At 65.3% G+C, this 84,613-nt stretch carries 75 protein-coding genes and 1 tRNA gene; 36 read left to right on the forward strand and 40 right to left on the reverse strand.

Features of this window, described 5'->3' with window-relative positions; translation table 11 throughout:
- Positions 1-134: 134 nt before the first annotated feature.
- Together VF617_RS00730 and VF617_RS00735 are read right to left on the reverse strand one after the other, a co-directional pair.
- A complete protein-coding gene (locus tag VF617_RS00730) occupies positions 135-560 on the reverse strand; it encodes a hypothetical protein (protein WP_331012939.1) in 426 nt (141 codons plus the stop codon).
- A gap of 1 nt (position 561) precedes the next feature.
- Positions 562-1,038, reverse strand: a complete 477-nt coding sequence (locus tag VF617_RS00735) for a hypothetical protein (RefSeq protein WP_331012940.1) — start codon at positions 1,036-1,038, stop codon at positions 562-564.
- A gap of 297 nt (positions 1,039-1,335) precedes the next feature.
- On the opposite strand from VF617_RS00735, the gene dnaE reads away from it, so the two are divergent.
- On the forward strand, positions 1,336-4,935 hold the full coding sequence (gene dnaE, locus VF617_RS00740) for a DNA polymerase III subunit alpha (protein WP_331012941.1): 3,600 nt from the start codon (positions 1,336-1,338) through the stop codon (positions 4,933-4,935).
- 738 nt (positions 4,936-5,673) lie between these two features.
- Entirely contained in the window at positions 5,674-7,269 is a 1,596-nt protein-coding gene (locus VF617_RS00745; RefSeq protein ID WP_331012942.1) for a long-chain fatty acid--CoA ligase, read from the forward strand.
- Here VF617_RS00745 and VF617_RS00750 read toward each other — a convergent pair.
- Entirely contained in the window at positions 7,266-8,012 is a 747-nt protein-coding gene (locus VF617_RS00750; RefSeq protein WP_331012943.1) for a GGDEF domain-containing protein, read from the reverse strand. The genes VF617_RS00745 and VF617_RS00750 overlap by 4 nt on opposite strands.
- A gap of 109 nt (positions 8,013-8,121) precedes the next feature.
- On the opposite strand from VF617_RS00750, the gene rutB reads away from it, so the two are divergent.
- The 5 genes from rutB (at position 8,122) to VF617_RS00775 (ending at position 12,304) form a co-directional block, all read left to right on the forward strand.
- Positions 8,122-8,850, forward strand: coding sequence for a pyrimidine utilization protein B (gene rutB / locus VF617_RS00755; protein ID WP_331013010.1), 729 nt, complete (start codon positions 8,122-8,124; stop codon positions 8,848-8,850).
- A 101-nt stretch (positions 8,851-8,951) separates the two neighbouring features.
- Positions 8,952-9,335, forward strand: a complete 384-nt coding sequence (rutC, locus tag VF617_RS00760) for a pyrimidine utilization protein C (protein WP_331012944.1) — start codon at positions 8,952-8,954, stop codon at positions 9,333-9,335.
- A complete protein-coding gene (rutD, locus tag VF617_RS00765; protein ID WP_331012945.1) occupies positions 9,335-10,129 on the forward strand; it encodes a pyrimidine utilization protein D in 795 nt (264 codons plus the stop codon). The genes rutC and rutD overlap by 1 nt, the downstream gene beginning before the upstream one ends.
- A gap of 11 nt (positions 10,130-10,140) precedes the next feature.
- Positions 10,141-11,205 (forward strand): pyrimidine utilization protein A, encoded by a 1,065-nt coding sequence (gene rutA / locus VF617_RS00770; RefSeq protein ID WP_331012946.1) that lies wholly within the window; start codon positions 10,141-10,143, stop codon positions 11,203-11,205.
- A gap of 34 nt (positions 11,206-11,239) precedes the next feature.
- Positions 11,240-12,304, forward strand: a complete 1,065-nt coding sequence (locus VF617_RS00775; protein WP_331012947.1) for a hypothetical protein — start codon at positions 11,240-11,242, stop codon at positions 12,302-12,304.
- A 66-nt stretch (positions 12,305-12,370) separates the two neighbouring features.
- Here the strand turns inward: VF617_RS00775 and VF617_RS00780 are convergent, their stop codons facing one another.
- Entirely contained in the window at positions 12,371-13,441 is a 1,071-nt protein-coding gene (locus VF617_RS00780) for a PA0069 family radical SAM protein (RefSeq protein WP_331012948.1), read from the reverse strand.
- Between the two features lie 52 nt (positions 13,442-13,493).
- Here VF617_RS00780 and VF617_RS00785 point away from each other — a divergent pair, with 52 nt between their 5' ends.
- The gene (locus tag VF617_RS00785; RefSeq protein WP_331012949.1) at positions 13,494-13,847 is read left to right on the forward strand and encodes a VOC family protein; all 354 of its coding nucleotides are present in this window, start codon (positions 13,494-13,496) and stop codon (positions 13,845-13,847) included.
- Between the two features lie 200 nt (positions 13,848-14,047).
- Here VF617_RS00785 and moaB read toward each other — a convergent pair whose 3' ends face one another.
- Genes moaB through VF617_RS00800 form a run of 3 tightly spaced genes read right to left on the reverse strand, consistent with a single transcriptional unit; the run spans position 14,048 to position 17,055 of the window.
- The gene (moaB, locus tag VF617_RS00790; protein ID WP_331012950.1) at positions 14,048-14,575 is read right to left on the reverse strand and encodes a molybdenum cofactor biosynthesis protein B; all 528 of its coding nucleotides are present in this window, start codon (positions 14,573-14,575) and stop codon (positions 14,048-14,050) included.
- Positions 14,562-16,346: a lytic transglycosylase domain-containing protein gene (locus VF617_RS00795; RefSeq protein WP_331012951.1), complete on the reverse strand. Its 1,785-nt coding sequence runs from the start codon at positions 16,344-16,346 to the stop codon at positions 14,562-14,564. The genes moaB and VF617_RS00795 overlap by 14 nt, the downstream gene beginning before the upstream one ends.
- A gap of 1 nt (position 16,347) precedes the next feature.
- Positions 16,348-17,055: a uracil-DNA glycosylase family protein gene (locus VF617_RS00800; RefSeq protein WP_331012952.1), complete on the reverse strand. Its 708-nt coding sequence runs from the start codon at positions 17,053-17,055 to the stop codon at positions 16,348-16,350.
- A gap of 126 nt (positions 17,056-17,181) precedes the next feature.
- Here VF617_RS00800 and VF617_RS00805 point away from each other — a divergent pair, with 126 nt between their 5' ends.
- The 8 genes from VF617_RS00805 (at position 17,182) to VF617_RS00840 (ending at position 25,998) form a co-directional block, all read left to right on the forward strand.
- On the forward strand, positions 17,182-18,837 hold the full coding sequence (locus VF617_RS00805) for an electron transfer flavoprotein-ubiquinone oxidoreductase (protein ID WP_331012953.1): 1,656 nt from the start codon (positions 17,182-17,184) through the stop codon (positions 18,835-18,837).
- Between the two features lie 18 nt (positions 18,838-18,855).
- The gene (locus tag VF617_RS00810; protein WP_331012954.1) at positions 18,856-19,653 is read left to right on the forward strand and encodes a 4-(cytidine 5'-diphospho)-2-C-methyl-D-erythritol kinase; all 798 of its coding nucleotides are present in this window, start codon (positions 18,856-18,858) and stop codon (positions 19,651-19,653) included.
- A 198-nt stretch (positions 19,654-19,851) separates the two neighbouring features.
- Entirely contained in the window at positions 19,852-20,586 is a 735-nt protein-coding gene (locus tag VF617_RS00815) for an enoyl-CoA hydratase/isomerase family protein (RefSeq protein ID WP_331012955.1), read from the forward strand.
- Positions 20,583-21,308, forward strand: a complete 726-nt coding sequence (locus VF617_RS00820) for an N-formylglutamate amidohydrolase (protein ID WP_331012956.1) — start codon at positions 20,583-20,585, stop codon at positions 21,306-21,308. The genes VF617_RS00815 and VF617_RS00820 overlap by 4 nt, the downstream gene beginning before the upstream one ends.
- Before the next feature lie 11 nt (positions 21,309-21,319).
- On the forward strand, positions 21,320-23,041 hold the full coding sequence (gene ilvD, locus VF617_RS00825; RefSeq protein ID WP_331012957.1) for a dihydroxy-acid dehydratase: 1,722 nt from the start codon (positions 21,320-21,322) through the stop codon (positions 23,039-23,041).
- 55 nt (positions 23,042-23,096) lie between these two features.
- The gene (locus VF617_RS00830) at positions 23,097-23,426 is read left to right on the forward strand and encodes a hypothetical protein (RefSeq protein WP_331012958.1); all 330 of its coding nucleotides are present in this window, start codon (positions 23,097-23,099) and stop codon (positions 23,424-23,426) included.
- The gene (locus VF617_RS00835; RefSeq protein WP_331012959.1) at positions 23,423-24,811 is read left to right on the forward strand and encodes an NAD(P)H-hydrate dehydratase; all 1,389 of its coding nucleotides are present in this window, start codon (positions 23,423-23,425) and stop codon (positions 24,809-24,811) included. The genes VF617_RS00830 and VF617_RS00835 overlap by 4 nt, the downstream gene beginning before the upstream one ends.
- Entirely contained in the window at positions 24,802-25,998 is a 1,197-nt protein-coding gene (locus VF617_RS00840; RefSeq protein ID WP_331012960.1) for a class I SAM-dependent RNA methyltransferase, read from the forward strand. Before VF617_RS00835 ends, VF617_RS00840 begins: the two co-directional genes overlap by 10 nt.
- Before the next feature lie 8 nt (positions 25,999-26,006).
- Here the strand turns inward: VF617_RS00840 and argJ are convergent, their stop codons facing one another.
- A complete protein-coding gene (gene argJ, locus VF617_RS00845; protein ID WP_331012961.1) occupies positions 26,007-27,233 on the reverse strand; it encodes a bifunctional glutamate N-acetyltransferase/amino-acid acetyltransferase ArgJ in 1,227 nt (408 codons plus the stop codon).
- 109 nt (positions 27,234-27,342) lie between these two features.
- Here argJ and VF617_RS00850 point away from each other — a divergent pair, with 109 nt between their 5' ends.
- From VF617_RS00850 to secA, 3 genes are all read left to right on the forward strand, one after another.
- Positions 27,343-27,651, forward strand: coding sequence for a hypothetical protein (locus VF617_RS00850; protein WP_331012962.1), 309 nt, complete (start codon positions 27,343-27,345; stop codon positions 27,649-27,651).
- Positions 27,652-27,769: 118 nt separating this feature from the next.
- Positions 27,770-28,030, forward strand: a complete 261-nt coding sequence (locus tag VF617_RS00855; RefSeq protein ID WP_331012963.1) for a hypothetical protein — start codon at positions 27,770-27,772, stop codon at positions 28,028-28,030.
- A 105-nt stretch (positions 28,031-28,135) separates the two neighbouring features.
- The gene (gene secA, locus VF617_RS00860) at positions 28,136-30,874 is read left to right on the forward strand and encodes a preprotein translocase subunit SecA (RefSeq protein ID WP_331013011.1); all 2,739 of its coding nucleotides are present in this window, start codon (positions 28,136-28,138) and stop codon (positions 30,872-30,874) included.
- 547 nt (positions 30,875-31,421) lie between these two features.
- On the opposite strand, the gene VF617_RS00865 is transcribed toward secA, so the two are convergent.
- From VF617_RS00865 to VF617_RS00875, 3 genes are all read right to left on the reverse strand, one after another.
- A complete protein-coding gene (locus tag VF617_RS00865) occupies positions 31,422-32,006 on the reverse strand; it encodes a CC0125/CC1285 family lipoprotein (protein ID WP_331012964.1) in 585 nt (194 codons plus the stop codon).
- A gap of 144 nt (positions 32,007-32,150) precedes the next feature.
- Positions 32,151-32,666 (reverse strand): phosphoribosyltransferase, encoded by a 516-nt coding sequence (locus VF617_RS00870; protein ID WP_331012965.1) that lies wholly within the window; start codon positions 32,664-32,666, stop codon positions 32,151-32,153.
- Positions 32,663-33,679: an adenosine deaminase gene (locus VF617_RS00875; protein ID WP_331012966.1), complete on the reverse strand. Its 1,017-nt coding sequence runs from the start codon at positions 33,677-33,679 to the stop codon at positions 32,663-32,665. The genes VF617_RS00870 and VF617_RS00875 overlap by 4 nt, the downstream gene beginning before the upstream one ends.
- Before the next feature lie 58 nt (positions 33,680-33,737).
- Here VF617_RS00875 and VF617_RS00880 point away from each other — a divergent pair, with 58 nt between their 5' ends.
- Entirely contained in the window at positions 33,738-33,950 is a 213-nt protein-coding gene (locus VF617_RS00880; RefSeq protein ID WP_331012967.1) for a KTSC domain-containing protein, read from the forward strand.
- Positions 33,951-33,953: 3 nt separating this feature from the next.
- Here the strand turns inward: VF617_RS00880 and VF617_RS00885 are convergent.
- The 3 genes from VF617_RS00885 to moaA all read right to left on the reverse strand — a co-directional run bounded on the left by VF617_RS00885 (position 33,954) and on the right by moaA (position 35,850).
- A tRNA-Asn gene (locus VF617_RS00885) sits at positions 33,954-34,028 on the reverse strand.
- A gap of 47 nt (positions 34,029-34,075) precedes the next feature.
- Positions 34,076-34,840, reverse strand: coding sequence for an NAD kinase (locus VF617_RS00890; RefSeq protein WP_331012968.1), 765 nt, complete (start codon positions 34,838-34,840; stop codon positions 34,076-34,078).
- A complete protein-coding gene (gene moaA, locus VF617_RS00895; protein WP_331012969.1) occupies positions 34,837-35,850 on the reverse strand; it encodes a GTP 3',8-cyclase MoaA in 1,014 nt (337 codons plus the stop codon). Before moaA ends, VF617_RS00890 begins: the two co-directional genes overlap by 4 nt.
- 81 nt (positions 35,851-35,931) lie before the next feature.
- Between moaA and VF617_RS00900 the strand changes: the two genes are divergently transcribed.
- From VF617_RS00900 to VF617_RS00910, 3 genes are read left to right on the forward strand one after another with little or no spacing between them, the layout of a single operon-like run.
- The gene (locus tag VF617_RS00900) at positions 35,932-37,926 is read left to right on the forward strand and encodes a bifunctional diguanylate cyclase/phosphodiesterase (RefSeq protein ID WP_331012970.1); all 1,995 of its coding nucleotides are present in this window, start codon (positions 35,932-35,934) and stop codon (positions 37,924-37,926) included.
- Positions 37,923-38,330 carry a hypothetical protein gene (locus VF617_RS00905; RefSeq protein ID WP_331012971.1) on the forward strand — a complete coding sequence of 136 codons (408 nt, stop codon included), beginning with the start codon at positions 37,923-37,925 and terminating at the stop codon, positions 38,328-38,330. The genes VF617_RS00900 and VF617_RS00905 overlap by 4 nt, the downstream gene beginning before the upstream one ends.
- Positions 38,327-39,190 (forward strand): alpha/beta hydrolase, encoded by an 864-nt coding sequence (locus tag VF617_RS00910; RefSeq protein WP_331012972.1) that lies wholly within the window; start codon positions 38,327-38,329, stop codon positions 39,188-39,190. Before VF617_RS00905 ends, VF617_RS00910 begins: the two co-directional genes overlap by 4 nt.
- On the opposite strand, the gene mfd is transcribed toward VF617_RS00910, so the two are convergent.
- Positions 39,187-42,645, reverse strand: a complete 3,459-nt coding sequence (gene mfd, locus VF617_RS00915; RefSeq protein WP_331012973.1) for a transcription-repair coupling factor — start codon at positions 42,643-42,645, stop codon at positions 39,187-39,189. The two genes, VF617_RS00910 and mfd, sit on opposite strands and share 4 nt — an antisense overlap.
- Complete coding sequence (locus VF617_RS00920) at positions 42,645-42,911, reverse strand: succinate dehydrogenase assembly factor 2 (RefSeq protein ID WP_331012974.1); 267 nt, start codon at positions 42,909-42,911, stop codon at positions 42,645-42,647. The genes mfd and VF617_RS00920 overlap by 1 nt, the downstream gene beginning before the upstream one ends.
- 70 nt (positions 42,912-42,981) lie before the next feature.
- On the opposite strand from VF617_RS00920, the gene recG reads away from it, so the two are divergent.
- Complete coding sequence (gene recG, locus VF617_RS00925) at positions 42,982-45,039, forward strand: ATP-dependent DNA helicase RecG (RefSeq protein WP_331012975.1); 2,058 nt, start codon at positions 42,982-42,984, stop codon at positions 45,037-45,039.
- A 1-nt stretch (position 45,040) separates the two neighbouring features.
- On the opposite strand, the gene VF617_RS00930 is transcribed toward recG, so the two are convergent.
- Both VF617_RS00930 and tyrS read right to left on the reverse strand, forming a co-directional pair.
- Positions 45,041-45,349 (reverse strand): PilZ domain-containing protein, encoded by a 309-nt coding sequence (locus VF617_RS00930; RefSeq protein WP_331012976.1) that lies wholly within the window; start codon positions 45,347-45,349, stop codon positions 45,041-45,043.
- A 116-nt stretch (positions 45,350-45,465) separates the two neighbouring features.
- Positions 45,466-46,692, reverse strand: coding sequence for a tyrosine--tRNA ligase (tyrS, locus tag VF617_RS00935; protein WP_331012977.1), 1,227 nt, complete (start codon positions 46,690-46,692; stop codon positions 45,466-45,468).
- A 345-nt stretch (positions 46,693-47,037) separates the two neighbouring features.
- Between tyrS and VF617_RS00940 the strand changes: the two genes are divergently transcribed.
- From VF617_RS00940 to VF617_RS00960, 5 genes are all read left to right on the forward strand, one after another.
- The gene (locus tag VF617_RS00940; protein ID WP_331012978.1) at positions 47,038-48,072 is read left to right on the forward strand and encodes a GIY-YIG nuclease family protein; all 1,035 of its coding nucleotides are present in this window, start codon (positions 47,038-47,040) and stop codon (positions 48,070-48,072) included.
- Positions 48,069-49,265, forward strand: a complete 1,197-nt coding sequence (locus VF617_RS00945) for a DUF1343 domain-containing protein (RefSeq protein WP_331012979.1) — start codon at positions 48,069-48,071, stop codon at positions 49,263-49,265. The genes VF617_RS00940 and VF617_RS00945 overlap by 4 nt, the downstream gene beginning before the upstream one ends.
- A gap of 219 nt (positions 49,266-49,484) precedes the next feature.
- A complete protein-coding gene (locus tag VF617_RS00950; protein ID WP_331012980.1) occupies positions 49,485-50,672 on the forward strand; it encodes a hypothetical protein in 1,188 nt (395 codons plus the stop codon).
- A 25-nt stretch (positions 50,673-50,697) separates the two neighbouring features.
- Positions 50,698-51,804, forward strand: a complete 1,107-nt coding sequence (locus tag VF617_RS00955) for a DUF2336 domain-containing protein (RefSeq protein WP_331012981.1) — start codon at positions 50,698-50,700, stop codon at positions 51,802-51,804.
- Positions 51,801-53,195 carry an ATP-binding protein gene (locus VF617_RS00960; protein WP_331012982.1) on the forward strand — a complete coding sequence of 465 codons (1,395 nt, stop codon included), beginning with the start codon at positions 51,801-51,803 and terminating at the stop codon, positions 53,193-53,195. The genes VF617_RS00955 and VF617_RS00960 overlap by 4 nt, the downstream gene beginning before the upstream one ends.
- A gap of 62 nt (positions 53,196-53,257) precedes the next feature.
- Here VF617_RS00960 and VF617_RS00965 read toward each other — a convergent pair whose 3' ends face one another.
- Positions 53,258-53,707: a helix-turn-helix domain-containing protein gene (locus VF617_RS00965; RefSeq protein ID WP_331012983.1), complete on the reverse strand. Its 450-nt coding sequence runs from the start codon at positions 53,705-53,707 to the stop codon at positions 53,258-53,260.
- A 68-nt stretch (positions 53,708-53,775) separates the two neighbouring features.
- Between VF617_RS00965 and VF617_RS00970 the strand changes: the two genes are divergently transcribed.
- Positions 53,776-55,203: an MFS transporter gene (locus VF617_RS00970; RefSeq protein WP_331012984.1), complete on the forward strand. Its 1,428-nt coding sequence runs from the start codon at positions 53,776-53,778 to the stop codon at positions 55,201-55,203.
- A 42-nt stretch (positions 55,204-55,245) separates the two neighbouring features.
- Here the strand turns inward: VF617_RS00970 and VF617_RS00975 are convergent, their stop codons facing one another.
- Positions 55,246-55,575: a hypothetical protein gene (locus tag VF617_RS00975; RefSeq protein WP_331012985.1), complete on the reverse strand. Its 330-nt coding sequence runs from the start codon at positions 55,573-55,575 to the stop codon at positions 55,246-55,248.
- A 112-nt stretch (positions 55,576-55,687) separates the two neighbouring features.
- Here VF617_RS00975 and VF617_RS00980 point away from each other — a divergent pair, with 112 nt between their 5' ends.
- Positions 55,688-57,193: a serine hydrolase domain-containing protein gene (locus VF617_RS00980; RefSeq protein ID WP_331012986.1), complete on the forward strand. Its 1,506-nt coding sequence runs from the start codon at positions 55,688-55,690 to the stop codon at positions 57,191-57,193.
- Here the strand turns inward: VF617_RS00980 and VF617_RS00985 are convergent.
- Genes VF617_RS00985 through gltX form a run of 3 tightly spaced genes read right to left on the reverse strand, consistent with a single transcriptional unit; the run spans position 57,190 to position 60,220 of the window.
- Positions 57,190-57,435: a hypothetical protein gene (locus VF617_RS00985; RefSeq protein WP_331012987.1), complete on the reverse strand. Its 246-nt coding sequence runs from the start codon at positions 57,433-57,435 to the stop codon at positions 57,190-57,192. The two genes, VF617_RS00980 and VF617_RS00985, sit on opposite strands and share 4 nt — an antisense overlap.
- 25 nt (positions 57,436-57,460) lie before the next feature.
- Positions 57,461-58,744 (reverse strand): citrate synthase, encoded by a 1,284-nt coding sequence (locus VF617_RS00990; protein ID WP_331012988.1) that lies wholly within the window; start codon positions 58,742-58,744, stop codon positions 57,461-57,463.
- Positions 58,745-58,801: 57 nt separating this feature from the next.
- Positions 58,802-60,220, reverse strand: a complete 1,419-nt coding sequence (gene gltX, locus VF617_RS00995) for a glutamate--tRNA ligase (protein WP_331012989.1) — start codon at positions 60,218-60,220, stop codon at positions 58,802-58,804.
- 78 nt (positions 60,221-60,298) lie between these two features.
- On the opposite strand from gltX, the gene VF617_RS01000 reads away from it, so the two are divergent.
- Positions 60,299-62,491, forward strand: coding sequence for a ComEC/Rec2 family competence protein (locus VF617_RS01000; RefSeq protein ID WP_331012990.1), 2,193 nt, complete (start codon positions 60,299-60,301; stop codon positions 62,489-62,491).
- Positions 62,424-63,266, forward strand: a complete 843-nt coding sequence (bla, locus tag VF617_RS01005; protein ID WP_331012991.1) for a subclass B3 metallo-beta-lactamase — start codon at positions 62,424-62,426, stop codon at positions 63,264-63,266. The genes VF617_RS01000 and bla overlap by 68 nt, the downstream gene beginning before the upstream one ends.
- A gap of 27 nt (positions 63,267-63,293) precedes the next feature.
- On the opposite strand, the gene VF617_RS01010 is transcribed toward bla, so the two are convergent.
- From VF617_RS01010 to glp, 3 genes are read right to left on the reverse strand one after another with little or no spacing between them, the layout of a single operon-like run.
- On the reverse strand, positions 63,294-64,301 hold the full coding sequence (locus tag VF617_RS01010) for a DUF4268 domain-containing protein (protein WP_331012992.1): 1,008 nt from the start codon (positions 64,299-64,301) through the stop codon (positions 63,294-63,296).
- A 1-nt stretch (position 64,302) separates the two neighbouring features.
- The gene (lexA, locus tag VF617_RS01015) at positions 64,303-64,989 is read right to left on the reverse strand and encodes a transcriptional repressor LexA (RefSeq protein WP_331012993.1); all 687 of its coding nucleotides are present in this window, start codon (positions 64,987-64,989) and stop codon (positions 64,303-64,305) included.
- A 57-nt stretch (positions 64,990-65,046) separates the two neighbouring features.
- On the reverse strand, positions 65,047-66,234 hold the full coding sequence (gene glp / locus VF617_RS01020) for a gephyrin-like molybdotransferase Glp (protein WP_331012994.1): 1,188 nt from the start codon (positions 66,232-66,234) through the stop codon (positions 65,047-65,049).
- 113 nt (positions 66,235-66,347) lie between these two features.
- Here glp and VF617_RS01025 point away from each other — a divergent pair, with 113 nt between their 5' ends.
- The gene (locus VF617_RS01025; RefSeq protein WP_331012995.1) at positions 66,348-68,021 is read left to right on the forward strand and encodes a hypothetical protein; all 1,674 of its coding nucleotides are present in this window, start codon (positions 66,348-66,350) and stop codon (positions 68,019-68,021) included.
- A 29-nt stretch (positions 68,022-68,050) separates the two neighbouring features.
- Here the strand turns inward: VF617_RS01025 and VF617_RS01030 are convergent, their stop codons facing one another.
- From VF617_RS01030 to VF617_RS01065, 8 genes are all read right to left on the reverse strand, one after another.
- Positions 68,051-68,995, reverse strand: a complete 945-nt coding sequence (locus tag VF617_RS01030) for a PilZ domain-containing protein (RefSeq protein ID WP_331012996.1) — start codon at positions 68,993-68,995, stop codon at positions 68,051-68,053.
- Positions 68,996-69,065: 70 nt separating this feature from the next.
- Complete coding sequence (locus tag VF617_RS01035) at positions 69,066-69,734, reverse strand: glutathione S-transferase family protein (protein WP_331012997.1); 669 nt, start codon at positions 69,732-69,734, stop codon at positions 69,066-69,068.
- 3 nt (positions 69,735-69,737) lie between these two features.
- A complete protein-coding gene (locus VF617_RS01040) occupies positions 69,738-70,679 on the reverse strand; it encodes a DUF5655 domain-containing protein (RefSeq protein ID WP_331012998.1) in 942 nt (313 codons plus the stop codon).
- The gene (gene moaC / locus VF617_RS01045) at positions 70,679-71,194 is read right to left on the reverse strand and encodes a cyclic pyranopterin monophosphate synthase MoaC (RefSeq protein WP_331013012.1); all 516 of its coding nucleotides are present in this window, start codon (positions 71,192-71,194) and stop codon (positions 70,679-70,681) included. Before moaC ends, VF617_RS01040 begins: the two co-directional genes overlap by 1 nt.
- A gap of 49 nt (positions 71,195-71,243) precedes the next feature.
- Positions 71,244-72,020: an indole-3-glycerol phosphate synthase TrpC gene (gene trpC, locus VF617_RS01050; RefSeq protein WP_414713927.1), complete on the reverse strand. Its 777-nt coding sequence runs from the start codon at positions 72,018-72,020 to the stop codon at positions 71,244-71,246.
- 9 nt (positions 72,021-72,029) lie between these two features.
- Entirely contained in the window at positions 72,030-73,022 is a 993-nt protein-coding gene (gene trpD / locus VF617_RS01055) for an anthranilate phosphoribosyltransferase (protein WP_331013000.1), read from the reverse strand.
- On the reverse strand, positions 73,019-73,603 hold the full coding sequence (locus VF617_RS01060; RefSeq protein ID WP_331013001.1) for an aminodeoxychorismate/anthranilate synthase component II: 585 nt from the start codon (positions 73,601-73,603) through the stop codon (positions 73,019-73,021). Before VF617_RS01060 ends, trpD begins: the two co-directional genes overlap by 4 nt.
- Positions 73,604-73,612: 9 nt before the next feature.
- Positions 73,613-74,341 carry a phosphodiester glycosidase family protein gene (locus VF617_RS01065; protein WP_331013002.1) on the reverse strand — a complete coding sequence of 243 codons (729 nt, stop codon included), beginning with the start codon at positions 74,339-74,341 and terminating at the stop codon, positions 73,613-73,615.
- Between the two features lie 148 nt (positions 74,342-74,489).
- Here VF617_RS01065 and VF617_RS01070 point away from each other — a divergent pair, with 148 nt between their 5' ends.
- Complete coding sequence (locus tag VF617_RS01070) at positions 74,490-74,897, forward strand: hypothetical protein (protein WP_331013003.1); 408 nt, start codon at positions 74,490-74,492, stop codon at positions 74,895-74,897.
- Between the two features lie 31 nt (positions 74,898-74,928).
- Here the strand turns inward: VF617_RS01070 and VF617_RS01075 are convergent, their stop codons facing one another.
- Complete coding sequence (locus tag VF617_RS01075) at positions 74,929-76,413, reverse strand: anthranilate synthase component I family protein (protein ID WP_331013013.1); 1,485 nt, start codon at positions 76,411-76,413, stop codon at positions 74,929-74,931.
- 10 nt (positions 76,414-76,423) lie between these two features.
- Entirely contained in the window at positions 76,424-78,361 is a 1,938-nt protein-coding gene (locus VF617_RS01080) for a peptidylprolyl isomerase (protein ID WP_331013004.1), read from the reverse strand.
- Positions 78,362-78,479: 118 nt separating this feature from the next.
- Here VF617_RS01080 and tpiA point away from each other — a divergent pair, with 118 nt between their 5' ends.
- Positions 78,480-79,217, forward strand: a complete 738-nt coding sequence (tpiA, locus tag VF617_RS01085) for a triose-phosphate isomerase (RefSeq protein WP_331013005.1) — start codon at positions 78,480-78,482, stop codon at positions 79,215-79,217.
- Between the two features lie 25 nt (positions 79,218-79,242).
- On the opposite strand, the gene VF617_RS01090 is transcribed toward tpiA, so the two are convergent.
- From VF617_RS01090 to rimO, 4 genes are all read right to left on the reverse strand, one after another.
- A complete protein-coding gene (locus VF617_RS01090; protein ID WP_331013006.1) occupies positions 79,243-80,637 on the reverse strand; it encodes a leucyl aminopeptidase family protein in 1,395 nt (464 codons plus the stop codon).
- Between the two features lie 32 nt (positions 80,638-80,669).
- Positions 80,670-81,575: a hypothetical protein gene (locus tag VF617_RS01095; protein ID WP_331013007.1), complete on the reverse strand. Its 906-nt coding sequence runs from the start codon at positions 81,573-81,575 to the stop codon at positions 80,670-80,672.
- A 1-nt stretch (position 81,576) separates the two neighbouring features.
- Positions 81,577-82,968 (reverse strand): serine hydrolase domain-containing protein, encoded by a 1,392-nt coding sequence (locus tag VF617_RS01100; protein WP_331013008.1) that lies wholly within the window; start codon positions 82,966-82,968, stop codon positions 81,577-81,579.
- 96 nt (positions 82,969-83,064) lie between these two features.
- Positions 83,065-84,393, reverse strand: a complete 1,329-nt coding sequence (gene rimO, locus VF617_RS01105) for a 30S ribosomal protein S12 methylthiotransferase RimO (protein WP_331013009.1) — start codon at positions 84,391-84,393, stop codon at positions 83,065-83,067.
- Positions 84,394-84,613 lie beyond the last annotated feature (220 nt).

Here is an 84,613-nt window from a genome sequence, read left to right on the forward strand (position 1 = left end):
ACTCGACCCACCCCTAACCCCTCCCTTCCAGGGAGGGGAATAAGAAAGATGCGCGGTGGTGGGGCGGGAGGAGGGCGCCCCACCACCGCGCATGAGGACAGCGTGCGTGGCAAGACAACTTTTGCGCCGCCCCCCTAACTCGTGCCCGCGCCCGGCAGGCAGATCACATATTGGCCGTTTGCTTCCATCGGCGGCGTGTCCTTGTCGTCATCGCCCTCGATCAGCTTGCCGAGTCCGGCGAGCAGCCCCAGCATGCTCGTCGCTCCCCTCAGGGGACGCCCGCGCGGATCGCGGCGCGGCTTCTGCAAGGCGCCTCGCGGGCCCCTGCGGCGCGGGGGCGGCATTATCCGTTGCATCCGGGCCGCGACCGAAGCGGCGTCCCCCGTCCGCCCGAACTCCCGCCAGACAATGCGGAAGCCCCGGGGCACTTCGGTCCAATCCTGTTCTTCGGCCCGGATCAGGTCGCATCCACAATGATGGCAGATCGCGAAATCCAGGCCCTGGTTATGGTGGTGGGTGGTGCCGGCATTGTGGCCGGTGAGCTTGCAGAGCATCGACATCTCAGTGCACTCCCTCAGCGCCAAGAGCGCCCAAGCGATAGGCGGCCAGGTCGCGGAATTGTTCGTCGCCGCATTGCATTGCGATCTCGGGGTTCCAGATTTCGAAACTGTCGCCGGCGCCGACGAACAATGCGCGGCTGCCGATCTTGCCCAGGTGGCGCATCGCCGGGGAGATCGTGAGCCGCGCCGAATCGTGCGGAAGCCGGTCAGTGAGGGCGAAGGTCCGGCGCATCCGGTGATAATGGGCCCGGGCGTCCTCGCCCTGGGCTTCGCCGGCGAGTCGCCGCCGCTCGTTGCGCTCGGCCAGCGTGGCCAGATGCTCGTGGCCATAGCCGATCAGGCAGGCGTCGGTCTCATGCTTGGCCAGCAGCCAATCGGCGCTCTCGTCGCTAAGCGCCTCGTTGAGAAAAGCGGGGATCGGCACGCCGCCGTTCGCATCGACTTCGCAAAGCTGGATACCAAGAAACAGGGTACTCATAGGGCTTACTCTCTGCGTTGGCACCCCTTGGAAGGCCTCGCGGTGCCGGGTTGCCTTATTCATGCCTTATTAGCGCCCGATTCTAGCCCTCCGATGAACCGTTCTATTTTATCGACGAATTGCAATCTATGTTTGGTAGATTGACCGTCCGATCGCGGTTCCGTTGGTCACCTGGGTCACTCCGACTACGGAATACCCCTTAGCTAATGCGCGGATATGCAAGTCTTTTTTCGAATTCTGTGGATGAATTGGGGTTGAACGCTGTTCAGCAGCAGCCCGAAAATCTAGACTCGCGGCATGGCGCATTCGGGATTCGTACCGCTTCGGGTTTTTTCCTGTTTCACCATGCTCGAAGGCGCGATCGAGCCCAAATTGATCGCAAAACGCGCCCGTGAGCTGGGCTTTCCCGCCGTCGCGCTGACCGACCGCAACGGGCTCTACGCCGCGATGCCGTTTTCCGAAGCGTGCCTGAAGGCCGGGGTCCAGCCCGTGATCGGCACGCTGCTGGCGGTCAAGCGGCCCAACATGCCCGAAGGCGTGACGGCGCCGATCGACTGGCTCACTTTGTATGCGCAGGATCAGGCCGGCTATGAAAATCTGTGCAATCTGGTCTCGATGGCGCATCTCGACCGGCCGATCGAGGAAGAGGCGCACGTACCCTTCGAGTCGCTGGCTGGCCGGACGGACGGGCTGCTGTGCCTGACGGCCGGGGCGGAAGGGGCGCTCGCCCGGCTCTATGCCGAGCAGCAGGACCGAGCGGCGGAGGACTATGCCGAGTCGCTCCGGGCGCTGTTTCCCGATCGGCTCTATATCGAGATCGTCCGGCGACTCGATGAAGTGGAGGGCCGCGCCGAGCCCAAACTCCTCGAATATGCCTATGCGCGCGATCTGCCGCTGGTGGCGTCGAACCCGAGCTGTTTCGCCGAAGAGGCATTTCACGAGGCGCATGACGCGATGCTCTGCATCGCCAATTCCTCCTACATCGCGAGCGACGATCGACCGCGCAGCTCGCCCGACGCCTGGATGAAGCCGGCGAACGAGATGAAGTCGCTGTTCGCCGACTTGCCGGAGGCGATCGCGAATACCCTGCTGGTTGCCCAGCGCTGTGCATTCGCCGCCCCAAAGCGCAAGCCGATCCTGCCTAGCCTCGCCGGCGATCCGGAGGCCGAATCGGCGATGCTGCGGGAGCTTTCGCGCGCGGGGCTGGAAAAGCGGCTGGCGAAGATCGCGGAGATGGAGGGCCGCCCTCTCCCTAAACCCGCTCACCCTGAGCTTGTCGAAGGGTCTTTGGCGCAAGCGTCAGGGCGGGCCTTCGACAAGCTCAGGCTGAGCGGGGAGGGGGATAAGGCTTCGGAAGCCGGGGACTGGACCCAGCCGTATCGCGACCGGCTCGATTTCGAGCTCGACGTCATCATCGGGATGGGGTTCCCGGGCTATTTCCTGATCGTCGCCGATTTCATCAAATGGGCGAAGGAGCACGACATTCCGGTGGGTCCGGGTCGCGGGTCGGGCGCCGGCTCGGTGGTAGCCTGGTCGCTGACGATCACCGATCTCGATCCGCTCAAGCTCGGGCTGCTGTTCGAGCGCTTCCTCAATCCCGAGCGCGTGTCGATGCCCGATTTCGACATCGATTTCTGCGAAACGCGGCGCGGCGAAGTGATCCGCTACGTCCAGCAGAAATATGGCCGCGACACCGTGGCGCAGATCATCACCTTCGGGACGATGAAGGCGCGCGCCGTGCTCAAGGATGTCGGGCGCGTGCTCCAGATGAGCTACGGCCAGGTCGATCGGCTCGCCAAGCAGATCCCCAACCACCCGACCGATCCCTGGACGCTCGAGCGCACGCTGAACGGTGTCAGCGAATTCCACTCGGAGTATAAAAACGACCGGGGCGTCCGCCACCTGATCGACCTGTCCATGCGGCTTGAAGGCTTGCCGCGCCACAGCTCGACGCATGCCGCGGGCGTGGTGATCGGGGACCGCCCGCTCGCCCAGCTCGTGCCGCTCTATCGCGATCCGCGCTCGGATATGCCTGTCACGCAATTCGACATGAAATATGTCGAGGCCGCGGGCCTGGTGAAGTTCGATTTTCTGGGGCTCAAGACGCTGTCGGTGCTCAAGAAAGCTGTCGAGATGCTGGGCGATCGCGGAGTCGATGCCGATCTGGACACGCTCGGCTGGGACGATCCCGAAGTCTACGAACTGCTCCAGCGCGGCGAGACCGTGGGCGTGTTCCAGCTCGAATCGGAAGGTATGCGGCGCACGCTCGCGGCGGTCCGCCCGTCGAACTTCGGCGACATCATCGCGCTCGTCTCGCTCTATCGGCCCGGCCCGATGGACAACATCCCGATGTTCGGCGCGCGCAAGAACGGGCGCGAGCCGATCGAATATCCGCACCCCCTGCTCGAGACGATCCTGGGCGAGACCTATGGCATCTTCGTCTATCAGGAGCAGGTGATGCAGGCCGCGCAGGTCCTGGCCGGCTACACGCTGGGCGGCGCCGACATGCTCCGCCGCGCGATGGGCAAGAAGATAAAGGCCGAGATGGACGCGCAGCGCGCTGGCTTCGTCGAAGGCTGCCTGCGCGTGAACGGCATTCCCGAACGCCAAGCCAACGAGCTGTTCGACTTGATCGACAAGTTCGCCGGCTATGGCTTCAACAAGTCGCACGCCGCCGCCTATGCGCTGCTCGCTTATCAGACCGCCTGGCTCAAGACGCACTACCCGCACGAATTCTACGCCGCCTCGATGGCCTATGACATCCACCAGACCGACAAGCTCGCGATCTTCGCGGACGACATGCGCCGCCTGGGGATCGGGTGCCTGCCTCCCGACATCAATGCCAGCCTGGCCGATTTTTCTGTCGAGAAGACCGAGCAGGGCTATGCCGTCCGCTATGCGCTCGGCGCGCTGAAGGGCGTCGGCGAGCGGGCAATGGAGCTGCTTGTCGAGGAGCGCGAGGCCAAGGGCCGCTTCAAGGCGATCGACGATTTCGCGCGGCGAGTGGATCCACGGCTGCTCAACAAGCGCCAGGTGGAGACGCTGGCGGGCGCTGGCGCATTCGATGCGCTGGAGCCCAACCGCGCCGGGCTGTTCGCGGCGGCGGAGACAGTTCTCGCGGTGGCGCAGCGCACGCATGACAGCCGGACCAGCGGGCAAGGCGGACTGTTCGGCGAGTCGGAGCCGGGCGGCGGGGCGATCTCCCTGCCGAGGAGCGCGCATTGGTCTCTCGCCGATCGCATCGCAGCGGAGAAGGATGCGTTCGGCTATTATTTCTCGGCGCATCCGCTCGACCGCTACGAGCATCTGGCCCGGCTTCACGGTGCGCGGGCGATCGCTTCGCTAAGTGAAATCCCGATTGCCGAGGGCGCGCGCATCGGCGCGACGGTGGCGGCGCTGATCGAGGATGCGCGGTGGCGCACCTCGGCGCGTGGCAATCGCTATCTGATGGCGACGATCAGCGACACCAGCGCACAAACCCCCATCACCTGCTTCGACGAACTGGTCGCCAAGGACATGGAAGAGGCTGCGCGGGCAGGGGGCTGCGCCCTGCTTACCGTCGAGCTGGACAAGCGGCCCGGCGAGGACGCGCCGCGCGTGACGGTTCGCCGCATCCAGCCGTTCGAAAGCCTGGCGAACAACGCGCAGCTCGTGCTCGAAGCGGTGATCGACGATCCACGGGTGCTGCCAATCCTTGCCGGCATCGTCGGCGATCAGCGCGGCGGGCGTGGGCAGATCCTGGTGCGCACCACGATAGCGGACGGGGAAGCGGAGTTGATCCTCGGGCGCGATTTCCGGCTGGACGGCGAACTCGCGCAGAAGATCGGCAACCTCGACGGCATCCGCTCGGTCTCGCTGAAATCGGCGGACAACCCAAGGTTGGCGGCGGCGGCCTAGTGATGCGGGTAACGCAGAGACCGGTGCGGTGACGCTGACCAATTCGACCAGCAAGTCCTTCGGCCTGTCGAGTCCGGTTTGGGAGTTTCCGCTCTCCGACGAGGCACTAGTAATAATTGCAAGAATAACACTCATGTGGGGAAGATTTGATTCCGAACTAGATCAGATTGTAAGGCATCTTTATCGATTAAGCGTAGAAGAGTTTGCCACTAATTTTGGAGGGAAGATGACCGGTCCCAAATTGGATTCGTTATACGCAGGAACAAGCCGGGCTCGATGTGATGAGAGTAGGAATGCTATATCTGAGATGGTGGCTTCGGGCCGAAATTGCATCTCTGACCGGAACTTAATGACTCATGGGTCGTGGGGCTGGAATTGGAATTCAAGAGAGAGACTTTGGTATCCAGCGGCGTACAGCATTAACAAAAAGAATTTTTTCTATGCCCATCAGCTTCCAGGCCTCCATGAAAGGGTTATCAAAGCAACGGTTGCTGCGGCAAAAGTGTCGCATTTGGAGTTTGTCCCGGAGCACCCGTACGAAGACAGACGGAATCGGCGATGCTTGTATGCCGCTGGTATCCACCCAGATGATTTACCTGGCTTCCCTGCACCGATGCCCAGATAGACGGGCCTTCCGAAATCTATCGCTCGTCGATTGACGGAATGTCGAGCAAGACGGCCTCTCGACTCGCCGACGGCCATCGACGTACGCTGGTTCAAACAAGGTGGGAGAGCGAGATGCTGGGTGGGATGCAAGATTTCGAGCTTCGGGTGCCGCGGCTTCTGGATCATGCCGCGCGCGAGCATTGGGGCCGTGAGATCGTCACGCGCTGGGCCGACGGCAGCGAGACGCGCACGACATGGGCCGGCATCGCCCGCGACGCCCGCAAGCTGGCGCAAGCGCTCGAACGGCTGGGCGTGAAGAAAGGCGACCGGGTCGCGACACTGGCGATGAACCACAGCCGCCATCTGGTCGCCTGGTATGGCGCGATCGGGATGGGCGGCGTGGTCCACACGATCAATCCGCGCCTGTTCGACGATCAGCTCGCCTTCATCGGCAACCACGCCGAGGACAGGGTGCTGTTCTACGACAAGGCCTTCGCGCCCATCGTCGAGCGGATGAAGCCCGAGTGGAGGACGATTCAGCATTATTACTGCTTCGACGGAGACGGCCGGGGCAGCTTCGAAGCCCTGCTGGCGCAGGAAGACGGCAATTATGCCTGGGTCGAAGGGGGTGAGCGCGATCCGTGCATGCTCTGCTACACCAGCGGCACGACCGGAAATCCCAAGGGCGTGGTCTATTCGCACCGCTCCAGCGTGATCCACGCGATCACCGAGCTTCAGCCTGCCGAATTCGATCTCTCGACGCAAAGCGTGGTTCTGCCGATCGTGCCGATGTTCCATGCGGTCGGCTGGGGGCTGCCCTTCGCTTGTGCTGCCGTGGGCGCCAAATTCGTGTTCAGCGCGGTCAACGAGCCCAGAATATTGTGCGAGCTCATGAACCGCGAAAAGGTTACCCACTCCGCCGGGGTGCCCACCGTCTGGTTCGGCATGTTCCAGCACATGGACGCGACCGGCGATGCGCCCGGGCACCTCAAGATCGTCACCATTGGTGGTTCGGCGGCGCCGCGCGCGATGATCGAGCGGATCATGAAGATGGGCGTGCGGGTGAACCATGCCTGGGGGATGACCGAGACCAGCCCGATCGGCACGATGGGCGCCCCCTCCGCCGATTGGGACGAAATGAGCTTTGACAGCCAAGTCGATCAGGTGAGCAAGCAAGGCAAGGTGCCGTTCGGTGTCGAGCTGCGCGTGGTGGATGACGAAGGCAATCTCCAGCCGCGCGACGGGCAGAGTTCGGGCCGGCTACAGGTGCGCGGCCCCTGGGTGATCCGCCAATATTTTCAGGACGAAAGCGGGCCCTGCGTGGACGCCGATAACTGGTTCGATACCGGCGATGTGGCGGTGCTCCACCCGGATGGGGTGATGCAGATCACCGACCGGGCCAAGGACGTGATCAAATCGGGCGGCGAATGGATCAGCTCGGTCGAGCTGGAGAATGCGGCGGTCGGCTGCGCGGGCGTGGCCGAGGCCGCCGCGATCGGCGTGTATCACCCGCGCTGGGATGAGCGGCCGATCCTGCTGGTGGTGCGCAAGCCGGACAGCCAGGTGAGTGTGGAGGATATCCAGGCGCACCTGGCGCAGCATGTCGCCAAATGGTGGCTGCCCGACGAAGTGCATTTCGTGGAGTCGCTGCCGCATACCGCCACGGGCAAGCTGCTCAAGACCGCGATCCGCGAGCAATATAAGGATTTCAAGCTCGCCGCGGCCTAAGCGGCCAGCCGCGTCCGATTCCGGCCGCCATGCTTGGCCTCGTATAGCGCTTCGTCCGCGCGGATGATCAGCCGGTCACGCGCTTCGCCCGGATGGCGGTTCGCCACGCCGACACTGATCGTGACGGGACAGAGCGCTCCGCTCGACAATATCAGCCGGCGCCTTGCCATGGCGTCGCGCAGGCGTTCGCCGGCGATGCCCGCTTGGGCGTGATCCGTATCGGGCATCAGCACTGCGAATTCCTCGCCGCCCAGCCGCCCGATCAGGTCCGGGCTGCGCATCGTCTCGCGCGCGATATCGGCAAAGCGCCGCAGGATTTCGTCCCCGCCGCCATGGCCGAAGCGATCGTTGACGCTCTTGAAATGATCCAGGTCGATCAGCGCGAGCGAAAGCGGTGCGCCGCTGCGTGCTGATCGGGCGATCTCCACATCGAGCGACGCCATGAAGGCGCGGCGGTTCAGCAAGCCCGTAAGCTCGTCGGTGGTCGCTGCCAGCCGAAGCTGCTCTTCCAGCCCCAGTGTGTCCATGCGGGCCTGGGACGCGCGAATTCCCGCCCAGGCGACGATCATAAGGAGGGCCAGCGCGGCGCCCGCGAGCGCATAATCGACCGCGCGACCGGCATTGATGGCATTTACCGCCATTGCGATCAGAATCAGCGCAAGGCCCACCACTGCGCTGAAGCCCATGATATGGCGCCGGCGGCTGGCCTGATGATCGTTTCTCGGCTGCGCTTTACTGCTCATGGCGTGCTCGTTGGTACGCCCCCTTTCGCACGGCATAACCCAAGCAGGTAAACAGGTGCTTGCGGCCCGCATCGCGCTGGTCCACCTTGGCCCGCTGCAAGGGGGCGGAATGGATCAGGCGGCGATTACGGTGGGGTCGGCGGAGCGCAGCGAGAGCGCAGTCACGCTCCCCGCGCGCCCCGAGCCGGTCCGCGTCGTGCCCGGCGAGACCGCTATCGTCGTGATCGACATGCAGAATGCCTATGCCTCACCCGGCGGCTATGTCGATCAGGCCGGGTTCGACATTGCGGGCGCGGCGGGAACGATTGGGCAGATCGCCAAGGTGCTTGAGACCGGGCGCAAGGCCGGCGTCCAGATCGTGTACCTGCAGAATGGCTGGGACCCGGAATATGTCGAGGCGGGCGGGCCGGGATCGCCCAACTGGCACAAGTCGAACGCACTCAAGACCATGCGCAAGCGGCCCGAACTGGCGGGCAAGCTGCTCGCGCGCGGGGGCTGGGATTACGACCTGGTCGACAGCCTCAAGCCGCAGGATGGCGATATCGTCATCGGCAAGACGCGCTACTCTGCATTCTTCAATTCCCAGCTCGATAGCGTGCTGCGCTCGCGCGGCATCAAGACGATCGTATTCGTCGGGATCGCCACCAATGTCTGCGTCGAGAGCACGCTGCGCGACGGCTTCCACCTCGAATATTTCGGCGTGATGCTGGAGGACGCGACCCACCATCTCGGCCCGCCCGCCATGCAGGACGCCACCGTCTATAATGTCGAGAAATTCTTCGGCTGGGTAAGCACCACCCAGGATTTCTGCGGAAGCTTCGGCCAGATGCCCAAGTGACTACATCCGCTCACCCTGAGCGGACTACATCCGCTCACCCTGAGCTTGTCGAAGGGCCCTTCGACAAGCTCAGGGTGAGCGGGACAAGAGAGGACTGACATATGCCCTTCGAACCGATCAACCCGCCGCAATTCCCGACGCCCATCGCGCCTTATTCGGCGGGGGCGAAAGCCGGAAACACCGTCTATGTGTCGGGCGTGCTCGCGCTGGGCGAGGGCGGGGCGGTGCTGCATGTCGGCGACGCCGCGGCGCAGACCCGCCATGTGCTGGAGGTCATCAAGACCACGCTGGAGGCGGGCGGCGCGACGCTGGCGGACGTGGCGATGAACCACATCTTCCTCAAGGACCTGGCGGACTACGCCGCGTTCAACCAAGTCTATGCCGAGTATTTTCCGGGCAGCAAGCCCGCGCGCTATTGCATCAAATGCGATCTGGTGAAGCCCGATTGCCTGGTCGAGATCGCCAGCGTCGCACATATCGCCTGATGGCTGAGATCGGGGGCCTTTACTGGGAATCGCACGGGCGCGCCGACGCCGAGCCGCTGATCCTCTCGCCCGGGCTGGGCGGATCGGGCCAATATTGGCAGCCGAACATCGCTGCGCTCGCCGAGCAGTATCGCGTGATCGTCTACGATCATCGCGGGACCGGGCGTTCGGACCGCGCCCTCGCGGGCCGCGTCACGATAGGAACGATGGCGGAGGACGTCATCGCGCTGCTGGACGGACTGGGCATCGAGAAGACGCACTTCCTGGGCCATGCCGCCGGCGGCGTGATCGGCCTTGCGCTGGCGCTCAGCGCACCCGAGCGACTGGCCGCGCTCATCGTGGTCAATGGCTGGTCCAGGCTCGATCCGCATTTCGCCCGCTGCTTCGAAACGCGGCTGGCGCTGCTGCGCGACGGCGGCCCGCGCGCTTATCTGAAGGCGCAGCCGATCTTCCTCTATCCGGCCAATTGGAGCTCGGACCATAGCGCCGAGCTCGACGCTGAGCTGGAAGCGCAATTGGCGGCCTTTCCCAATGCCGACACGATCGTGCGCCGCGTCACTGCGCTGCGCAGCTTCGATATCGATGACCGGCTGGCGGAGATCAATCTGCCGGTGATGCTCGTGGTTTCGGAGGACGACATGCTGGTGCCGGCCAAATGCTCGCATCGGCTGGCCAAGGGCATTTCGGGCGCGCAATTGGGCGTGCTCGGCTCGGGCGGCCATGCCTGCAATGTCACGCGGCCCGATATGTTCAATCGTCTCGTCCTGTCCTGGCTCAGCCAGGCGGGCCACTAGGAGCTAACACCATGCAGGTCGGCGTCTTCGTCCCCATCAACAATAATGGCTGGCTGATCAGCGAGAACGCGCCGCAATACCATCCGAGCTTCGACATGAACAAGGAGATCGCGCTCGCGGCCGAGAAGCACGGGCTCGATTTCCTGCTCTCGATGATCAAGCTGCGCGGCTTTGGCGGCAAGACCGAGTTCTGGGAATATGGCCTGGAAAGCTTCACGCTGATGGCCGCGCTCGCCGCGGTCACGAGCAAGATCAAGATTTATGCGACTTGCCCCACGCTGGTGATCCCGCCGGCCTTCGCCGCGCGCATGTGCAACACGATCGACAGCATCAGCCATGGCCGCTTCGGGCTGAACCTGATCACTGGCTGGCAGCGCCCCGAATACAGCCAGATGGGCATGTGGCCGGGGGACGAGCATTTCCGAAACCGTTATCAGATGCTCGACGAATATGCCGGAATCCTGCGCGAGCTTTGGGAAAAGGGCGTATCGGACTTCAAGGGCGATTATTACCAGATGGACGATTGCCGCGTCCGCCCCGTGCCGGGCGGCGATATGAAGATCATCTGCGCCGGCTCGTCGGATGAGGGCCTGGCTTTCTCGGCGAAATGGGCGGACTATGCCTTCTGCCTCGGCAAGGGCGTCAACACGCCAACGGCCTTCGCCTTCAACAACGAACGGCTCGCGGTCGCCACCGCCAAGACCGGGCGCGATGTTTCGGTCTTCGTTCTCATCATGGTGATCGCTGCCGAGACGGACGAAGAGGCGATGGCCAAGTGGAAATCGTATAATGACGGCGTCGATCACGAAGCGATCGCCTGGCTCGCCAATCAGGGCGCGGCCGACAAGTTCAACGCCACCACCAACGTCCGCCAGCTCGCCGCGCCCGAGGGCGCGGTGAACATCAACATGGGCACGCTGGTCGGCAGCTATGAGAACGTGGCGCGGATGCTCGACGAGATGGCCGAAGTGCCGAACACCGGCGGCGTACTGCTAACGTTCGACCATTTCCTGGAAGGCGTCAAGAATTTCGGCACGCGCATCCAGCCGCTGATGAAGAGCCGGCAGAAGGATTAGGGCGCGCCGATGGTGCGCGGTTACAGGGGGAATAATGGTCGGGATTCTTGTGTTGCTGTGGCTCGCGGCAATAGCGGGTGTCGCCTACCCTTACATTTGGGGCTCCCGGCGTTGGCAATTCGCCATTGCCGCCGCACTGATCGGCATCACGATCGGGGCAGTCGCTCCAAAGGACGGCAAATCTTCCGAAACGGCGATTGAGACAGCTTCGCCGCGGACGATGCCGGCTAAGCCCTTTCTCAGCATTGAGCCGAAGGCGCTGGACGCGCATCGCGTGCAACTGACGATCGGCACAAACCTTCCAATGCCGATCAAGGTGGCAACGTCGATCGACTTGCGAGGGCAAAAACCCACTGACACTTACATCGGCTATTCTGAATTCATCACGCTGACCGGCGCCTCTACGACTGTCGTGTTGGACACGTCCAAATCGGACAAGCCGCTGCCCGCCGGCGATTACGATGCGACCGTGGATTTCTTCCCGAAATGGGGAGCCGAAGGAAACGAACTCGCCAAGGGTGCTCCGCAACTCCATGCCGAAAAGCAGCTCAAGCTAGCCGGCTCCAGTGGTTCAGCCGCGGACGCGAGGCAATTGAACGAGCACCAGAGCTGGGTGATGGAAAACGTCGCCATGAACATGCCTTGGAGTAAGGCCTCATTCGAACGGCGACTGGGAAAATCCGACAAGGGGCGCTCTGACTTGTCGCACCTGCATGACGCTTATTACTTTCCCGGCGCGGACATGACCCTGCTCGTGAATCGTCTTCAAAATCAGGTTACGACATGGAAGATGGGCAACGCGATCCTTGCACCTAACGCCACCAAGGCCGAGTTCGAGAAGCGCGGGTTGAAATGGCCCCTGTCCGCGGAGGCAGGGTATCTAGGATGTGATGGCAATGCGGTCTGGTTCGCGACGGCGGACGGCACGACTTATGCCGTCAATGGGGCCGCGCATGGCCGATACAAGCCAATCGAGCCGATCTGGTCGATCGACCAGAAGATGATGCGGGAACTGAAAGCCGCGGGCGCCGGCGGTGGTTCGCCCGCACGCATAAATATCGGCGACTTGATTCAGGAAGGTTTGAAACTCTGTTCCTAAGTTGCGACGGGCAGAAAATTGCTTGGCGGATCGCTGTATGGGAGGTGGATCAGCAGGCCCGCGCCGCTAAAATAATTCTCTCTGCGGCCCCGCCGGGCGGCGGAACAGGTCGGTCCGCAGGTTGAAGCGTTCGCTGTCCAGTCCGTATCGGCGGCTTGCGATAAGGAAGCGGGCGCGGAGCAGCTCGGACCAAGGACCTTGCCCGCGCATTCGCGTAAAGAAATTCGGGTCATTGTCCTTGCCGCCGCGGATCGAGTTGATCGTCGCCATCACCTTCGCCGCGCGATCTGGGAAATGCTCTTCCAGCCAGGCGCGGAACAGCGGCGCGACTTCGTGGGGGAGGCGGACGGGCAGGAAGAATGCCGCCCGCGCCCCCGCCGCCGCGGCACGCTCGAGGATATGCTCCATCTCGTGATCGGTGATCTGCGGCACGACCGGAGACATCGAGACGAAGACCGGTATCCCGGCATCGCTCAGCTTGCGGATCGCGGCGAGGCGCTTTTCGGGATGCGGCGCGCGGGGCTCCAGCGTCCTCGCGATCTTCGAATCGAGCGTAGTGACAGAGATCATCACCGCGGCGAGGCCCTTCGCCGCCATGGGCGCGATAAGGTCGATATCGCGCGTCACGCGATCGGACTTGGTGGTGATCGTGATCGGATGGTCGCATTCGGCGAGCACTTCGATGCAGCCGCGGGTGATCCGCCATTTGCCTTCGATCGGCTGATAGGGATCGGTGTTGGTGCCGAACGCGATCGGCTTGCACACGTAACTCGGCTTGGACAGTTCCGCGCGGAGCAGGACCGGCGCATCGGGCTTGGCGAACAGCTTGGTCTCGAAATCCAGCCCCGGCGACAGGTCGTGATAGGCGTGGCTGGGCCGCGCGAAGCAATAGATGCAGCCATGCTCGCAGCCGCGATAGGGATTGATCGAGCGGTCGAAGGAAATGTCCGGGGATTGGTTTCGCGTGATGATCGTGCGCGGCTTTTCCACCGTCACGGTGGTACGCAGCGGCGGCGGCTCGCCGTCGATGGCCTCACGCTCGTCGAGCCAATCGCCGTCCGCTTCCGTCGACGGCAGGTTGAACCGAGCGCTCTCCTGGTTCAGTGTGGCACCACGAACGGGACGAGTCTTGGCCATTGCCGAAAGCTAGGCTGCGAAATAGAACATAGCAAGAACATTGGAGGGTGGAATGGCGCGGTTGAACTATGTGGAGTTGCCGGTGCGCGATGTGACCGCGCAAAAGGAGTTCTACTCCAGCGTGTTCGGCTGGAAGTTCGAGGATTTCGGGCCCGACTATGCGGCGATGACGACCGGCGATGTCGATGTCGGCCTGAATGGCGACATCGAGCAGGCGACCGCGCAGCTGCTGCCGGTGATCGAAGTCGAGGATCTCGAGGATGCGTTGGCGAAGGTGGAGGCAGGCGGCGGAACGGTAACGATGCCGATCTTCGCCTTTCCGGGCGGCCGCCGTTTCCACTTCCGAGACCCGCATGGGCATGAGCTGGCGGTCATGGTGCCCGATGTGAGTTCGATCGCTACCTGACGATCGTCAGGTAGCGATCACTTGCGGACGTCCCTCAAATAGATGGCATTGCCGCTTGAGATAGGAGCGACGGATGTTTGGCTGGTTCAAGAAGAAAGGATCAGGCTTTACAGCAAGGCGATGGCCTCAACCGACAATGCGGTTTTTGCAGTTTGGCGGAGAACCTGTAACGACAGCAGCCCGCAATTGCAGACGCGCGCTTACCGCTCCATCAGGCGCGGCATGAGTTCGACGAAATTGCAGGGCTTGTGGCGGATGTCGAGCTGGGTGGCGAGGATGCCGTCCCATGCGTCGGTAACCGCGCCGGTCGAGCCGGGCAGCGCGAAGATATAGGTGCCGCGCGCGACGCAGGCGGTGGCGCGGGACTGAATAGTGGAAGTGCCGATGCTCTGGTAGCTCAGCCAGCGAAACAGTTCGCCGAAGCCGGGAATTTCCTTGTCCCGGACGCGCGCGAGCGCCTCGGGCGTCACGTCGCGACCGGTGACCCCCGTCCCGCCAGTGGTGAGGATCACGTCCACACCGGCATCGTCGATCCAGGCATGAAGCTTGCCGACGATCTGCTCGGGATCGTCGCTGACGATCGCGCGGTCGGCCAGTACATGCCCCGCGGAAGTCAGCCGCTCGACCAGCCGGTCCCCCGAACGGTCGTCCGCCAAGGTTCGCGTGTCCGAAACGGTCAGCACAGCGATCCGCACCGGGCGGAAAGCTACGCCCTCATCGATTGCCAAGATCGCCCCGCGACGAGGTAGCACGCGCGCCCATGCGCACCGATGTCGCGCCCTGCATTCCGGGGAATTTGGGCCAAAGGCCTTGAGTCAGCGCCTCGCGGCTGGCCGATTTCCGGCCGTCCTTATTCTCGTACATCCAGTAATTGCGCAGCACGGTCATCACATAGCCGCGCGTCTCCCAATAGGGGATGCTCTCGATATACAGCAAAGGATCGCCGCCATCCTTCGATGCGGCGTTCCATGCCTGAACCGGGGTCGGCCCGGCATTATAGGCCGCGATAACCTTCGGCAGCAGCCCGCCCGTAAACGGCTGATCGCGCAACTGTTCGAGATAGGATTGGCCGATCTCCATGTTGACAGAGGGCTTGGTGAGATCCGACGCCGCATAAGTGACGCCCTTGCGCCGGCCCACGTCGATCGCCGCGAGCGTCTTGACCTGCATCAAGCCCATGGCGCCCGCAGCGCTGCGGATTTCCGAATTGAAACGCGATTCCTGAAGCGTGTGGGCAAAGACCAATGCCTTGTCGACGCGCCAGCCGCCGTCGGGCGTCCAATTGGGGGCTGGGTAGCGCGCGGCGACCTGAACGGTCGCGCCCGCGGGCCCGTTGTGCGAGAGCCAGAGCTGCGTCGAGGCGAGATTGAGCCGCCCGGCCAGGCGAGTGAGCGCGCCGTGTTCGGCCGCGCTGCCCAATTTGGCTTGCTGGCGCAGCACTTCGTCGGCCAGCCGGTTCTCGCCGATCTCGCTGAGCGCGGCGGCGACCCGAACATTGGGGCGACGCTCGAGCGCTTTCCAATCCTCGGTAACGAAGCTTTCGCCGCGCACCGGCTTGTCCTCTATCGCCAGCGCCTGGCGGGATAGCAGGCCGTAAAAGGTCTCGCCATATTGCGAGGCCGCCTTGAGCTTGGGCGAGACGCGGTCAGGCCGGCCACATGCCATTTCAGCGCGCGAGCCCCAATAAAGCCCGGCGGTGCGCATTTCGGTGTCGGCGGCGCGCGCGGCTACGCGGTCGAATGCCGCGGCGGCCTGGGTGCAATCCTGCTGGCGCCAGGCGCTCAGGCCCGCGACCCAATCGGCCTGCGCGGCCCAATCGCCCGAGCCCTGCTGCGCGCGCGCGGCCACTCGGCGGGCGTTCGTATCATCACCCGACACGTAATAGATCCACGCCACCTTCTGCTGCCATTCGGTCGCGGCATCCGGAGTCAGGTCTGCCAGCTTGGCTTCCACCAGCGCCTCCGCCTGCGCGCCATCATCCGCCTTTACGAAGGGCTGGATCGCCAGTGCGATCTCTGTCGCGGCGTAATCGCTCTTCACCGATCGCGCGCGCTGGCGGACGGGCGCGCCATCGAACCAGACGAGGCGCTTCGATTGAGGCAGGACGGGAATATCAGTCGCGCCGCGCGCCTTGGCCATCCGCGCAATCTGTTCAGCCTGGGGCAATTCGGGCGCTTCGGCCAGCAATGCGATCAGCGGAGGCAGATCGACCTTGGGCGAGTTCTTCGCGGTGTATAGCTCGGCGCGGGCGATCGCATGGAGCAGACCGGGCTTCATCGAATCGAGCTGGAGCTGCGCGTCCTGCCATTGTTCGCGGCGGATCGCGGCGAAGGCGGTGCGATAACCGGAGCGCTGCGACTCATCGAGCTGATCTGGGATGCCGTCGCCGTCGCGGGCGGCGGGGGATGTTGCGCGATCCTCCAGCGCAGGCGCGGGCCGATCGTCGGCAAATGCCGTGGCCGGACTGGCGATCAGTGCAGCAGCTAGGACGATACGCATCTTACTCGGTCCCCCGGCTTAACAACAGCAGGTGCTTCCAGGCTTCGCTTTTGGCGGCAGGCCGCTCCAGCAGGAAGCGGGGGTGATACGTCGCCACCGCCCGTGTAGTGCAGCCGAACAGGTTAACATCGCCCGAACCGTCTGCCGGCCCGTCGAGCAGGCGCTCGGCGGCCTTGCCGAACAGCAGCAGGCGCTCGGGGCGCAGCAGGGTTAGGTGATGCCGCGCGAGTTGGATCAGGCGTCCTTCCTGCTCGGCGGGCACACGGCCGGTCAGCGGGCGCGCCACCGCGAGCGAGCCCAAATAAACCGACTCGCGATCCAGCCCGATCGCCGCGAGCATCCGGTCCAGCAATATGCCGGCAGGTCCGCCCATCAGCGTCTCGCTGTCTTCGGCGCATGGCATGTCGCTGAAGATCACCAGCCTGGGGTGCGCCGGGCCGCTTGGCGCGATCAGCGGGGTATGCCAGCCGCTCTCGGGCGCGGCAGGACCCAGCCGCCATGCGACGAAATCCTCGAGCGTGGTCGGCAATATCTCGAGGGGTGGGGACGCCGCGGCGACCTTGTCCGGCGCGGCATCGGGCGCGGCCAGGGGCCGCGCGAGCCAGTCGCGCGGTTCGTCTTCCTGCAGCGTCTCCACGCCGGCGTCGCGCCACCATTCGAGTGCGCTCGCGAGCCCTAGCCGCCAATCATGTGCGTGTTCCGCCCCCATGTGTGCCTTTGAATCCCTGTTGACGCCGCGGTCAATCTGCCTTCATCGACGGGAGGGCAGGACGTTGCCGGCGCGCGACGACAGGCGTGTACGGCGTCCCGAAACGGACATGCAGGGGATTGGGTGATGAGCGAGCGCGAGTCGATGCCTTACGACGTGGTGATCGTCGGCGCGGGTCCTGCGGGGCTTTCCGCGGCGATTCGCCTCAAGCAGCTTGCCGCGGATGCCGGCTCCGAACTCTCGGTGTGCATCCTCGAAAAGGGCTCCGAAGTCGGCGCCCACATCCTGTCGGGCGCAGTGATCGATCCACGCGCGCTTGACGAATTGCTGCCCGATTGGCGCGACGACGGCTGCCCGCTGGCGCGCACGCCCGTCACCGAAAACCATCACTGGATCCTGAGCGAAAAGGGCAAATCGAGCTTCCTCGAATTCGTGACCCCGCCTTATCTGCACAATAAGGGCACTTATACCGGCTCGCTCGGCAATCTCTGCCGCTGGCTGGCGGGAAAGGCCGAGGAGCTGGGCGTGGAGATCTTCCCGGGCTTCGCCGCCGCCGAAATCCTCTACAATGCGGATGGCAGCGTAAAGGGCGTGGCGACCGGGGACATGGGCGTGGCGCGCGACGGCACGCACAAGCCAGATTACGCGCCGGGCCTTGAACTCCATGCCAAATACACGCTCTTTGGTGAGGGTGTGCGTGGGCATCTGTCCAAGCAGCTCCAGCGCAATTTTGAACTCTGCGGCGAGGCCCAGCCGCAGGTCTATGGCATCGGCATCAAGGAGCTGTGGGACGTGGACCCGGCCAGGCATGTGCCCGGCAGGGTGATCCACACCCAGGGCTGGCCGCTCAAGGAAGATGAGGCCAATGGCGGCGGGTTCCTGTATCACCAGGCCGACGGGCAGGTCGCGCTCGGCTTCGTGACCTGGCTGAACTACACCAATCCGTATCTCTCGCCCTTCCACGAAATGCAGCGCTGGAAGACGCACCCCGCGATCGCCGAAATCCTGCAGGGCGCCAAGCGCGTCAGCTACGGCGCGCGCGCGATCAGCGACGGCGGCTGGCAATCGGTGCCCAAGCTCACCATGCCCGGGGCCGTGCTGATGGGCGACAGCGCCGGTTTCCTCAACGTACCGCGGATCAAGGGTACGCACACCGCGATGAAGAGCGGCATGATGGCCGCCGAAGCCGCCTTCTCCGCGGTCCAGGCGGGACACTCCTCGGATGAGCTCACCGGTTATGCCGATGCCTATAAGTCGAGCTGGGTGGAGAAGGAATTGCGCGGCGTTCGCAATGTCGTGCCCTTGGTCAAGAAATTCGGCGACACCTGGGGCACCGTTTTGGCGGGCATGGCGATGTGGAGCGAACATCTCGGGCTGCGCTGGCCCTTCACGATGAAGCATCATCCCGACCATGAGAGCCTGGTTCCGGCCAGCCAGGCGCGGGTGATCGAATATCCCAAGCCCGATGGCGTGCTTACGTTCGACCGGCTCTCTTCGGTGTTCATCTCGAACACCAATCACGAGGAAGACCAGCCGGTCCACCTGACGCTGAAGGACCCCGATATTCCGATCGGCTACAATCTTCCGGTGTACGCCGAACCCGCGCAGCGTTACTGTCCCGCCGGCGTCTATGAAGTGGTGGGGGAAGGCGATGATCTGCGGTTCCAGATCAACGCGCAGAATTGCGTGCACTGCAAGACCTGCGACATCAAGGATCCCACCCAGAACATCAACTGGGTTGTCCCCGAGGGCGGCGGCGGGCCAAATTACCCGAACATGTGACACCGGGGCGCGGCTCGGATGATCGTCGAGGCCGCTCCGGCCAAGCTCAATCTCGCGCTGCACGTCCGCACGCTGCGGGCGGATGGCTATCACGAACTGGAAACGCTGTTCGCGTTCGTCGAGCATGGCGACGTGGTGACGGTGGAGCCGGCAGAGGCGGACAGCTTCAGCATGACCGGCGCTTTCGCGGCGGCGCTGGCAGGGGAAGGCGACAATCTCGTCACGCGCGCCGCCGCTTCGTTCGCCCAGCGCTTCCGCGGCGGGGCGCATGCGATAACGCTCGACAAGCGGCTGCCAGTGGCATCCGGCATCGGGGGGGGGTCGGCCGATGCCGCCGCGGCTCTGCGCGCGCTGGGGCGGCTGCATGGGGTGCCGAACGAAGCTATGTTCGACATTGCCGAAGCGCTTGGCTCGGACGTGCCCGCATGTCTTCTCGGCAAAAGCGCGATCGGGCGCGGCCGGGGGGAGCGGCTCGAGCCGGTGCCCGGGCGGCCGGGAACGCCGGTGCTGCTGGTCAACCCGGGCGTGGCGGTATCGACCGCGGAAGTGTTCCGCCGCTGGGATGGAGTGGATCGCGGGCCGATGGCTCTCGATCCACTGGCAGGCCGCAACGATCTCGAGGCGCCCGCGCGCCAGATCGCCCCGGTGATCGGCGACGTGCTGGAATTGCTGGCCGCACAGCCGGATGTGACCCTTGCCCGCATGTCCGGTTCGGGCGCGACCTGTTTCGCGTTGTTCGACAGCGAGGGAGCGTGCGAAGCCGCCGCCCGTTCAATGCGACCCGGCTGGTGGGTACAGCCGACCCGCCTGATCTGATCGCTTCCTGGTCCTCGCGGGGCAAGACGGTGGTGAGGAGGTTAACCAGACTCGCAAACCCGGTCTTGTAACCTGCCGGTGCAATCTTGCCTCAGCGGATCAGACGCCAGGAGCGGGACGTCCGCCGGTGGCCCTTGCCTCGGCAAGCGCCATCCCCGCCGCTTGGCTCGCCAGCCGCAAGCCCCTAATGCCGGGGCCATGATCCATGCCGAGCGCGACGGCGCCATCGCCACCATCACAATATCCCGGCCCCAGGCGCGCAATGCCCTGTCGATCGCCGGCTGGCACGCGCTCGCCGAAGCCGCTCGGAAGATCGCGACAAGCGACGCGCGCTGCGTGATCCTCAAATCCGACGTGCCGGTGGTATTCTCGGCGGGCGCGGATATCGGCGAATTCGCCACTTTCGCCACGGACGACGCCACCCGCTTCCGCGAAGCGATGCGCGCCGGGATAGAGGCGATCGCGGCGCTTCCCATGCCCATCATCGCCGTGATCGACGGCGGCTGCTTCGGGGCCGCCATCGCGCTGATACTCGCCTGCGACTTGCGGGTGGCCGGGGATGGGGCGCAATTCGCTTCCACGCCCGCCAAGCTCGGCATCGGCTATCCGCGCGAGGATGTCGCGCGGCTGGTGGCGCAGGTGGGCAAGGGCAATGCCGCGCGGATGCTGTTCACCGGGGAGATCGTCGATGCCGCCGACGCGCTGGCGATGGGGCTGGTGGAGTTGCGGTGGGAAGAGCCCGCGACCCTGGCCCGCGCCTTTGCCGATCGCATCGCCGCCAATGCGCCGGGCGCGATGCGGCTGCTCAAGCGTACCCTCGCCGATCCCACGCAGCCCGATCTGGACGCGGCGTTCGATGCGGCCTTCGGCGGTTCCGAATTCGCCGAGGGCCACAAGGCGTTTCGAGAGCGGCGCAGGCCGGTTTTCGAATGACCGAGATTATCCAGGGCCGGGCAGGGGACGTGCTCCTGCTGTGCGATCACGCCTCAAACGCCGTTCCCCCGGGCATCGAGCTCGGCATCGCGCCTGAACTCCTTGATCTCCACATCGCGGTGGATCTCGGCGCTGGGCCGCTTACCCGCGGCCTTGCCGCCGCGCTGGATGCGCCCGCGATCCTCGCCACCGTCTCGCGCCTCGCGATCGATCTGCACCGCGAAAGCGACCATGCCGGGCTGATCCCGCATCGGAGCGATGGCCACGCGATTCCCGGCAACCGGAACGCGGACCGTCAGGACCGCATCGCCCGCTTTCACGCGCCCTATCACCGCACCATTCGCGATCGCGTCCGCGCCCAGCGGCCCGCGCTGGTCCTCTCGATCCACAGCTTCACACCGTGCCTGGAGCAGGGCGGCACGGATCGCCCCTGGGAAGTCGGCATACTCTATAATCGTGACGCCCGCGCCGCGCTTCCCGCCATCGCATGGCTGCGCGGGCAGGGCCTGATCACCGGCGACAACGAACCCTATTCGGGCCGGATGCTTAATGCGACGCTCAACCGGCATGCCGAAGGGCAGGGCATTCCCTCGATTGCGATAGAAGTGAGAAACGACTTGATCCGCGACAAGCGGGGCATCGAACGATGGACCTGCACTTTGGAGGGCCTGACAAATTCTTTGCGCAATAGTCTTGCGCGGAAAGGCGCTCCCGCGACATAGGCTGTCGCACTATGACCCATCGCTTCGACAAAGCCCGGCTTCCCAGCCGCCATGTCTCGGTCGGCCCCGAGCGCGCCCCCCACCGCAGCTATTATTACGCGATGGGGATAGCCGAAGAGGATATCGCCAAGCCCTTCGTCGCGCTCGCGTCCGCCGGCAATGACAGTGCGCCGTGCAACACTACGCTCGATTTCCAGGCGGACGCGGCGCGTGAGGGCGTGATCGCGGGCGGTGGACTGCCCCGGCGCTTCAACACGATCACCGTGACCGACGGTATCGCGATGGGCCATCAGGGGATGAAATCCTCGCTCGTCAGCCGCGAAGTCATCGCCGACTCGGTGGAGCTGTCGGTGCGCGGCCATTGCTACGATGCGCTGGTCGGCTTCGCCGGGTGCGACAAGTCGCTGCCCGGCATGATGATGGCGATGCTGCGGCTCAACGTGCCTTCGATCTTCGTCTATGGCGGATCGATCCTGCCCGGCCGCTACGAGAATCGCGACGTCACCGTGGTAGACGTGTTTGAAGCGGTGGGCCGCTATGCCGCGGGGACCTGCCCGATTGCCGACCTTACAGCGCTGGAAAAGGTCGCATGCCCCGGCCATGGCGCGTGCGGTGGCCAGTTCACTGCCAACACCATGGCATGCGTCGGTGAAGCGATCGGGCTTTCGCTGCCCAATTCGAACATGGTGCCCGCGCCCTATCAGTCGCGCGAGCAGATCGCCATCGCGGCCGGCGCGCAGGTGATGGAGTTGCTCGCGCTCAACCTGCGCCCGCGCGACATCTGCACCCGCGAGGCATTCATCAACGCCGCGCGCGTGGTGGCTGCGACCGGCGGATCGACCAACGCGGCGCTGCACCTGCCGGCCATGGCCAGTGAAGCCGGCATCGAGTTCGACTTGTACGATGTAGCGGACGCTTTTAAATCAACACCTTATATAGCCGACTTGAAACCCGGGGGCAGGTATGTCGCCAAGGACATGCATGAGGCCGGCGGTGTCTATATGCTGATGAAGACGATGCTCTCGGGCGGTTTCCTCGACGGCGATTGCATGACCGTGACCGGCAAGACGCTGGGTGAGAATATCGACCAGGTCACGTGGAACCCCGACCAGAAGGTGATCTACGACGTCAAAACGCCGCTTTCGCCCACCGGTGGCGTGGTCGGCTTGCGCGGCAGCCTCGCTCCCGAGGGGGCAATCGTCAAGGTCGCGGGCATGCACCGGCTCCAGTTCACCGGTCCCGCCCGCGTGTTCGATTGCGAGGAGGATTGCTTCCAGGCGGTCGAGAAGCGCCAGATACAGGAAGGCGAAGTGATCGTCATCCGCTATGAGGGCCCCAAGGGCGGACCCGGCATGCGTGAAATGCTTTCGACCACCGCCGCGCTGTACGGCCTCGGCATGGGCGAGAAGGTGGCGTTGATCACCGACGGGCGCTTCTCCGGCGCGACGCGGGGCTTCTGCATCGGCCATGTCGGCCCTGAAGCCGCCGAGGGCGGCCCGATCGCGCTGATCCAGGACGGAGATTCGATCCGCATCGATGCCGAAGCGGGCACGATAGACCTGGATGTTCCGGAGGACATTCTCGCCGCGCGGCGCGCCTCCTGGAGCCCGCGTGTGAACGATTACCAGTCTGGTGCGCTGTGGCGCTATTCCCGCACTGTCGGCCCGGCCTATAAGGGGGCGGTGACGCACCCTGGAGCTAGCGCCGAACGCCATGTCTATGCGGATATATAACAGCGTCATAGCATTCATTCTTCTGACAGCGTGTGAAAGTATCGTCCCTGACAAGGTGGCGGATGCCAAGCGGGCGGCGCATAAGGAAGCCGTCGAGAAGGCCGATGGCCGGATCGAGTGCGCACCACCGGGGCAGGACCGCTTCGCTTATTCCTGCGCGATCGATATCGTTGAGTCACAGGACGGGCTGTTCCTGACGCTGCGCCATCCGGATGGCGGTTTCCGCCGCCTGCTGGTAACCCGCGATGGCCGCGGGGTGACCGCCGCGGACGGCGCCGAGCACGCCCAGGTGACCACCCTGGCGCCAGATCTGATCGAAGTCGCGATCGGCGGCGCGCGCTATCGCTTGCCCGCGACCGTCCGGCAATCCACACCGGCCAAGTGATTCCCGCCGACGCCCCGATCGTGACTGCCGCCCAGATGCGCGCCGCCGAGGAGGAAGCCTTCCGCTACACGCCGCAGATCGAGGTGATGGAGCGCGCGGGCGCAGCCGTGGCGCGAGAGGCGGCGCGCTTTTCCCTGGGCCGCCCGATCCTTTTACTGGCGGGTCCCGGCAATAATGGCGGCGACGCCTATGCCGCGGCGTGCTTGCTCAAGGCGCGGGGCCATGACGTCACCGTCGCGGCATGCGGAGAGCCGATGACGGGCGCGGCGAAGGCGATGCTCGACGCCTGGGACGGCCCGGTTTCCTCACTCTACGAAGCCCGGCCCCGCCCAATATTGATCGATGGCTTGTTCGGCACCGGACTCACTCGCCCGCTCGAGCGCGGCGTCGCGGCGGTGTTCGCCGAGTTGGTCGGAGCGGCCGAGTTCAGCCTCGCGATCGATTTGCCCTCCGGCATCGAGACCGACACGGGCGAGGATCTCGGCGCGCGCCGGATGACCGCGACGCTCGCTTTGGGCGCGCTGAAGCCGGGCCATGTGCTTGGGCGCGGGCGCGAGTGCAGCGGCCATGTTATCCTCGCCGATATCGGCGTGCCGGTCGAGACGCGCTGGCGCACGCTTGCCCGGCCGGGGCTTCGGGTCCCTGGAGCGCTGGACCACAAGTACAGCCGCGGCATGGTCGTCGTGGTCGAAGGCGCGATGCCTGGAGCGGCTCGGCTTGCGGCGCGTGCCGCGATGGCCGGCGGGGCGGGTTATGTAATGCTCGCCGGCGCGGATATCCGGGGCGTGCCGGATGCATTGGTCCACCGAGCGGTGCAGAGCGGCGACGATCTCGCCGATCTGCTCACCGACGAGCGCATCGGCGCGGTGGTGATCGGCCCCGGTCTCGGCCGCGATCGACGCGCCGAAGCGATGCTCAAGGCGGCTCTGGGATGCGCTCGCCCGCTGATCCTCGATGGCGATGCGCTCAGCCTGCTCGGCAAGTCCGCCGCCGCCTGGCTCCAGCGCCGCACCGCGCCTGCCTGGCTCACGCCCCATTCGGGCGAATTCGAGCGGATGTTCGATACGGAGGGCAGCAAGATCGACGCGACGCTCGCCGCTGCCGTCACCTCGCGCAGCACTATCCTCCACAAGGGAGCAGATACCGTTATTGCGTCCTGGAAGGGCGCTGCGCACGCGCTCCCTACTGGCTCGCAATGGCTTTCGACGGCGGGGACAGGCGACGTGCTGGCGGGTCTGGTCGGAGCGCAGGTGGCGGCGAACCACGCGCAGCCGGCACAGGCGGCCGCATGGCTGCACGCGCGCGCCGCGCAACTCGCCGGGCCGGCCTTCATCGCCGACAGCCTGATCGATTATATCCCCCAAGCGATCTCCGAATGCCTGTGAGCGACGATATGGTCGTCCGCGTGGCGGGCAGGGGCGAGGGGGTTACTGGTGATGGCCGCCATGTGCCCTTCACTGCGCCCGGCGATATTGTCGGCGCGGATGGGGTCGTCACCCCCGGCCCGCACCACCATGCGCCGCCTTGCCGTCATTTCCCCGAATGCGGCGGCTGCCAGCTCCAGCATCTCGATGACGCGAGCTGGAGCCAGTATATCGTCGATCGCATCGCGGGCGCGCTGGCCGCGCACTCGCTCGAAACCGAGATCCGTGCGCCGTTGCTGTCGCCCCCGCGCACGCGCCGCCGTGCTACGCTGCATGCCGAGCGCCGCGGGCGGCAGGTGCATCTCGGTTTTACCGGGCAGGGCAGCCACCAGATCATCGATCTGCAGGAATGCCATATCCTTGCGCCCGATCTGTTCGCCTTGCTCTCGCCCCTGCGCGGGCTGCTGGCGGCGCTGCTGCCCAATACGCGGCGGATCAACGTGCATGTCGCCCGGACTAACCAGGGCCGCGACGTGCTGATCGACGGACTCGATGCCGAAGGGCTGGCGGCCGCCGAAGCGCTCACGGCCTTTGCCGGGCGCCATAAGCTCGCCCGGCTTTCGATCGACGAAGGCTTCGGCCCGACTGCGCGCTGGGAGCCCGAGCCGGTGACGGTCACGCTGGGCGGCGTCGCGGTGCCGTTTCCGGCGGGCAATTTCCTCCAGGCAACATCCGAGGGAGAGGCCGCCCTGGTCTCGGCGGTCCATGAGATCGCAGCCGATGCCGGCACCGTCGCCGATCTGTTCGCCGGCTTGGGGACCTTCACCTTCGCCTTCCCAGCCGCCAAGGTCTACGCCGCCGAGGCTGCCCGTGACTCGATCCTGTCGCTCAAGGCGGCGGCGGCTCACGCGGGCCGCCCGGTCTTCGCCGACCATCGCGACTTGTTTCGCCGCCCGGTCAGCAGCGTGGATCTGGGCAATTTCGGTGCGGTCATCCTCGATCCACCGCGCGCCGGTGCCAAGGAACAAGTAGCGGAAATCGCAGGTTCGCGTGCTCCGCTGGTGGCATATGTCTCGTGTAATCCCGGAACTTTCGCCCGAGATGCTGAGATTTTGTGCAAACACGGCTATCGCCTGGACTGGATCCAGCCGGTCGGGCAATTTCGATGGTCCACCCATGTGGAGCTCGCCGCGCGGTTCAGCCGCTGATCCCAGGCTCAGCTCCGATAATCGGCATTGATCGAGATATAGCCGTGCGTCAGGTCGCAGGTCCAGACGGTGGCGCGGCCCTCGCCCAGGCCCAGATCGATGCCGATGCGGATGTCGCTGCCTTTCAAATGCTCGGCGACCGGGGCTTCCTCATAGCCGGCCACTGCCAGCCCGCCTTCGGCCACTTGCGTGGTCCCGAAGCGGATCGCGAGCTTGTCGCGCTCGGCGGGCTCCCCCGCCTTGCCTACGGCCATGACCACGCGGCCCCAATTGGCGTCCTCGCCGGCGATCGCGGTCTTCACCAGCGGCGAATTGGCGATCGACATGGCGATGGCATGGGCGCTGCGATCGCTTTCCGCGCCCTGGACTTGGACGGTGATCAGCTTCCGAGCCCCTTCGCCGTCGCGCACGACTAGCAGCGCGAGCTGATGGCAGAGATCGACGAGCGCTGCGCGGAAGGCGTCGGCTCCGGCGCAGTCCTCGTCGGTGAGCGGCGCGTTGCCCGCCTTGCCCGTGGCGAAAGCGAGCACGGTATCGCTGGTCGAAGTGTCACTATCCACCGTGATGCACGAAAAAGTCTTAGTATTCGCGCCGCTTAACGCCGATTGCAGAAACTCCGGGGCCACTGCTGCATCGGTGAAGATGAAGCCCAGCATCGTCGCCATGTCGGGCATAATCATGCCGGAACCCTTGATGATGCCGGTCAGCGTCACTCTGCGCCCATCGACAATCGCATGGGTCACAGCGCCCTTGGCGAAGGTGTCGGTGGTCATGATCGTAGCCGCCGCGTCTTCCCAGGTGCACGGCGTCGCGGTGAAAGCGGCATCGAGCCCGGCCTCTGCCTTGTCGATCGGCAGCGGCACACCGATCACTCCGGTGGAGGCGACGAAAATGTCCGAAGGCTCACAGCCAAGATGCGCCGCGGCGCGCGCCGCGATCGCCTCGACCGCCGCACGACCCCGATTTCCGGTGAAAGCATTGGAATTGCCCGCATTGACCACCAGAGCGCGGGCCTTGCCGAGCACCAGCGCCTTGCGGCACCATTCCACTTCGGGCGAGGGACAGCGGCTCTGGGTGAGCACGCCCGCGACCGCGGTGCCCGGATCGAGTGTCACGAAGGTCAAGTCGCAGCGGTCCCAATTCTTGTAGCGCGCCCGCGCCACGTGCGGCGTCGTGCCGGGGATCGCCGGCATGTCGGGGAAGGGAAGGGCGAGCGGTGAGCGTTCGGTGGACATGGCGGGACCCGAGATGGAGTGGCGGCTGCTTCGGGCAGCGGCGGGCAAATATCAAGTTTGTTGGCAGACGGGCTTTTGCTACAAGCGCTTATCCAACGGAGAGGTTTTCATGTTGTTCGTATCCCTGCTCGCGCTCGCTTCTTTCCAGGCGGGTCCGGCCGCGCCGCCCACGGTGCTGACGTTGACCGTCCAGAAGCTGCCGTCCAGCTTTCGCCAGAACCCCGTCGTCACGCTCACCTTTGACGGCAAGGGCGCAGCCACCGGGTGCAAAACGGCCAAGACCAGCGGCAGCACTGCCATCGATCGGGTCGCGTGCACCCAGGCCCAGGGCAATGTGAAGGCCGATCCGGTTGCCGATGGGGCGCCCTCGACGCGCGACGTCACGGTCGGATTCGAAGCCGAGGCGCCGAAGGGCTGATCCCGGCGCGCGGTTCGCCGCGTGATTTCCATTGGCGAACGCGCGGGCAATCACTATGTCGCCTGACGAACCGCGTAGGCTGAAGGCCCGCGCGGCTTCCCGCACATGAGAGATACGCTTGGAATTGCTGCTTCTCCTCACTGCGCTGCTTGCAAGCCTGACCGGCGCCGGTTCGGGCGAGCGGCAGGTGCGCGCGGTGCAGGGCGTGGCGGTGGTCCATGCCGCCGAGGCGGCACAGGCGGCGGTCCAGCCCGCTCGGGCGGTCAAGCCCCCTTCGGTAGCAACGCGCGCCACGCGCTCGGCGCCGGCGCTGCGCCCCTTGCGCAATTCCGCGCCGCTCGCCGGGCAGCATTTTCCTTTCGAGCGCCGGCTCGAATGAGGTTTGCCGCGGCCCGCTGACGTTCGGCCGCGCATCTCCGTAATTTGCATTTCGCGCGCGCCGTACTCGGCGCGACGCCTCCTTTAGATCATGACTGGAATTCCCATGCTCGGCGGTTTGGCCAAGACCATCTTCGGATCGTCCAACGAACGCTATGTGAAGTCGCTCGGTGCGATCGTCGCCAAGATCAACGGCTTCGAAAACACCATCTCGGCGATGACGGACGAGGAACTGGCCGGGCAGACCGCCAGGTTCCGCGAGCGGCTGGCGAACGGCGAAAAGCTGGACAATCTGCTGCCCGAGGCTTTCGCCACGGTGCGCGAGGCGGCCAAGCGCGTGCTGGGGCAGCGGCATTACGATGTCCAGATGATCGGCGGCATCGTGCTTCACCGCGGCGAAATCGCGGAGATGCGCACCGGCGAAGGCAAGACGCTGGTCGCCACGCTGGCCTGCTACCTCAATGCACTGCCCGGGGAGGGCGTTCACGTCGTCACCGTCAACGATTACCTGGCGGCGCGCGACGCCGAATGGATGGGGCGCATCTACAAGTTCCTGGGAATGACCGTGGGCGTGATCATCCCGAACCTTACCGATCAGGCGCGGCGCGAAGCCTATCATTCGGACATCACTTATGGGACGAACAACGAGTTCGGCTTCGATTATCTGCGCGACAACATGAAATATGATCGCGCCTCGATGACCCAGCGCGCCTTCAATTTCGCGATCGTCGATGAAGTCGATTCGATCCTGATCGACGAGGCCCGCACCCCGCTGATCATCTCGGGCCCTACGGACGACAAGTCTGAGCTCTACATGCGCGTCGATGCAATCGTGAAGCAGCTCGACAAGATCGATTACGAGATGGACGAGAAGCAGAAGTCGATCATCCTGACCGAGGACGGCACCGAAAAGGTCGAGCGAATGCTGGAGGCGGCTGACATCCTGGTGGGCGCCAATCTCTATGATTTCGAAAATACCCAGGTGGTCCACCACCTGAACCAGGCGCTGCGCGCGAACATGATGTTCAAGCGCGACATCGATTACATCGTCAAGGACGACAAGGTCATCATCATCGACGAATTCACCGGCCGCATGATGGACGGGCGGCGCTGGTCCGAGGGCCTGCACCAGGCCGTGGAGGCCAAGGAAGGCGTGGCGATCGAGCCCGAGAACCAGACCATGGCCTCGATCACCTTCCAGAACTATTTCCGCATGTATCCCAAGCTCTCGGGCATGACCGGCACCGCGGCGACCGAAGCGGCGGAATTCTTCGACATCTACAAGATGAACGTCGTCACGATCCCGACCAACCTGCCGGTCAAGCGCGCCGACGAGGAAGACGAATTCTACAAGACGATCGAAGAGAAATTCGCGGCGATCGCCAAGAAGATCAAGGATCACGCTTCCAAGGGGCAGCCGGTGCTGGTCGGTACGGTCTCGATTGAAAAGAGCGAGATGCTGTCGGACTTCCTCAACAAGGAAGGCGTCGATCACGCGGTGCTCAATGCCCGCCATCACGAGATGGAGGCGCATATCGTGGCGCAGGCGGGCCGGCTCGGCACTGTCACGATCGCGACCAACATGGCCGGCCGGGGAACCGACATTCAGCTCGGCGGCAATCTGGAGTTCCGCATCCATGACGAGTTGAGCGAAATGCCCGAGGGCCCCGCGAAGGACGCCGCGATCGACGCGATTAAGGCCGAAATTCAGGTGGAAAAGGACGCGGTCATCGCCGCCGGCGGGCTGTTCGTGCTCGGCACCGAGCGCCATGAGAGCCGCCGCATCGATAACCAGCTGCGTGGCCGCTCGGGCCGCCAAGGCGATCCGGGGCTCAGCCGCTTCTATCTGAGCCTGGACGACGATCTGCTCCGCATCTTCGGATCGAACACGCTGTTCAGCCGCATGATGCGCTCGAACATCGAGGACGGCGAGGCGATCGGCAGCAAGTGGCTGACCAAAGCGATCGAGACCGCCCAGAAGAAGGTCGAGGCCCGCAACTACGATATCCGCAAGCAGGTCGTCGAATATGATGACGTGATGAACGATCAGCGCAAGGTGATCTACGAGCAGCGCTCGGACATCATGGATGCCGACACGGTGGGCGACGTAGTCGAGGACATGCGGGCGGAGACGGTCAACGCGATCGTCGGCGATGCCTGCCCGCCCAATTCCTATCCCGAGCAATGGGATGTGGAGGGGCTCAAGGAAAAGCTGAGGTCGGTCCTCAATATCGAGGTCCCCGTGGACCAGTGGGTCAAGGAAGAGACCGTCGAGCCCGAGATGGTGGAGCAGCGCGTCCGTGAAGCGGCCGACAAGCTGATCGCCGAAAAGGCGGCCGATCTGGAGCCCGAGACGTGGCGTCAGGTGGAGAAGTCGATCCTGCTCCAGAGCCTCGATCATCACTGGAAAGAGCATCTCGCGATGCTCGACGCGCTGCGCCAGGTGATCCACTTGCGTGCCTATGCGCAAAAGACGCCGATCAATGAGTATAAGCACGAGGCGTTCGCGCTCTTCCAGCGCATGCTCGAGACGATCCGAGAAGACGTGACGCGCACGCTGGCGATGGCGCAGTTCCGCATGGCGCCGCCGGAAGGCCTGCCGGAACTGCCCGATTTCCTGACGACGCACATCGATCCGCTGAGCGGCGACGACGACACCTGGGATTATGACGGCGGCGCGACCGGCGCGGTGACTACGCGGATCCCGATGCTGGGCATCCCCCAGCCCACGGGCGATGACTTGCCGACCGATCCCGCCGAATGGGAGGGCCTGGTCAGCCGGAACGCGCCGTGCCCGTGCGGTTCGGGCTCGAAATACAAACATTGCCACGGGCAAGTGGCTTAGGCCGCCAATATCCCACCCATCACTCGGCACACCGGCCGGTCGATTTTCCCTCTCCCATCGGGAGTTTCAGGTCGGCCATGCCCCCGGCATGGCCTAAACAGCGCGGGGCGCTGTTTACCTGAAACTGGTTGCGCAGACTTGGGTCGCGTTCTTCACGCGGCCCTAGTCGTAGCTGGGTGAGGGGATCACCCTCTCGATAGCATGTCCCCTCATCCAACCTCCGCTAAGCAGCAAGCTGCCAAGCCGTCCTCCACCAGACGCGGTGCCCTAAGCACCCCCCTTGCAATATAGGATTTCGCCTGCTTGGCTGAGCCGGTCGGCACCCCCGACCGCTCTTTGAAATCGTCGGTCCGAAAAACCCCATGGCCAGTGCGAACATGGGAACATTCGCGCCGCGCGAAAGCCGTTGCTGGTGTGACCTTGTGTGACTTTTCGCGGGCCTGGCCGACCGCGCATTGGCCTAACCTTTACTAACCTTCCGTGTCAGCCACGAAAAAGGGAGCGCCTGCGAACAGTCGCTCCCCTTATTTCTCCGCTCTGACAGAGATCAGCGCGTGGGCGTCACGATCGACGGGCCGAGGCGATCGATCACTTCGCGCGCGTCGAAGGCGCGGACGTTGCCGCGCGGCTTGGGGCCGCGACCGACGACGATTTCAGCCATCGCTTCATATTGATTGACTGTGCGATAGTCCCAGTCGCGGCGGCTCCAGAACGGATCGTCGTAGAAGGGGTTGTAATAGCCCCAGCCAAAGCCGCGACGGTAATAGCGCCAGGATGGACTCCAATAGCCCCAGGGGCCGGCGCCGAACGCGCTGGGCTCGCGATACCGCGTGGTTCGAGTTTCGGTGTCTTTCGAGACCAAGATGAAATGGTCGAAGCCGCGCTGCAGGGTAAGCTCGGCGGCGCGGAAGAGCAGGTAGCGCTCGACCGTCTCACGCGAAGTGAGGCTGTTGCCGCGGAAATTGACCTGGAAGCGGTCGTCTTCGAGTTGCTGGTCTGAATAGCCGTTGGCCGAATAACCGGTTGCGGGCTGATAGGGTGTCGCGGTCATGCAGCCGCCGAGCGCGGCGCTGCCCGCCAGGGCGAGTGCGAGCGCGGCGATGCGCGGACGCTTAAAAGTGCTTTTCAGCATGGTTCCTCCGATAGTTAGGCGCTTGGGGGCAGGGTTTCTGTTCTTACCCGATGGCAACGCGCGTGGAACTCGATGTGTCCGGCGCGCCGCCGGACGAACGGTGGCGCACGCGCGATTGACGGAGGCTGAACGCGTGAGCGGCTGTCAGGCGATTCGCTCCGGCACTTCCATGGCGTCCTCTTGCAGCGCTTCGCGCGGCGCCATCGCCTCCCAGGGGAACACGAACCAGTCCTTCTGCACGGCGCGGTCTATGGCCCGAAAGCCGTATTCCACTGTTTGCGACGATTGGACATTGTTCATCAGAACGGCGAAGCGGATATGCTCCGCGATCGCGCCTTCCGCGGCCAGCGCCGTGCGGATTTCGCCGATCGTCTTGCCGCTGTCGTTGATGTCTTCGATGAAGAGCAGCCGATCGCCGCCCCTGGTGCGCTGGGCGAGCACGCTCACCAGTTCCTCGCCGAATTGCGCGATCCGGGTGGAGTGGTCGATCGACACGAGCGGCAGCCCCATCCTGTGCGAGAGATATACCGCGGGAGTGAGCCCGCCCCGGCCCACGCCAACCAGCAGCGAAGGCTCCCATTCGGCAGCGGCGTCGGCAATGGCATGGACGCCGGCGACCATGTCTTCATGACTGAACGGGGTGAAGACGATACCGCTCATGCATTCGCCTCCGCATAGGCGTCGAGCGCGCCGAGATGGTCCGCTACAGCTTCATCGGGGAGGAAGGAGCCGAGGAAGCTGTTGCGCGCCAGCGTGACCAACTGGCGCTTGTCCAGGCCGCGCCCGCCCGCGATCGCGCGGTAATTGTCGCCGACATAGCCGCCGAAATAGGCCGGATCGTCCGAATTCACGGTGGCGCGAAGGCCGAGTTCGAGCATCCGGTCGATCGGGTGCGCATCGATGGAGGCGACGTTGCAAAGCTTGACGTTGGATAAGGGGCAGACGGTGAGCGTCATGCCCGAGCGCGCCAGCCGGGCGACCAGGCGCGGATCCTCCAAGCTGCGATTGCCATGGTCGAGCCGGTCGACATTCAGCAGATCGAGCGCCTCATAGACATATTCCGGCGGCCCTTCCTCGCCGGCATGCGCCACGCGCTTGAGCCCCATCGCCCCCGCAGCGGCAAACACCCGCTCGAACTTTGAGGGCGGATGACCCACCTCGGAGGAGTCGAGGCCCACGCCGGCGATCTGATCGATCCAGGGTTGGGCCTGGTTGAGCGTCTTGAAAGCAGCCTCCTCGTCGAGGTGGCGCAGGAAGCAGAGGATCAGCTTCGAAGTGAGGCCGTGCCTGGCTTCGGCGTCCGCCATGCCCTGGAGCAGCCCGTTGGCGACGACGCCGAAGGGAATGCCCCGATCCGTGTGGGTCTGGGGATCGAAGAATATCTCGGCATGGACGACGCCGTCGGCCGCGGCGCGATCGAAATAGGCAAGCGCCAGATCGCGGAAATCCTCCTCGGTGCGCAGCACATTGGCTCCGGCATAATAGATGTCGAGAAAGTCCTGGAGGTTCGAGAATTCATATGCGGCGCGCACTTCCTCCACCGATTTGAAGGGAATCTCGACGGCGTTTCGCCGTGCGAACTCGAACATCTGCTCGGGCTCAAGGCTGCCTTCGATATGCAAATGGAGCTCGGCCTTGGGCATGCCGGTGATGAAGGTGTCGAGATCGCTCATGCGGCAAGCATGTCAGGCGCGGCGCGGAGCCGCAAGCGGGCGCGGGCGTTCTCAGTGCATGCCTTCGACGGTGATCAGGAAATGGAGCTACGATGCGGAGGATCAGCGCCTCGATGTGCTGTTCGTCAGCGGCAAGCGCTACAGCTATCACGAAGTGCCGCGTGAGATCGCCGAGGCGATGCGCGAAGCATTCTCGAAAGGCAGCTATTACAACCGCCACATCCGCGACCATTTCCGCTTCACGCGGACCGGCGGTGTCGTGGCGGAATGAGGCTGGCTCCCTGAGTTGGATTCGAACCAACGACCAAGTGATTAACAGTCACCTACTCTACCGCTGAGCTATCAGGGAACAGCCGTGGGGGGCGTCTATAGACCCCGATTTCAGGATGCAAGCCCTCAAGCTATGAATTGCTCCATCGTGATGCGGTCGTCCAGCGCATGCTCGGGATCGAAGAGCAAAGTGAGGTCGCGCGTGTGATCGATCTCCACCCTGACGGAGGCGACTTCGCGAACTTCGCGCTGATCGGCCACCGCGCTCACCGGGCGCTTGCTCGCCTCCAGCACGCGGATGCCGATGCGGGTCTTTTCGGGCAGGATGGCGCCGCGCCAGCGCCGGGGGCGGAATGGGCTGATCGGAGTCATCGCCAGCATCGCGGAGCCGAGCGGCAGGATCGGACCCTGGACCGACAGGTTATAGGCGGTCGATCCGGCGGGCGTGGCAACCAGAATGCCGTCGGCGACCAGCTCTGCGAGCACTACGCGGTCGTTGATCGTGATCTCCAGCTTGGCGGTCTGGCGGGTTTCGCGCAGCAGCGAGACTTCGTTGATCGCGGGGAGCACCACGACCTCGCCGTCCAGCGTCGTCGCGGTCATGTTGAGCGGCGAGACGCGGAAGGGCTTCGCGCGAGCGAGCCGCTCATCCAGCCCCTCGAGCCGCCAATCGTTCATCAGGAAGCCGACCGTGCCGAGGTTCATCCCGAACACCGGCACGGTGCGCCGGGTGCCCAGCATCGTATGGAGCGTCTGGAGCATGAACCCGTCGCCGCCCAAGGCGACGACCGACTCGGCCTGGTCGAGCGGCACCCATTCATAGGCATCGCGCAGCTCCGCGGCTGCCGCCAATGCCTGATCGGTGGGGGAGACGGCGAGGGCGCGCTTCATCCGCCGGTGACGCTCATATGGCGGGCCACGGCGGGAGCGCGGGCGTCTATGCGAAAGTCGTGGCGTGCGGGCTTGAGCGAGAGCGCCCTGTCGATCGCCTCGTCAAGCGCGGGCAGTCCGCCCGAGCGGATCGCCGCCTTGAGATCGGCGTGATCGTCCTGCCCCAGGCACATATAGAGCTTGCCCTCGGTCGTGAGCCGAACGCGATTGCACGTGTCACAGAAATTGGAGGTGAGCGGCGAAATCAGGCCAAGGCGCGTGCTTGTGCCCTCCATCCGCCAATAGCGCGCGGGACCGCCGCTGCGGTGATCGTCGCGGACGAGAGGGAAGCGCTCCTGTAGCTCCGCGAGCACGCCGGTCAGCGGCAGGAAGCGCTCGGCGCGGTCCTCGTCGATCACGCCGACCGGCATCGTCTCTATCAGTGTGAGATCGAGGCGCTGATCAACGCACCATTCGAGCATGGGCGCGATCTCGGCGCCATTAAGGCCCTTGAGCGCGACCATGTTGATCTTGACCGCGAGCCCCGCGGCCTGCGCCGCCGCAATGCCGGCCAGCACCTGCGCCACCTCGCCGTGCCGAGTGATGTAGCGGAAAATATCGGGGTCGCGGCTGTCGAGGCTGACATTCACGCGCCGCACCCCTGCATCGAACAGCGCCGGGGCATGCTCGGCAAGCCGCATGCCGTTCGTCGTCAGCGTCAGCTCGTCGAGCCCGTCGCCGATCCGGCGACCGAGCCTGCGCGCCAGGTCGATCGCGTCGCGCCTCACCAGCGGCTCGCCGCCGGTCAACCGGATCTTGCGCACCCCGCGGGCGATGAAGCGCTCGGCGATCAACGCGATTTCTTCAAGCCGCAGCAGGGCGTCGCGCGGCAGGAAAGTCATCTGCTCAGACATGCAATAGCGGCAGCGAAGGTCGCAACGGTCGGTCACCGAGATGCGCAGATAGCTGATCGTGCGCCCATGACCGTCAACAAGGGCTCGGCGGTCAACCGGGGCTGGGGCGCAGGCCATGGCGCTGGAGTTAAGCGACAAGCTGTGGCCAAACAAGCTTTGGATTCGCGGGGGCGCACGCTTCACGCTATCGAGGAGCGAATGTCCGACGATTTCACAGTGATCGATGCCGCCCATGCACCCTCGCAAGAGGCGCCCGTGTTCGTGCTTTCCTTCCGCCAGCGCGACGAAGTCGCCGCGGCGGCCGCCGGAGGCGGCTGGCGGGTTGTGGCCGCCCGGCGCAGCGAGGGGCTGGAGCGGCGCTTCATCGGCAGCGGGGCGGCGGTCGCAGTGATCGACGCGCGCGGCGCGCTCAGCGACGGGCTGGAAGCCGCCAAGATCCTGGGCGGCCCGATCGCAGCGCATGGCGCGGCGATGTTGATCCTCGTCTCGCAGAGCGACGCGGTGCATATGCGCCATTTCTACGATGCCGGGGCGACGCATTACCTGTCGAGCCCGATGTCATCGGCGGCGATGGCGCATGCGATCCGATTTGCCTTGCGTCATGTCGAGCGGCTGGCCGGGTGGAGCGGACAGGCGGGGGCCTCCGCCGAGCCGCTGGGCTGGCGCTACGATCCGGAGCTCAAGTCGCTTCAGCTAACGCCAGGGCTCGCGATGCTGCTCGCTCTTCCCGAAGCTCCCGGCATACGGGCGCTGTATCGCAAGCTCGACGCCGCCGACCGCCAGCTGGCGAGGTCGGCGCTGCGGCGGCTTGGCGAAGCGCTGGGCTCGACGGCATTCGCGCACGATTTGCCCGGCGTCGGCCGTGTTGTGCAGCATCTGCAATATGATGCGCGGACCGGGAGATTGCACGCGCTGGTCGAGGCGCTCGGCGTGGCGCCGGATGCCAGCGCCGCAGTGCGCGACGCGCTGACCGGTGCGCGGGATGGCCCGAGCGCGCGGCGCTGGATCGATCGGCGCTTGGGCGAGGGCCGAAGGATTGGAGCTATCCTGGTCGGCCTTTCCCGCTTCGAGACCGTCAATACCGCTTATGGCCGCACGGCGGGAGACGAATTGCTGCGCGCGGTATCGCGCCGGGTCGCCGAAGTCGCGCGCGAGGCGTTGGGCAAGACCGCGATCGTCGCGCGGATCGGCGGATCGGAATTCCTGGTCGCCACCGACGATACCGATACCGCTGGACTAGGGGCGGCGCTGGCGAAGCTAGAAGAGGCGCTATCCCGGCCCTTCGTGGCCGGGGGCGCAATCGCGCCGCTGGGCGCGCGACTGGCCAGCGCTGAAAGTGGACCGGAAGATAATGCCTCCACTTTGCTCCGCCGCGCGAGCGAGACCTTGTTGGGGGACGGTGCGCCGCGCGAAATCGGCGCGCCGCCGCTCGACGCCCTGGTCGCAAGCCTTCATCGCGCTCTGGAGCGCAGCGAGATCGGCGTGCTCTTTCAGCCGCAGGTCGCGATCGCCACAGGGCAGATCGTCGGCGTGGAAGCGCTGGCCCGCTGGCAGCATCCCGAATTCGGTGAAGTGGGCCCTGAGACGATGTTCGCGGCCGCCGAGCGCGCCGGGCTGGAGGCGACGCTCAGCGATCACGTCCAGCGGCGTGCGCTATCCGCTGCCGCCAACTGGCCCTCGTCGCTGGGCAAATTGCGCCTGTCGATCAACGTCACCGCCGCCGATGTCGCCCGCGCGGGTTTTGCCGACAGCCTGCTCGGCCGCATCGACGCGAGCGGCTTTCCGCGCGCGCGACTGACCGTCGAGATCACCGAAAGCGGGATCATGGCCGATCTGAGCGAGGCGTCACGCCTGCTCAACGAACTGCGCAGCGCCAAATGCCGTGTCGCAATCGACGATTTCGGCACGGGCTATTCGAGCCTCGCCTACCTCAAGGCGCTGCCGCTGGATTATCTCAAGATCGACAAACGGCTGAGCCAAGACATTGCGGGCAGCGCGCGCGATCGGGTGGTGGTGCGCGGGGTGATCGACATGGCGCGGTCGCTGGGACTCGCCGTAATCGCCGAGGGCGTCGAGACACAGGTACAGCTCGATTTGCTGGCCAAGGAAGGCTGCCAGTATTTCCAGGGTTTTCTCTGCTCGGAGCCGATCGACGTGCCGGCGCTGGCGCAACTGGTCGCGCGCGCCGGATGAGTGACCCGCACGATCTGAGCGGCGTCTGGTATGGGCGCTATGTCAGCCGCTCGGACCCGCAGGAAAACAGTTTCATCGCGATGATCGAGGAATCGGCGGGCGCGTTTACCGGAACCATCACCGAACCTGATGACGAAGGCCACGGAGGTATTCGCCGGGCTTCGATCGCCGGGCGCCGCACGGGGCAGGCGCTCTTTTTCGTCAAGCAATATAGCGGGCGCTGGAAGCATGCGGTCCGCTATTCCGGGCGGATCGATGGCCAGGGCAAGCAGGTCGATGGAAGCTGGAGCGTCGATTGGCTCGTCGGCAATTTTTCAATGGAACGCGAGCAGTTCAGCACCGAGGAACTCGAGGCCGAGGAAGAAGAAATGCTTCTGGCAGGTGATGGGAGGGCAATAAAATGATCCGGCCGATTCTTGTTGTCGCAATGCTGCTCGCCAGCCCTTTGGCACACGGGCAATCCGCGGTGGGCGCTGATCCGCCTGCTGATAAGGCTCATCCGGCCAAGCTGGAACAGGTACGGTATCCCACGGGGGGCGTTGCCGTACCCGCACGGCTTTTCCTGGCCGCGGGGGACGGCAATCACGGAACCGTGCTCCTGCTGCACGGGTTTCCGGGCACCGAGCTCAACCTCGACCTGGCCCGTGCGATGCAGCGTGCCGGTTGGAACGTGCTGGCGATCCATTATCGCGGCGTCTGGGGTGCGCCGGGCAAGTTCAGCTTCGCGCACACGATCGAGGATGCCCGCGCGGCACTCGCCTGGCTGCGCTGGCCCGAAAATGCTGCCAAATATCGTATCGACGCGCGCAAGATTGTAGTGCTCGGCCACAGCATGGGCGGGTTCGACGCGGTGATGATTGGTGAGGATCCTGAAGTGGCGGGCTTCGTCGTCATTTCCGCAGCCGATATCGGTGGATGGGCGCGCTTTCTCGACGACCCGGCGAAGCGCCCGGGCGCCGAGGCGGCCTTTGCCGACGATATCAGCTATACCAACATGACGTTCGACGAGATGGCGGGTGAGATCGTCGCCAATCGCGCGGCGTGGGACTGGAAGACGCGTGCGGCGAAGATGGCGGGCCGGCGCGCGCTGATCGTCAGTTCCGACGACGGCAACGGTCCGTCGGACGCCGCGGCGGCCGATGCTATCGAAGCTGCTGGCGGTCCTGCGCCGACAAGGCTGAAGTTTGTGACCGATCACAGCTACAATGATCACAGGATCGCGCTGCAGTCTGCGATCGTCACTTGGCTAGACAGGAACTTCTAGCCCGCAGCCTTGGCTAGCCCGCGCGAAATCTGGAGCGCGGCGTTTAGCCTCGCACGCGGGTTATTCCACTCGCGGGATACGACCAGCTTCATGTCGGGTCGAAGCCTTGCCGTGCCGTCCAGCCTTTCCACATAAGCGAGCAGGCCGTCGATATTGGGGAATTTGTCGTCATGGAAGGTCACCAGCGCGCCCTTCGGCCCGGTGTCGAGCTTCGCGATACAGGCCTTCTTGGCGTTTAGCTTGGTTTCGATCAGGCGGAGTAAGTTCTCGGTCGCATCCGGCAGCTTTCCGAACCGGTCGATCATCTCCGCGGCGAAGCTCTCGATGCCGTCGGTGTCCTCGACTTCGTTGAGGCGGCGATACAGACCCATGCGCAGATCGAGATCGGGCACATAATCCTCGGGGATGAGGATCGGCGCATCGACGTTGATCGAGGGCGACAGGTCCTTGGGGCGCAATTCCTCGCGGATTCCGCCGGCCTTGGCGTCCATGATCGCTTCTTCGAGCATGGCCTGGTAGAGTTCGTAGCCGACTTCCTTGATGTGGCCCGACTGCTCGTCGCCGAGCAGATTGCCGGCGCCGCGAATATCGAGATCATGGGATGCGAGCTGGAAACCCGCGCCCAGCGATTCGAGGTCGGAGAGCACCTTCAAGCGCTTGGTCGCGGTCTCGGTCATCTGCCGCTCGGGCGGAGTGGTGAGATAGGCATAGGCCCGCGTCTTGGCCCGCCCGACGCGCCCGCGAAGCTGGTAGAGCTGGGCCAGGCCGAACTTGTCGGCACGGTTGATGATCATCGTGTTGGCGCTGGGGATATCGAGGCCGGATTCGATGATCGTGGTGGAGACCAGCAGGTCATAGCGGCGGTCGTAAAAGGCCGACATGCGCTCTTCGACTTCGGTCGGGGCCATTTGCCCATGCGCGATCACATAAGTGATCTCGGGGACCTGGTTGCGCAGGAAATCCTCGATATCGGGCAGATCGGAAATGCGTGGGGTGACGAAATAAGCCTGGCCGCCGCGATAATGCTCGCGCAGCAATGCCTCCCGGAGAACGACCGGGTCCCACGGAATGACATAGGTGCGCACTGCGAGGCGATCGACCGGGGGCGTCTGGATCACCGAAAGCTCGCGCAATCCCGACATCGCCATTTGCAGGGTGCGGGGGATCGGAGTGGCAGTGAGGGTGAGGACGTGAACGTCGGCCTTCAGCGCCTTGAGCCGCTCCTTGTGCGTGACGCCGAACCGTTGTTCCTCATCGACGATAACCAGCCCAAGCCGCTTGAAATCGACGCTCTTGGAAAGCAGCGCGTGGGTGCCGATAACGATGTCGAGCTTGCCATCGGCCAGCTTCTCCTTGTTCGCCTTGGCTTCGGCGGCGGGGACGAGGCGCGAGAGGCGTCCGATCTCGATCGGGAAACCCTGAAAGCGCTCGACGAAATTGCGGTGGTGCTGGCGGGCCAAAAGCGTTGTCGGGCAGACGAGCACTACCTGCATGCCCGCCATCGCCGCGACGAAGGCGGCGCGGAGCGCCACTTCGGTCTTGCCGAAACCGACATCGCCGACGATGAGCCGGTCCATCGGGCGGCCCGCCGCCAAATCCTCCAGCACGTCGCCGATCGCCCGGTCCTGATCGTCGGTTTCCTCATAAGGGAAGCGATCGACGAACGCCGGGTAGCCGCCGGCATCCGGCTCGAGCACTTCGCCGGGACGGACAGCGCGACGCGCCGCTGTCGCGATCAGCTCACCCGCGATCTCGCGGATGCGCTCCTTCATCTTCGATTTGCGCCGCTGCCACGCTTCGCCGCCCAGCCGGTCGAGAGTTGCGCCTTCCTCACCCGACCCGTAGCGGCTCAGGACCTCCAGATTCTCGACGGGCACGAAGAGCTTGTCGCCGCCGGCATAAGTGAGCTGGACGCAATCGTGGGGCGCTTTCTGCACCGGAATCTGGGTAAGCCCCTCATATCGGCCGATACCGTGATCGACATGCACGACAAGGTCTCCGGGCGTGAGCGTCGCCAGCTCGTTGAGGAACGCGTCGGCAGATTTCTTGCGCTTGGTGCGGCGGATGAGACGATCGCCCAGCATGTCCTGCTCGGTGAGAACAGCCACCTGCGGCGCGGTGAAACCGTGATCGAGCGGGAGGACGATGAGCGCAACGCCATCGTCCGCGAGGCCGAGCGCCGCCTGCCAGCTCTCGGCGAGGTGCGCGTCCTTTAGCCCGTGATCGGTGAGCAGTCCCGACAGGCGCTCGCGTGCGCCGATCGAATAGCTCGCCAGCACGCGCTTCTGGCCCGCGCGCTTCAGCTTGGCGAGATGCTGTACGACCGCCTCATATACGTTGGTGCTGGCGGCGCGCTCGGGCGTGAAATCGCGGGGGCCGTCGACATTGAAGTCGAGCACGGTCTTGCTCTCGGGCTCGTGGAAGGGCGTCGCGGTATGAACCGGGACGGCCTCCTGGGCCTTTTCCCATTCCTCGGGGGCCAGATAGAGTGCGGTGGTGTCGAGCGGGCGATAGCTGCCGGGGTCCGAGGATTGGGCGCGAACTCGGTTTTGCTGATAATCAGCGATCGCGTCGAATCGCTGCTGGCCCGCCCCGGTCGTGCCAACGTCGCGGACGATCACGCTGGCTTCGGGCAAGTGATCGAACAGCGTTTCCAGCCGGTCTTCGAACAGGGGCAGCCAATGCTCCATGCCCGCCAGACGGCGGCCGTCGCTGATTGCCTGATAGAGCGGATCGCTCGTCGCGTTCGCGCCAAATTTTTCGCGATATCGCGCGCGGAAGCGCTTGATGCTTTCCTGGTCGAGCAGCGCTTCCGATGCCGGCAGGAGCGTGAAGCCATCGACACGCCCGGTGGTGCGCTGGTCCTGTGGATCGAAGGTGCGCACGCTCTCGATCTCGTCGCCGAAGAAATCAAGGCGCAGTGCTTGGGCGGCGCCGCTGGGAAACAAATCGACCAGCCCGCCGCGCACCGCGAACTCGCCGTGATCGTTGACGGTGTCGAGGCGGACATAGCCATTGGCCTGAAGCAGCGATGCGAGCTTATCGAGGCCGATACGCTCGCCAGGGGCGAGGCGGGCGACCAGCTGGCGAATGCGGAACGGCGTCAGTGTGCGCTGAGTTGCGGCGTTGGCGGTGGTGACGAGCAGACGAGGTCTGTCGGGCTTCGACTGCATCGCATGCAGCGTCGCCAGCCGCTCGGACATCACGCGCAGCGTGGGGCTGGCGCGGTCATAGGGAAGGCAATCCCAGGCGGGATAGCTCAGCACTTCCAGCTCGGGCGCAAAGAACGGCGCGGTGCTGGCCACCGCCCGCATTGCCGCCTCGTCGGGCGCGATGAACACAGCGGTGCCCGCGGCTCGCGCGAGATCCGCCAGCATCCAGGGCAAAAAGCCGGAGGGGGTGCCGGCAAGCGTGAGCGGCCTGGTCGCGGAAAGAATGGTTTTCAGTTCGGGCATTATTTAGCGATGGGCACGTAAGTCAGTGTCTGCAGGTCAGTCATCAGGGTCCCGGCATAGCGCGCGGGCACTGGCAGCGTTCCCATTGCCCAAGCCAGGATATCCACGTCCTGCTCCTCGAGCAGTTCTTCGAACAACAGCCGTTCCGCTTCGTCCCATCCATCGGAGTAGCGATCGAAGAATCCGCCGACCAACAGGTCCGCCTCCTTGATCCCCCGGTGGCAGGCGCGGAAACGCAGGCGCTTCAAATGAGTCTCGCGGTCCACTGGCTTTCCAACGCAAATTGGCCGGCGGCGCTTTGAGCGTCCGTCGGCTGGGTGTAGAGCGCCCTTAGTCATGCGGCCCGAAATTCTCAATCCACTCTTCGCGGAGGTGACCGCGCTCAAGGGCATCGGTCCGGCTCTGGCCAAGCCGCTCGAGCGACTGGGGCTGGGGCGCGTGGTGGACGTCGCCTTCCACTTACCGACGGGCTGGATCGATCGGGCGCCACGCGACGAATTGGCGCAGTCGGACGTGGGCCTGATCATCGCGATCCCGTTGACAGCGATGAGCTATCGCTTTGGCGGCAGCGTTAGAGCCCCCGCGCGGGTGCAGGCAGTGGATGCGCATGGCAATTTTGTCAGCCTGGTTTTTTTCGGGGGCAATTCGGGCTGGGCGAAGAAATTGCTGCCGCTGAACGAGAAGCGCTGGGTCTCGGGCAAGCTCGAGCAATATGGTCAGGAATTGCAGATCGTTCATCCCGAAGTCGCCGCCCCGGAGGATGCGCAGGATGGCGGGCGCGAGGCGATCTATCCTTGCTCGGAAGGGATCACTTCGAAGCGGATCGGGGCGATGGCTGCGCAGGCGATCGAGCGTGCGCCCGACCTTCCGGAATGGACCGAGCCCAGCCTGAAGGACCGCCACGGCTGGCCCGGCTGGCGCGAGGCGCTGGCGCGCATCCACTCCGATCCCGCCGACGCCGCGGCGCGCGAACGGCTTGCCTATGACGAGGTGTTCGCCAACCAGCTTGCGCTGATGTTGGTCCGCGGGGAGGCGCGATCGAAGCGCGGGCGGCCGCTGCGGGGCGATGGCCGGCTTCGCGACGCACTGAAGCTGCCCTACACGCCGACCGGGGCGCAATCGCGGACCCTAAGCGAGATCGAAGGCGATCTGGCGCAGGTGCAGCCGATGCTGCGGCTGCTGCAGGGCGATGTCGGATCCGGCAAGACGCTGGTGGCGACGGTGGCGCTGCTGATCGCGGCGGAGGCGGGCGCGCAGGGTGCGCTGCTGGCTCCGACCGAAATCCTCGCGCGCCAGCATTACGAGACGCTCAGCCGAATGCTCGCGGGCCTGGATGTGCGGATTGCGATCCTCACCGGGCGCGACAAGGGCCGGGTGCGCGAGGCGACGCTGATGGGGGTGGCCTCGCGCCAGATCGATATCCTGATCGGCACGCACGCGATCTTTCAGGAGGGCGTGACGTACAAGGATTTGGGGCTGGTGGTCGTCGACGAGCAGCACCGCTTCGGGGTCGCCCAGCGAATGATGCTCCAGGCCAAGGCCGAACGCCCGCCGCATCTGCTGGTGATGACCGCCACCCCGATCCCGCGCACGCTCACGCTTGCGCAATATGGGGAAATGGACGTCAGCCGGCTCGACGAGATGCCGCCGGGGCGGCAGCCGATCGAGACGCGCGTCGTTTCCGAAGATCGATTTGGCGAAGTCGTGGACGGACTGGGGCGGCATCTGGAGAGCGGTGGGCAAGCCTATTGGGTTTGTCCGCTGGTCGAGGAGAGCGAGAAATCCGACCTGGCGGCCGCCGAGGCTCGTGCCGCTTCGCTTCGCGAGCGCTTCGGAGAGAAGGTCGGGCTGGTCCACGGGCGGATGAAGGGGCCGGAGAAGGATCTGGTCATGGCGAGATTCGCGGCGGGCGAGCTGGGCGCGCTCGTCGCCACTACGGTGATCGAAGTCGGCGTCGATGTGCCCAATGCCACGCTGATCGTGATCGAGCATGCCGACCGCTTCGGGCTGGCCCAGCTCCACCAGTTGCGCGGGCGCGTGGGGCGGGGGAGCGGGCGATCGGTGTGCCTGCTGCTGCGCGGCAACACGCTCAGCGAGACTTCGAGGGCCAGGCTGGGGCTGATGCGGGAGACCAATGACGGCTTCCGCATCGCCGAGGAGGATTTGCGCCTGCGCGGCGCGGGGGAGATGCTGGGGACCAGGCAATCGGGCGAGCAGCAGTTCCGGCTGGCCCCGCCGGAGAAGTTCGCCGAGCTGATCGGCATGGCCAATGACGATGCGCGATTGCTGATCGACCGCGACGGGGGATTGCGGGGAGAGCGGGGGCAGGCGGCGCGGCTGGCGCTTTACCTGTTCGAACGCGATGCGGCGGTCGGCTTGTTGCGCTCGGGCTGAACTACCTGCCGCGAACCAGGGTGGCGATCAGCTCGTAATAGCTCGCCAGATCGATCGCGGTTTCGAACTGTGCGCCAAGGCGGCCGCCCAGCGACCAGCGAATTTCGGCCACCACGACGCCCACCGGCAATTGGATGCGCACCCGATCGCCGACTTCGAAAGTACGCTCGCAGCGCGCCATCAGGCCGTGCGGCGACAGGTTGACGACGACGAACTCGTGGAGCCTCGCGTCGGGGCCGAATGCCCGGGCGCGGTAATGTACCTCGTCGCGATCGGATCGCCGCACATCGGCGAAAGCCAGACTGCTCATCCCCACCTCACTCACGCCCCCTGTCTACTCGGGGGTTGCCCGTCGATATGGAACGGGCCGCGTGAAGGATGGTGCAATAATAGTGTTTAATGGCGCTTTACCACGCAGTTACGCAGTCAGGCGGGCGTCAGCAGGCCATGATGCTTCTTGCCGGCCGATATCCGGACGGGCGCCGAGACCGTGATCGCAAGCGCCTCGTCATCGACTCTTTCGCCATCCACCCGCGCTCCGCCACCCTTGATCAGCCGCCGGGCTTCGCCTTTCGATGCGCACAGGCCCAGATTGACCAGGGCATCGACCACCCCGATGCTGCCGCCCGCCACGGCGAAGCTGGGAAGCGCTTCGCCCGCCGATCCCTCCTCGAACGTGCGGCGCGCGGTCTCCGCAGCTTCCTCGGCGCCCGCGGCTCCGCGGCACATCGTGGTCGCTTCGTTGGCGAGGATCTTCTTGGCCTCATTGATCTCGGCGCCTTCGAGCGCTTCGAGCCGGGCAATCTCGCCCAGCGGGAGATCGGTGAACAGCCGCAGGAACCTGCCGACGTCGCGATCATCAGTGTTCCGCCAGAACTGCCAGTAATCGTAATGCGAGAGCTGCTCCGGGTTGAGCCAGACCGCGCCCGACATGGTCTTGCCCATCTTGCCGCCGTCTGCGGTGGTGATCAGCGGCGTGGTGACGCCGAACACCTCGGTGCCGTCCACGCGGCGGGAAAGCTCGATGCCGTTGACGATATTGCCCCATTGGTCCGACCCGCCGAGCTGGAGGCGGCAGGCGTGCCGACGCGAGAGCTCAAGGAAGTCATAGGCCTGGAGGATCATGTAATTGAATTCGAGGAAGCTGAGCGATTGCTCGCGGTCGAGCCGCAGCTTGACCGAATCGAAGCTCAGCATCCGATTTACCGAGAAATGCTGGCCGTAGTCGCGCAGGAAGGGGAGATATTCGAGCGCATCGAGCCATTCGGCATTGTCCAGCATGATCGCGTCGGTGGGGCCGTCGCCGAAGGTCAGGAACTTCTCGAACACGGTCTTGATCGAGGCGATGTTGCCGGCGATCACTTCCTCGGTCATCAGCTTGCGCGCTTCGTCCTTGAAGCTCGGATCCCCGACCTTGCCGGTGCCGCCGCCCATCAGCACGATCGGCTTGTGGCCGCTTTGCTGGAGCCGGCGCAGCAGCATGATCTGGACGAGGCTGCCGACATGGAGCGAAGGCGCGGTGGGATCGAAGCCGATATAGGCCGGCACGATCTGCTTCGCCGCGAGCGCATCGAGTGCGGCCGCGTCGGTCACCTGGTGGATATAGCCACGCGAGGAGAGCAGGCGGAGCAGATCGGATTGGTATTCGGTCATGGTGTGGCGCGTCTAGCGGAGGTGGGCGGCCGCGTCATCCCCGTGCTGGGGCGGCAAAGGTCACACTTGGGTCACACTATAGCGATGGTTTCGCGGGGGGCGGAAGTTTAGGCGAAGTTTAGGCCAGGGGCGATGCGAGCGTCGCGAATGGTTCAAATGGTCGCACTGGGCATGGGGGTTTCGAACCGACGATTTCAAAGAGCGGGCCGGGGGTGCCGACCGGCTCAGCCAAGCAGGGGAAATCCTACATTGCAAGGGGCGAGATAATCCTTCGACAAGCTCAGGATGAGCGGGGGTGTCGCTCAGGATGAGCGGGAGAGTCGCTCAGGATGAGCGGGGGAGTTTATGGTTTCGACAAATCGGGTGTTGATGGATAGGATATGCCCCGATCCGCTCGCCCTGAGCTTGTCGAAGGGCCTTCTCGATCCGGAGCCACACTTGGCCTTTTACGCTTACATGCTCCGCTGCCGCGATGGCAGTTACTACGCTGGCCATACCGACGATCTCGAAGTCCGTATGGCGCAGCACGCGCGGGGGACGATCCCTGGCTATACGCATGATCCCCGCCCGGTGGAACTGGTCTGGTGCGGAGATGCTCCAACGCGCGACGAGGCATTTGCAATGGAGCGCCGGATCAAGGGCTGGAGTCGGGCGAAGAAGGAAGCGCTGATTGCCGGGGACTGGGAGAGGATTTCTGAGCTCGCGCGGAATCGGTCGGGGCCCTGGATTGATGGGCGGGAAAGATTCGAGAGGACCCTTCGACAAGCTCAGGGTGAGCGGGGAATGGGTGGAGAGCCTTTACCTTCCTCCGCTCAGCCTGAGCCTGTCGAAGGCGGGTTGGCTGGCGCGCGCTCGCCACAGGGCGCTCTTCGACAGCTTCACTATCATCCCGCGTTGCCGCCTAAGGATATCGAATCCGTCGCAGTGACGGCGGCGTTGTCGCGCGACAAATGCATGCTCACCTATCGAGTGATCGGCGACGCAGTAATGGTAGCACAAGCTGTGTCGAAGCGAGCCGACGGCCTGTGGGAGCACACGTGTTTCGAGCTGTTCGTCCAGCCCGCCGGTGGCCTCGAATATTTCGAATTCAACTTTTCGCCCTCCACGCAATGGGCGGCATACCGCCTCGAAGATTACCGGACGGGAATGTCGGACCTAGCAATCGACGCGCCCGCGATCGAGCGGCTCGACTATGGGGTTCGGGTGACAATCGACTTAGGCCGACTTCCGCCTGGGAATTGGCAAATCGGCCTCTCCGCCGTGATCGAGGAACTGGACGGCACCAAATCATACTGGGCGCTCGCCCACCCACCAGGAGCGCCCGATTTCCATGATCCGGCTTGCTTCGCGCTGGAACTCCCGGCACCTCGCTTTCCATGAAATTCGGTATCGACCGGCTGCTTGCCGACCCAGCGCTTCTCGATCGGCTCAAGGGCCAGCGCGTCGCGCTGCTGGCGCATCCCGCCTCGGTGACGGAGGATCTGACGCACTCGCTCGATGCGCTGATGGGGGCGGGGCTCAAGGTCTCGGCGGTGTTCGGGCCGCAGCACGGCGTGCGCGGGGACTTGCAGGACAATATGATGGAGTCGCCGGACTTCACCGATCCGACCTATGGCATGCCCGTCTTCAGCCTGTATGGCGAAGTGCGGCGGCCGAGCGGGCAATCGATGGGGACGTTCGACACGATCCTGATCGACCTGCAGGACGTGGGCTGCCGCATCTACACCTTTGTGACGACCCTGCTCTATGTGCTCGAAGCCGCGGCGAAGCATGGCAAGCGCGTGTGGGTGCTGGATCGGCCCAATCCCGCGGGGAGGCCGATCGAGGGACTGACGCTGCTGCCCGGCTGGGAAAGCTTTGTCGGTGCAGGGCCGATGCCGATGCGACACGGGATGACGCTGGGCGAGATGGGCGCGTGGTTCATCGATCACTTCAAGCTCGACGTGGACTATCGCGTGATCGAGATGGAGGGGTGGCAGCCTGAGGCCGGGCCCGGATATGGCTGGCCGCCCGAGCGCGTCTGGATCAATCCGAGCCCCAATGCCGCGAACGTCAACATGGCGCGGGCTTATGCCGGGACGGTGATGCTGGAGGGGACGACGCTCTCCGAAGGACGCGGCACCACGCGCCCCCTCGAATTGTTTGGCGCCCCCGATGTGGACGCGAAGGGAGTGATTGCCGAGATGCGGCGGTTCGCGCCCGAATGGCTGGCCGGGTGCACATTGCGCGACATCTGGTTTCAGCCGACGTTCCACAAGCATGTCGGCACGCTCTGCTCGGGCGTGTTCATCCATGCCGAGGGCGCGGGATATGATCACGCAGGGTTCAAGCCGTGGCGGCTGCAGGCCCTGGGCTTCAAGGCGATCCGGCGGCTTTATCCAGACTACGATCTGTGGCGTGATTTCCCCTACGAATATGTCTTCGACAAGCTGGCGATCGATGTGATCAATGGCGGGCCTGGGCTGCGGGAATGGGTGGACGATGCGGCGGCTGTGGCTGGCGATCTGGATGCGCTCGCGGCGCCGGACGAGGCGGCGTGGGAAGAGGTGCGGACGAGGTATTTGCTCTACTGAGCGGAAACAGAAGAAATTTGTTCGCGCGGAGGCGCGGAGGCGCGGAGATTTCGCGCGTGAAAGGGTTTCCTGTCTCTCGAATATTGGTGCTCGCTGCGATGCGTTCGTTGGCGCGAAGCGCCGATTCCTTCTTCTCCGCGCCTCTGCGCCTCCGCGCGAACACTAACTTCTTGCTGCCGCCGATTGCGCGCTATGCCCTAACCGCTTAACCACGCCACCATGCTGGCGGGGCTTATCTTTGCTGTCGAGGAGGCGAGCGACCGGCCGGGGACGCTGGTCGCGACCTTGCCCTTTGGCGGCATGACCTTGCTCGAATATCAGGTACGGCTGCTGGCCGGGGCGGGGGCCGAGAAGGTCCTGATCGCGGTCGGCAAGATGACTCCGCAACTGCTTACCGCAGTCAACCGCGCCACCAAGCGCCACCCGATCGTCGAAATCGTCCGCTCGGCCGAGGAAGCCGGCGAAAAATTCGACAACGCTGCGCGCGTGCTGGTGATGGCCGACGGGCTGGTCACGACCGACCCCGTGATGGACCGCATGGCGGCGGAGGGCGGCGAGGCGCTGCTGGTTACCGACGACGCCGAATCCCCCGCCGCGATCGAGCGGCTGGACATGCGCGACAGCTGGGCCGGGATCGCGCGCATCTCGGTCGCGCAGCTTTCGCAGATCGCGCAGATGCCCGAGGATTATGACTTCCAGTCGGCGCTGCTGCGCGTAGCCTCGCAATCGAGCGCCGAGCATGTGCCGCTTACCGCCGCCTGGCTGCGCACCGGCCATTCGGTGGAGCGCAGTGCCGAAGGATTGGCCACGCGCAATACGGGCGTGCTCGCAGCGCTGACCGAGCGGCGAGTCGATTGGGCGGATCGCTGGGTGTTCACGCGAATCGCGCGCGCCGTGCTGCCCGAGCTGGTCGGGCGCAACGTGCCGGGATGGGCGCTGACCATGGGGGCGGGGGCGCTTGCGTTGCTCTCGCTGATGGGGATCGGGCTGGACTGGCAGGGTGTGGGGCTGATCGGCTCGCTGACGGCGGCGGCGGCATTGGCTACCGCATCGGCGATGGCGGCGCTGCGGGGTGAGGAATTGCGCGGGCGGGCGCTCGAATGGGCGATCCTGGCCTTGTTCGGCGCAGTCGTGCTGTTGTGCGGCTGGGTGGAGCATGCGCGGCTGTATAGCTGGACGCCGATGGTGTTCGCCGCATTCGGGCTGGCCGCGCAAGTGCTGATCGAGCGCGCGCCTTCGCGGCATCGGCGCTGGTGGGCGAGCCCATCGGCGCATCTGCTGCTGCTTATGCCCTTCACATTGGCCGGTTTTACCGAATTCGGATTGGCCGGAATCGCAGTCTATGCGTTTGCGACCCTGACCGCCGCCGTTGAGGCGACGCGCGAAAAAAGCTTAGTCTCCTCTTAAGGACACTTCCGCTAGGGTTGAGTGGATGTCGGATAACCCCGTCGAACCGCGCGATGGCCCTGCCATTGGCGCCGGCAAGCTGCTCGCGCGCGCGGCGGCTGCGGAAGTGCGCGCCTATCGCGGACTGACGGTGGCGATCGACGATTTCTTCCTTCCCGAAGACGCCCGGCTGGACGAACGCACGCGATCAGGTCTTTCGGCGCTGCTGCGCGGGCTGGTCGAGACAGTGGAAGGCGAAGTGCGCGAACATGCCGTGCGGCTGCTGCATGGTCGGGGCGAATCGCGGCTGGTGGTGGCGCTGAAGGACCCGGCTTCCTCGGTACTGGCGCGTCTATGGCAATCGGGACTATTGCGCGATCCGGACCTGATGGCTGAGCTGGTTTCGCGCGTTCGCCAGGAATTGATGGGGGCCGCGCTGCCGATGCAGGCCCCCGACGATCCCGAGCGGCCGAGCCTGATCAACCGCTTCGTCCAGCACCCCGACCGCGTTGTCGCCGCAGCGGCGATGGCAGTGCTGATCGCCGAGAGCCGCCGGCGGGGGAGTCCCGATGCGGGACAGTTTACCCGGACCGACCTGCCCGCCGAATTGCACCACCGGCTGGTATGGTGGGTGGCGGCGGCGCTGCGCGAACGGGTGGGCGAGGGTGGCGACGCGCTCGATCATGCGCTGAGCGAGGCGGCGCAGCGCAGCCTCGCGGCCTATGATGAAGGCGATCGGCTGGAGGCGACCGCAATGCGCTTCGCCGCCGCGATCGACGCCCAGCCGCAGGAACTGCCCGCGCTGCTGGTGGAGGCGCTGGGCGACCGGCGGATCGTTCTGTTCATTGCGTTGCTCGGCCATGCGCTGGGCGTCAGCTATTCGCTGGCGCGCGACATTGTCCTCGATTCCGCCGCTGACCGGCTGTGGCTGGCCTTGCGCGCGCTCGAACTGGCGCGCGAGCCTGTCGCGCAGATCGGATATGCCTTGTGCGAGGCCGATCCGCGCCGCGATCTGGAGCAATTCGCCGACACGCTGGAGGCGATCACCGAGCTTCGCCCGCGAGAGGCGCGCGACGCGCTTGCGCCGCTCAGGCTTCACCCCGATTATCGCGGCGCCGTAGTCGCGCTCGAGCGTTCGCCCGCGCAGGAATGAACGCGATCGACTCCTCGATGCCCCTGGCGATCGGCCGGCTCGACAGCGACGGGCGATTGCTCGACGCCGAATCGCGGCTGTTCGAATTGAACCAGCGGGCGGGGGGCGCGATCGATGCGCCGCTCGCGGTGCCCCAGATCGCGACGCTGGCGCGGCTGGCGCAGCGGCTTGGCATTGCGATCTCGCGCAATGTGATTGCCGCGGATGGCGAGGACGATCTCGAGCTTTGGGTACGCGCCGAGCCGCAGGACGGCGGCGTTCGGCTGGAAGTCAGTGGCTGGCGGCCCCGGCCGGGCTGGCGGGCAGTGGCTAGCGAGCCCGAGCGCGACGGCGATTTCTTCCGCTCGGCCGCCGACTGGCTTTGGGAAACCGACGCGGCGTTGCGCATCACTTTCCTCTCGATCGAAGCCGGCGCACGTTATGGTTTCGACAGCTCGGCGATGCTCGGCCAGCCGCTGACCCGGCTGTTCAGCCTGGAGCAGGATGAGAGCGGCAACTTGCCGATACTGAGCGCGGTGGCTGCACAGGCCCGGTTCGACGGGCAGAAAGCCGAGATTCGCGGGACAGGCCGGATGGTGCGGCTCGACGCCACGCCGCGCGCCGATCCGGGTGGGCGCTTCGCCGGGTTTGTCGGCGCGGCGCATATGCTCGACAGCGCTCCGGTGCGCCCCAGGGCCGATGCTCCATTGCCTCCGCCCGCCGCGCCCTTTGGCGGCTTCCCCGATTCGTTCAGCCAGAGACTCGATCGCGCGCTGCGCGGCCCACTGGGTACGATCATCGCCAATGCCGATTCGATCAGCGCGCAGACCGAGGGGCCGCTCAAGCCCGATTACGCCGAATATGCGGGCGACATCGCCAATGCCGGCCGCCACCTGATGACCCTGGTCGATGATCTGGTCGACCTTCAGGCGATCGAGCGCGACGATTTCCGCATCGAGGCGGAGAATATCGACCTGGCCGACGTCGCACGCCGCGCCGCGGGGCTGCTCTCGGTGCGCGCCGCCGAGGGCGAAGTGCGGATCGATCGGCCAGCATCCTATGAGATACTGCCGGTTACCGGGGAGTTCCGCCGCGCGCTGCAGGTGCTGGTCAATCTGATCGGCAACGCCGTGCGCTATTCGCCACCGGGCGGGCAGGTGTGGATACGGCTCGAGAAGGACGATGGCCGCGCGCATGTGATCGTCGCCGATCAAGGCAAGGGAATCGCAAGCGGGGACCATGCGCGGATTTTCGAGAAGTTCGGCCGCGTCGATCCCAATGAGCCGGGCGGGAGCGGGCTCGGCCTGTATATCGCCCGACGCCTGGCGCGGGCGATGGGCGGAGATTTGACCGTCGATAGCGCGCCTGGCCAGGGTGCGCGCTTCGTTTTCAGCCTGCCGCTGAGGGACTGACTCGCCTTCTGGCTCGCGGCGATAGCGCCAGGCAGGCTGATCCAAGGCGAATAGGGAAATGGCTAACGCGGACTGGGCTGTCTCGTTCGCGCAGGACGCTCGCGCGCACGCGACCTCTCGATGCGCCCGGCCGCGATCTTCGTCAGCCGCCTGAACGAAGGACATTCCATATGGCTGGGTGCGGGGCAGGTCGCGGCGTGCTGGAGGCCATTCCTCAACGCATCGAGCTGGCGGATCGTGCGGCCAAGCTCTTCGGCTTTGGCGGATAACAGCGCCTTGTCGACCGCCGGTTGAGCGCTGTTGCCGAACATCGCCTTGATCTGGTCGAGCGAGAATCCGGCCAGGCGGCCAAGGGCGATCACCGGCAATCGCTCGAGCACGCCGGGATCGAAGGTGCGGCGCAAGCCTCGCCGACCGAGCGATTCGATCAGGCCCTTTTCCTCATAGAAACGGAGCGTCGAGGCTGGCACGCCGGACCGTTTGGCGACCTCCGAAATGTCGATCAGTTTCACGCTTGACCTCAAGTTCACTTGAAGTGGCATCGTGCCCCCCAGCATCGACCCACACAAGGAGAATCGCGATGGCGGCAACCGCCCATTCGCTCCCCGTATCGCCCAAACAAGCACGGAACAGTTGGGGCGTGCTGGCAGCCCTTTCGCTCGCGATGATGCTTCCTTCGCTCGCCACCAGCATCGCCAATGCCGCGCTGCCGGCCCTGGCTGAGGTCTTCGCCGCGCCCTTCCAGACGGCGCAGTGGATCGTCCTCATCTATCTTCTGGTCATCACCACGCTGGTGGTCGCGGCTGGAAGGTGGGGCGATCTGGCGGGCCGCAGGCGCTTGCTGCTTGCCGGTATCGCGCTGTTCACCACCGCTTCGTTGCTGTGCGCATCCGCACCCGCGCTGCCGTTGCTGATTGCCGCGCGGGGAATACAGGGCGCCGGCGCGGCGATCATGATGGCGCTCACCATGGCGCTGGTGGGCGACGCCGTTCCCAAAGCCAAGACGGGTGTGGCGATGGGACTTTTGGGAACGATGTCGGCCGTCGGCACAGCGCTCGGGCCAGCGCTGGGCGGGTTGCTGATCGCCTGGGCGGGTTGGCCCGCGATTTTCCTGGTCAACGTGCCTCTGGGCGCATTGGCCTTCGTTCTGGCATATCGCTGCCTGCCCGGCGACGGCCCTCGGGCTGCACAGCCCCGCGCTGGTTTCGACAGCATAGGCACGGCGCTCCTGCTGCTGACTCTCGCGGCCTACGCGATGGCGATGACGATGCGTCCCTTCGGCTTGCTCAACCTGATGCTGCTGACTGCGGCATTGGCGGTAGGGCTGGCTTTCCTGATCGTCGAGACACGGGTTGCTTCGCCCCTAATCCAACTGCGGCTCCTGCGGAGTGGCGTGCTGCGCGCCAGCCTCGCCACGAGCGGCCTGGTCTCGACGGTGATGATGACGATGCTGGTCATCGGGCCGTTCTATCTCTCCGGAGCGCTCGGTTTGGATGCCGCGGCGACCGGCATGGTTCTGTCCGCCGGCCCCCTGGTCGCGACGGCGACCGGCGTGCCGGCCGGCCGCCTCGTCGATCGCTTCGGCCCCCAGCGCATGGCCGTGGTCAGCCTAGGCGGTATGATCGCCGCCACGCTGCTCCTGGGCCTCATGCGCGAGGGGCTGGGCGTGCCTGGCTATATCGCGCCGATCATGCTGCTCACCGGTAGCTACGCGATCTTCCAGGCCGCGAACAACACGGCGATCATGGCGGAAGCGGACGCTCGGGACCGTGGCCTGGTTTCCGGCATGCTCAACCTCGCACGCAATCTTGGACTGGTTACTGGCGCATCCGCAATGGGCGCCGCGTTCGCGTTTGCCGTGGGGGCGGGTGAGATCCACGCCGCCGATCCGCAAGCCGTGGCGCGGGGCGCGCGGTGCACCTTCGCACTCGCCTCGATCCTGATCGCCGTGGCGCTGGTGATCGCGCTGCGACACGGGCGTTCGTCAAGCGCCAAGGGAGAAATTTGAACGGGCGCCCGCACAGGTTGCGGGCGCCCGTCCCGGCCATCCTTAGCGGCGATAGCAAACCGTCACGCGGCGGTGATGGCGCCATTGGGTGCGGCAGACGCGTCCGCGATTATAGTGCCGGCCGTTGTTATAGTACCGGCCGCGATTGTAGTTCCGGCGATTGGAGCGGCCACGGTCCCAGCCGCGATGGCGGCCGCGATCCCAGCGGCGGTCGTCCTGGCGGTAGCGCTGGACGGTCGCAGCGGCCGACACGGTCAGGATGCTGGCGCTTGGGCCGGCGGCCGAAATCGGGGCGGCGTTCGCCGCAGTGGCCGAACCCGCGATACCCGCAATCGCCAGCGCGACGGCTGCGACCAGTTTCTTGAATTGCATTTCGACTCTCCTCATCGTTTTCCCGCACCGCCGATCCTAAGCGCTCGAATCGATCGCTTTGCTGAATCACTTTGTTCTGCGAGGTTCAGGTTTGCTCCCCGGGAGAACCGCCTTGATCAAAGCCATCGCCATCGCCGCCGCTCTCTGCTCGGCCACTATCCCGGCCATGGCGCAGACTTCGCCTCCCGTGGCCCAGGCGAAGAACATCGAGGGGGTGACGCCCGAGCTAGTCGGCTATTTCGAAGCCTATATGCAGGCGCAGCACGTGCCCGGACTGGTATTTGGCGTGGTCAAGGATGGGCGGCTCGTGCTGGTGCGCGGGCTGGGCGTGCAGGATGTCGAGGCAAAGCGCCCGGTCACCGCGGACAGCCGCTTCCGTATCGCCTCCATGTCCAAGGCCTTCACGGCGATGGCAATTTTAATGCTGCGGGATCAGGGCAAATTGTCGCTCGATGCGCTGGCCGAGCGCTATGTGCCGGAGATGGAGGGCTGGCGCTACCCGACCAGCGACTCGCCGCGCATTCGAGTTGCCGACCTGCTGCATCACAATGCGGGATTCGTCGAGGACAATCCCTGGGGCGACCGCCAGCAGCCGCTGAGCGAGCCCGATTTCACTAAGATGCTGAAGGCGGGAATGCCCTTTGCCCAGGCGCCCGGCATTCGCATGGAATATTCGAACCACGGCTATGCGACGCTGGGGCGGATCATCTCAAATGTATCAGGCATGCGCTATCAGGACTGGATCGGCCGCAACCTGATCGCGCCGCTGGGGATGACTTCCACCGGCTATGATGTGCTTGCCGGACCGCAGGATGTGCGGGCGCTGGGCTATCGCTGGCAGGACGACGCCTGGCTGCGCGAGCCCGACATGGCCGATGGAGCCTATGGCGCAATGGGGGGCATACAAACCACGGCGAACGATTATGCACGCTGGGTCTCGCTCCTGCTTTCGGCCTGGCCCCCGCGCAACGATGCCGACGCAGGGCCGGTCAAGCGCGCTACGGTTCGCGGGATCGTCGAGGGCGCGAATTTCGTGGCGACCGGCGAGCGCGCGGCGGCGCTTGGTGCGCCGTGCCGCCAGGCCAATGCCTATGCCAAGGGATGGCGCGTGATCGAAGATTGCGACCTGGGACGCATCGTCACGCATGGTGGGGGCTATCCGGGATATGGCTCGACGGTAATGCTGCTGCCCGACGCCGGGATCGGCATATTCGCCTTTGCCAACCGCACCTATGCCGGACCTTCGCTGCCGGCGATGCAATCGCTGCTGGCGCTTCGCAAGGCTGGGCTGGCGCCGGTGCGCGCGCTGCCGGTGTCCGCGGGGCTCAACGCGGCTTATGATGCGGCAAAGGCGGCGTGGGTGGCGGGTGATCCGGAAAAGGCGCCGCTCGCGGTCAATGTGCTGCTCGATCGCGATGCGGCGCGTCGGCGTGCGGACATCGGGAAGCTCAAGGCTGTGGTCGGCCAATGTGCCATGACCGAGGCGATCGCGCCGATCTCGGCGATGGAGGGGACTTTCGTGTGGACCTGCGCGAGCGGGCGCGTGGCGGGGCGCGTACAGCGCGCGCCGACGCCGGAGGTGAGCTTGCAGGTGCTGAGCTTCAGCGCCGCGCCCTAAACGTCCAGGTCGCGCCCTTCGCGCTTCGCCGCCCTGCGCTCCGCCCGAGTGGGAACGAGGCGGACGCCGGCTATCAGGATCGCGCTCACCACCGCCAGCGCGAGGCCGCGCCAGAGCCAGACGCGCTGATCGATCATCGTGCTGCTCGCAGGCCAGCGGACCACGCCGAGCCCCTGAAGCATGAACAATATGCCGAAGACCAGCCCGAGGATGCCGGCGAAGATCAGCAAATTCTGGCGCATCGAACCTCCTGCTGCGCCAAACGGATCAGCGCTTTTCCACCGGCACATAATCGCGCTGCACCGGGCCGGTGTAAAGCTGGCGCGGGCGGCCGATCTTCTGATCGGGATCGGAGATCATCTCGTTCCACTGCGCCACCCAGCCCACGGTGCGCGCCAGCGCGAAGAGCACGGTGAACATCGTCGTCGGGAAGCCGATCGCGGAAAGGATCACGCCCGAATAGAAATCGACGTTGGGGAACAGCTTCTTATCGACGAAATAGGGATCCTTGAGCGCCATTTCCTCAAGCTGGAGCGCCACTTCGAACACCGGATCGGTGACGTTGAGCTCCTTGAAGACCTCGCGCACGGTCTGCTGCATCACGGTCGCGCGCGGGTCGTAGTTCTTATACACGCGGTGGCCGAAGCCCATCAGGCGGAAGGGATCGTTCTTGTCCTTGGCGCGGGCGATGAACTCCGGAATGCGATCGGGCGTGCCGATCTCGTGCAGCATGTTGAGCGCCGCTTCGTTGGCGCCGCCATGCGCGGGTCCCCAGAGGCAGGCGATGCCCGCCGCGATGCATGCGAACGGATTGGCGCCCGAAGAGCCGGCGAGCCGCACGGTGGAGGTCGAAGCGTTCTGCTCATGATCGGCATGGAGGATGAAGATCCGGTCGAGCGCCTTCTCGACAACCGGGTTCACGACATATTCCTCCGCGGGCACGCCGAAGGTCATGCGCAGGAAATTGCCGGTGTAGCTCAAGTCATTGCGCGGATAGGCGAAGGGCTGGCCCACGCTGTATTTATAGGCCATCGCCGCGATCGTGGGCATCTTGGCGATCAGCCGGTGACTGGCGATCATCCGCTGCGTGGGATCGGTGATGTCGGTCGAATCGTGATAGAAGGCCGAAAGCGCGCCGACGACGCCGCACATGATCGCCATCGGATGCGCATCGCGCCGGAAGCCGCGATAGAAAGTGGCGAGCTGCTCATGCAGCATCGTGTGGCGGCTGATCGTGTAGCTGAACTTGTCGAGCTCGGCCTTTGACGGCAGCTCGCCATTGAGCAGCAGATAGCTGACTTCCATGAAGCTGGAATTTTCCGCGAGTTGCCCGATCGGATAGCCGCGATGGAGCAAAATGCCCTCGTCGCCGTCGATATAAGTGAGGCCCGATTCGCACGAAGCAGTGGAAGTGAAGCCGGGATCATAGGTGAACATGCCCGTCTGCGCATAAAGCTTGCGGATATCGACGACCTCGGGGCCGGTGCTGCCCGCGAGGATCGGATATTCGACTTCCTTCCCCGGAACCTGCAGCTTCGCCGTGTCGCTCATAATCATGGTCCTTGTTGTCGCCCGCCGTTCAGGCGGGCAGGTCCGTCCGTGTCTGCCCTAGCCGGGCAGGGGCATCTGGTCTGCGATGCGGCCCAGGCTTTCCTCGCGACCCAGCAGCGCCAGGACGTCGAAGATGCCCGGGGAAGTCTTCCGGCCCGTAAGCGCCGCGCGCAATGGCTGCGCGGCCGCCCCGAGCTTGATCCCCGCATCATCCGCGACGGTGCGAACCGCCGCTTCCAGCGCTTCCGTATCCCAGCCGGCGACGCCGTCAAGCGCGGCGTGCAGCCGGACCAGAATTGCCCGCGCATTCCCCTCTAGCAGAGCCGCGGCATCGTCGTCCAATTCCAGTGGGCGAGTGCGAAACAGAAACCATGCCCCGTCGCACAATTCAAGGAGATTGGCGGCACGCGGCTTCAATGCGCCCATGCTGCGGCGCAGAAGATCGCGTTGTTCTTCGCCGACTTCGAACGGCATCCGTGCGGCGACGAGATCGGCCAGCACCGCATCGTCGGACGCGCGGATGTAGTAACCGTTCAGGTTCTCAAGTTTCTTCATATCGAACCGGCTTGGTGATTTTCCGACGCCCGCCAGATCGAACCATTTGATTGCCTGCTCGCGGCTGATGATCTCGTCGTCGCCGTGTCCCCAGCCCAGGCGAAGCAAATAGTTGGACACGGCTTCGGGCAACAGGCCCATTTCGTCGCGATAGGCATCGACTCCCAATGCCCCGTGCCGCTTGGAAAGCTTGGCGCCGTCGGAGCCGTGGATCAGCGGAATGTGCGCATAATGCGGCTCAGGCCATCCCATCGCCTTGTAAATGGGGAGCTGGCGGAAGGCGTTGTTGAGGTGATCGTCGCCGCGGATCACGTGGGTGACGCCCATGTCGTGATCGTCGACCACCACGGCGAGCATATAGGTTGGGGTGCCATCCGAGCGCAGGAGGACGAGATCGTCGATCTCGCTGTTCTGGACCGTGACTTCGCCCTGGACCAGATCGGCGATCGTCGTCGCGCCTTCGGTCGGGGCCTTGAGGCGCACCACGAAGGGGGTGTCGCCGTCATGGGTCTTTTCGCGCCAAGGCGAGCGGATGCGGAGCGGCTTCTTGTTCGCCTCGGCCTCGGCGCGCATCCCGGCGAGCTCGTCCTGGGTCAGATAGCAGCGATAGGCCGCGCCTTTCTCGACCATCGCGTGCGCCACTGCCGCGTGACGATCGGCGCGGGCGAATTGATAGGTAACTTCGCCATCCCAATCGAGACCCAGCCAGGTCATGCCATCAAGGATCGCCTCGATCGCGGGCTGAGTCGAGCGCGCGCGATCGGTATCCTCGATGCGCAACAGGAACTTGCCATTATGATGGCGCGCGAAAAGCAGGTTGAATAGCGCCGTGCGCGCCCCGCCGATGTGCAGAAAGCCCGTCGGCGACGGCGCGAAGCGCGTGACGACATGCGTGCCGCCGGTATCTTTAGTTGCGCTCAACCGCGCCTGCTCCCAGACTTGAGACCGATGGCCAGTTCAGCCGCCGAGGCCCCTAGCACGGGGTATTCTTCCCTACAAATGGGGGTGCGGCGGCTATTTCGCGTGGTGACCGAGGGGCTTGAGCAGTGGCTGGAGGCCGAGCGCGAGCAATTGATATTGTGGCTGCCGGTCATGCTGGGGGGCGGCGTGGCCGCATGGTTCGTGCTTCCCGATGCGGCGCGCTGGATCGGGTTCGTCGCCGCGGCGGGCGCGGTGGCGCTGGCGGGGATCGCGGCTTCGCGGAACGACAGGGCCATGCGCGTGATTTCGGTGGGAGCGCTCGCCGCCGCCCTGGGCTGCGCATTGATCTGGTGGAAGGCGGGCAATGTCGGCGCGCCGGTGCTGGCGCGGCCGGCGGTGGTGATGCTGGAGGGGCGGGTCGAGCGCGTCGAGCGGCTGCCCGCGCGCGACATGGTAAGGGTGACCATCGTAATTGCGGGGCGCGCCGATCTGCCGCCCAAGGTGCGCGTCAACCTGGCGCAGCTGGATGCACCAAAGGACTTGGCGCGCGGGGCCGTCGTCCGGCTGCGGGCCCGGCTGATGCCGCCGCCGCCGCCCTCGGTGCCGGGGGCCTATAATTTCGCGCGTGTGGCTTGGTTCAGTGGCCTGGGCGCGACCGGCAAAGGATTTGCGCCGGTCGAGATCGTCAAGCCTGGCGATGCCGCGGGGGCGGACCTGCGCGCGCGGCTCTCGGCGCATATCCAGAGCCGCATCGCCGGGAGCGCCGGAGGGATCGCAAGCGCGCTGGCCACCGGGGACCGGGGCGCGATTGCCGACGAGGATTCGGAGGCGATGCAGCGCGCCGGGCTGGCGCATCTGCTTTCGGTGAGCGGGCTGCATGTGACTGCGGTGACCGCAGGGACGATGCTGCTGGTGTTGCGGCTGCTGTCGCTCAGTCCAATCCTGGCCCTGCGCTGGCGGCTGCCGCTGATCGCCGCGGGGGCTGGGGCGCTGGCGGCAATAGGCTATACATTGCTGACCGGAGCCGACGTGCCGACGGTGCGATCATGCGTGGCTTCGCTGCTTGTTTTGCTGGCGCTGAGCGTGGGACGAGAGGCGCTGACGCTGCGGCTGGTGGCGGCGGGGGCGCTGATCGTGCTGCTGCTCTGGCCCGAATCGCTTGCCGGGCCGAGCTTCCAGCTCAGTTTCGCCGCCGTGACGGTAATCGTGGCGCTGCATGAGAGCCCGCGGATGCGAAGCTGGTTCTCGCGCCGTGAGGAGGGCTGGGGACCTCGGCTGGGCCGGGGGCTGGGCTCGCTGCTGGTGACCGGCATCGCAGTCGAACTCGCGCTGATGCCGATCGGCATGTATCATTTCCATAAGCAGGGCGTTTACGGTGCGCTGGCGAATATCATCGCGATCCCGCTGACCACCTTCGTGACGATGCCGCTCGAGGCGCTGGCGCTGGCGCTCGATGTGGCGGGCCTGGGGGCGCCGGCCTGGTGGCTGACTGCGAAGTCGCTCGAATTCCTGCTCTGGCTCGCGCATGCCGCGTCTTCCGCGCCCGGAGCCGTCGCATCGCTGCCGGCCATGCCCGATGGTGCATTTGCGCTGATGGTGATGGGCGGGCTGTGGATGGCGCTGTGGCGGACGCGGGCGCGCTGGGCTGGCGCCGCGCCACTGGCGATCGGTGCGCTTTGGGCGCTGATGACGCCCGCGCCCGATCTGCTGGTGACGGGGGATGGCCGGCACTTGGCGATCCGCACGGCAAGCGGCGGGATGGCGCTGCTGCGTGACCGGGCGGGAGATTATACGCGCTCGATGCTTGGGGAAAATAGCGGCGCCGACGACGAACTGGCGGCGCTGAGTGAGGAGTCCGGGGCACGGTGCAGCCCCGATCTGTGCCTGATCGAACATCGCAGCGGCGCGCGGCGCTGGCGCGTGACGGCGACGCGGAGCGCGTATCTGGTGCCGTGGCGCGAGATGATGGCATTGTGCTCCACTTCCGACATCGTCGTCAGCGAACGGCGGCTGCCACCCGGCTGCGCGCCGCGCTGGCTGAAGCTGGATCGCGAGGGGCTGGTGAAGACCGGCGGGGTGGCGATAACCTTTGCGGGCGGGCGCGTGGCGACGGTCAGGCGCGGTTCGTCGCATCCGTGGATTGACCCGCCCACGGTCCAGCCGCCATTCGTGCCGGCGACTGAGCCTTTGGGGGAGAGACGCAATGAAACTGGCAATCGCGGCGGCTCTGCTCGCGGGATCGGCGCTGCCGGCCGCGGCGCAGGACACTGATTGGGCGCAGGTCCGCAAGGAATGGAACATGCCCGTCGCGCCGTTCCGCATCACCGGGAATGTGCATTATGTCGGGACCGCGGGGATCGCGGCATATCTGATCACGACGCCCGAGGGGCACATCCTGATCGACGGCGCGATGGAGGAAAGCGCGCCGCTGGTTGCCGCCAACATCGCGGCGCTTGGCTTCAAGCTTCGCGACGTGAAGATCCTGCTGATCAATCACGCCCATTGGGATCATAGCGGCGGTCTGGCCGAACTGAAGCGGTTGACGGGTGCGCGGCTCATGGCGAGCGCAGGTGACAAGCCGGGGCTAGAGGCAGGGATGCTCGACTATCGGCCCGATCTCGACCGCGCGCCGCCGGTGAAGGTCGATGTCTCTCTCACTGACGGCGAGATGCTCGTGCTGGGCGGCACCACGCTGATCACGCATCTCACTCCGGGCCACACCAAGGGCTGCACGAGCTGGACGATGCGGGCAGGCGGCCTCGATATTATCTTCGCATGCAGCCTGAGCGTGGCTGGTCAGCCGCTGACCGCGGGCCAGGGCTATGATGCCGCTGCCGCGGATTTCAGAACGACCTTCGCAAAGCTCAAGGGCATGCGGGCGGACGTGTTCCTGAATTTCCACCCAAGCGCGTTCGATATGGAGGCCAAGCGGAAGAAGCTGTTGGCCGGCGATGTACGGGCGTTCGTCGATCCCGGCGAATTGCGGCGGCGAGTGGATGCCGCGAAGGGCGCTTTCGAGGGGGAGCTAGCACGGCAGAGGCACTGAAGGGCAATCCGCTGGAGCCTTCACATTTCAAACATCTGCAGGCTGCTCGTCGAAGCCCCCATCCGCTTCACCTGCGGCGTCGAGGGAACGGACGATGGGACGAAAGACTGTGTCGAACCGCTCCAGATTGGTCTTCATCCATTCCAGGAGTTCGGGCCAGTTCCCCTCTTCGAGCGGATCAAGGCCAGTCTTGAACAGCGCGATGCGGCTGCTCTTCTTGCCTGGAAGGTCCATCCAGCTCAGGGTACAGCCCATTTGACCTTCGATTATCTCCCGTTGAGCTTTCAACGCGGCGAAATCGCTTTCAAGTGACGGCGTGCGAATATTGAATTCGATACCCACCCGCTTCTCTGCTGAATGCAAAGTCGCCGAAACCCAGAAGTTCGCTCGCCCGATCGAGAAATCCATCCAATGTTGCGGATAGGCTTTACGGGGCCGGACCGCGCTCCTGCCCGTCCCGAGTTCTTCCCGAAGCAATGTCCAAAACTGCAGCTGCTTTTGCCTGGTGTCGGTGAGTGCTTCGGATTCGATTTGACGCGCCGCCTGCCCGACTTCGCGCGACCAATCGTTCGGTTTCGCCACGACCTTGAAATTCGGTGCAGCGAGGCTGTCCCCGATCTTCCACAACTCGATTTCCAAACCGAAGAAGCGAAACCGCTCGTCCGTAATCTCATTGAGCCAATCGAGCGTTGCGCGATGTTGCTCAGAGAAACGCGCCGCGATCCAGATGATCGTGACCGCCTGCAATCCCGAAGCATATGTCAGAAGCTGGCCAAGATGGCCGTGGTCGGTTCGTTCCAACTGATTCTCGATCAGAACCCAATGTCCGCTATCCGAATCCTTGCACAAAATGTCGGCTCGGAAAGGACCGACATTTCGTTCCTGTGCCTCCAGTTCGAGCTCCAGCCCCACCGCTTCCGAAAGGATCGCAAGGTTAGCGTCGCCTGCGAGCCAAGGCGTAAAATCCGCGGATTCACTCGACCAAATCTCGCGTAGCTCGATTCGCCTGAGTCTTCCCAAAGGGGCGTTACTCACCTCAATACCGCCGCAGCAGCCCCGCCAGCTTTCCCTGCACGCGCACCTGATCGGGGCGGTAGCGCTGGGGGTTATAGTCGCGGTTCGCGGGATCAAGGCGGATCATTGCGCCTTCCTTGCGGAAATATTTGAGCGTCGCTTCGGCATCGTCGATCAGCGCCACGACGATCTCACCATCGCGCGCGGTCTCGGTGCGGCGGATCAGGGCGTAATCGCCGTCCAGGATGCCGGCCTCGACCATCGAATCGCCGGCGACTTCGAGCGCATAATGCTCGCCCGAGCCCAGCAGCGCCGCAGGGACCGGGAGCATGGTTGCGCCCTCCAGCGCTTCGATCGGCGTGCCCGCCGCGATGCGGCCGTGGAGGGGAATTTCGATCACGTCGTTCGCAGGGGCATATTCCCTGGGCGAAGTGGAAGATGTGGACGCCGATGTTCGCACGGACGGCATATTCGGATTCTTGGTTGCACCACCGCGCTCCGGCATCTTGAGCACTTCGAGCGCGCGGGCGCGATTGGGCAGGCGGCGGATAAATTCGCGCTCCTCGAGCGCCGAGATCAGGCGATGTACGCCCGACTTGGATTTGAGATCGAGCGCTTCCTTCATTTCCTCGAACGAAGGCGAAACGCCGGTCTCGTTGAGGCGATCGGCAATGAAGCAGATAAGCTCGTGCTGCTTGCGCGTGAGCATCCAAATTCTCCCGTCCGGAACAGACTGGGAACGTTTATGCAATGTTCCGCCTGCCTGTCAAGCCAGGTGTAGGATTTCCACTGAGTCGCCCGTTTTTGCCGGGGGCGCGTGAGGTGCGCGGACGATCAGGCAGCCGGCCCGGGCCAGGGTTTGCAGCATCGAAGAGTCCTGGATCATGGAGGCGAAGGCCCGGCCCTCGCGCACCTCGGCGCGCAGGTAATCGGCGCGCGCATCGTTGGCGGGGAGCGGTTCGCCGAGGGGCAGCCGGCGAGTTTCGGGCAGCGGATCGCTGGCGCCCGAGAGGTGCGCGATCAGGGGGCGGACGAAGAGGAGGGCAGTGACGAAGGCGGACACCGGGTTGCCGGGCAGCCCGAGCACCACTGCGTCACCCAGCTTGCCGGCGAGCATCGGCTTTCCGGGGCGAAGCGCGATGCGCCAGAAATGGATTTCCCCCCCCGCCGCTTCGAGCGCGGGACGGATCAGATCATGATCGCCGACCGACGCTCCGCCGCTGGTGACCAGAAGATCGGCAGTGACGGCACGGAAGGCATATTCAAGCGCGTCGCGGCGATCGGGGAGGATGCCGAGGTCGATGATCTCGACCGGCAGATCGGCAAGCTGCGCCGTGAGCATCAGCCGGTTGGTCTCGGGAAGCTGCGCGTCGGCGAGCGGCGTCCCCGGCGGGACGAGTTCGTCGCCGGTGGCGGCGATCGCCACGCGGACCTTGCGGCGCATCGCCAGCGTGCCGTGCCCCGCAATGCCAGCCAGCGCCAGACGGGCGGGGGTTAGGCGCTCGCCCGCCTGAATGAGGGTTTCGCCCGCCGTGAAATCGAGGCCCTTCGGCCGCACGTGACGGCCGGGCGCGAGCGGGCCTTTCCCGGCCAGCGTCAGCCTTGCGCCTTGGCGGGCGGCTTCCTCCTGCACGAGCACGGCGTCGGCACCTTGAGGCATCGGTGCGCCCGTGAAGATGCGCACCGCTTCGCCGGCATTTACGGCCCCCGCGAAGGCCCGGCCCGCGGCGCTCTCGCCGATTACTTCCCACGGGCCCGGCAGATCGGCGAAGCGGATGGCGTAGCCGTCCATTGCCGAGAGATCGGACGCGGGCTGGGTGCGCAGCGCGGCGATATCCTCGGCGGCCCAGCGGCCGGCGGCCTCGGCAAGCGGCACGCGCGCGGTGGGCAGAGGGGTGGCCAAAGCGACGAGGCGGCATTGGGCTTCCGCGACGGGGAGGAGAGGGGTGGGCATGCGTCGGGATTAGGAGAGGGCTTGAGCAGGGGAAAGGGAAACCGTCCTTCGATGCCTCAGCTTGACCCTTCCCCCGCCCGATACCATCGTCGTGCAAAGACTCGGGAAAGACCATGCGAGATATCTGGTTCGTCGATTCTCCCGATGCGCGGGCATTTCATCTGTTCGATGACTGTCCCGCACTGGACCAGGCCGTCCAGGAGGTGTTTTCCGAACGGATCCCCGGTCTCGCTCGCATCGTCCAGACCGACTGGTATGACCTCTACCCGTGCGAGCGATGCCGCCAGCGGGTCGATGCCGAGGAAGGCAACACGGAGTGGGAAGACCGGCTCGAAGCGACGGCGCGGCGCGCCGGCCCCGCGATCTCCGCGCTGCTCGGCGGCGAGAGGCCGACCGCCGCGATGCTGCGCGGTGTCAAGCCGTTGCGCATCCTCGAGCGCAGCAACTCGGCGCTGGACATCTACACCGACCGGTTCGAGATCACGCGCCCTGGCCTCTGGGGCGAAGGCGAAACGTGGGTCATGCCCTTTGCGGACATCTACGAACTTCGCAAGGTGACCTGGGTCCCGATGCTGCGAAAACAGGGAATCGAAATCGATTTCGAGGTGGACGGCGAACGCTTCACCAACCGCTTCGACCTGGACCTCAGCGATTCTCCGGACACACTGCTCGACCAACTCGACGGGCTGATCCTCGAAAGCAACGAAGGCGCGGCCACGGCGGGGGCCGAGCGCTCACGAAAAGCCGAGCCAAAGGCACAGCCCGTGCCGGTCCCGCCCGAGCCGGCGCCGGTGCCCGTCAAGCGACCGCCGAAGGCCTCCGCTGCTTCGCTCAAGCGGCGGCGCGGGTCGACGAAGGCCGAAGAGGAAGAGCCGATGCCAGACGAGCCGCCTCCCGCCGAAGACCCGCCAGCCGATGAGACCGAGCGCGAACAGCTCGGCCGGCTGTTTCGCGACGCGCAGGGCTTGGGTTCCCCAATCTACGACGGAGATTCCGGCGCGGACCTTACCGGCTTGCCTTTGTGCGGCGATGATTTTGCCGATTTTGTCTTGAATAGCTGCGACGATCCAGAATCCCGCAAGCAGCTGGCCGCGCGGCTGGCGGAGGCCGCCGCTTTCAATCGCATGATGGCCGAAGAGAACGCCAATCCTCTCGTCAAGCCCAAGCGGTGGGTTAAGATGGTTGTCACGATTGCTGGCTGCGATGGCGAAACCGATTCGATCGACACGGGCGGACCCGGCAAGGGGGCCGGCGGCGGGGGCGGGCTCGGCCCCAGACCGGGGCCGATTGAGCCTGGGCCAGGACGGGGACCGGATCAGAAGGCGCCGAAGATAGGGCCACGGCCTGAGCCACCGTCAAAGCAGCCCATCGCACCCGAGGAAGAGAAGAGGCTCAGGGAGTGGCTCGCGAAGATGTTCCCCTACATGGATATGGAGAATATCGTCATCACGGGGTCGCGTGGGGGCCAGAACTGCCTTGCATGCACCATGGGGCTGAAGGACCGCCTCTGGGAGAACAACATGTCGCCGGATCAACTCGCCGCCCTCTCCAAGCGCGAAGGTTGGATCGACGACCCCCACGGAGACGTGGAGATGGCCGTTTGGACCAATGAATTCGGCGTTCAGCACGTCTCCCGATATCTCGGCAACGGATGGCATGAGAGCAAAATGGGGCGCGCCGGCCCCCGCGTGATCCACACCGATACCGACCTGATGGGAAGCATCCTGTATCGGAACGTCTGGATCACCGAGTTCAGGAGGGGTCGAGTCGTTCCTCCCCCGAAATAGGTAATTCCTGCATCCGACCCATTGGGCGTCTAGGCTGCCGCGCCGTCGGAGATCAGGTCAAGCTCGTTGGGCCTCAGCGGCAAGCGGAACTCGCACAGATATCGATGATCATCGCGCTCGATAACCGAAGCGGGCGCTCCGCCGATATGGGGCAGCGCGATCCACAGCGAGGCGCCGGATTCGAAGGGGGCGCGGGTCTCGAACTCCACCAGTTGCGACGTAAGGCCGCGGAGCTGGACGTTCCACCAGCGCACGCCTTCTCGGACGCGGGCAGGGGCGTCGAGCTTGATCGCATGCGCCTCCGGGATCAGCCCCGGAGCGGGAAACATGCCCGAGCGGATCGGATGTGCGGGCGTCTGTTGCACCTGGCGCAGCCACGGCATCAGGACCTGCCACGGGAGCGGATCGGCGAAGCTGATGCCCGCCTGTCCATCGCTCGCCCATTTGATCGCCCCGTCCATGGGGCGCAGGCCATCGAAGCTGATCTGGACCGGATCGCCGGGCAGCAGCACACGCTCGCTTTCGATGGAAGCGCCGCCTTGTGAGAGATTGCGGCTGCGCGTGAATTCGACTGCGCCCTTGTGGTGGAGGCTCACGGTCTGATGCAGCTCGATGCGGGGCATCTCGCGGCGTTCGGCGGGCAGGCTGGCCAGCGTGCGCGCAAGCGCGCCGACCACATCGACGGGATCGTCGAATACGAACCCGGCAGTGTCGGATGCCGCCCAGGCGACCGCCCCGCCCAGGCTCTGGCCGCTGGACAGCGTCAGCGCGAGGGGTTCGCCTTCCTGCAATATCGTGGCGTGGTTCAGCGTGGCGCCCGCCGCATTCAGCTTGCGGATCGCGCATCCGTGCGAGGCGCCCGCGCCCGTCAGTGTTGCGGCATCGAGCTCGGCATGGCCGAGCGCGATCGGCTCGGCAGCCGGCGGATCGCTCGCCAGACTGAAGATCGTGGAGGACGCAAGCCCTTGTCGCATAGCCAAAAAATCCCACCCGCCTGAGCGCGACTGTGTGCCTGGGGGCTGAAGGGCGCGTTAAGCGACGCGGTTAATCGCGGTCGGGTGCGCCCAACGGAAAATACGCGCGATAGGGGCGGGCTTCATCGACCGCGCGGGCAACGCTGGGGCGGGCGAGGAGGCGGGCGCGATAGGCCCTGAGATGCGCGAATCTCGCGGGAATCCCATAGGCCCAGTCGGCGTAGAAGAGCGAAGGGGCGGCGGCGCAATCGGCAAGGCTGAAGCCGTCCGCCGCGGCCCATTCGCGCCCATCCTCTTCACGTAGGGCCATGCGCGCGTCGAGCCAGGCATAGGATTTGTCGAGCGCGGCGTGGACTCCCTCGGCGACGTAAGGGTCGCGCTTCTCCTCGGGACGGAGCGCATTGGTCACCAGCGGCTGCATCGCGTTCATCACATAATTGTCGAAGATACGGTCGAGCATCCGGACCTCGATCGCGGCGTCTGGATCAGAGGGAATTATCGGGACGGGGCCGGGATGGTGAATGTGGAGATGCTCGATGATCGCGCTGGTCTCCACGATGACCTTGCCGCCATCGACCAGGACCGGGAATTTTCCGATCGGCCAGAGGCTGGCCAGCTCGGCGTGGACACCTTCATGCTCGATATGGCGGTATTCGAAGGGCGTGCCGTTCTCGTAAAGCGGGATCAGCACCTTCCAGCAATAGGATGAGAAGGGGTGGGCGAAGAGCCGAAGGGTCATGGCTTAGCCCTGATCATATGCGCGCTGAAACAAGGGCAGCGCCTTGGTCACATCGTCGGTCGTCCGCATGGAAATCTCCAGATCGCCGGTGCCGAAATGACCGATCTTGCGGACATCGCGGGTGAAACCCGGCTCGATCGTAACGCTGGTTGGGTCGAGCTTCACGAACGCCAGAACCACACCCTTTTGCGGGTAGAGTTCCATGCAAACGAAGTTTCGGATGCGCTTGAAAGCATAGTATAAGCTGACCGGCTTTATCTGCACATCGTCTCCCAAGGACGACAGGAAGGTGCTGGCGGCATCCCAGACGTCGCGCAGCGGGGCCGATGCGTTCTGAAGCCGATAGTCAATCCGCTGGCTCTGATACGGGTCGGCGCGTGCTACACTTTCCTCGCCGCCGCCGTCAGTCTCTGTTGCTGGCGCGGGTGCAGACCGCGGAGCCTGCCTCGGCGCGTGGACAAGTTCGATCATCAGATAGTCGCTGTCGAAGCGACGGTAGCGGATCAATTCGATGCTTCGATTGATCTGCTTTACCGCATGCGAATCGTAACGGGTGAAATCGCCTGCGATGCACAGCAAGCGGGGCGAGCTCCAATCGACTTTCGCCGCGATATCCTGGCCAAGCTTGTCGAGCACAAGCCACTGGAAATCCTTGCGATGGTCCATCAGCCAGTCGAGATAGAATAGCCCCTGGTTGATGACATTCTCGTTCATTGCCCGCTTGTATTCGATGATGACGGGCGTGCCGTCCTCATCGATGCCAAGCGTGTCGATGCGACCGCCGTGCACGGGTCCGGTGCTGAATTCGCTTGCAAGGAATCGGATTCCCAGCAGTTTTTCGAGATTGCCCTCAAACAACCGCTGGAGCGATCTTTCAATGATTGCAGTGCTCGGTGTCAGCTCGTGAACGGCATCCCCTAGCCTGAAGAGTTTGATATCGCTCATCAGCTGGCCTCCCAGTTCCCGGATTTGCCGCCCTTTTTCGAGAGCAGGCGGATGTCGCCGATCACCATCGCCTTATCGAGCGCCTTGGCCATGTCGTAGAGCGTGAGGAGGGCGACGGTGGTTGCGGTGAGGGCTTCCATCTCCACGCCCGTCTGGGCCTCGGTGGCGACGGTCGCGGTGACCGTGACGCCGGTTTCGTCGGAAACGAGGTTGATGCTGACGCTGGTCAGCGGGAGGGGGTGGCAGAGCGGGATCAGCTCGGCGGTCTTCTTGGCGGCCATGATGCCGGCGATGCGGGCAGTGGCGAGGACATCGCCTTTCCGGACGCTGCCCGCTGCGATGGCGGCGGCGGCATGGGGGGACATGGTGATCCGGCCGGTGGCTATGGCTTCGCGGGCGGTGACGGGCTTGCCGGCGACATCGACCATATGAGCCGCGCCGGTTTGGTCGAGATGGGTTAAATTCCCCTCCCGCTCGCGGGGGGGGGAAGGGGAGGGACTGTCGGGATTGCTCACCTCTCGTGACATGCCCTCCCCCGACCCCTCCCGCAAGCGGGAGGGGAGATTATCCGATCAACTCGCGGGTGGCGTGTTCCACATCGGCCTGGCGCATCAACGCTTCGCCGATCAGGAAGCAGCGGACGCCGTGTTCGGCCATGGCATCCAGATCGGCGCGGCTGGTTAGGCCGGATTCGGCGACGAAGGTGCAATCGGCGGGGGCGCTGCCGACGAGCTCGTAGGTGCGATCGAACGAGACCGAAAAATCCTTCAGGTTGCGGTTGTTCACCCCGATCAGGCGGGAGCGCAGGCGGAGCGCGCGTTCGAGTTCGTCGGCATCGTGGACTTCGACCAGCACATCCATGCCGAGGCTGAGCGCCACCTCCTCGATCTCGGCCATCTGCGCGTCATCCAGCGCGGCGACGATGATCAGGATCGCGTCCGCGCCGATGCCGCGCGCTTCGATCACCTGCCACGGATCCACCATGAAATCCTTGCGGAGCACTGGCAGCGAACAGACGGCGCGGGCGGCGATCAGATAGTCTTCATGGCCCTGGAAATATTCTTGGTCGGTGAGCACCGAAAGGCAGGCGGCGCCGCCGGCTTCATAAGCGCGGGCATGCGCGGCGGGGTCGAAATCGGCGCGGATCAGGCCCTTGGAAGGGCTCGCTTTCTTGATCTCGGCGATCAGGCCGTAGCCGGAGGCCGCTTTGGCATCGAGCGCGCGGCGGAAGCCACGGGGCGGGGTCTGCGCCATTGCCGCGGCGTGCAAATCGGCCAGGCTGGTCGCGGCCTTGCGCGCAGTGACTTCGGCGCGCTTCGTCGCCAGGATCGTGTCGAGCATCGTGGACATCTAATAAGCGATCCAGCAGTCGAGCAGGGCATTGACAAGGCCCTTGTCGAGCACTTCCGCCGCTTCCTCCGCCCCCTCGCGCAGGTCGGCGGCGTGACCCGCCACCATCAGCGCCGCAGCTGCGTTCAGGAGAACGGCATCGCGATATGCGCCCTTTTCACCCTGGAGCAGCTTGCGCAGGGCAAAGGCGTTCTCCGCCGGATCGCCGCCACGGATGGCGCTTAGCAGGTGGCGGGGCAGGCCGGCATCCTCGGGCGTGATCCGGGTGGGCAGCGTGGCGCAGCCGACATTGACCGCGATGCTGGCCACTTCCGGCGAAAGCTCGTCGAGATTGTCCTCGCCCGCGACCACCGCCGCCGCCTCCGCCCCAAGCTGCTCCAGCGCCTCGGCATAGACCGGCGCATAATCGGCGCGCGCGATGCCGATGAGCTGGCGCGTGACATGCGCGGGGTTGGCGAGCGGGCCCATCAGGTTGAAGATCGTCCGGCGGCCGATGCGACGGCGGATAGGGCCGATCCGGGCGAGCGCGGGATGATGCTTTTGCGCGAACAGGAATGCGATGCCGAGGTCGCCCAGGGTATCTTCCGCGGCGGCAGCGGCGCGATCGAGGTTCAGCCCCAGCGCCTCCAGCGTGTCCGCGGCGCCGGCCCTGGAGGAAGCGGCGCGGTTTCCGTGCTTGGCGACCGGAACACCCGCAGCGGCGACGACCAGGCTTACCGCGGTCGAGACGTTGAGCGTGTGGTGCCCGTCACCCCCGGTGCCGCAGACATCGATCGCGCCCTTAGGGGCAGTGATGGGGATCAGCCGCGACCGCATCGCGCGGGCGGCCTCGGCGATCTCGGTGCTGGTCTCGCCGCGTTCGCTGAGCGCGATCAGGAAGGCGTGGATCTCCGCCTCGGGCGCGGCGCCGTCGAGGATATCCGCGAATGCCTGCGCCGCGCTTTGACGCGCGAGCGGTGAGGCGGGATCGGGAAGGAGCGCGAAGGTGGTCAAGCCAGCGCCTTCACGTCGATCCCAGCCAGCCGCAGGAAATTGGCCAGCATTGCGTGGCCGTGCTCGGTGGCGATGCTTTCGGGGTGGAACTGGACGCCGTGGATCGGCAGCTCGCGGTGGCGGAAGCCCATCACGCTGCCGTCCGAGGCGGTGGCGTTGATCACTAGATCTCCCGGAATGTCGGTGACGATCAGCGAGTGATAGCGCGTGGCGGTGAAAGGCGAGGGGAGTGCTTCGAACAGGCCGGTGCCGTCATGCTCGATCGCGCTGGTCTTGCCGTGCATCAGCCCGCCGCGGACTACCTGGCCGCCGAAATGCTGGCCGATCGCCTGGTGGCCGAGGCAGACGCCGAGCAGCGGTTTCCCGAGGTCGGCGCAGGCGGCGACGAGATCGAGGCTGATGCCGGCTTCGTTCGGTGTGCAGGGGCCGGGGGAGATCAGGAACGCCTGGGCGTTGCTCGCGATCGCCTCGCGCGCCGTGAGCGCGTCGTTGCGGACGACCTGCACCTCCGCGCCCAACTCCATCAGGTAGTGGACGAGGTTCCAGGTGAAGCTGTCATAATTGTCGAGGACGAGGATCATCGCTCGCCGCTAACGCTTCTGGAGCGCCACGACAATCGGCCCGATGGGCACGCCGGGATCGCGGCGGCCCGCGACCGGATCGAACAGCCGCGAAACCGCGCCATCGAAATAGAGCGCGTCAGGGGCGGCGAGCTTGTCACGGAACAATCGGGCGAAGCGGCCGAACGACACCGGCTCGTTGCTGATCGCGAACCAGGCCGAGCCATCGAGCGACACGCCGACCCCGTTGCGGATCTGGAGCGAAGTGCCGTTCTCGCTGATCTGGGGGTGCAGCTTGCCGCGGATCAGCAGCATCGGCCCGCTCTGCGTGGCGAAGCGGACGTGATCGGGCTTCCTCGCGGCGAAATTATCGGTGGTATCGACGTGCCATCCCGCGGTGTCGCTCCAGAATACTCCGTTTGGGAGCAAGTGGAAATTGCCGGGCCCCGGCTTGCGATTGAGCGCGGATTGCTCGGCGCCGTCCTCGACATAATAGCCGATCGCCGCGCCGCTATCGTCGAACATGCCCGCGTTCATCGCGAAGGCGAGGGCGGGATAACGCTCGTCCAGGCGCGCTTCCAGCCCCGCGAAATCGCGCATCGGCTGGCCGTCTTCGCCGCGATTCACCAGAGCGAGGTCGTGAGTCTGCGGCACGGCGTGGCAGACAGTGAAGCGCGAACCTTCGAAGCTGATGTCCTCGCATGCCCTGGCGACGCTTCGTCCCTGGCCGCACGCCGCCAGCGCGATCAATCCAGACATAAGCAGGAGGCGGCGGAACGACGTCATGGCTTCCGACGTAAGAGGGACACCGCCGCAAACAAGGCGCGGCGTGCCTTGGCGCTGCCATGATGCGCCCGCAACGGTGCGGCACGAGGGGCGTTACCACCTCATGTGCAAAGGATTTCCGATGATCGCCAGCCTGTTCGCCGCGACCGCCATGCTGGCCACGCCCGCGTGGGCGCAGGACAAGCCGCAGGATCCGCCCAAGCGCGTGCGCAGCATCCTGCTTTACGGGCAGGAGGAATGCCCGAAGCCCGCGAGCGAGGAAGAGATCGTCGTGTGCGCGAATGCGGGCGAATCGCCCTATCGAATTCCCAAGGCGCTGCGCGATCAGCCCAATGAAGGGGCGGCGGCGCAGGCATGGACCAACCGCGTGGAGACCGTGGAGGAAGTGAACCGGGTCGGGCTGCCGAACAGCTGCTCGCCGGTGGGAATGGGCGGCCAGACGGGGTGCACGCGGCAACTGCTTCAGCAATGGGCGCAGGACCGTGTGAACCGGAGGGCGAAGGCTGCGCGAATCCCGGGGGGGAATTGAGCTCGGGCTCCCTCTCCCAAAGGGAGAGGGACTATTGCCCGAACCCGGCCTCCGCGGCGCTAGCCACGGCCTCGCGCGCCGCCGCGAATAGCGCTCCCGCTTTCGCCTCACATTCGCGCTGCTCGTACGCGGGGTCGCTGTCCGCTACGATGCCGGCGCCGGCCTGGACGTGCATCACGCCGTCTTTCACCAGCGCGGTGCGCAGGACGATGCAGGAATCCATCGAACCGTCCGGCGAGAAATAGCCGACTCCTCCGGCATATGGCCCGCGTGTTTCGGGTTCCAGCTCGGCGATGATCTGGCAGGCGCGGACCTTGGGCGCGCCGCTGACCGTGCCGGCGGGAAAGCCGGCGAACAGCGCGTCGAGCGCGTCGCTGCCAGCCTTCAACTTGCCCACCACGTTCGAGACGATGTGCATGACGTGGCTGTAGAATTCGACCGTATAACTGTCGGTGACGCGGACGCTGCCCGCCTCCGCCGCGCGGCCGACGTCGTTGCGGCCGAGATCGAGCAGCATCAGATGCTCGGCGCGCTCCTTGGGATCGGCGAGCAGGCTGTCGCGATTCTCGGCATCCTCGGCAGCGGTTTTTCCGCGAGGCCGGGTGCCGGCGATCGGCCGGATCGTGACTTCGCCATCGCGCGCGCGGACCAGGATTTCGGGGGAGGAGCCGGTGAGCGCGAAGCCCGGAAGATCGAGGTGATAGAGGAATGGAGAGGGGTTCACCCGGCGCAGTGCGCGGTAGAGCTCGAAGGGTGGGAGCTTGAAGGGGGTGGTGAAGCGCTGGGCGAGCACGACCTGGAAGATGTCGCCGGCCGCAATATACTCCTTCGCCGCGGCGACCATGCCGGCATAGCGGCCGGGGCCTAGCACTGGCGTGAGCTCCACGGGATCGGGCTCCGCGCGGAAGGGCGCGGGCAGCGGCGCGGTGGCGAGGCGCGCCGCGACGATCTCGATCCGTTCGGCCGCGGCATCCACGTCGCCGCCTGGCCAGACCGGCGCGACGAGGAACAGCGCATCGGCTAGCCGATCGAAGATCAGGATCACCGTGGGCCGCACGAACATCATGTCGGGCACCGCGATCGGATTCTCGGGCGGGCGTTCGAGCCGTTCGACCAATCCGACGGTCTCATAGCTGAAATAGCCGACGAGGCAGGCGAGCGCGCGCGGCAGTTCCGCCGGCACGTCCATCCGGCAATCGCCGACCAGGCCGCGCAATGCCTCCAGCGCGGGCTGGGCGCAGGGGCGGAAGGCGTCGCGGCGGTTCAGCCAGTCCGCGTTGATCGCGGCTTCATTGCCGGTGGCGCGGAATACCAGATCGGGGGCGAGACCGATCAGGCTGTGCCGCCCGCGAACCGATCCGCCCTCGACCGATTCGAGCACGAAATCGCCGCGCCCCGGTTCGATCAGCTTGAGCGCGACTGCGACCGGCGTCTCGGTATCGGCGACCTGGCGGCGCCAGAGCAGCGCCGGGCGACCCTTGGCAAGCGCCGCGCGGGCCGCCTCTATGCCCTGGATCACATCACGCTCAGCGCAGGCCCGTGCGAGCCAGATCGTCGCGGAGCTTGCGGATCGCGTCTTCGTTGCGGGTGATCTTCACTTCGCCCCGGATCGCACGGATGAACTGGCGCGCATATTCGGGGCCGATCTGGGGCAGGATGCCCGCTTTGGCCTGGGCCAGCACCGGCGCATTGCCCGCGGCGCTCTGCTCCTGGACGGTGTCGAGATAGACGACGTAATAGCCGATGCGGCCCGCAGCCTCGACCAATTTGGCCTTTTTCGGCGTCATGGCGAAGGCCATCTGGATGAAGTTCTCCTTGCCCTGCGTTTCCGAGCGCTTGAAATCGAACGGCTTGGGCGGCGGGCCCTTGTTGACGCCGGCTTCCGCGAGCGCCTGCGCCATGGGCATGCCCTTTTCGAGCTTGGCGATCATTCCAGCGGCCGCGGCGCGCGCCTTTTTGAGCGCCTGATCGACCAGATAGTCCTTGTTGACGCTGTCGCGGATCTCGGCGAGCGGGCGGGGCGCGGCGGCCACGATACGTTCGAGCGACACCAGGGCCGCAGTCCCGTCGGCCGCGGTCTGAACGAGCTGCGGCTCTTCGCCCGTGCCGCCGAAGCTGAAGCCGGCGCGCAGGATCGGCGCTAGATTGGGATCGGGCTTCACCGCGGGATTGGCAGGATCGATACCCTGTGCAGTGAGCGCCGTGGTGCGCTCGGCGGTGAGCTTGGCATCCTTGATCGTCTCGTCGAAGGTCTTGCCATCGCCGATGCCGTCTTCGACCGATTGACGCAGGTCGGCAAGAGCCTGCGCGGTCTTGCGGCCCGTGATCTCGCTGGCGAGTTCGGCGCGGACTTGATCGAGCGAGCGGGCGGCTATGTTCTCGATCTTGCTCACGCGGAAAACGAACCAGCTTGCACCGATCTTGCTGGGCCCCGCCAGAACGCCCTGCTGCGCGGCAAAGGCGGCCTCGGCGAAGGGTGCGGACACGTCGCGGGCCAGCGTGGCCTTTTCGGCGGCTTCGATCTTGCGGACTTCAAGGCCGGCGGCGCGCGCCGCGGCGTCCAGTGCCGCCGATTTCGCTCCGTTGGCGATCGTCGTGGCAGTCGCCTGGTCGAGAGCGGTGACAAGCTCGACGCTGCGCTTTTGCGCCGCGGAATATTTGCCGCCGGCTTTCTTGTAGGCATCGGCGATCTCGGCTTCGGTCGCAGTCGATTGCGCGCGCAGCAAATCGGGGCGGATCGTAGCAAAGCGGATCACGCGGCGCTCGGGCACCATGTAGCGGGCGCGGTTGCTGTTGTAATAAGCGGCGAGCGTCTTCTCGTCGGGGTTGGCCCCGGGATCCATGGCAATCGTCGAGACCAGGCCCACGATGCCCGTGCGGCGCTCCAAGAGCAGCGAAGCATAGGGCAGCAGCACGCCATCGGGCAGCGTGGGGGCGCCGAGCGTGGCGCGGTTGACGAGCCAGCTGCCATATTTGTCCTTCGTGAGACCGTCTCGGAAAGTCGCCGGAGCCAGGCGGTTTTGCTGGAGGAGGTCCTCAAAGGTCTTCTGGCTGAACTTGCCGTCGAAGCCGAGAAATGCCGGATTGCTCGCGATCTCGCCGTCGATCAGCCGCTTGCTGACCTGCATCCCCGATTGCTGCGCGAATTCGATCATCGCCGCGGAGTTGATCATCTCGTCCACCGCAAGCTCCAGGCCGCCCTGCGCCAGGAACTGCTCCATAGTGAGGGTCTGGCCCTCGCGCTGGGCGTTGCGGATGAAGCGATCGATCCGGTCGCGCACTTCGACGTCAGTGATTTTCGTGTCGCCAATTCGCGCCAGAACCGAGCCCGACGTTCCGCCGGCGGTCGAGCGCAGGCCGGTGATGTCGCCCGCCGCGAATGCGAGCGCGATGATCGCCAGGAAAATGAACACCGCGATGAGGCCGTAACGCGACTTCGTGAAGTTCCGGAAAGATTTGAGCATCTGGGGCCGTTCGCTGGAGACAGGATTGGGGGTGCTTTAGGGCGGTGCGCTGCGCCCATCAAGGTTGCACCGCGCGCGGGGGCCGTTATCGAGTGCCGACATGAATGGGGAGAACAAGATGCGCCGCAAGCTGGTTGCCGGAAACTGGAAGATGCACGGGCTGAAGGCGGACCTGGGCGAAGTGCGCGCGATCGCAGCGGCGGTGCCCGGCAGCGTGGACGCGGCCCTGTGCCTGCCGTTTACGCTGATCGCGTCGGCCGTGGAGGCGGCGGGTGCGCTGCAGATCGGGGCGCAGGACGTGCATGAGGCCGAGAAGGGCGCCCATACCGGCTGCGTCTCGGCGGCGATGTTGGTCGATGCGGGGGCGGGGCTCACAATCGTCGGGCATTCGGAGCGGCGCGCCGACCAGCACGAGACCGACAATCAGGTAAAGGCCAAGGGGGAAGCCGCGCACAAGGCAGGGCTGCGCGTGATCCTGTGCGTCGGCGAGACGCTTGAGGAGCGCGACGCCGGGCGGGCCGAGCAAGTGGTGACGGCCCAGGTCGCGGCTTCGCTGCCGGAGGCGGCATCGGCGGAGTGGCTCGCGCTGGCCTATGAGCCCGTATGGGCGATCGGAACGGGGCGGACGCCGACCGAGGCCGATGTCGCGGCCATGCATGGGGCGATCCGAGCGAAGCTGCGTGAACTGGTCGGCGGCGAGGCCGAGAGGTTGCGGATATTGTATGGCGGCTCAGTCAATGGCGCGAATGCTGCGTCGCTGCTTGGATGCGCCGACGTGGACGGCGCTCTGGTGGGCGGCGCGAGCCTGACGGCCGAGAAGTTCGTACCGATCATCGAGGCGGCGGCTAAGCTCTGATCCTCCCGTCCCGGGAGGATCAGAGCTATTTCCCGTACCGGTCCTTGAGCACCTTCCAGGTCGCCCGCAGGCTCACTGCCTCGGCGCCCTTGGGGCGGCCAGGCTTGGCGCTGCCGTTCCAGCAGAAGATGTCCAGATGCGCCCATTGCGCATTTTCGGGCACGAATTCCTTGAGGAAAAGCGCGGCAGTGAGTGCGCCGCCGAAAGGAGCCTCGGCCGCGTTGACCATGTCGGCAACGTCGGACTTCAGCATTTCCTTGTAGGGCTCATATAGCGGCAGCCGCCACATCGGATCGGCCTCGGTCTCCGCGGCGGCCATCAGCTCCGACGCGAGCGTGTCGTCATTGGCGAACAGCGCCTGGAGATCCGCGCCCAGGGCGACGCGCGCCGCGCCAGTCAGCGTCGCGAAATCCAGGACCAGCTCGGGATTGCCCTCCGCCGCCTTGGTCAGCGCGTCGCCGAGGATCAGGCGACCTTCGGCATCGGTGTTGCTGTTCTCGACCGTGATTCCCTTGCGCGAAATCATCACGTCGCCGGGGCGCGCAGCTTCGCCGTTGATGGAATTTTCTACTGCCGGGACCAGCATGTGGAGCCGAACCGGCAGGCGATATTGCATGACGAGTTCGGCCAGCGCGAGCGCGTGCGCCGCTCCGCCCATGTCCTTCTTCATCAGCCGCATGCCCGAGGCGGGCTTGATATCGAGGCCGCCGGTATCGAAGCACACGCCCTTGCCGATGATCGCGATGCGCGGATGCTCCGGATTTCCCCATTCGATCTCGATCAGCCGGGGCTCGCGGCCCTTGCCGGCCGCCTTGCCGACAGCCCAGAGCATCCCGTAGCCCTTTTCGACCTCCGCGCCCTTCACTACAGTGAGCGTCGCGCCGTAGGCCTTGGCGAGTTCGGCGGCAGCGGCTTCGAGGTCGGCGGGACCCATGTCGTTCGCGCCGGTATTGATCCGGTCGCGGAGCTTGAAGGTCACCGCGGCCATGCGGACCGCTTCTTCCATCTTCACCGGATCGCCACTCAGCAAGACGCGGTCGCCGGCCGGCTTTTCGGGCTTCTTCTTGTAGCGGTTATACTGATATTGCGCGGCGATCCAGCCATAGGCGGCCTTGCCGGGATCCTGGCCTTCCACCCGGTATGCACCCTCGGGCAGTGTCTCGGCGAGCCTGGCGAGGCACCAGGGCGAGAGGCGATCGACATTGGCGACGACGCTGACCACCGACCAGTCCTCGGGGCCGTCGCCCGGCAGGATGGCGCTGGAATAGGCCTTGGGCGCCAGCTTCTGCGCCTGTGCGGCAGTGCGGTGGCGCGGTGGCTGTGCGGCGAGCCACGCATCGAAGCCCTTGGAGTCGATCAGGTGGATGGAGCGGGCGGTCTGCCCCTTGTCGGGCTGGATCAGCATATTGGGGTCAGGCATGGGGGTGATCTAGGGATGCGCGGCGCGCAGGGCTAGCCCGCGGCGCGGATTTTCGGCGCACAGGCGGCGAGCGCCTTGTCGATCATGAACATCAAGCGGTTTCGCATGTCGGCGAGTCCCTGCGCCGAAAGGCCGCGGTCCTGCGTCTCGAAATTGAGATAGTCATAGCCGCGCAGCACCGAATAATTGGAAAGCGAACCATCGCTGGTGACGACGCGTTCCTGCACCACGTTGAAATCGAGCGCTACAAGGCTGTCGCGGCAATAGGCCGCGCTGGGCGGCTGCCCGGTGCGATAAGTGGTGAAGGCGACGCTGTCGTCATCGTCCCACGGCCAGGCGCGGGCCCGGGATGGACTGGGGGTCAGCGTGTCGTCACAGAATCGGATCGAGATCACGCCGCGCCCGATCGGATCGGACTGGTTGCAGCGCGATTCGCTCGAATCGAAGCCCTGGGAATTGGTGTGCAGCGCGATGATCGGCGCGCCGCGATCGGCGAGCACGGTGCGCGCATAGAAGGGCAAGGCATCGTCGAAGGCGCGATTGGGATCGATCGGGCGGCCATAATCCACAGCACGGTTCATCCGCGTGCCGTCGGCGCCGGGCGCGATCCCGGAATCGACCGCGACGATGCTCCCGCCATATTTGCGGACTGCGGCGAGCGCCGCCTCGAACCCGCCGTTTTCGCTGTCATGCGGCACGAACCATAGCGGCCCGTCGCGGGAAGAGGCGATACGCCACAACCGCCACGCAGCGCGCTCCTGGCGGAATTCCACGCGGCTGACCTTCAGGCCCTTCCATTCGGCGGGATCGCGGTGGCGAGCGAAGTCATCGTCCTGCACGGTGAGCGGATCGACGCGCGTTACCTGGGCGCCCGAGGGCGGCGCGGCGCTTGACAGAATCAGCCAGACGAGGCCGGCCAGAAGCGGCGGGCGCAGCATTTCAGCCTGCCGGAGTGATGAAGAACTGCTCGATCTTCCCGTCGCGGCCGGGATCGGCATACGTGACCACCACAAGCGAGCGGCCGGGATAGGCGATCCGATAGTTGCGGTTGACGAAACCGCCGCGCAGCCGCGGACCGCCGAGCGGCTCGAAGCTGGTTGGCGCGCCGAGCGGGGCGAGGCTGTCGCGATAATCGCGCACGGTCTCCTCGTTGAAATAATAGGCTGCATTTTCGGTCAGCATGCCGCGGTCGGGCTCGCCCTTTTGAAGCGCTGCGTAGAAATCGCGGGCAAGACTGGTGCGGTGGGCCTCATCGCTGCTCGCCGAGGCGGTGGGCAGAAGCAGGTTCAGGATGCCGCTGGCGATGTTCGAATGGGCGTTGCCGAAATCGCCATTCACCAGCGACACGACCGCGAGGCGCGCATCGGGAATTACGATGTTCTGGCTGAGAAAACCCACGGCCGCGCCGCCATGACTGACCTGCTTGTATTCGCCGCGCTGGCCGAGCGTGACGCCCAGGCCGTAATTGCTGGGGCTGCCGTCAGCGAGCTTGACCATACGCTCCTGCTCGATCCAGTCCTCGGCAGGGAGCAGTTTGCGCTCGATCCGCGCGATGTTCCACTTGGCGAGATCTGTGGCGGACATGGCGAGCTCGCCGGTGGCGAACATCCAGTCGGCGCCGGGGATGATCGCCGGGCGGACGGGGCCGAGCGCGTTGCGCCGATAGCCCGTGACCGATCCCTTCCCGACCGCGAGGTCCTGATCGATGGGACGGATGCCGAGCGGCTTGAAGAGCTTGCGGTCGAGATAGGCGAGGATCGGCTCGCCCGCGACCTTCTCCAGGATCATACCGGCGACGGTGTAGCCGGTGTTCGAATACTGCCACGCCGTGCCGGGGGCGAAGTCGAGCGGCTTCTTCGCCCAGCGATCGACGATCGCCTGTGGCGTCGCGGGGCGCTCCATCGCAGCGAAGCTGTAATCCTGCGGCCAATAATCCTGAAGGCCTGCGGTGTGGCTGAGCAACTGGCGGATCGTGACGGTCGCGCCGCCGGATACGCCGGGAAGGTATTTGCCGATCGTGTCGTCGAGGCTCAGCTTGCCTTCATCCTCGAGCAGCAGCAGCCCCGCAGCGGTGAATTGCTTGGAGATAGAGGCGATCTGATAGCGGGCATCCGAGGTTGGTGCCGCGATGTGGGGCCCCTGCTCGCCATAGGCCCTCGCGAATACGATCTTCCCGTCGCGCACGATGGCGATCGAGGCCGAGGGGACTTGGGTGGACGCGAGGGCATCGGCGACGATCTTGTCGACCTTCGCGCTCTCGTCCGCAGTGAGCGGCTGGGCGGCGGCAGGCGCGGCGAAGAGCAGGGCTGCGGCGAGGATATTGCGGAACATCGGGCCTCCGGGATTTGATCCCCGGATCATAGGGAGCGCGCAGCGCCGCGTCACCCCGGGCTTGGCCGAAGGTTATACCCCAGCTAAGCAATCGGGTCAGGTGAGCGGAACGCCGTAAAGATCGTGCTCGTCCGCCTCCTCGATTTCGACCCGGACGATATCGCCCTGCTTCAGATGCCCCGCGTCGCGGAGGTGGACTTCGCCGTCGATCTCGGGCGCGTCCGCTTGTGAGCGGCCCGTTGCGCCTTCGCCTTCGACCGTGTCGATGATGACTTCCAGCGTGCGGCCAACCTTGCTCTGGAGCTTGGCGGCCGAGATCGCGGCGGTCCTTTCCATCACGCGGGCGTAGCGCTCTTCCTTCACTTCCTCAGGCACATGACCTTCGAAGGCATTGGCCTGCGCGCCCTCTACGGGCTCGAAGCGGAAGGCGCCGACGCGGTCGAGCTGCGCTTCGTCGAGCCAATCGAGCAGATACTGGAAATCCTCTTCGGTCTCGCCGGGGAATCCCACGACGAACGAGCTGCGGATCGTGATGTCCGGGCAGATCGCGCGCCAGCTCTTCAGGCGTTCGAGGACCTTCGCCTCGTTGGCCGGCCGCTTCATCGAGCGAAGGATGCGCGGGGAGGCGTGCTGGAACGGGATGTCGAGATAGGGGAGCACCAGCCCCTCGGCCATCAGCGGGATGACCTGATCGACATGCGGATAGGGGTAGACGTAATGCAAGCGCACCCAGGGCGCGATCTTGCCGAGCTCGCGGGCGAGGTCGGTCATGTGGGGGACGACAAGTTCCCCCTTCCACATGCGCGGCTCCCGCCGGATGTCCACGCCATAGGCCGAAGTGTCCTGGCTGATGACCAGCAGCTCCTTCGTGCCCGCTTCGACCAATTTCTCGGCCTCGCGCAGGATCGCGTCGGGCCGGCGGCTGACAAGGTCGCCGCGGATCGAGGGGATGATGCAAAAGGCGCAGCGGTGGTTGCAGCCCTCCGAAATCTTCAAATAGCTGTAGTGCCGAGGCGTAAGCTTGAGCCCACCTTCCGGGACAAGATTGAGGAATGCGTTCGGTGGCATCGGCGCCGCCTGGTGCACCGCGCCGACTACTTCCTCATATTGATGCGCACCGGTGACCGCGAGCACGTTAGGGAAGCGCGCGCGGATGATCTCGGCTTCCTTGCCGAAACATCCGGTGACGATGACGCGGCCGTTCTCGGCAATCGCCTCGCCGATCGCTTCGAGCGATTCTTCCTTGGCGCTGTCGAGGAAGCCGCAGGTGTTGACCAGCACGACGTCCGCGCCCGCATAATCTGGGGACATCGCATAGCCGTCGCTGCGCAGCTTGGTGAGGATCCGTTCGCTATCGACCAAATTCTTGGGACAGCCGAGCGACACCATCCCCACGCGGGGGGCTTCAGGGAATTTGGTTGCCATGATTGCCCGCGCACATAGGCTTTTTGCAGGAAATTGCCAGCCGGGCAGTTCGCGATCGACGCGGGCCATTGGCTGGCGGCGCTGCTCGCGATGGCGCTGGTGCTGATCTGTTGAGCTAGTGTCTGTTTGAGTTAGACGGCACCAGCCCGCTCCCCCACCCGGCCACCCATCCAGCATGATCCTGTGGGTGGCCGGGTGGGGGAGCGGGCGGGTGCCGCTT

The sequence above is a fragment of the Sphingomonas sp. genome (assembly GCF_036388215.1).
GTDB lineage: Bacteria > Pseudomonadota > Alphaproteobacteria > Sphingomonadales > Sphingomonadaceae > Sphingomonas.

Excerpts from the sequence above, each read along its gene's own strand:
- dnaE (WP_331012941.1), top strand. The coding sequence starts at position 1,336 with ATGGCGCATTCGGGATTCGTACCGCTTCGGGTTTTTTCCTGTTTCACC.
- VF617_RS00865 (WP_331012964.1), bottom strand. The coding sequence starts at position 32,006 with ATGCTGAAAAGCACTTTTAAGCGTCCGCGCATCGCCGCGCTCGCACTC.
- VF617_RS00750 (WP_331012943.1), bottom strand. The coding sequence starts at position 8,012 with ATGAGCAGTAAAGCGCAGCCGAGAAACGATCATCAGGCCAGCCGCCGG.
- VF617_RS01090 (WP_331013006.1), bottom strand. The coding sequence starts at position 80,637 with ATGCCTGACCCCAATATGCTGATCCAGCCCGACAAGGGGCAGACCGCC.
- VF617_RS00880 (WP_331012967.1), top strand. The coding sequence starts at position 33,738 with ATGCCTTCGACGGTGATCAGGAAATGGAGCTACGATGCGGAGGATCAG.
- glp (WP_331012994.1), bottom strand. The coding sequence starts at position 66,234 with ATGCCCACCCCTCTCCTCCCCGTCGCGGAAGCCCAATGCCGCCTCGTC.
- VF617_RS00945 (WP_331012979.1), top strand. The coding sequence starts at position 48,069 with ATGAAATTCGGTATCGACCGGCTGCTTGCCGACCCAGCGCTTCTCGAT.
- VF617_RS00910 (WP_331012972.1), top strand. The coding sequence starts at position 38,327 with ATGATCCGGCCGATTCTTGTTGTCGCAATGCTGCTCGCCAGCCCTTTG.
- recG (WP_331012975.1), top strand. The coding sequence starts at position 42,982 with ATGCGGCCCGAAATTCTCAATCCACTCTTCGCGGAGGTGACCGCGCTC.
- VF617_RS00820 (WP_331012956.1), top strand. The coding sequence starts at position 20,583 with ATGACCGAGATTATCCAGGGCCGGGCAGGGGACGTGCTCCTGCTGTGC.
- rutB (WP_331013010.1), top strand. The coding sequence starts at position 8,122 with ATGGATCAGGCGGCGATTACGGTGGGGTCGGCGGAGCGCAGCGAGAGC.
- moaA (WP_331012969.1), bottom strand. The coding sequence starts at position 35,850 with ATGGCCTGCGCCCCAGCCCCGGTTGACCGCCGAGCCCTTGTTGACGGT.
- VF617_RS00955 (WP_331012981.1), top strand. The coding sequence starts at position 50,698 with ATGTCGGATAACCCCGTCGAACCGCGCGATGGCCCTGCCATTGGCGCC.
- tpiA (WP_331013005.1), top strand. The coding sequence starts at position 78,480 with ATGCGCCGCAAGCTGGTTGCCGGAAACTGGAAGATGCACGGGCTGAAG.
- VF617_RS01025 (WP_331012995.1), top strand. The coding sequence starts at position 66,348 with ATGCGAGATATCTGGTTCGTCGATTCTCCCGATGCGCGGGCATTTCAT.
- VF617_RS00730 (WP_331012939.1), bottom strand. The coding sequence starts at position 560 with ATGTCGATGCTCTGCAAGCTCACCGGCCACAATGCCGGCACCACCCAC.
- VF617_RS01100 (WP_331013008.1), bottom strand. The coding sequence starts at position 82,968 with ATGTTCCGCAATATCCTCGCCGCAGCCCTGCTCTTCGCCGCGCCTGCC.
- VF617_RS00810 (WP_331012954.1), top strand. The coding sequence starts at position 18,856 with ATGATCGTCGAGGCCGCTCCGGCCAAGCTCAATCTCGCGCTGCACGTC.
- mfd (WP_331012973.1), bottom strand. The coding sequence starts at position 42,645 with ATGCCCGAACTGAAAACCATTCTTTCCGCGACCAGGCCGCTCACGCTT.
- rutD (WP_331012945.1), top strand. The coding sequence starts at position 9,335 with ATGGCTGAGATCGGGGGCCTTTACTGGGAATCGCACGGGCGCGCCGAC.
- VF617_RS00785 (WP_331012949.1), top strand. The coding sequence starts at position 13,494 with ATGGCGCGGTTGAACTATGTGGAGTTGCCGGTGCGCGATGTGACCGCG.
- VF617_RS01040 (WP_331012998.1), bottom strand. The coding sequence starts at position 70,679 with ATGAGCGATATCAAACTCTTCAGGCTAGGGGATGCCGTTCACGAGCTG.
- VF617_RS00970 (WP_331012984.1), top strand. The coding sequence starts at position 53,776 with ATGGCGGCAACCGCCCATTCGCTCCCCGTATCGCCCAAACAAGCACGG.
- trpC (WP_414713927.1), bottom strand. The coding sequence starts at position 72,020 with ATGCTCGACACGATCCTGGCGACGAAGCGCGCCGAAGTCACTGCGCGC.
- VF617_RS00850 (WP_331012962.1), top strand. The coding sequence starts at position 27,343 with ATGTTGTTCGTATCCCTGCTCGCGCTCGCTTCTTTCCAGGCGGGTCCG.
- VF617_RS00940 (WP_331012978.1), top strand. The coding sequence starts at position 47,038 with ATGGTTTCGACAAATCGGGTGTTGATGGATAGGATATGCCCCGATCCG.
- VF617_RS00990 (WP_331012988.1), bottom strand. The coding sequence starts at position 58,744 with ATGAGCGACACGGCGAAGCTGCAGGTTCCGGGGAAGGAAGTCGAATAT.
- VF617_RS00780 (WP_331012948.1), bottom strand. The coding sequence starts at position 13,441 with ATGGCCAAGACTCGTCCCGTTCGTGGTGCCACACTGAACCAGGAGAGC.
- VF617_RS01065 (WP_331013002.1), bottom strand. The coding sequence starts at position 74,341 with ATGTCTGGATTGATCGCGCTGGCGGCGTGCGGCCAGGGACGAAGCGTC.
- tyrS (WP_331012977.1), bottom strand. The coding sequence starts at position 46,692 with ATGACCGAATACCAATCCGATCTGCTCCGCCTGCTCTCCTCGCGTGGC.
- bla (WP_331012991.1), top strand. The coding sequence starts at position 62,424 with ATGAAACTGGCAATCGCGGCGGCTCTGCTCGCGGGATCGGCGCTGCCG.
- VF617_RS00795 (WP_331012951.1), bottom strand. The coding sequence starts at position 16,346 with ATGCGTATCGTCCTAGCTGCTGCACTGATCGCCAGTCCGGCCACGGCA.
- VF617_RS00875 (WP_331012966.1), bottom strand. The coding sequence starts at position 33,679 with ATGAGCGATCTCGACACCTTCATCACCGGCATGCCCAAGGCCGAGCTC.
- VF617_RS00985 (WP_331012987.1), bottom strand. The coding sequence starts at position 57,435 with ATGCGCCAGAATTTGCTGATCTTCGCCGGCATCCTCGGGCTGGTCTTC.
- rutC (WP_331012944.1), top strand. The coding sequence starts at position 8,952 with ATGCCCTTCGAACCGATCAACCCGCCGCAATTCCCGACGCCCATCGCG.
- VF617_RS01000 (WP_331012990.1), top strand. The coding sequence starts at position 60,299 with ATGGGGGTGCGGCGGCTATTTCGCGTGGTGACCGAGGGGCTTGAGCAG.
- VF617_RS01070 (WP_331013003.1), top strand. The coding sequence starts at position 74,490 with ATGATCGCCAGCCTGTTCGCCGCGACCGCCATGCTGGCCACGCCCGCG.
- lexA (WP_331012993.1), bottom strand. The coding sequence starts at position 64,989 with ATGCTCACGCGCAAGCAGCACGAGCTTATCTGCTTCATTGCCGATCGC.
- VF617_RS00905 (WP_331012971.1), top strand. The coding sequence starts at position 37,923 with ATGAGTGACCCGCACGATCTGAGCGGCGTCTGGTATGGGCGCTATGTC.
- secA (WP_331013011.1), top strand. The coding sequence starts at position 28,136 with ATGCTCGGCGGTTTGGCCAAGACCATCTTCGGATCGTCCAACGAACGC.
- ilvD (WP_331012957.1), top strand. The coding sequence starts at position 21,320 with ATGACCCATCGCTTCGACAAAGCCCGGCTTCCCAGCCGCCATGTCTCG.
- VF617_RS00840 (WP_331012960.1), top strand. The coding sequence starts at position 24,802 with ATGCCTGTGAGCGACGATATGGTCGTCCGCGTGGCGGGCAGGGGCGAG.
- VF617_RS01080 (WP_331013004.1), bottom strand. The coding sequence starts at position 78,361 with ATGCTCAAATCTTTCCGGAACTTCACGAAGTCGCGTTACGGCCTCATC.
- VF617_RS01035 (WP_331012997.1), bottom strand. The coding sequence starts at position 69,734 with ATGACCCTTCGGCTCTTCGCCCACCCCTTCTCATCCTATTGCTGGAAG.
- rimO (WP_331013009.1), bottom strand. The coding sequence starts at position 84,393 with ATGGCAACCAAATTCCCTGAAGCCCCCCGCGTGGGGATGGTGTCGCTC.
- VF617_RS00900 (WP_331012970.1), top strand. The coding sequence starts at position 35,932 with ATGTCCGACGATTTCACAGTGATCGATGCCGCCCATGCACCCTCGCAA.
- VF617_RS00890 (WP_331012968.1), bottom strand. The coding sequence starts at position 34,840 with ATGAAGCGCGCCCTCGCCGTCTCCCCCACCGATCAGGCATTGGCGGCA.
- VF617_RS01095 (WP_331013007.1), bottom strand. The coding sequence starts at position 81,575 with ATGCTGCGCCCGCCGCTTCTGGCCGGCCTCGTCTGGCTGATTCTGTCA.
- VF617_RS00735 (WP_331012940.1), bottom strand. The coding sequence starts at position 1,038 with ATGAGTACCCTGTTTCTTGGTATCCAGCTTTGCGAAGTCGATGCGAAC.
- VF617_RS00745 (WP_331012942.1), top strand. The coding sequence starts at position 5,674 with ATGCTGGGTGGGATGCAAGATTTCGAGCTTCGGGTGCCGCGGCTTCTG.
- VF617_RS00975 (WP_331012985.1), bottom strand. The coding sequence starts at position 55,575 with ATGCAATTCAAGAAACTGGTCGCAGCCGTCGCGCTGGCGATTGCGGGT.
- VF617_RS01060 (WP_331013001.1), bottom strand. The coding sequence starts at position 73,603 with ATGATCCTCGTCCTCGACAATTATGACAGCTTCACCTGGAACCTCGTC.
- VF617_RS00805 (WP_331012953.1), top strand. The coding sequence starts at position 17,182 with ATGAGCGAGCGCGAGTCGATGCCTTACGACGTGGTGATCGTCGGCGCG.
- VF617_RS00960 (WP_331012982.1), top strand. The coding sequence starts at position 51,801 with ATGAACGCGATCGACTCCTCGATGCCCCTGGCGATCGGCCGGCTCGAC.
- VF617_RS00775 (WP_331012947.1), top strand. The coding sequence starts at position 11,240 with ATGGTCGGGATTCTTGTGTTGCTGTGGCTCGCGGCAATAGCGGGTGTC.
- VF617_RS01030 (WP_331012996.1), bottom strand. The coding sequence starts at position 68,995 with ATGCGACAAGGGCTTGCGTCCTCCACGATCTTCAGTCTGGCGAGCGAT.
- VF617_RS00870 (WP_331012965.1), bottom strand. The coding sequence starts at position 32,666 with ATGAGCGGTATCGTCTTCACCCCGTTCAGTCATGAAGACATGGTCGCC.
- rutA (WP_331012946.1), top strand. The coding sequence starts at position 10,141 with ATGCAGGTCGGCGTCTTCGTCCCCATCAACAATAATGGCTGGCTGATC.
- argJ (WP_331012961.1), bottom strand. The coding sequence starts at position 27,233 with ATGTCCACCGAACGCTCACCGCTCGCCCTTCCCTTCCCCGACATGCCG.
- VF617_RS00930 (WP_331012976.1), bottom strand. The coding sequence starts at position 45,349 with ATGAGCAGTCTGGCTTTCGCCGATGTGCGGCGATCCGATCGCGACGAG.
- VF617_RS00800 (WP_331012952.1), bottom strand. The coding sequence starts at position 17,055 with ATGGGGGCGGAACACGCACATGATTGGCGGCTAGGGCTCGCGAGCGCA.
- VF617_RS00950 (WP_331012980.1), top strand. The coding sequence starts at position 49,485 with ATGCTGGCGGGGCTTATCTTTGCTGTCGAGGAGGCGAGCGACCGGCCG.
- VF617_RS00815 (WP_331012955.1), top strand. The coding sequence starts at position 19,852 with ATGATCCATGCCGAGCGCGACGGCGCCATCGCCACCATCACAATATCC.